Annotated in this window: 112 protein-coding genes and 2 pseudogenes (1 of these 114 running past the window's edge); 45 read left to right on the top strand and 69 right to left on the bottom strand. The window is 48.6% G+C overall.

The annotated features are described in order from the left end of the window. Positions 1 to 21, bottom strand: the 5' end (the start) of a protein-coding gene (locus tag R6242_RS02390; RefSeq protein WP_293932220.1) for an ABC transporter substrate-binding protein. Its footprint begins 1,254 nt before the window's first position; 21 of the gene's 1,275 nt are visible here — the first part of the coding sequence; the start codon lies at positions 19 to 21; its stop codon lies beyond the left edge, outside the window. 377 nt (positions 22 to 398) lie between these two features. On the opposite strand from R6242_RS02390, the gene R6242_RS02385 reads away from it, so the two are divergent. From R6242_RS02385 to R6242_RS02315, 15 genes are all read left to right on the top strand, one after another. Next, a complete protein-coding gene (locus R6242_RS02385) occupies positions 399 to 731 on the top strand; it encodes a TfoX/Sxy family protein (RefSeq protein ID WP_318423322.1) in 333 nt (110 codons plus the stop codon). A 166-nt stretch (positions 732 to 897) separates the two neighbouring features. Then, positions 898 to 1,491 (top strand): imidazoleglycerol-phosphate dehydratase HisB, encoded by a 594-nt coding sequence (gene hisB / locus R6242_RS02380; protein WP_318423321.1) that lies wholly within the window; start codon positions 898 to 900, stop codon positions 1,489 to 1,491. Further along, a complete protein-coding gene (locus tag R6242_RS02375; RefSeq protein WP_293932226.1) occupies positions 1,491 to 1,943 on the top strand; it encodes a surface-adhesin E family protein in 453 nt (150 codons plus the stop codon). The genes hisB and R6242_RS02375 overlap by 1 nt, the downstream gene beginning before the upstream one ends. A 9-nt stretch (positions 1,944 to 1,952) precedes the next feature. Then, positions 1,953 to 2,594 (top strand): imidazole glycerol phosphate synthase subunit HisH, encoded by a 642-nt coding sequence (gene hisH / locus R6242_RS02370; protein ID WP_318423319.1) that lies wholly within the window; start codon positions 1,953 to 1,955, stop codon positions 2,592 to 2,594. A 12-nt stretch (positions 2,595 to 2,606) separates the two neighbouring features. After that, complete coding sequence (locus R6242_RS02365; protein WP_293932230.1) at positions 2,607 to 2,810, top strand: hypothetical protein; 204 nt, start codon at positions 2,607 to 2,609, stop codon at positions 2,808 to 2,810. Positions 2,811 to 2,817: 7 nt separating this feature from the next. Further along, positions 2,818 to 3,558 (top strand): 1-(5-phosphoribosyl)-5-[(5-phosphoribosylamino)methylideneamino]imidazole-4-carboxamide isomerase, encoded by a 741-nt coding sequence (gene hisA, locus R6242_RS02360; protein ID WP_318423316.1) that lies wholly within the window; start codon positions 2,818 to 2,820, stop codon positions 3,556 to 3,558. Between the two features lie 195 nt (positions 3,559 to 3,753). After that, positions 3,754 to 4,092, top strand: a complete 339-nt coding sequence (locus R6242_RS02355) for a hypothetical protein (protein WP_318423314.1) — start codon at positions 3,754 to 3,756, stop codon at positions 4,090 to 4,092. 34 nt (positions 4,093 to 4,126) lie between these two features. Further along, positions 4,127 to 4,900, top strand: coding sequence for an imidazole glycerol phosphate synthase subunit HisF (hisF, locus tag R6242_RS02350; RefSeq protein WP_318423312.1), 774 nt, complete (start codon positions 4,127 to 4,129; stop codon positions 4,898 to 4,900). Continuing rightward, entirely contained in the window at positions 4,897 to 5,286 is a 390-nt protein-coding gene (gene hisI / locus R6242_RS02345) for a phosphoribosyl-AMP cyclohydrolase (RefSeq protein ID WP_318423311.1), read from the top strand. Before hisF ends, hisI begins: the two co-directional genes overlap by 4 nt. Before the next feature lie 121 nt (positions 5,287 to 5,407). Continuing rightward, on the top strand, positions 5,408 to 5,734 hold the full coding sequence (locus R6242_RS02340) for a phosphoribosyl-ATP diphosphatase (RefSeq protein ID WP_318423310.1): 327 nt from the start codon (positions 5,408 to 5,410) through the stop codon (positions 5,732 to 5,734). A 1-nt stretch (position 5,735) separates the two neighbouring features. After that, positions 5,736 to 6,092 carry a histidine triad nucleotide-binding protein gene (locus R6242_RS02335; RefSeq protein WP_318423308.1) on the top strand — a complete coding sequence of 119 codons (357 nt, stop codon included), beginning with the start codon at positions 5,736 to 5,738 and terminating at the stop codon, positions 6,090 to 6,092. Positions 6,093 to 6,113: 21 nt separating this feature from the next. Continuing rightward, positions 6,114 to 6,305, top strand: a complete 192-nt coding sequence (gene tatA, locus R6242_RS02330) for a Sec-independent protein translocase subunit TatA (protein WP_130106285.1) — start codon at positions 6,114 to 6,116, stop codon at positions 6,303 to 6,305. Between the two features lie 9 nt (positions 6,306 to 6,314). Then, positions 6,315 to 6,689 (top strand): Sec-independent protein translocase protein TatB, encoded by a 375-nt coding sequence (gene tatB / locus R6242_RS02325; protein ID WP_318423305.1) that lies wholly within the window; start codon positions 6,315 to 6,317, stop codon positions 6,687 to 6,689. After that, positions 6,661 to 7,545: a twin-arginine translocase subunit TatC gene (gene tatC, locus R6242_RS02320; RefSeq protein ID WP_318423304.1), complete on the top strand. Its 885-nt coding sequence runs from the start codon at positions 6,661 to 6,663 to the stop codon at positions 7,543 to 7,545. Before tatB ends, tatC begins: the two co-directional genes overlap by 29 nt. Continuing rightward, on the top strand, positions 7,542 to 9,272 hold the full coding sequence (locus tag R6242_RS02315) for a PglL family O-oligosaccharyltransferase (RefSeq protein ID WP_318423303.1): 1,731 nt from the start codon (positions 7,542 to 7,544) through the stop codon (positions 9,270 to 9,272). The genes tatC and R6242_RS02315 overlap by 4 nt, the downstream gene beginning before the upstream one ends. A gap of 99 nt (positions 9,273 to 9,371) precedes the next feature. Here the strand turns inward: R6242_RS02315 and R6242_RS02310 are convergent, their stop codons facing one another. The 3 genes from R6242_RS02310 to R6242_RS02300 all read right to left on the bottom strand — a co-directional run bounded on the left by R6242_RS02310 (position 9,372) and on the right by R6242_RS02300 (position 11,286). Further along, positions 9,372 to 10,115, bottom strand: coding sequence for a TlyA family RNA methyltransferase (locus R6242_RS02310; RefSeq protein ID WP_318423301.1), 744 nt, complete (start codon positions 10,113 to 10,115; stop codon positions 9,372 to 9,374). Positions 10,116 to 10,258: 143 nt separating this feature from the next. Continuing rightward, positions 10,259 to 10,555 carry an MliC family protein gene (locus tag R6242_RS02305; protein ID WP_318423300.1) on the bottom strand — a complete coding sequence of 99 codons (297 nt, stop codon included), beginning with the start codon at positions 10,553 to 10,555 and terminating at the stop codon, positions 10,259 to 10,261. After that, positions 10,555 to 11,286 carry a pseudouridine synthase gene (locus R6242_RS02300; protein WP_130106279.1) on the bottom strand — a complete coding sequence of 244 codons (732 nt, stop codon included), beginning with the start codon at positions 11,284 to 11,286 and terminating at the stop codon, positions 10,555 to 10,557. The genes R6242_RS02305 and R6242_RS02300 overlap by 1 nt, the downstream gene beginning before the upstream one ends. 93 nt (positions 11,287 to 11,379) lie before the next feature. Here R6242_RS02300 and R6242_RS02295 point away from each other — a divergent pair, with 93 nt between their 5' ends. After that, complete coding sequence (locus R6242_RS02295) at positions 11,380 to 11,757, top strand: SirB2 family protein (protein ID WP_318423299.1); 378 nt, start codon at positions 11,380 to 11,382, stop codon at positions 11,755 to 11,757. 254 nt (positions 11,758 to 12,011) lie between these two features. Here the strand turns inward: R6242_RS02295 and moaC are convergent, their stop codons facing one another. The 12 genes and pseudogenes from moaC to R6242_RS02235 form a co-directional block, all read right to left on the bottom strand. Then, complete coding sequence (gene moaC, locus R6242_RS02290) at positions 12,012 to 12,533, bottom strand: cyclic pyranopterin monophosphate synthase MoaC (protein WP_293932286.1); 522 nt, start codon at positions 12,531 to 12,533, stop codon at positions 12,012 to 12,014. A 51-nt stretch (positions 12,534 to 12,584) separates the two neighbouring features. After that, a pseudogene (gene mobA / locus R6242_RS02285) lies at positions 12,585 to 13,136 on the bottom strand (molybdenum cofactor guanylyltransferase MobA); the annotation flags it as partial. A 1-nt stretch (position 13,137) separates the two neighbouring features. Next, entirely contained in the window at positions 13,138 to 13,602 is a 465-nt protein-coding gene (moaE, locus tag R6242_RS02280; protein ID WP_318423298.1) for a molybdopterin synthase catalytic subunit MoaE, read from the bottom strand. After that, positions 13,602 to 13,853, bottom strand: a complete 252-nt coding sequence (locus tag R6242_RS02275; RefSeq protein WP_318423296.1) for a MoaD/ThiS family protein — start codon at positions 13,851 to 13,853, stop codon at positions 13,602 to 13,604. The genes moaE and R6242_RS02275 overlap by 1 nt, the downstream gene beginning before the upstream one ends. Before the next feature lie 183 nt (positions 13,854 to 14,036). Next, positions 14,037 to 15,215 (bottom strand): gephyrin-like molybdotransferase Glp, encoded by a 1,179-nt coding sequence (gene glp / locus R6242_RS02270; protein ID WP_318423294.1) that lies wholly within the window; start codon positions 15,213 to 15,215, stop codon positions 14,037 to 14,039. Continuing rightward, the gene (mobB, locus tag R6242_RS02265; protein WP_318423292.1) at positions 15,209 to 15,697 is read right to left on the bottom strand and encodes a molybdopterin-guanine dinucleotide biosynthesis protein B; all 489 of its coding nucleotides are present in this window, start codon (positions 15,695 to 15,697) and stop codon (positions 15,209 to 15,211) included. Before mobB ends, glp begins: the two co-directional genes overlap by 7 nt. Then, the gene (locus R6242_RS02260) at positions 15,698 to 16,366 is read right to left on the bottom strand and encodes a carbonic anhydrase (RefSeq protein ID WP_318423290.1); all 669 of its coding nucleotides are present in this window, start codon (positions 16,364 to 16,366) and stop codon (positions 15,698 to 15,700) included. An 86-nt stretch (positions 16,367 to 16,452) separates the two neighbouring features. Next, on the bottom strand, positions 16,453 to 17,427 hold the full coding sequence (gene moaA, locus R6242_RS02255; RefSeq protein ID WP_293932269.1) for a GTP 3',8-cyclase MoaA: 975 nt from the start codon (positions 17,425 to 17,427) through the stop codon (positions 16,453 to 16,455). 145 nt (positions 17,428 to 17,572) lie between these two features. After that, positions 17,573 to 18,310, bottom strand: a complete 738-nt coding sequence (locus R6242_RS02250) for a peptidylprolyl isomerase (RefSeq protein WP_318423288.1) — start codon at positions 18,308 to 18,310, stop codon at positions 17,573 to 17,575. Between the two features lie 89 nt (positions 18,311 to 18,399). Further along, positions 18,400 to 19,134 (bottom strand): MBL fold metallo-hydrolase, encoded by a 735-nt coding sequence (locus R6242_RS02245; RefSeq protein ID WP_318423286.1) that lies wholly within the window; start codon positions 19,132 to 19,134, stop codon positions 18,400 to 18,402. Then, positions 19,131 to 19,724 carry a hypothetical protein gene (locus R6242_RS02240; RefSeq protein ID WP_318423284.1) on the bottom strand — a complete coding sequence of 198 codons (594 nt, stop codon included), beginning with the start codon at positions 19,722 to 19,724 and terminating at the stop codon, positions 19,131 to 19,133. Before R6242_RS02240 ends, R6242_RS02245 begins: the two co-directional genes overlap by 4 nt. A gap of 254 nt (positions 19,725 to 19,978) precedes the next feature. Next, a complete protein-coding gene (locus R6242_RS02235; RefSeq protein WP_293932277.1) occupies positions 19,979 to 21,802 on the bottom strand; it encodes a TolC family outer membrane protein in 1,824 nt (607 codons plus the stop codon). A 191-nt stretch (positions 21,803 to 21,993) separates the two neighbouring features. Here R6242_RS02235 and R6242_RS02230 point away from each other — a divergent pair, with 191 nt between their 5' ends. Further along, positions 21,994 to 22,677 carry a transglutaminase-like cysteine peptidase gene (locus tag R6242_RS02230; protein WP_318423282.1) on the top strand — a complete coding sequence of 228 codons (684 nt, stop codon included), beginning with the start codon at positions 21,994 to 21,996 and terminating at the stop codon, positions 22,675 to 22,677. Positions 22,678 to 22,769: 92 nt separating this feature from the next. Then, a complete protein-coding gene (locus R6242_RS02225; RefSeq protein WP_293932281.1) occupies positions 22,770 to 24,692 on the top strand; it encodes an EAL domain-containing protein in 1,923 nt (640 codons plus the stop codon). A 277-nt stretch (positions 24,693 to 24,969) separates the two neighbouring features. Here R6242_RS02225 and R6242_RS02220 read toward each other — a convergent pair whose 3' ends face one another. From R6242_RS02220 to R6242_RS02190, 7 genes are all read right to left on the bottom strand, one after another. Next, positions 24,970 to 32,442, bottom strand: a complete 7,473-nt coding sequence (locus R6242_RS02220; RefSeq protein ID WP_318423280.1) for a retention module-containing protein — start codon at positions 32,440 to 32,442, stop codon at positions 24,970 to 24,972. 152 nt (positions 32,443 to 32,594) lie between these two features. After that, positions 32,595 to 33,197, bottom strand: a complete 603-nt coding sequence (locus R6242_RS02215; RefSeq protein WP_318423278.1) for a response regulator transcription factor — start codon at positions 33,195 to 33,197, stop codon at positions 32,595 to 32,597. Further along, the gene (locus R6242_RS02210) at positions 33,194 to 34,615 is read right to left on the bottom strand and encodes an HlyD family type I secretion periplasmic adaptor subunit (RefSeq protein ID WP_412099467.1); all 1,422 of its coding nucleotides are present in this window, start codon (positions 34,613 to 34,615) and stop codon (positions 33,194 to 33,196) included. Before R6242_RS02210 ends, R6242_RS02215 begins: the two co-directional genes overlap by 4 nt. Positions 34,616 to 34,617: 2 nt before the next feature. Then, positions 34,618 to 36,801 carry a type I secretion system permease/ATPase gene (locus R6242_RS02205; protein ID WP_318423275.1) on the bottom strand — a complete coding sequence of 728 codons (2,184 nt, stop codon included), beginning with the start codon at positions 36,799 to 36,801 and terminating at the stop codon, positions 34,618 to 34,620. A 110-nt stretch (positions 36,802 to 36,911) separates the two neighbouring features. Beyond that, positions 36,912 to 38,303 carry an FAD-binding oxidoreductase gene (locus R6242_RS02200; protein ID WP_318423274.1) on the bottom strand — a complete coding sequence of 464 codons (1,392 nt, stop codon included), beginning with the start codon at positions 38,301 to 38,303 and terminating at the stop codon, positions 36,912 to 36,914. Continuing rightward, on the bottom strand, positions 38,300 to 39,238 hold the full coding sequence (locus tag R6242_RS02195; protein WP_318423272.1) for a homoserine kinase: 939 nt from the start codon (positions 39,236 to 39,238) through the stop codon (positions 38,300 to 38,302). The genes R6242_RS02200 and R6242_RS02195 overlap by 4 nt, the downstream gene beginning before the upstream one ends. Before the next feature lie 223 nt (positions 39,239 to 39,461). Continuing rightward, the gene (locus R6242_RS02190; protein ID WP_293936755.1) at positions 39,462 to 39,779 is read right to left on the bottom strand and encodes a DUF2782 domain-containing protein; all 318 of its coding nucleotides are present in this window, start codon (positions 39,777 to 39,779) and stop codon (positions 39,462 to 39,464) included. Positions 39,780 to 40,016: 237 nt separating this feature from the next. Here R6242_RS02190 and polA point away from each other — a divergent pair, with 237 nt between their 5' ends. From polA to R6242_RS02160, 6 genes are all read left to right on the top strand, one after another. Continuing rightward, a complete protein-coding gene (gene polA, locus R6242_RS02185) occupies positions 40,017 to 42,770 on the top strand; it encodes a DNA polymerase I (RefSeq protein WP_318423270.1) in 2,754 nt (917 codons plus the stop codon). Positions 42,771 to 43,106: 336 nt separating this feature from the next. Beyond that, the gene (locus tag R6242_RS02180) at positions 43,107 to 44,984 is read left to right on the top strand and encodes a hypothetical protein (protein ID WP_318423268.1); all 1,878 of its coding nucleotides are present in this window, start codon (positions 43,107 to 43,109) and stop codon (positions 44,982 to 44,984) included. Positions 44,985 to 45,065: 81 nt separating this feature from the next. Continuing rightward, the gene (hemC, locus tag R6242_RS02175) at positions 45,066 to 45,998 is read left to right on the top strand and encodes a hydroxymethylbilane synthase (RefSeq protein WP_318423435.1); all 933 of its coding nucleotides are present in this window, start codon (positions 45,066 to 45,068) and stop codon (positions 45,996 to 45,998) included. A gap of 119 nt (positions 45,999 to 46,117) precedes the next feature. After that, a complete protein-coding gene (locus R6242_RS02170) occupies positions 46,118 to 46,879 on the top strand; it encodes a uroporphyrinogen-III synthase (protein ID WP_318423267.1) in 762 nt (253 codons plus the stop codon). A 14-nt stretch (positions 46,880 to 46,893) separates the two neighbouring features. Next, complete coding sequence (locus tag R6242_RS02165; RefSeq protein WP_318423265.1) at positions 46,894 to 47,934, top strand: uroporphyrinogen-III C-methyltransferase; 1,041 nt, start codon at positions 46,894 to 46,896, stop codon at positions 47,932 to 47,934. Positions 47,935 to 47,989: 55 nt separating this feature from the next. Next, a complete protein-coding gene (locus R6242_RS02160) occupies positions 47,990 to 49,195 on the top strand; it encodes a heme biosynthesis HemY N-terminal domain-containing protein (RefSeq protein ID WP_318423263.1) in 1,206 nt (401 codons plus the stop codon). Positions 49,196 to 49,243: 48 nt separating this feature from the next. On the opposite strand, the gene R6242_RS02155 is transcribed toward R6242_RS02160, so the two are convergent. The 6 genes and pseudogenes from R6242_RS02155 to R6242_RS02130 form a co-directional block, all read right to left on the bottom strand. Further along, on the bottom strand, positions 49,244 to 49,408 hold the full coding sequence (locus tag R6242_RS02155) for a hypothetical protein (protein WP_293936771.1): 165 nt from the start codon (positions 49,406 to 49,408) through the stop codon (positions 49,244 to 49,246). Between the two features lie 244 nt (positions 49,409 to 49,652). Then, positions 49,653 to 50,111, bottom strand: coding sequence for a SixA phosphatase family protein (locus R6242_RS02150; RefSeq protein ID WP_293936773.1), 459 nt, complete (start codon positions 50,109 to 50,111; stop codon positions 49,653 to 49,655). A gap of 242 nt (positions 50,112 to 50,353) precedes the next feature. Then, entirely contained in the window at positions 50,354 to 52,432 is a 2,079-nt protein-coding gene (gene ppk1 / locus R6242_RS02145) for a polyphosphate kinase 1 (protein ID WP_374759881.1), read from the bottom strand. A 657-nt stretch (positions 52,433 to 53,089) separates the two neighbouring features. Beyond that, positions 53,090 to 53,356: an oxidative damage protection protein gene (locus R6242_RS02140; protein ID WP_046353818.1), complete on the bottom strand. Its 267-nt coding sequence runs from the start codon at positions 53,354 to 53,356 to the stop codon at positions 53,090 to 53,092. A 69-nt stretch (positions 53,357 to 53,425) separates the two neighbouring features. Next, complete coding sequence (gene ychF, locus R6242_RS02135; protein ID WP_293936796.1) at positions 53,426 to 54,517, bottom strand: redox-regulated ATPase YchF; 1,092 nt, start codon at positions 54,515 to 54,517, stop codon at positions 53,426 to 53,428. 244 nt (positions 54,518 to 54,761) lie between these two features. Continuing rightward, a pseudogene (locus tag R6242_RS02130) lies at positions 54,762 to 55,735 on the bottom strand (IS1595 family transposase). 289 nt (positions 55,736 to 56,024) lie between these two features. Here R6242_RS02130 and R6242_RS02125 point away from each other — a divergent pair. Together R6242_RS02125 and R6242_RS02120 are read left to right on the top strand one after the other, a co-directional pair. Further along, positions 56,025 to 56,933: an RluA family pseudouridine synthase gene (locus R6242_RS02125; protein WP_318423257.1), complete on the top strand. Its 909-nt coding sequence runs from the start codon at positions 56,025 to 56,027 to the stop codon at positions 56,931 to 56,933. A 278-nt stretch (positions 56,934 to 57,211) separates the two neighbouring features. Continuing rightward, on the top strand, positions 57,212 to 57,553 hold the full coding sequence (locus tag R6242_RS02120) for a hypothetical protein (RefSeq protein WP_318423255.1): 342 nt from the start codon (positions 57,212 to 57,214) through the stop codon (positions 57,551 to 57,553). A 100-nt stretch (positions 57,554 to 57,653) separates the two neighbouring features. Here the strand turns inward: R6242_RS02120 and glmU are convergent, their stop codons facing one another. Continuing rightward, complete coding sequence (gene glmU / locus R6242_RS02115) at positions 57,654 to 59,021, bottom strand: bifunctional UDP-N-acetylglucosamine diphosphorylase/glucosamine-1-phosphate N-acetyltransferase GlmU (RefSeq protein WP_318423253.1); 1,368 nt, start codon at positions 59,019 to 59,021, stop codon at positions 57,654 to 57,656. A 105-nt stretch (positions 59,022 to 59,126) separates the two neighbouring features. Then, positions 59,127 to 60,611 (bottom strand): carboxypeptidase M32, encoded by a 1,485-nt coding sequence (locus R6242_RS02110; protein WP_318423251.1) that lies wholly within the window; start codon positions 60,609 to 60,611, stop codon positions 59,127 to 59,129. Between the two features lie 166 nt (positions 60,612 to 60,777). Here R6242_RS02110 and R6242_RS02105 point away from each other — a divergent pair, with 166 nt between their 5' ends. Together R6242_RS02105 and R6242_RS02100 are read left to right on the top strand one after the other, a co-directional pair. Next, a complete protein-coding gene (locus R6242_RS02105; protein WP_318423250.1) occupies positions 60,778 to 62,286 on the top strand; it encodes a methyl-accepting chemotaxis protein in 1,509 nt (502 codons plus the stop codon). 155 nt (positions 62,287 to 62,441) lie between these two features. Next, complete coding sequence (locus tag R6242_RS02100) at positions 62,442 to 62,669, top strand: hypothetical protein (protein WP_318423248.1); 228 nt, start codon at positions 62,442 to 62,444, stop codon at positions 62,667 to 62,669. A gap of 84 nt (positions 62,670 to 62,753) precedes the next feature. Here the strand turns inward: R6242_RS02100 and R6242_RS02095 are convergent, their stop codons facing one another. From R6242_RS02095 to pyrE, 16 genes are all read right to left on the bottom strand, one after another. Beyond that, complete coding sequence (locus R6242_RS02095) at positions 62,754 to 63,179, bottom strand: F0F1 ATP synthase subunit epsilon (RefSeq protein ID WP_318423246.1); 426 nt, start codon at positions 63,177 to 63,179, stop codon at positions 62,754 to 62,756. A gap of 11 nt (positions 63,180 to 63,190) precedes the next feature. Next, positions 63,191 to 64,570, bottom strand: a complete 1,380-nt coding sequence (gene atpD / locus R6242_RS02090) for a F0F1 ATP synthase subunit beta (RefSeq protein WP_318423244.1) — start codon at positions 64,568 to 64,570, stop codon at positions 63,191 to 63,193. Positions 64,571 to 64,759: 189 nt separating this feature from the next. Next, positions 64,760 to 65,644 (bottom strand): F0F1 ATP synthase subunit gamma, encoded by an 885-nt coding sequence (gene atpG, locus R6242_RS02085; protein ID WP_318423242.1) that lies wholly within the window; start codon positions 65,642 to 65,644, stop codon positions 64,760 to 64,762. A gap of 28 nt (positions 65,645 to 65,672) precedes the next feature. Beyond that, on the bottom strand, positions 65,673 to 67,214 hold the full coding sequence (gene atpA, locus R6242_RS02080; protein WP_318423240.1) for a F0F1 ATP synthase subunit alpha: 1,542 nt from the start codon (positions 67,212 to 67,214) through the stop codon (positions 65,673 to 65,675). Positions 67,215 to 67,222: 8 nt separating this feature from the next. Beyond that, entirely contained in the window at positions 67,223 to 67,759 is a 537-nt protein-coding gene (locus R6242_RS02075) for a F0F1 ATP synthase subunit delta (RefSeq protein WP_318423238.1), read from the bottom strand. A gap of 7 nt (positions 67,760 to 67,766) precedes the next feature. Next, a complete protein-coding gene (locus tag R6242_RS02070; RefSeq protein WP_293934601.1) occupies positions 67,767 to 68,237 on the bottom strand; it encodes a F0F1 ATP synthase subunit B in 471 nt (156 codons plus the stop codon). Positions 68,238 to 68,266: 29 nt separating this feature from the next. Further along, a complete protein-coding gene (atpE, locus tag R6242_RS02065; protein WP_265736897.1) occupies positions 68,267 to 68,536 on the bottom strand; it encodes a F0F1 ATP synthase subunit C in 270 nt (89 codons plus the stop codon). A 99-nt stretch (positions 68,537 to 68,635) separates the two neighbouring features. After that, positions 68,636 to 69,424 carry a F0F1 ATP synthase subunit A gene (gene atpB, locus R6242_RS02060; RefSeq protein WP_318423235.1) on the bottom strand — a complete coding sequence of 263 codons (789 nt, stop codon included), beginning with the start codon at positions 69,422 to 69,424 and terminating at the stop codon, positions 68,636 to 68,638. A 1-nt stretch (position 69,425) separates the two neighbouring features. Next, complete coding sequence (locus R6242_RS02055; RefSeq protein WP_293934606.1) at positions 69,426 to 69,797, bottom strand: ATP synthase subunit I; 372 nt, start codon at positions 69,795 to 69,797, stop codon at positions 69,426 to 69,428. A gap of 164 nt (positions 69,798 to 69,961) precedes the next feature. Next, entirely contained in the window at positions 69,962 to 70,777 is an 816-nt protein-coding gene (locus R6242_RS02050; protein ID WP_412099422.1) for a ParB/RepB/Spo0J family partition protein, read from the bottom strand. A gap of 2 nt (positions 70,778 to 70,779) precedes the next feature. Continuing rightward, positions 70,780 to 71,565: a ParA family protein gene (locus tag R6242_RS02045; RefSeq protein ID WP_293934610.1), complete on the bottom strand. Its 786-nt coding sequence runs from the start codon at positions 71,563 to 71,565 to the stop codon at positions 70,780 to 70,782. Positions 71,566 to 71,599: 34 nt separating this feature from the next. Next, positions 71,600 to 72,241, bottom strand: a complete 642-nt coding sequence (gene rsmG, locus R6242_RS02040) for a 16S rRNA (guanine(527)-N(7))-methyltransferase RsmG (RefSeq protein WP_293934612.1) — start codon at positions 72,239 to 72,241, stop codon at positions 71,600 to 71,602. Next, the gene (gene mnmG, locus R6242_RS02035; protein ID WP_318423231.1) at positions 72,238 to 74,145 is read right to left on the bottom strand and encodes a tRNA uridine-5-carboxymethylaminomethyl(34) synthesis enzyme MnmG; all 1,908 of its coding nucleotides are present in this window, start codon (positions 74,143 to 74,145) and stop codon (positions 72,238 to 72,240) included. Before mnmG ends, rsmG begins: the two co-directional genes overlap by 4 nt. 322 nt (positions 74,146 to 74,467) lie before the next feature. Further along, entirely contained in the window at positions 74,468 to 75,244 is a 777-nt protein-coding gene (gene ppgK / locus R6242_RS02030) for a polyphosphate--glucose phosphotransferase (protein WP_293934616.1), read from the bottom strand. 56 nt (positions 75,245 to 75,300) lie between these two features. Then, the gene (locus R6242_RS02025; RefSeq protein WP_318423229.1) at positions 75,301 to 75,894 is read right to left on the bottom strand and encodes a DUF4124 domain-containing protein; all 594 of its coding nucleotides are present in this window, start codon (positions 75,892 to 75,894) and stop codon (positions 75,301 to 75,303) included. 12 nt (positions 75,895 to 75,906) lie between these two features. Next, a complete protein-coding gene (pyrE, locus tag R6242_RS02020) occupies positions 75,907 to 76,545 on the bottom strand; it encodes an orotate phosphoribosyltransferase (RefSeq protein WP_293934622.1) in 639 nt (212 codons plus the stop codon). A 70-nt stretch (positions 76,546 to 76,615) separates the two neighbouring features. Between pyrE and R6242_RS02015 the strand changes: the two genes are divergently transcribed. Continuing rightward, the gene (locus R6242_RS02015) at positions 76,616 to 77,392 is read left to right on the top strand and encodes an exodeoxyribonuclease III (RefSeq protein WP_318423227.1); all 777 of its coding nucleotides are present in this window, start codon (positions 76,616 to 76,618) and stop codon (positions 77,390 to 77,392) included. Positions 77,393 to 77,520: 128 nt separating this feature from the next. Here the strand turns inward: R6242_RS02015 and R6242_RS02010 are convergent, their stop codons facing one another. After that, positions 77,521 to 78,768 (bottom strand): AmpG family muropeptide MFS transporter, encoded by a 1,248-nt coding sequence (locus tag R6242_RS02010; protein ID WP_318423226.1) that lies wholly within the window; start codon positions 78,766 to 78,768, stop codon positions 77,521 to 77,523. A 210-nt stretch (positions 78,769 to 78,978) separates the two neighbouring features. Here R6242_RS02010 and R6242_RS02005 point away from each other — a divergent pair, with 210 nt between their 5' ends. Next, on the top strand, positions 78,979 to 80,997 hold the full coding sequence (locus R6242_RS02005; protein WP_318423224.1) for an NADPH-dependent 2,4-dienoyl-CoA reductase: 2,019 nt from the start codon (positions 78,979 to 78,981) through the stop codon (positions 80,995 to 80,997). A gap of 33 nt (positions 80,998 to 81,030) precedes the next feature. Here the strand turns inward: R6242_RS02005 and R6242_RS02000 are convergent, their stop codons facing one another. The 10 genes from R6242_RS02000 to ylqF all read right to left on the bottom strand — a co-directional run bounded on the left by R6242_RS02000 (position 81,031) and on the right by ylqF (position 90,416). After that, positions 81,031 to 81,909 (bottom strand): DMT family transporter, encoded by an 879-nt coding sequence (locus tag R6242_RS02000; RefSeq protein ID WP_318423222.1) that lies wholly within the window; start codon positions 81,907 to 81,909, stop codon positions 81,031 to 81,033. Between the two features lie 74 nt (positions 81,910 to 81,983). Further along, on the bottom strand, positions 81,984 to 82,172 hold the full coding sequence (locus R6242_RS01995; protein WP_318423221.1) for a PspC domain-containing protein: 189 nt from the start codon (positions 82,170 to 82,172) through the stop codon (positions 81,984 to 81,986). 91 nt (positions 82,173 to 82,263) lie between these two features. After that, on the bottom strand, positions 82,264 to 82,722 hold the full coding sequence (locus R6242_RS01990) for a phytanoyl-CoA dioxygenase family protein (protein ID WP_318423219.1): 459 nt from the start codon (positions 82,720 to 82,722) through the stop codon (positions 82,264 to 82,266). 312 nt (positions 82,723 to 83,034) lie between these two features. After that, a complete protein-coding gene (gene ptsG / locus R6242_RS01985; protein ID WP_318423217.1) occupies positions 83,035 to 84,804 on the bottom strand; it encodes a PTS glucose transporter subunit IIBC in 1,770 nt (589 codons plus the stop codon). 45 nt (positions 84,805 to 84,849) lie between these two features. Next, entirely contained in the window at positions 84,850 to 85,101 is a 252-nt protein-coding gene (locus R6242_RS01980) for a PTS transporter subunit EIIB (protein WP_318423216.1), read from the bottom strand. 122 nt (positions 85,102 to 85,223) lie between these two features. Then, positions 85,224 to 87,785: a phosphoenolpyruvate--protein phosphotransferase gene (gene ptsP / locus R6242_RS01975; RefSeq protein WP_318423214.1), complete on the bottom strand. Its 2,562-nt coding sequence runs from the start codon at positions 87,783 to 87,785 to the stop codon at positions 85,224 to 85,226. Positions 87,786 to 88,074: 289 nt separating this feature from the next. Next, positions 88,075 to 88,809 carry a 5-formyltetrahydrofolate cyclo-ligase gene (locus R6242_RS01970; RefSeq protein WP_318423212.1) on the bottom strand — a complete coding sequence of 245 codons (735 nt, stop codon included), beginning with the start codon at positions 88,807 to 88,809 and terminating at the stop codon, positions 88,075 to 88,077. An 85-nt stretch (positions 88,810 to 88,894) separates the two neighbouring features. Continuing rightward, entirely contained in the window at positions 88,895 to 89,212 is a 318-nt protein-coding gene (locus R6242_RS01965) for a cell division protein ZapA (protein ID WP_293934467.1), read from the bottom strand. Beyond that, positions 89,205 to 89,408, bottom strand: coding sequence for a hypothetical protein (locus R6242_RS01960; protein ID WP_293934465.1), 204 nt, complete (start codon positions 89,406 to 89,408; stop codon positions 89,205 to 89,207). The genes R6242_RS01965 and R6242_RS01960 overlap by 8 nt, the downstream gene beginning before the upstream one ends. A gap of 108 nt (positions 89,409 to 89,516) precedes the next feature. Beyond that, the gene (gene ylqF, locus R6242_RS01955) at positions 89,517 to 90,416 is read right to left on the bottom strand and encodes a ribosome biogenesis GTPase YlqF (RefSeq protein ID WP_293934464.1); all 900 of its coding nucleotides are present in this window, start codon (positions 90,414 to 90,416) and stop codon (positions 89,517 to 89,519) included. 369 nt (positions 90,417 to 90,785) lie between these two features. On the opposite strand from ylqF, the gene R6242_RS01950 reads away from it, so the two are divergent. Beyond that, the gene (locus R6242_RS01950; RefSeq protein WP_318423209.1) at positions 90,786 to 91,286 is read left to right on the top strand and encodes a TlpA disulfide reductase family protein; all 501 of its coding nucleotides are present in this window, start codon (positions 90,786 to 90,788) and stop codon (positions 91,284 to 91,286) included. Positions 91,287 to 91,413: 127 nt separating this feature from the next. Here the strand turns inward: R6242_RS01950 and hemL are convergent, their stop codons facing one another. The 5 genes from hemL to R6242_RS01925 all read right to left on the bottom strand — a co-directional run bounded on the left by hemL (position 91,414) and on the right by R6242_RS01925 (position 94,853). After that, the gene (hemL, locus tag R6242_RS01945; RefSeq protein ID WP_318423208.1) at positions 91,414 to 92,691 is read right to left on the bottom strand and encodes a glutamate-1-semialdehyde 2,1-aminomutase; all 1,278 of its coding nucleotides are present in this window, start codon (positions 92,689 to 92,691) and stop codon (positions 91,414 to 91,416) included. Between the two features lie 252 nt (positions 92,692 to 92,943). Beyond that, complete coding sequence (locus tag R6242_RS01940) at positions 92,944 to 93,405, bottom strand: CYTH domain-containing protein (protein WP_293934456.1); 462 nt, start codon at positions 93,403 to 93,405, stop codon at positions 92,944 to 92,946. 15 nt (positions 93,406 to 93,420) lie between these two features. Beyond that, positions 93,421 to 93,843 carry a CopD family protein gene (locus R6242_RS01935; RefSeq protein WP_318423206.1) on the bottom strand — a complete coding sequence of 141 codons (423 nt, stop codon included), beginning with the start codon at positions 93,841 to 93,843 and terminating at the stop codon, positions 93,421 to 93,423. Further along, on the bottom strand, positions 93,843 to 94,679 hold the full coding sequence (locus tag R6242_RS01930) for a M48 family metallopeptidase (protein WP_318423203.1): 837 nt from the start codon (positions 94,677 to 94,679) through the stop codon (positions 93,843 to 93,845). The genes R6242_RS01935 and R6242_RS01930 overlap by 1 nt, the downstream gene beginning before the upstream one ends. 9 nt (positions 94,680 to 94,688) lie before the next feature. Next, positions 94,689 to 94,853 (bottom strand): rubredoxin, encoded by a 165-nt coding sequence (locus R6242_RS01925; protein WP_130106202.1) that lies wholly within the window; start codon positions 94,851 to 94,853, stop codon positions 94,689 to 94,691. Between the two features lie 58 nt (positions 94,854 to 94,911). Between R6242_RS01925 and thiD the strand changes: the two genes are divergently transcribed. Beyond that, positions 94,912 to 95,766: a bifunctional hydroxymethylpyrimidine kinase/phosphomethylpyrimidine kinase gene (gene thiD, locus R6242_RS01920; RefSeq protein ID WP_293934449.1), complete on the top strand. Its 855-nt coding sequence runs from the start codon at positions 94,912 to 94,914 to the stop codon at positions 95,764 to 95,766. 37 nt (positions 95,767 to 95,803) lie between these two features. Further along, complete coding sequence (locus R6242_RS01915; protein WP_318423199.1) at positions 95,804 to 96,766, top strand: AraC family transcriptional regulator; 963 nt, start codon at positions 95,804 to 95,806, stop codon at positions 96,764 to 96,766. Positions 96,767 to 96,858: 92 nt separating this feature from the next. Here R6242_RS01915 and R6242_RS01910 read toward each other — a convergent pair whose 3' ends face one another. Together R6242_RS01910 and parC are read right to left on the bottom strand one after the other, a co-directional pair. Then, entirely contained in the window at positions 96,859 to 97,395 is a 537-nt protein-coding gene (locus R6242_RS01910; protein WP_318423198.1) for a M15 family metallopeptidase, read from the bottom strand. A 1-nt stretch (position 97,396) separates the two neighbouring features. Next, entirely contained in the window at positions 97,397 to 99,772 is a 2,376-nt protein-coding gene (parC, locus tag R6242_RS01905; RefSeq protein WP_293934440.1) for a DNA topoisomerase IV subunit A, read from the bottom strand. A 150-nt stretch (positions 99,773 to 99,922) separates the two neighbouring features. On the opposite strand from parC, the gene R6242_RS01900 reads away from it, so the two are divergent. Beyond that, a complete protein-coding gene (locus tag R6242_RS01900) occupies positions 99,923 to 100,774 on the top strand; it encodes a DMT family transporter (RefSeq protein WP_318423196.1) in 852 nt (283 codons plus the stop codon). A gap of 97 nt (positions 100,775 to 100,871) precedes the next feature. On the opposite strand, the gene waaA is transcribed toward R6242_RS01900, so the two are convergent. Together waaA and waaC are read right to left on the bottom strand one after the other, a co-directional pair. Continuing rightward, a complete protein-coding gene (gene waaA / locus R6242_RS01895; protein ID WP_318423194.1) occupies positions 100,872 to 102,116 on the bottom strand; it encodes a lipid IV(A) 3-deoxy-D-manno-octulosonic acid transferase in 1,245 nt (414 codons plus the stop codon). Continuing rightward, positions 102,113 to 103,063 (bottom strand): lipopolysaccharide heptosyltransferase I, encoded by a 951-nt coding sequence (gene waaC, locus R6242_RS01890; RefSeq protein ID WP_318423192.1) that lies wholly within the window; start codon positions 103,061 to 103,063, stop codon positions 102,113 to 102,115. Before waaC ends, waaA begins: the two co-directional genes overlap by 4 nt. Positions 103,064 to 103,134: 71 nt before the next feature. Here waaC and R6242_RS01885 point away from each other — a divergent pair, with 71 nt between their 5' ends. The 10 genes from R6242_RS01885 (at position 103,135) to R6242_RS01840 (ending at position 111,251) form a co-directional block, all read left to right on the top strand. Beyond that, positions 103,135 to 103,740: a GGDEF domain-containing protein gene (locus R6242_RS01885; RefSeq protein WP_318423190.1), complete on the top strand. Its 606-nt coding sequence runs from the start codon at positions 103,135 to 103,137 to the stop codon at positions 103,738 to 103,740. A gap of 85 nt (positions 103,741 to 103,825) precedes the next feature. Beyond that, positions 103,826 to 104,866 carry a nicotinate-nucleotide--dimethylbenzimidazole phosphoribosyltransferase gene (gene cobT, locus R6242_RS01880; RefSeq protein WP_318423188.1) on the top strand — a complete coding sequence of 347 codons (1,041 nt, stop codon included), beginning with the start codon at positions 103,826 to 103,828 and terminating at the stop codon, positions 104,864 to 104,866. Then, entirely contained in the window at positions 104,863 to 105,456 is a 594-nt protein-coding gene (locus tag R6242_RS01875) for a histidine phosphatase family protein (RefSeq protein ID WP_318423186.1), read from the top strand. Before cobT ends, R6242_RS01875 begins: the two co-directional genes overlap by 4 nt. 97 nt (positions 105,457 to 105,553) lie before the next feature. Beyond that, positions 105,554 to 106,294, top strand: coding sequence for an adenosylcobinamide-GDP ribazoletransferase (gene cobS, locus R6242_RS01870; RefSeq protein ID WP_318423184.1), 741 nt, complete (start codon positions 105,554 to 105,556; stop codon positions 106,292 to 106,294). Positions 106,295 to 106,389: 95 nt separating this feature from the next. Then, entirely contained in the window at positions 106,390 to 106,653 is a 264-nt protein-coding gene (locus tag R6242_RS01865) for a hypothetical protein (RefSeq protein ID WP_318423183.1), read from the top strand. Positions 106,654 to 106,661: 8 nt separating this feature from the next. Next, the gene (gene modA / locus R6242_RS01860) at positions 106,662 to 107,408 is read left to right on the top strand and encodes a molybdate ABC transporter substrate-binding protein (protein ID WP_318423181.1); all 747 of its coding nucleotides are present in this window, start codon (positions 106,662 to 106,664) and stop codon (positions 107,406 to 107,408) included. Further along, complete coding sequence (modB, locus tag R6242_RS01855) at positions 107,405 to 108,085, top strand: molybdate ABC transporter permease subunit (RefSeq protein WP_318423179.1); 681 nt, start codon at positions 107,405 to 107,407, stop codon at positions 108,083 to 108,085. The genes modA and modB overlap by 4 nt, the downstream gene beginning before the upstream one ends. 113 nt (positions 108,086 to 108,198) lie before the next feature. After that, on the top strand, positions 108,199 to 110,193 hold the full coding sequence (locus R6242_RS01850) for a ribonucleoside triphosphate reductase (RefSeq protein ID WP_318423177.1): 1,995 nt from the start codon (positions 108,199 to 108,201) through the stop codon (positions 110,191 to 110,193). Between the two features lie 165 nt (positions 110,194 to 110,358). Further along, positions 110,359 to 110,538, top strand: coding sequence for an anaerobic ribonucleoside-triphosphate reductase (gene nrdD, locus R6242_RS01845; RefSeq protein ID WP_318423175.1), 180 nt, complete (start codon positions 110,359 to 110,361; stop codon positions 110,536 to 110,538). Continuing rightward, positions 110,538 to 111,251, top strand: a complete 714-nt coding sequence (locus tag R6242_RS01840; protein ID WP_318423173.1) for an anaerobic ribonucleoside-triphosphate reductase activating protein — start codon at positions 110,538 to 110,540, stop codon at positions 111,249 to 111,251. Before nrdD ends, R6242_RS01840 begins: the two co-directional genes overlap by 1 nt. Here the strand turns inward: R6242_RS01840 and R6242_RS01835 are convergent. After that, positions 111,154 to 112,917 (bottom strand): SulP family inorganic anion transporter, encoded by a 1,764-nt coding sequence (locus tag R6242_RS01835; protein WP_318423171.1) that lies wholly within the window; start codon positions 112,915 to 112,917, stop codon positions 111,154 to 111,156. The genes R6242_RS01840 and R6242_RS01835 overlap by 98 nt on opposite strands. Before the next feature lie 516 nt (positions 112,918 to 113,433). Next, entirely contained in the window at positions 113,434 to 114,315 is an 882-nt protein-coding gene (locus tag R6242_RS01830; protein WP_318423168.1) for a LysR substrate-binding domain-containing protein, read from the bottom strand. A 95-nt stretch (positions 114,316 to 114,410) separates the two neighbouring features. Here R6242_RS01830 and R6242_RS01825 point away from each other — a divergent pair, with 95 nt between their 5' ends. Beyond that, on the top strand, positions 114,411 to 115,226 hold the full coding sequence (locus R6242_RS01825; protein ID WP_318423166.1) for a TDT family transporter: 816 nt from the start codon (positions 114,411 to 114,413) through the stop codon (positions 115,224 to 115,226). Positions 115,227 to 115,343 lie beyond the last annotated feature (117 nt).

Genomic DNA, 115,343 nt, shown 5'->3' with positions numbered 1-115,343 from the left:
TAACTTAAAGCGCTTTGACATAATTCTCTCTCTCCGAGTTTATGAAGTGGTCTTTTAAAAGAAGCCCCACCCTATGGGATACGACATTAAATCTATTGACTCGACTTATTGATTCGATGTTTAAACACCACACCTGTTTCAAATTTTTCTATTTAGTCGCTAACCACCACCCAAATAAGCTCAGCACAGAGCGGATAAGGGCTAAAATAATCGCCGCACTTTGCAATGTGCAATAATTACATTGCCTTAGGTGATTAAAAGCAAAATGTAGGCATTTTGTAGGTGAACGTCAAGGATTACGCGTTTTCGTTGTATTTTTGTCATAACTACAATCCATGGCTTATTTCTTGCTTAAAAATTTCTTTTTCTGAACAAATTCTTTCTAAAAAGCAGGGAATATGGCTAAGCGCAATCAATACGTCGAGTACTTGCTAGAACAGCTCGCAGACTTAGGCACCTTACGTGCTAAAGCCATGTTTGGTGGTTATGGCTTTTATTGCGACGAGATTTTCTTCGCCATCGTGGTGAACGATATTTTGTATATCAAAGCGGATGCCCAATCTAAAGAAGAGTTCACCCGCCTAGGACTAGCCCCCTTTAGTTACCACAAGAAAGACGGCACGCCGCAAAGCATGGCTTACTACCCGCCACCAGATACCGCCCTTGAAGAACCAGAAGAGATGATAATTTGGGCAAAAAAAGGCATTGCTGCGGCTTTACGTCAACGCTAAGGCTTCACGGCAGCACCGTTCTCGTAGACAATTGAGATGAAAATCGCCATTTGATCAAAAATCAAACCGGTGCCAGATCACTGTCACGCTGAACCCAGATAAGACACTGGTATAAAAATTTGATGCCGATATTATTTTTAAATAAACCACCTTCGGGGATTTATTAATGCGTCAGATCACTGTTAGCCGTAATACGCTAGAAACTCAGATTACCGTCACCTTAAATTTGGATGGAACTGGGGTATCAAAATTTGATACCGGCGTGCCCTTTTTTGAACATATGCTGGACCAAGTTGCCCGTCATGGCCTATTTGATATCGAAATCAAAGCCGTGGGCGATTTGCATATCGACGCTCACCACACCGTAGAAGACGTAGGCATCACCCTGGGCCAAGCGTTTGCTCAAGCCGTGGGCGACAAAAAAGGTATACGCCGTTACGGCCATAGCTATGTGCCACTGGATGAAGCGCTCAGCCGCGTGGTGGTTGATTTATCTGGCCGTCCCTGTTTGGAATACAACGTTAACTACACGCGCGCCATGATTGGCGGTTTTGACGTTGATCTATTTGGCGAATTCTTCCGTGGCTTTATCAATCATGCCGCCATCAGCTTGCATATCGATAATCTAAAAGGCCAAAACGCCCATCATCAAGCCGAAACCGTATTTAAAGCGTTAGGCCGAGCCTTACGCATGGCGGTGGAGTTAGACGAGCGCATGGCAGGGATCACCCCCTCCACCAAGGGCACGCTCGTCGGCTAATGCGCATCATCTGCGCCTTGCTGCTGCTCTATGCCAGCCCAAGCCACAGCAGCAATTGGCTGCAATGGGCAAGCGATAGTGACTCCAGCAGCTGGATTGATACTGATTCTGTGATCGAGCGCCGTAACCAGGTTTACTACCGCTATCAATGGCGCTATTTAAACGCCCAAAGCAGTAAAGATGGCGAATACGACAGCCGCCAAACCAGCGTTGCAGTGGATTGCCAAACAGGGCGCAGCGCTAGCCTAAAGCATCTTTTGATACGGCAAAACACAGTCATCGCTGAGCTAGTTGGCCATGATTTCCTTACTCAAAGTTTGGCAGGCACGGTGCATGCTGTCGCTTGCCTGATTAATGAGCAGAAAAAACGTGGCACAGCCTTGCAACTGTGTCAGTATCAAGCTGATATCAATCACCCGATCTGCGGCGATGCGGCCCTGATCAAACGCTGAAAATACGCCATGAAAATTGCAGTTGTTGATTATGGAATGGGCAATTTACGCTCAGTCACCAAGGCTTTAGAACATGTAGCAGGCGACTTGGCCAATATTGTGCTGACTGCCGATCCCGCTATTGTTGCAGCAGCAGACAAAGTGGTCTTCCCAGGCCAAGGGGCGATGCCCGATTGCATGAAAGAATTGACCGAGCGCGGCTTAAAACAAGCCGTGCTTGATGCGGCTCAAAACAAACCCTTTCTAGGCATTTGCGTGGGTGCACAGCTTTTATTTGAATCCAGCGAAGAAGGCCATACCGCAGGGCTTGGGGTATTTAAGGGCAAGGTAGTACGCTTTCCCAAGGAAAAAATGCTGGATGCCCAAGGGCAAAAATTAAAAGTGCCGCATATGGGTTGGAATGAAATGTTTAAGGTGCAAGATCACCCGCTGTGGGCAGGTATTGCCGATGGTGAGCGCTTTTATTTTGTACACAGCTATCATTTTCAGCCGAATGAAGACATTGCCGTGTTAGAAAGTGCCTATCCTTATCGCTTTGCAGCAGCAGTTGCAAGGGATAATATCTTTGCTATTCAATGCCATCCTGAAAAAAGTCATCATGCTGGTCTAAGCTTATTAAAGAATTTTGTAAACTGGAATGGTAAAATCTAAAAGGTAGTTGGAATGAAGCGCTTCTGGATTCAATTCTGCTCTGCACTAAAAACCAGCTTATTGATGACGGGTACTTTTAGTGTAGTGATGGAATGCTTCAATAGCCCTGCTGATGCAGAGCGGCCATCTAGCTTATTTTTCTTTGTTTTTATGCTGGTTTGTAATGTCTTGATTCAATCTGGACAAAACTTTTTCTCCACACTTAAAAAAACCTGACGCCATTATGCTGATCATTCCTGCAATCGACCTAAAAGACGGCCAATGTGTACGCCTACGCCAAGGCGAAATAGACGACGCCACAGTATTTTCTGACGACCCAGCCAGCTTTGTAAGCCATTGGCTAGGCCAAGGCGCTCGCCGCATGCACCTTGTTGATCTAAACGGCGCATTTGCTGGCAAGCCAAAGAATTTAGCTGCGGTTAAAAGCATTCTCAAAGCGATCAACGGCGAAGTACCCGTACAACTGGGCGGCGGAATTCGCAGCTTAGAAACCATAGAAATGTATCTAGATGCAGGCATTGATTACGTCATCATCGGCACTGCTGCTATTAAGCAACCTGGCTTTTTACATGAAGCCTGCGATGCTTTTCCTGGCCAAATTATTGTTGGTCTAGATGCCAAAGATGGCTTTGTGGCTACCGATGGCTGGGCAAAAATTACGGATTTAAATGTGATTGATCTGGCCAAACGCTTTGAAGGCTACGGCGTAGAAAGTGTGATTTACACCGATATTGGCCGTGATGGCATGCTGAGCGGCGTGAATATCGAAGCCACCGTAAAACTAGCGCAAGCACTGAGCATTCCTGTGATTGCTTCTGGTGGCTTAACTAATCTAGACGATGTAAGAAAACTAGCCGAAGTAGAGGCAGAAGGCATTGAAGGTGTCATTACCGGCCGAGCCATTTACGAAGGCACGATAGACTTTAAAGCGGCACAAGAACTCGCCGACGAATTGTCTAACTAGCAGCCAGTCTAACTTAAGCGTCAATAAGGAATAAACGATAGATTTGGGGCATAGTTTGGTAGATTTTGCGGCGAATAGCAGGCTATTTAACAAAAAATCCAGCGAAACAGTACCCAATCCGGCGTTTTTGCAGTACGACGATTAAAGTCCGACCAGCTGATTGGGGCACGGCAAGCCCTACTCCGTGAGGCATTCATGTCACAGCCTGAATGGTTTGATTGGGCCAGTAGCGAACGAAAAATTGGCGACTATCTGCAAGAGCAGGATCCACTGTTCTTTGAGCAAGTCTGCCAATTGCTATTTGATTGTGACCCAATGATGATCCCGCTGGTCATGGAGCCTCAGGGCTACGCCCCCGAAGTTGGCAGTATTTTACGTGTATTGCCGCAATGCCAATCTGAAGACGATGTTCGAGAAGTCGTGCATAACGTCTTTGTTCAGTGGTTTAGCTCTGAGTTTGCCGGCTGCCCAGGCCAATATAGTGAAACGGCCAACAAACTCTGGGAGCTATGGACCGCTCAGCAATCCGAATAAGCCCCGTCTTTTCCTAAAAAGCCCGAAAAACGCCATGTCCCTTGCTAAACGTATTATCCCCTGTCTTGATGTCACCGCTGGCCGCGTGGTCAAGGGTATCAACTTTGTAGGCCTGCGTGATGCAGGTGATCCAGTCGAAATCGCCAAGAAATATGATGACCAAGGTGCAGACGAGCTCACCTTCTTAGACATTACCGCCTCATCCGATCAGCGCGATATTATTTTGCATGTGATTGAAGAAGTGGCAGCCCAAGTGTTTATTCCACTGACGGTGGGTGGTGGGATTCGGGTGGTTGATGATATCCGCCGCCTGCTCAATGCGGGAGCCGATAAAGTCAGCATCAACACCACCGCCGTGACCAACCCACAGATGGTAAAAGACGCCAGTGATCGCTTTGGCAGCCAAGCGATTGTGGTGGCCATTGATGCCAAGCAAGTCAGCCTGCCAGGCGAGCCATTACGCTGGGAAGTGTTTACCCTCGGTGGCCGCACCGCCACGGGGCTAGATGCCATTGAATGGGCCACACGGATGCAGCAATTTGGTGCTGGCGAGATTTTACTCACCAGCATGGATAGAGATGGCACCAAGATTGGCTTTAATCTGCCACTCACCCGTGCAGTAAGCGATGCGGTGGATATCCCCGTGATTGCCTCTGGCGGCGTAGGCAATCTGCAGCATTTAGTCGATGGTGTGATCCAAGGCCACGCCGATGCGGTGCTTGCCGCCAGCATCTTTCATTTTGGCGAATATACCGTGCGCCAAGCCAAAGAAGTCATGCGCACCGCAGGCATTGAGGTGCGCTTATGAGCTGGCTAGATGAAATAAAGTGGGATGAAAAAGGCCTCGTACCCGTGATTGCCCAAGATCAAGAAAGTGGCCGCATACTAATGTTTGCCTACGCCAACCGTGAAGCGGTGGCGCTCACCGCCGAAAAAAACACCGCGCACTACTGGACTCGTTCAAGACAAAAGCTCTGGCATAAGGGCGAGGAATCTGGCCACTTTCAAAAGGTATCGGCCATCCAGTTTGATTGCGATGGTGATGTGCTGATCTACCAAATCGAGCAAGTGGGTGGCATTGCCTGCCATACTGGCCGCCCCAGCTGTTTTTTCCGCACCTTGATCGATGGCGAGTGGGTCATCACTGATGCGGTGCTCAAAGACCCCACACAAATTTACGCCTCCAAGCCTTAAGGTCATCCCTCAAGGGGGGTATGCCAGCGTCTTTAGTGGCAAGATTTCCATATAATCGCCACATACTTGTAACCTATTAGCAATATAATCGAGCTTGAAGTACATCAGATAAGGTAAAGCTATGGTCTCTGCAGATATTCTGGAACGCTTATCCACCACGCTGGCCGAGCGCCGTAATAGTGATCCTTCCACCTCTTATGTGGCCAAATTGCTGCATCAAGGCACCGACGCCATCTTGAAAAAGGTGGGGGAAGAAGCGGTAGAAACCATTATGGCGGCCAAAGATGGCGATAAACTGCATATTGTCCGAGAAGTTGCCGATCTGTGGTTCCATACCTTAGTGCTACTGGCCCATGAAGGCTTAAGCGCCGACGATGTGCTAGCAGAATTAGCCCGCCGTGAAGGCATTTCTGGCATTGATGAAAAAAATTCACGTCAGGAGCAATAGCATGAGCGATTGCCTATTTTGTAAAATTGCCGCTGGTGAGATTCCTGCAAAGAAAGTATTTGAAGACGATGATGTGATCGCTTTTCACGATATTCACCCCGTTGCACCCGTGCATTTTTTAGTGGTGCCTAAAGTGCATGTCGATTCTTTGGCACACGCCACAACAGAACATCAAGCGGTGCTAGGCAAAATGCTGCTTTTAACGGCCAAGCTTGCCAAAGAGCAAGGCTTGGATGATGGCTACCGCACTATTATCAACACCGGTCATGGTGGTGGGCAGACGTTCTTCCACTTACATATGCATGTGATTGGCGGCAAGCCCCTTACAACGAATATTTCAGACATCACCACGCAATAAGCGTGAAGCAAGGAGATTATCATGGGTTCATTTAGCATCTGGCATTGGCTGATCGTTCTGGTCATTGTGGTTTTAGTTTTTGGCACCAAAAAGCTCGGCAATATTGGTAAAGACTTAGGCTCTGCGGTAAAAGGCTTCAAAGACGGCATCAAAGATGGTGAAACCCCAGCCGCCAAGAGTGAAGATAAACCCGTCGAAACCGACAAACGCTAAGGTTCGCCCGTGTTTGATGTTAGTTTTGGTGAGCTTATTATTATCAGCGCCGTCGCCTTAGTTGTGATTGGTCCAGAGAAACTCCCTAAGGTGGCGCGTACTGCCGGTGCCTTGCTGGGCCGTGCGCAGCGCTTTATCTCGACGGTAAAGTCTGATCTAGATAAAGAATTTCAACTGGCTGAGCTTGCTAAAGTCGAAGCAGAAATTCGTGCCGAGGCAAACCAACTCAGCCAAACCATTCATCAGCCCCTAGAGGAAGCAAAGGCCGCGTTGTCTGAGCCTATAGAACAGCCAGCGGTTGATGAAATTCCTGTGGGCCCTCAAGGTGATTTATTCGCCCCGCCTGCGGCAGCACATGCAGAATCTAGGCCAGATCGGCGTTGAAACCAAAGATGATGCAGGCTTAAAGTGGGCAGCTTGCCCACATCGCCTCACGGATAACAATGCACATCATCGTTGGGCAAAAAACCTGCCCACTCCACATATCTCGGCGTTAAATATGACGGATAACCTCCAGCCTCTCTTAGTCCATTTACTCGAATTGCGTACGCGGATTATACGTATCGCAGCGGTTTTCTTGGTCGGGTTTCTTGCCTGCTTTTATTTTTCAGAACAGCTTTATGATCTGATGGTGGCCCCGCTGACTCACGTTTTACCTAATCAGCGTCTGATCACCATTGGCATTGCCTCCCCCTTTATGCTGCAGATAAAAATCACCTCAATGGTGGCATTTATGATTACCCTGCCGCATACGCTTTACCAGCTATGGGCCTTTATTGCCCCTGGCCTTTATGCGCAGGAAAAAAAGCTCATCTTGCCACTGGTGGTCGCCTCTACCCTGCTCTTTATGTTGGGCGTTAGTTTTGCTTATTTCCTTGTGTTTGGTGTGGTATTTAAATTTATTGTTTCAGTGATTCCAGCCTCGATGCAATGGCTGCCCGATTCTGGCGAGTATTTGGATTTTGCCATTGGCATGTTTATCTCTTTTGGCGTGACCTTTGAAGTGCCGATTCTGGTGATTGTGCTGGTGAAGATGGGCTTTATTAGTATCGCCAAACTGAAAGAAATCCGCCCCTATGTTATCGTCGGCGCCTTTGTCATCGCGGCGGTGGTTACTCCGCCGGATGTGGTATCCCAATGCCTGTTGGCCATTCCGCTTTGGTTTTTATTTGAAGCGGGCGTTTTGGTCGCCAGCTGGATGTATAAAACTCCCCAAGAAAGCATCGAAAACACACCATGATCCCGCAACTAAGAATATTCCAAACCCTGCTGTTTTTGCTTGCCGCAGTTCCCTGCGGCATTCCTTTTCGCTATGCGCCTAATCCGGTATTCCCCTCAGAGCTAGCCGCCTTGGTGCTTGCCGTACTGATGGTACTTACCGCTGCGGCTCTGCCTAGCTACAAAAAATCCAGCCCGCCTTATGCCAGCTTGATCTGGTTTGGTTTAGCTGCGGTAATTGCCCTGCAGATGCTCGTCATGCCGGTACTCTATTGGTCTGATCGCACCGAGCCTATTCTTTACGCGCTTACCGCAGCGTTTTCCGTATGGGCACTGGCAAGGGCAAGAGATCATTTTGGCAACATGCAGCTTGCCCCTTTCTTTGCTTGGGGTTTATTAGCTGGAGCCATTTTTAATTCTGGCGTATCAGTGCAACAAGTTATCGAACTGATCCAAAACGGCCCACGCTTAATTTTTGGCCACTTAGGCCAGAAAAATCTCTATGGTCATTATCTAACTTGGGGCTTAGCTGCCGCAGCGTGGTTGGCCGCAGAAAAAGAATTACCTAGAACGTGGTTTTGGCCAGTGGCGATGTGGCTAGCCCTAGCCATTGCATGGAGCAGCTCACGCTCACCGTTTATGTATGCTGGCGCTTGGCTGGTATTTGGTGGCCTATCTGCTTGGCTGGGCAAAGACAGCGTGCGCCGCTTTGGCGGATATTTAGTCGCTTGTGCTGCGCTAATCATCGTGATGCAGTTTGTAGCACCCTGGGTGAATGAAGCACTGCAATCCTTGCTACACGCCAAAAATGAAGTACCAACCGGCTTAGATAGGCTGGACTCCAACGGTGCACGCCGCTTGGTGGAATGGCATAAAGCATGGCTAACCTTTTTAGCCCACCCTTGGCTGGGTATTGGCTGGGGCGCTTATCCATCGCAAAGTATCGCACTACAAATCAACCCCGCTTTTGCCATCGTGACAGAAAGCGTGCTGTTTACTCATGCACATAATTCACTGCTCAATATCATGGCAGAGACAGGTTTAGCTGGTGCTGCCGTGATGGCGGGTGGGATTTTATGGATGTTTATTGCTCTGCTAAAACGCGAGCACGACCCAGTTAAAATATTTGGCGCATCTATGGTGATTGTGTCGGTACTGCATAGCTTGGTTGAATACCCGCTCTGGTATTACCACCTAATGGGCCCTTTTGCACTGGCGCTGTTCTTTATGCGCTCTGATGCACCACGCAAGCTAGAGATGCCCAACTGGGCAGTACGTGCAACCTTAGGCAGCTACGGCGTTGCAGCCCTCGCTACCGCCGTGTTTGGTGGCCTGCTGTATATCCAGATTTACCCAATCATGGACCCATCGCCTAAGCCCGAAGAAAACGCGAGCCGGATTAATACCCTACAAAAGCTGAAGAAAAACCCACTTATCGATTTCTACGCTGATTTTGCGTTATCCAACTACATCGTCGCCAGCAAGGCGGACATGCCATGGAAACTGCAAATTTTGGATAGGCTAAACCAAGTTCGTCCCTACCCTACCCAGTTGAGCGATCAAGCCATTATGGAAGCCCTGCGTGGCAACAGCAGCAAAGCTCACAGCTTAATGCGCCAAGCTGCGTTTGCTTATCCAGAAAGCTTGGAATATTACAAAGAAGCCATCGGCGAATTTAAAGAGCCCGAAGTACGGGCGCTATTAAAAGAAGTGGATGACGCAGAAGTGTTGTTTGGGAAAAAGAAATAAAACGTAGAGTGGGTTAGACAGATTTCTGTCATAACCCACTGTGCTTCTGTACGTCATGGCGGGTTACACCAAGCAAAAGCCGCTTAGCTATCCCGCCCCCTACAGGGCTAGCGCATAAATAAAAAATTCACGATTCCCATCACCACCGGTAATCGAGCTAGCAAAGTAATCCTTCACCATAAATCCAGCCGCTATTGCGGCTGTTTTTATTTTGACTTCTACCTCGGCATAAAGACTTTCGTCTTTAACGATACCGCCACGGGCGATGCCCGCCTTGCCAACTTCAAACTGTGGTTTTACCAAGAACAGCAGTGCCGCTTGGGGCTGCAGCATGGAACGTAGCGCTGGCAAAATCAGCGTGAGCGAGATAAAGGATACATCGCCCACAATCAGCTGCAGCGGCCCGTCTTGGGCGCTAGCAATTAACGCGGGGCTAAGGTGACGAGCATTTACACCTTCAAACTGCACGATGCGCTGATCCGCCAGCAGCCTTGGGTGTAGTTGGCCGTGGCCGACTTCTACTCCAATCACTTTGCGTGCGCCTGCTTGCAGCAGGCAATCACTAAAGCCACCGGTAGAAATCCCCACATCCAGTACTTGCATACCCGCCACATCCACACCCGCTTGAGCTAAAGCACCTGCCAGCTTGAATCCGCCACGGGAAACAAAGCGATCGCTCTCATCCACTGCCAAATCTAGTACGCAATCCTGCGCCAGCTTCAGGCTGGCCTTGCTAATCACCCTGCCACCACTACTTACTCGCCCAGCGGCAATCATGCCTTGAGCGGCAGTGCGCGATGGCGCAAGGCCCTGCTCAACTAATAACACATCAACACGCAACATTGCTCAACCCCGAAAAACCGATATTTCTAAATAAGACAAGACGCGCTTTTAAAAAATAGACGCCACATATCATTAATATGTAAGGGGGGTTTTTAAAGCGCAGCGCCGTATTATGACGAAAGATAGATTTTTCATTATCCCAATTATTTCACTGGCTTCTTCAGACAATCTTTAGCAACCATGACCGACTGGCGTTCTAAAAAGCTATCTGCGCCCTTAGTCCACCAAATCCACTCTCCATCGCTCCAAGCCGCGCCGCTGGCCGTGCGCATGGCGGGCAGATCATAAATCCGGCCATCAACACGCAGCCTGACTTGTTCCATATCCGCACTGGAGGTGATATAAAACTGCGCCGAGCCACATTGATAGCGCCCCGTGATTTCATCCGGCGTAGCTAAAGCCGTGCCACTCAATAGCATCAGAGCCAGTATGCGCAGCATTAGAAACGCTCTGTTGCAGAAAGGTAGCGCCATTTACCCGGCGGCAAATCGCCCAGCAAGACTTTACCAATCCGAATCCGCTTTAAACCCACTACTTCTAAGCCAACTAGCTCGCACATGCGGCGAATTTGGCGTTTTTTACCTTCGCGCAAAATAAAGCGCAGCTGGTTTTCATTTTGCCAGCTCACGCGTGCCGGTTTCAGTGCCTTGCCATCTAGGCTTAAGCCGTGGTTCAGCTTTTTCATGCCATCGCTGGAAAGCTGTCCTGTTACCCGTACTAGATATTCTTTCTCAACATTAGAGCCTTCACCCACCAGCGTTTTAGCCACTACGCCATCTTGAGTCAGCACCAATAAACCAACCGAATCGATATCCAAGCGCCCAGCCGGAGCCAAATCACGCATATGCGGAGGCACAAAGCGTATGCCGCTGGTGTCGCCTTCCCAGTGGTTATCTGGCACCACCAAGGCCACCGCAGGGGTGTAGCCTTTTTCTGCTTGCCCAGACACGTAACCCACCGGCTTATTCACAAGGATCGTCACTCGGCCAGCCTGAGTGGCTTTGGCGGCTGGCTCTAAGCTCACGGTTTGGCTAGGTAGCACCTTGCTGCCCAATACATCCACCACCACGCCATCGACCTTAACCCAGCCTTTAGCAATATATTCATCGGCCTCACGGCGCGAACAAAGGCCTAATTCAGCGAGGCGCTTTGATAATCGTAATTCTTCCATAAACCCTTATCCTTTCATTTCACTGGCCACATCCACAAGCATAAGCCAAGTAAGATGCGTAACTAACCATTTTCGCACGAGAGCGCCCTTGCCATGGAATATCTTGCTGTAAAACATCTACATATGCTGTGTGTGGCCCTGTCTGCGGGGCTATTTTTGCTGCGTGGCGGCCTAATGCTGCAAGGCTCTGCCTACTTGCAGACCAAATTTCTACGTATTACGCCACATATTATCGACACCCTACTATTGCTAAGCGCCATTCGTCTAGCCATGCTCTACCCCGGCCCTAAGATGTGGCTGGCAGCTAAAATTTGTGGACTGCTGGTGTATATCGTATTAGGAACAATCGCGCTAAAGCGTGGCAAAACTAAGGCGATCCGTGTAACAGCTTTAATCGCTGCGATCGCCTGTTTTACCTATATTGTGGCGGTGGCATTGAGCAAGAATGCTCTATTAGGCTTAGCGGGGTGACATTAACTGATGTAATGCGCAAGGGCTTTTAATCCACCCAAAAAACAAAGAAATGCCTGATTATGTCTCTTGCGCAAACTCAGCATAAACGTCTTAGGGCGGGTGCACAGCGTGGACAAAAAACCCGCCTACCCTACAAATTCTATCCCCTTAAGTGAATAGAATTGGGGCGCAAGCCGCCAAATTTAAAGTACAAAAAACGGCGAGGTGCACCAACCTTACAAATGCATCAATTAACCAGCTGAAACCAGTACTTAAATAGTATGGCTGGCCTGCCAATGCCCTGACTTACCGCCTTGTTTTTCTAACAAGCGAATCTGCGACATAATCATGCCGCGATCCACCGCTTTGCACATATCGTAGATGGTTAAGAGGGCGATATTCAGCGCGGTAAGGGCTTCCATCTCTACTCCAGTGCGCCCAACGGTTTCTGCGGTGACTTCACAGCGCACAAGGCTACCCGCCCGATCAATCGTGAAATCCACACTTACACTGGTGAGCGGGATAGGGTGGCAAAGTGGGATTAAATCTGCGGTACGTTTAGAGGCCATAATCCCAGCAATCCGTGCTACGCCCAGCACATCGCCTTTTTTATGGCTGCCGGTTTCAATCAGATGCAAGGTGGTGGGCAACATGCGAATCTCGCCCACGGCACGGGCAATGCGGTGGCTATCTACCTTGCCCGCCACATCCACCATATGCGCTTCGCCATTGGCATTGAAATGCGTGAGCCCTGATGTGCTATCTGCACTCTGATCCGTTGCTCGGTAGGGCATAGGAATGGTATCAACGCCAGATAGCCGTGCAGCGCAGGCAGCTAAATCATCTTGAGTATTTAGATTAGGGAAGGCTAAATCGGGGAAATCTACATATTGCAGCTTCAAGCTCTCTTGCCATGCAGACAACTTCAGCTCTTGTCTAGATAACCTATCCATTAAAGAAGGCAAGACATCGTGACGCAGCATGCAAATGGTTGGATGTACTTGCCCATCAGGGGTGCGTGCCATCGCCACTTGTGTTTCATCTTGCTCTATCTTTGCCAATAGTTTTTCCACCAAATCGGCAGGCAAAAACGGCACATCACATGGCAAAACTAAAAGGTATGTAGCGGGAGATGCTAATAAGGCCGAATGAATTCCAGCCAGAGGCCCCGGATGCCCTGGGTAAACATCGCGCAAAACAGGCGCACCAAAACGCGCATAATCAGGCAAATTACGGTTAGCCGAGATTAAAACATGATCAACAGCACGAGTCTGCCGCGATAAGGCTTCTAAGCTCCACTCCACCAAGGGACGGCCAGATAGCTCAACCAAGCCTTTATCACGCCCTCCCATGCGACGCCCTTCGCCACCAGCCAGAATGACTGCATCCAAAATCATGTTAAATCACCCTCAAATACTGCCAACGATCCAGCGCGCTTTGATCACTTGATCGTGCATCAACCCATTGCAGGCAAGCAGCGGTTCCTTCTTTTTTCCAGAACGGCGCCTGTGTTTTTAGGAAATCCATAATAAATGCATTTGCTTCATAGGCCGCTTGCCGATGCTTTGCTGCCGTTAATACCAGCACAATTTGCTCTGCGGCTTGCAAAGCGCCAATACGGTGAATTACCGTCACGGCTTGCAGGGGCCAATATTGGCAAGCCTCAGCCACTATTTTAGCGAGGGCTTTTTCGGTCATACCTGGATAATGCTCTAAATGCATGGCCGTAATGCTTTGATCTAAATCGCGCACACGGCCCACAAAAGCCACAATTGCACCCATGCTGGCATCGTGATCAAAGCGCGCGTATTCCGCAGCTAAATCAAAATCTGCGCTCTGCACTAGGATTCGGATATCCGCCATTAGCCCCCCGTCACAGGAGGAAAAATAGCTACTTCTGCATGGCTTGGAATCGTATCGCTGAGCTGAGCCATTTCTTGATTAACGGCAACTCTAAATATTTTATTGCCGGATAATTCCGCAGCCCAAATATCACCGCGCGCTATCAATATTGCAATCAATCCAGCCACGGTTGCGGGGCTTGGCATGGGCAGCTCTTCGCTTTCACAGGAAAATACATCACGCAGCCGAGCAAAATACAAAACACGAATCATGGTCATCCCTAAAACCGCTATTGCTTAAAACTCAGCTTGGTCCATTTTTTGGGCACTGCTAGCAGCGCTCCCAAACATAAGTAAGCCAGCAGGCCTCGTTTATTTCATGTAAATAGCTTGTTATTGATACTGTACTACATCAAGCTTACTTATATGTCTTAAGCATAGCATTAATCACCCCATTCATCGCATGCTATGGAGTGGAATAAACTGCACGCTATCCCCAAGCTTAATCGTTTCACCCACGGCAATATCAACTAAGCCATCGCCCCAGACTAAAGACGTTAATACTCCAGAGCCTTGCTGTGGATAAATCTCTACCTGCCCATCGTTATTAAGCCTGCCACGTAAAAACTCGCGGCGATTGCCAGCTTTTTTCCAATCAAAGGCCGCCATTAATTTAAACCTTGCGGGTTCCAGCTTTAAACACGCCAAACGAGCCAATAAAAAAGGCCGCACTAATAGTAAAAAGGTCACTAGGCTAGAAACCGGATTACCCGGTAAGCCAATAAAATCGCAATCACCAATTCGCCCATAGGCAAAAGGCTTGCCTGGCTTAATGGCGATTTTCCATAACTCTAAACGGCCTAGCTGCTCTACCGCACCCTTAACATGATCCTCTTCCCCCACCGATACCCCACCCGAGGTAATCAATACATCGTGCTGCTTTGCGGCGGTTTGCAGAATATCTCGAGTCAGCTCCGCATCATCCGGCACAATGCCTAAGTCAGTAATCAGGCAATCCTCCAGTAGTGCAGTCAGGGCATAGCGGTTGGAATTATAAATTTGACCTGCAGCAAGTAGCTGGCCGGGCTCCACTAGCTCGTCACCGGTCGATAGCAAGGCCACTCTTAAGCGCTGCTTCACGGTGAGCTCTGCAACGCCAATCGATGCGGCTAAGCCAATCGCCGCAGGGCTAAGCCGTGTTCCCGCGGGCAAAATCACGCTACCCACTTCGATATCTTCGCCACGCAAACGAATATTGCTTCCCAGCTCAACAGGCTGGGCGATATAAATTTGGCCATCTTCAGCGCGGCAATTCTCCTGCATCACCACCCCATTCGCCCCAGCTGGAATAGGCGCACCGGTAAAGATGCGCGCCGCTTCGCCCACATTTAAAGCGTGCCCAACTTCACCAGCGGCAATCCGCTGCACAAGCTTAAAGCTATCCGGCCATGCATCTCCAATATGCAGGGCGTAACCATCCATAGCGCTATTATCAAAGCCTGGCACGGCCATTTGCGAAACCACGTTCTGACTGAGAACACGGCCATTAGCTTGGCTCAGCGGCAATACTTCCACCAAACTGGAAACACGGGCTGCTTGGATTAAACGGGAGAGTGCAGTATCAAAATCTAGCATGGCAGATCGCAAATAAACGCCGCAATGGCTGCAGCTTGGTTAAGATCGAGTACAGGCAGAGAGCTTTGGAGTGGGGAATCGCTGGCTATCGCAATAATATAGGGATCCACCAAAGCGGGATGGCTGGTGCGGCGGACTTCTAGCTTAGGAATAGCCGCCGTTTTAAAGCCTTCAACCAGCACTAAATCAACGGGGGCCATGCGCGCTAACAACGCGCTTAAAGGCAGCGGCTCTGGCATTTCATGCTGTAGGACAAAGCGCTTTGGCGTAGCGAGTAATACTTCCTCCGCACCGGCAGCCCTAAATCGTGTGCTGTCTTTGCCCTCGGGCTCAAACTCCACATCATGATGCGTATGTTTAATTACGCTGACTTTAAGCCCCAAGCGCGCTAATTCTGGCAGCAGTTTTTCGATCAGGGTGGTCTTGCCGCAACCTGACCACCCCACAATAGCTAAAACACGCTGAGAATTTGCAAAGGACAATTAAATCTCGATCCAGAAATCTTTGGTAGGCAGAGCGCTGACTAAGGGCTGGAATTGCTTGCTCTCTTCATCAAAACCCAGCAAAGCACCGTGCTCAAAATCAAAGAACCAACCATGTAAACTCAGCTCACCACTGTCAAGGCGCTGTTTAATCCAAGAAAAAGTTTCTAGATTAACCAGCGAATCACGAATCGCTTCCAGCTCACACGCCCGATACTGGGTGGCTTTATCGGCATTGGGCAGCTGCTCCAAGACCCGTTGTTTTGCCTTACTAGCAATATGGATCCAGCGACCCAAGAAATCGTCTTTATCCACGATATCATTGCTATCCATTAAGCCTTTGATACCGCCGCAATGGCTATGCCCTAGTACCACAATCCGGCTGACATTAAGTACCGTCACGGCGTATTGCAGGGCCGCCGAGACCCCTTGATTGGTTGTACCCTGCTCAAATGGCGGCACCAAATTAGCCACGTTACGAATGATGAACATTTCACCCGGTGCACATTGGGTAAGTATGGCGGGATCAACCCGCGAATCACAGCAGCCTATCAACACAGTTGTTGGTGTCTGGCCAGCGCGTAAACGGTCAAACAAAGCGGTTTCACCAGCAAAATATTGTTGCTGGAATTCACGAAAACCTTCAATAAACTGATGCAAATCGGCCATAGGGGTTTACCCGTAAGAATAGACGGGCTGATTATCCACCACAGACTGATTGCATGAAAGAAAAACATACGCCATAGAAAATGACTTTAACCACCGGTCTGCGACATAAAGCGCACAATCTGCAGCGGCGCTTCTTTAAACTCATGTTTTTCAGGCTTTAATTCGATAGCCTCGCCGATCGCGGCCAAAATCTCAGTATCGCTGGCTCCGCCTCTAAGCAGCGGCCTGAAAGAAAACTTCTCCTCCTGCCCCAAGCACATATAAAGCGTGCCATCTACGGCCAGCCGAATCCGATTACAGGTGGCACAGAAATGCTGTGAAATGGGTGTAATAAAACCAATCCGGCCACGCCCATCGCTGGTTTTCCAGTAACGAGCGGGGCCACCGCCCAATTCCAAGGCTTCCGGCTCTAAAGCTAGACGCGCCACCAGCGAATCTCTGACCTCATCCAGTGGCATATACTGCGCATTACGCCCGGTTTCCCCCATCGGCATGGCTTCAATCAAGCGCAAAATAAAGCCATTTTGGAGACAAAAAGCCGCCATATTCTCAATTTCATGGTCGTTCACACCACGCATGGCAACCATATTAATTTTGATGGGATCAAAGCCAACGGCTTTCCCAGCCATAATCCCAGCCATAATTTTTTCAAACGCCGCTTTACCCACAATGCCTTCCAAACAGGCTTTTTCTAACGAATCTAAGCTAACATTAATCCGGCTAATGCCCGCCGCTTTGAGCGCAGCAGCGTGTTTTTCTAACTGAGTGGCATTGGTCGACAGGGATAAATCACGGATACCTGGTAAGGCGGCAATTCTTGCAGCCAGCAGCGGCAAATCTTTACGCAGCAGTGGCTCACCGCCCGTTAAACGCACCCGCCCCACTCCCGCTTGAGCAAACAAGCCAATTAAACGCGTCATTTCATCAAACGTGAGCCAGTGAGCGGGTTCTTCAAAATCAGAGAAACCTTTAGGCATGCAGTAGCTACAACGCAAATCACAACGGTCTGTGACTGAAACGCGCAAATAGCTGATAGAACGTCCGAACCGATCTTGAAGCATGGCTTTTCTCCTGCGGCTTATTCTACTGTTTTTTTTGCCTCAAAAGCTTAGTCGGACGAGGGAGGGAAACTACTACTAAATAGATAGAAATAGTTTTCAAGGGAAGCGGATGAGCCAAGCATAACAAGGCCCATCCTCGGCCTTATTACTGAGCGGCTTCAGTGCTTGGCAAAGTGTAGCCTTCAATCTTTGCTGCGCTTACGAGCGTTTGTAGATATTGATTCATGGCACGGCGAGTAGCCACATCGCTCAGAAACTCGGCGAGTTTGGCTTTTACTTCATCAAAGCTCACCATTGCGCCTTCTGCCTTGCTGCCTGCACGAATGATATGTAAACCAAAACGCGTTTCAACCAAATCACCGGCCACTTCGCCTTCATTTAGACTAAAAGCCACTTGTTCAAATTCTGGCACCATTTGGCCACGGCCAAATTGGCCTAGATTGCCACCCTGCTGGCCCGATGGGCAGCTGGAATGTTGGCGTGCCAATTCTTCAAACTTTTCTGGATTGGCTTTGACTTCAGCCAAAACCGCATTCGCCAACACAGTATCTACTGGCTCGGATTCGCTGGCTTTAAATAAAATATGGCTGCCTTCTACCGTTTCGCCACGCACAAAGGATTGTGGGTTATTGTCGTAATACTGCTGGCAAGCGGCCTCATCGGGGTCGGTGATTTTCACTTCAGTTTGCAGCAATAAACCAATCGTTTCTTCTGGGCTAGCCGCTTCAATCGCAAGTGTTGCAGCACGTTGTAGCAGTAACTCACGCAAAATTAGCTCTTGCACCGTTGCATCTATTGCAGATGGAGCATCCTGATGATGCTGGCTTTCTGCCGCAATCATTGCATCGGTAATCTCAACACCATTCACAGTAATGCTCATCATATTTCCTGAATTCTTTATTGATTAAGCCAATGAAATGGGGGCTGAATGCATGCATTTCTAGCCCCCAAAACATCCACTCACGCAATAAATCAGAAAAGACCTACTTGTAACTCATCAAACCAATTGATAAACCGTTCCACGTCATCCCCCGAATAAACCGACCCATGCTGCGGGCAAAGCATGTCTATTTTTAAACTGGCCACCCTTTCACACCACACCCGCTTCGCACTATTTGAGCCCATCCAGCGCTTATGAAAGCCCTCAGCAAAGCGAATATGCCGATCAAAATCAGTCACAAATAAATCGCTATTTCCTTCTGGCAGCAAAGCAGCTCCCACATCGCCAGAAAAAAGCACTCGAGCCAAGGGATCATAAAGATGAAAATTACCTGAGGAATGTAGATAGTGCGCAGGAATAGTACTGAGGTGAGCGCTACCCACCACCATTTCATTGCCTTGATCAGGAATGCTAACCATGGTGTCACTCGAGCCACCAAAGTGTGGAACAAACGTAGCCCATAAACCAGAAATATGACACTTCAGCGTGGGATTAAATTCTAGCCAAAGCGCCAAAGATGAAATCACATCGGGATCTTGGTGCGAGGAAAAAATAGTACGAATGAGCCGAGGATCAAGCACCGAGCTAACCGCGGAAAATACGGCAGGGAAAACTTCCAAGCCACCCGGATCGGTAATTAATGCCTCTCCCCCATTTGCAATGACATATTCATTAGTATCGATTAAATGATTGGGGCGCTCGGGATCTCGCGAGATGGCAAACCAGCGATGATCTCCCTGCTCAAACAATACTTGGGCTTTTTTCATTTCATATTCCCAGAAATGCGCCTTAGCTCTTCTAACCTTGGCACGATGGAGTCAACCTTGCTGGCAAAATCATTGGACAACTCAGCCAGTACATTAGAATGCTCACCGGAATAAGCCGATTCAATTCTAGCAGCGCGCGCAATCACCACCCCAAATACACAGGCCTGATAAGCCTCATCAATGTATTCTGATAAACGCTGATGCACGAGGCGCAAGCGCGCCGCATGCTCATCACTGGCAACACGTGCGCGCGTAAGCGTATCTGCTAGGTAAGCAGTATTGTCTGCAGATTGCTCAGAAGTATGCACCAACATCTGATTACGCCGCTCTTGCGTCATGCTATGAGAGGATTCAGCCAACATATCTTGGCTGGCGCTACTCAGCCGATTCATACTGCCTTGCAGTTGCAAAGATAGTTCTCGTAATTCACCAGAAATTACACCAAACCCACGTGCCATTCGGCCCGCTCGTTTGGCTAATAAAATGGCATTTAAGCCCATTAGATTAATTTCAAAGCAATTCCAAATCACCATTTTGATATTTTCATTAATCAAAACTGTATTTTGTAGTTCAGTCGCAATAGCTGCCATGAGCTAGCCCCCCGCATAACCCGTCCCAAATAACGGGCTTTTTCTTTATAGATCACTAAGTGACTAGAAAGAAGAGCAAGTGAGCGTTCCAAGAGAAACTGACAAAACTAAATTTTTCCAGCTTGATTTTATGATGTTGGCTTGAAAAATAGCCGGTAATAGACCTTAAGCTCTTCAGTACACCATGCATATTTAAAAACCATAAAAATAGGCCTTCCGAAGAAGGCCCATTTTAAAAACGTGCTAGCGTAAAGTTAATACGCCTTACCACTCGTTACTTTCTCTGCTTTGATTTTCCACTGCCCGCCTTGTTTCACCATCTCTAAAGTCTTTTGCACCACATCGGTGTAGTCTTTTGACTTATAGCTTTGGCTAAAGCTGGCTTCAGCTTGTGTTTCATTCAACTGCTTCAGCTTCATATTACTCAGCGTAATGGTTAAATCACCTTGCTTGCCCACGCGAGTACGACGGAATGCCTTCCATTTATCCACGCTCATGCCATTGCTTGGCACAAAACTATCCGCATAAAAAGCGAGGTAATCATCCGTGCGTTTTTCTGCCCACGCTTTGGACCATTTGTCGGCTAGATCCATACCAAATTGTGCAAGTTCTTTGCTCACTGGCGCGTCTTTAGCTGCTTCTGGAGCCGTGGCGACAGCTGCTGGGGCAAGTGAAGGACGATTTGCCATTGCGGCATCGCGATCCATCACGTATTCCTTCGGCATTTCAGCGCTACAACGAACACGCTCATCATCGAGCTGATTGTCGTCCAGCGCTTCAGGTGCGGCAGCTTCTAGAGGCGCCAGCTTGAGTGCAGCCAACAATTGATGCGTTTGAGTTAAAATACCCGCTTCTGAGGTTTTTAAATCATAAACCGCATTTACAACTGAGCGCTTAGCAGTAAATAGCTCGTTTTCTGTATCCAACAAATCTAATAGCGTGCGCTGGCCGATATCAAACTGCTTGCGATAAGCATCGCGTGATTTCTCTGTAGAAAGTTGGTGCTGATCGAGAAATTTCATTTGCTCATTCAAGCGACGAACATCATTCCACGCAATCTGCGTAGTTTGGCGAATATCACGGCATGTTTTATCACGTAATTCGTAGGCCGTATTCAGCTTTTCAACTGCACCGCGAGTACGTGCACTGTCGCGCCCGCCGCTAAATAAGTTGTAATTTAAATTAAGCTGGATAGTACGATCTTGAAAAGTACCGCTAATGCCATCGCGATCACGATCTAAAGCTTGTTTTGCAACCAGCTCTAGCTTGGGGTAATTATTTGCTTTACGTGTTTCGGCATCGCTACGCGCTGAGCGAATATTGGATACTGCCGCCAAAAAGCCAGGGTTTTGCTTTAAAGCGGTAGCTAATGCAATATCCCCTGCTTTTGGTAATGCCGCCCGCAAATCTTGTGATGGTGCTAAAGCTGCGGCTGGTGCCTCGCCAACAATACGTTGAAAGCGTGCAGAAACATCGTGCAAATTAGATAGGTCGGTGAGCCAATTAGATTCAGCTAAAGCTAAGCGGCCAGAGGCTTGTTCTAAATCAACTCGGCGGCCTACTCCGGCTTTAACCCGCTCCTCAATTTGCCCTAAAATTTCTTTATGCAAAGCAAAATTGTCTTGAGCCAAAGCCACCAGTTCACGGTAACGCAGCACATCTTGATAAGCACGTACAGTTTCAAATGCAATTTGATCAGAAGAAGCAAGTAACTCGTAATAACGAGTTAGCCTTGCATAACCTAAACGCTGGACTTCATTGCTCGTTGCAAAACCATCAAACAACATTTGGCGTAAAGTCAGTGAAGCGCCTGGATGATTAAACCCACCGGTGTCGCCGCTTGGCCGTTTTTCCCACTCACGCCCCGCAAAAGCCTGAAAATCAAGCTGGGGCATATAGCCACCACGTGCAGCCGATACATCTTCAACGGATGCTTTAAATTCAAACCAGCGTGCGCGTAATTCAGGATTATTGCTAATGGCCCGCTCTGCCGCTTCTTGCAAAGAAGCAGGGGCAGCAGCTTGTGCGCCAATACTGCACAATGCCAAGGCAACAGCCAAGCATAACTTTTTTTTCATCTTTTTAATCCCGTGTGGTTCGCAAGTACAATTATTTTGATGTGCTCGCCATGATGGCCAAGCCATTGTTTTGTGTTGCCAAAATTATAGAGTAGTCACTTTCTTTCGGCTAGCTGCGTTTATAATTGTAAGTTGGACAATTAGGTTTAATTAAACCAATATAAAGACAGTTACTTAAAAATTATAGACCCATGCTCCAACGCCCCCTATCTTACTTACAAAAAATAACAATTTGGCTTTTAATCGCCACATCACTGGCCTTGCACGCGGCAGCAGGCTTAGATTTTGATCGTTTACAAAAATCATTAGTACAGCGCTGGGGGCAAACACCTGTTCGCTTATTTAGCGACTGGCAAACATTAATTAATGAGGCCCGTAACGTAACTGAAACCGACAAACTAAAACGAATTAATGATTTTTTTAATCGTAGAATTCAATTTGGCGATGACCAAACTATCTGGAATGCACCTGATTATTGGGCAACCCCACTTGAAACCATAGGCAAAGGTGCTGGAGATTGCGAGGACTTTGCCATTATTAAATATTTCAGTTTAAAAGAACTAGGTGTAGCAAAAGAGAAACTGCGTTTAACCTACGTTAAAGCTAAAATTGGCGGTGCCTCCAGTAATATTAGCCAAGCTCATATGGTTTTAACTTATTACTCCAGTGCTGACGCAGAACCATTAGTATTAGATAATTTACTTAATGATATTCGCCCTGCTTCACGCCGCCCTGATTTAACTCCTGTATTCAGTTTTAATAGTGATGGAATTTTTACTGGCGCAAGCGCACAACCATCAGGACCCGTCGATAAATTATCTCGCTGGAAAGATCTTATTTCAAAAATGAAAGCAGAAGGTTACGAGGCTGATTAATTCTCTATACAGTGTGTTTAACATCACAATCATTTATATCAATAGGGCATTGAAATGCGGAAACGAATGCCCAGCTCTGCCAAGGAAATACCATGTCACTCTTTCGCCAGCTTTGGATGATGATTATTTTGGCCACCTTAGTGGCCTTTGCCGGCAGCTTTATCGTCAGCGTGTATACGGCACGTGGATATTTAGAGCAGCAGCTGTTTACGCAAAGTAATGACAATGCCTCGTCTTTAGCGCTATCTATGTCGCAACAAAGTAAAGACCCCGCCACAATAGAGCTAAATGTCGCAGCCCTGTTTGATACCGGCCACTTTGAGTTAATTCGTTTTAGCGATAATCACGGCAAATCAATTGTTGAGCGCACAAATAACGATAAAGCCGATGGGGTACCTAACTGGTTTGTTAAAACCTTTCCCTTGCAAATTGCCTTTGGTAAAGCACAGGTTAGTGATGGCTGGAAGCAGGCGGGCACCGTCACCGTTGTTGCTCATTCACGCTTTGCTTATCAGGCACTTTGGGAAGGCGCAATAAGACTATTTATTTGGATTATTGGGGCTGGCTTAGTCTGTGGCGCAGGTTTACAAGTGCTGCTGAACTGGGTCAAAAAACCAATCACGCAAATGGTTGAGCAAGCTGAGGCGATTAGCGAGCGACGTTTTATTACGATTCCAGAGCCACGTTATAAAGAATTAAAAAGCGTCGTCAATGCCATGAACACGATGGTTAGCCGTGTCAAAACCATGTTTTCTGAACAAGCGGCACGCATCGACGCCCTGCGCAGCGAAGCCAATCGAGATACGCTCACTCAACTACCTAACCGTAGCTTTTTTATGGGGCGTTTATCACAAACCTTAGAAGACGATGAAGCAGCGCCCAGCGGCATTTTACTTATTATGCGTTTACATGATTTGGCCGGAGTCAATCGCCGCCTTGGACGAGAACGCGCTGATCAATTTCTGCAAATGGCTGCAGGCCGGCTTGCCTCACTCACAGGACAAGAACCCGATTGGCTAGTCGCCCGTTTAAATGGTGCAGACTTTGCCTTACTCGCGCCCGGCCTAGATCGCCAACAAGGCTTAGATTTAGCCAAGAATCTGCATCAGGGCTTAGCTGAGCTACGCCAACATGAGCTAACTGATGCTGATGATTTAGCCGCCATCGGCATCGCCACATATCAGCATAATGACAGCATTAGCCAGCTACTAGCAGGGACAGATCAAGCACTTGCTCAAGCAGAAAGCAATGGGGCAAATGGGACTGGCCACGTTAGCAGTGCCAGTGCTACCCAAGCCTTACCAGCCCAAGACTGGCAGCCTCTATTACAAAAAGCATTTAAAAACCACTGCTTTGAATTGGCGTCCTTCCCTGCACTATTAGTAGATGGCCAGCCTTTGCATCGCGAACTACTGCTACGCTTACGCCATCCAGAAACGAAAGAGCTGCTTACTGCGGGTACTTTCATGCCCTTTATTAGCCGTTTAGGCCTGAGCAATACCCTAGACTTAGAATCCGTTCAGCTAGCCTGCGCTGAGCTTAAATTGCACGATGCGCAACTTGCAATCAACCTAGAAGCAAAATCGATTGCGGATGAGCAATTTATTGAAGATTTACTGCTGATCTTGCAACAACATAAAAATGCCACCCATCGTCTGTGGTTTGAAGTCAATGAATTTGGCTTTAGAGATGAGATCACGGCATTAGCCAACTTTGCTCAAAAAGTACGCCCTTTAGGCTGCAAAGTTGGGATAAAACACTTTGGCCGACACTTTGGTAGCATCCCTCAGCTTTACGAGCTGCAACTAGATTACTTAAAAATTGATGGTAGCTTTATTCAAGCCATTGACCAGCATCCAGGCAATCAAAACCTAGTAAAAGCCATCATCGGGATTGCCTCTGGCCATGATATTTTAACCATCGCTGAGCGGGTACAAACACAAAGTGAGTGGGATATGCTCAAAACACTAGGCATTAATGGTTTAAGCGGCCCTGTCGCTAGCAAGGCTAAGTAACAAGGCCACATAAAGGTTCCTGATTATGTCTCTTGCTCAATGGACTCTGTGTAGATGGATTTCTTGAGTACTTGGTTTGGTTTTTGAATTGGTAGGTCGGGTGAAACCCACGAGCCATTCTGAAGAAATACGCGGGTTTCACCCGCCCTACAATATTTATAATGAGATTGAGCAAGAGGCATAATAAGGTAAAGATTTGAATGCCCCCTAGCTGAGGCAATGATGTAACAAAAAAACGGCCAGTTCGCACTGGCCGTTTTACTTAAGTATTAACTCATTAATCAGTAACCAACTTACCCTTATTTAGCAGGTCTTGGATAATTGCTGAATCCGCTAGGCTGCCATTACTGGTTAAGTCAACGCCTGATAATACGATGCGTTGATCATCACTATTTGCATTAAATACCCCTGTAAAGCTACCGGCACTGCTGACATGGAGAATGGTATCGGTGCCAGATTTTTCGAAGTGCAAATACTGAGTGAGGTTGCCCGAACCTACCGTGTGGTTTTCTGATTGCAATAAATCCCGCAAATCTAGGCGATCCCCACCCGCGTTATAGCTTGCACTATTAAAATCAGTGATCTTATCGATATCAGGCGTACCAACCACTCCTTTATCCGCCAAAGCCCAGCGGAAAGTATCGGCCCCCAAGCCACCCGTTAAGGTATCACTCCCCGCACCCCCTTCAATACGATCTGCCCCTGCCCCCGCATTGATCACATCTTGGCCTGCGCCACCATGAATAATATCGCGCCCCGCCGAGCCGGTAATCGTATCGGATAGATTGGTGCCGGTTACTTCCTGCCCACTACGTACAAGGTAATGCCCATTACTACTTGGATTTTCAATAATATCTTGCAGCTCAGTGAGCACTGGGGCTTGCGTGCCATGGAACAAGGCCATGTCATTAATCCCTAGGGTGACATAAGCACTATCGGCAGAACCTGTTGGCTTAAATTCTATTTGCAAGGCTGCATTACCTCCCTGCTCCCAATACAGCACTTCTAGGTTATGCATTCCTTCGCTAATCACCACGCCGGTTTGCACTCTGAAGGTTGGCGGTTGATTGGCATTGTATTCAAACACCGATTGCCCATCGATTGCGATGCGGTAACCATCATCTGCTAACACTCGAATATCGTAAGTGCCTGCAGCAAAGTAGGCCCCACCCACCATCCGCATAATGGAGTCCGTGGTATTACCAAAAGTACTGGTTGCGGCTAATCCAGCGGTATCTGCCCCTGCGTTATTAGCACCTAGGAAGTTATACAGATTACCCGTAGTAATTGCAGAGCCTGCAATGACCGCATTATTAGTCCCTAAGTTTCCAGTAACCGTTGGAGTAATACCGTATTTAATTGCGTCTGCAATAAATGTGGCATCACTGGCCGCCGCACTGGCTTCAAGCTGCGTACCCACAATATTGCTGCCTTGGCGGCCATTAATCACCGATGTGATATCGCTGATATTGTCGAGGTTTCCAACGGTATTATCTTGGCTTTGCACGTTATAAACCACGCCACCGGCCTTATCCGGATCGTTGTTATAGCCAAAGAACTCACCATGCAAACCACGGGCGCTATCAGCAATCGCTGTTGTTGAAGCGCTTAATTGCAAGGTACTGCCTTGTGCGGGCGGAACAACATTGATAGTGAGATGGCTATTTGATTGATCTAAATCGCCGTCATTGTCGATCAAGGTAAATCCAATATTTTCACTACTACCAGAAGTTTTAATGATTGGAGGGGTGTAGGTATATTTGCCATCATCCATATCGATCGCAAATTGCCCACCCAAAACGGTATTCACTTTTAATTGATGAGTCGCCGCATCAAATAAATAAGCACCCGCCGCAGCCGTGGTGGTAATTGAATTACCCGCCACATTGAAAGTGTATTTCACACCATCTACGGTAATGTCATTCATATGGCCGCCATCGGCACCAAAGCCCGATGTCACACCAGCAATCGTCCCAGTTAAATCACCCGCATTTGGAACCACTATCGTATCCCTTAGGATAGGCGGCAATTGCGTCAAATCAGTCACAATGATGGCATTAGCTTCTGAGCCTGATCCTGATCCTGTGCCATTGTATGCAAGCGGATTCAGATTAACGTCGGTTACCCCTGAGCCTAAGCCCAAAGCGAGTGAATTAATATGATTAGCCTGCAAGAAAGTCGTCCAAGCATGCTCTTCAGTTGCATCTAAACCTAGCCCAGGATTAGGTGCGCCATCAGAGAAGAAATAGCCAATATTTTGCCCGCCAACAATCTTGCCTGCATCCGTAAAGTGAGTCGTTACTTGGCCAACGGCAGCGTCATAGTTTGTCCCCCCATCAGCAATAAGCCCAGCTAAAACAGCTTTAGCCTCACTGACTGACATCCATGTTTGCCCACCACTTTGCTGTGTGACAGAGGAGGAGCTGAACGTCACCAACATTACTTTAACGTCACCCAAAATATCATAATCGTCGATTAATTTAGCAATCGCTTCCTTAGCAACCTGTAGCCTTGTTTTACCTGCAATGCCACTTTGATCTCCCATACTGCCGGAAATATCCAGCGTCAGGACCAAATTGCTATCCACATTTGGAATCTGCACATTAGCCGTTTGGCTATGGCCAACTGGGGCATCGTCTTCAACATTAACGGTTAGCGTGCCGGTTGAGCTTAAAGCACCATCAGAGACTTTAACCCCCACATTGAATGATTTCACATCCTCAACACTATTCACCGGATGATCGATCGGCGCTTTTAAGGTAACGGTGTAATGTCCTGCATTATCAATGCTAATGGTTGCAACAACAGGGCCACCCACACCTGCCGTGGCGGCTAAATCATGCGTACCACTTCCGCTCCATACCAAAGCATGCCCGCCAGACGACAAGGCTGTTGTTGGTGCAATCAAAGAGGTTGTTAAAACAGGGCTATCAGGATCACTAATTGCAATCGTGCCCGTACTAACGGTGCTGTCAGTAGTATCTGTTGGTGACCCTGTAGAGTCTTTAATCCCTCCAAGCAAACCCTCTTCTGAAACCGTAGCACTGGCATTACCAATGACAGGGGCCTGATTAACATCGTTATCCAGAATCCCACCGGTTGCGGTCACACCACCGATCGTAAGTGGCACAGTTTCTGGGGAAGCTTCAATAAGAACATCATCAACAGTTGGCAAGGTGACTGCAAAGCTGGTCACACCCGCTGGCACGGTGATTTTGCCGGTGGCGGCATCGTAGGTCACGCCATTGCTAAAGGTGGCTGTACCGTAATCTGCAGCTGATGCACTGCCGCCACCGAGGCTGAAGGCATAGCTTTCAACTTTGGTCGTAGCGGTGCTGAGGGTAACGTTGAAGACGAGGTTATTGCCTTCCACCACATTGTCATCCGCAATACCGGGATTGCCGACTTCGATCTTGCTGATGGCTGGGCTGTCGTTGTCCAGAATGCCGCCGGTGGCGGTGACACCACCGATGGTTAAAGGCACGGTTTCTGGGGAGATTTCAACCAGAGTGTCATCAACGGTTGGCAAGGTGACTGCAAAGCTGGTCACGCCCGCTGGCACTGTGATTTTGCCGGTAGCAGCATCGTAAGTAACACCATTGCTGAATGTCGCTGTGCCGTAGTCTGCCACTGATGCACTGCCACCACCGAGGCTGAAGGCATAACTCTCAACTTTGGTCGTAGCAGTACTGAGGGTAACGTTGAAGACGAGGTTATTACCTTCCACCACATTGTCATCCGCAATGCCTGGGTTACCGACTTCGATCTTGCTGATGGCTGGGCTGTCGTTGTCCAGAATCCCGCCAGTCGCGGTAACACCACCAATAGTTAAAGGCACGGTTTCTGGGGAGATTTCAACTAGAGTGTCGTCGACGGTTGGCAAGGTGACCGCAAAGCTGGTCACGCCCGCTGGCACTGTGATTTTGCCGGTAGCAGCGTCGTAAGTAACACCATTGCTGAATGTCGCTGTGCCGTAATCTGCAGCGCTGGCCGTACCACCACCGAGGCTGAAGGCATAACTTTCAACTTTGGTCGTCGCAGTGCTGAGGGTAACGTTGAAGACGAGGTTATTGCCTTCCACCACATTGTCATCCGCAATACCAGGATTGCCGACTTCGATCTTGCTGACGGCTGGGCTGTCGTTGTCCAGAATTCCACCTGTGGCGGTTACGCCACCGATGGTTAAAGGCACGGTTTCTGGGGAGATTTCAACCAGAGTATCGTCGACGGTTGGCAAGGTGACTGCAAAGCTGGTCACACCCGCTGGCACGGTGATTTTGCCGGTGGCAGCATCGTAAGTCACGCCATTGCTAAAGGTGGCTGTGCCGTAATCTGCAGCGCTGGCTGTACCACCACCCAAACTAAAGGCATAGCTCTCAACCTTAGTCGTAGCGGTACTGAGGGTAACGTTGAAGACGAGGTTATTGCCTTCCACCACATTGTCATCCGCAATGCCGGGATTGCCGACTTCGATCTTGCTGATGGCTGGGCTGTCGTTATCTAGAATGCCGCCGGTCGCGGTAACACCACCAATAGTTAAAGGCACGGTTTCTGGGGAGATTTCAACCAGAGTATCGTCGACGGTTGGCAAAGTGACTGCGAAGCTGGTCACGCCAGCTGGCACTGTGATTTTGCCAGTGGCGGCATCGTAGGTCACGCCATTGCTAAAGGTAGCTGTGCCATAATCTGCAGCGCTGGCTGTGCCACCACCCAAACTAAAGGCATAGCTTTCAACCTTAGTCGTAGCGGTACTGAGGGTAACGTTGAAGACGAGGTTATTGCCTTCCACCACATTGTCATCCGCAATGCCGGGATTGCCGACTTCGATCTTGCTGATGGCTGGGCTGTCGTTATCTAGAATGCCGCCGGTCGCGGTAACACCACCAATAGTTAAAGGCACGGTTTCTGGGGAGATTTCAACCAGAGTATCGTCGACGGTTGGCAAGGTGACTGCAAAGGTGGTCACGCCCGCTGGCACTGTGATTTTGCCTGTAGCAGCGTCGTAGGTCACGCCATTGCTAAAGGTAGCTGTGCCGTAATCGGCAGCGCTGGCTGTACCACCACCGAGGCTGAAGGCATAGCTCTCAACCTTAGTCGTAGCGGTGCTGAGGGTAACGTTGAAGACGAGGTTATTGCCTTCCACCACATTGTCATCCGCAATGCCTGGGTTACCCACTTCGATCTTGCTGATGGCGGGGCTGTCGTTATCTAGAATGCCGCCGGTGGCGGTGACACCACCAATCGTGAGCGGTACGGTTTCTGGAGAGATTTCAACCAGAGTGTCATCAACGGTTGGCAAGGTGACTGCAAAGCTGGTCACACCCGCTGGCACGGTGATTTTGCCGGTGGCGGCATCGTAGGTCACACCATTGCTAAAGGTGGCTGTGCCGTAATCGGCAGCGCTGGCTGTACCACCACCCAAACTAAAGGCATAGCTTTCCACCTTAGTCGTCGCGGTGCTGAGGGTAACGTTAAAGACGAGGTTATTGCCTTCCACCACGTTGTCGTCCGCAATGCCTGGGTTACCGACTTCGATTTTGCTGATAGCTGGGCTGTCATTATCCAGAATGCCGCCGGTGGCGGTAACACCACCGATAGTTAAAGGCACGGTTTCTGGGGAGATTTCAACCAGAGTGTCATCAACGGTTGGCAAGGTGACTGCAAAGCTGGTCACACCCGCTGGCACGGTGATTTTGCCGGTAGCGGCATCGTAGGTCACACCATTGCTAAAGGTAGCTGTGCCGTAATCCGCTGCTGATGCACTACCGCCACCAAGGCTGAAGGCATAGCTTTCAACCTTAGTCGTAGCGGTGCTGAGGATAACGTTGAAGACTAAGTTATTACCTTCAACCACATTGTCATCGGCAATACCTGGATTACCGACTTCGATCTTGCTGATAGCTGGGCTGTCATTATCCAGAATGCCGCCAGTGGCTGTGACACCACCAATCGTGAGCGGTACGGTTTCTGGAGAGATTTCAACCAGAGTGTCATCAACGGTTGGCAAGGTGACTGCAAAGCTGGTCACGCCCGCTGGCACGGTGATTTTGCCGGTAGCGGCATCATAGGTCACACCATTGCTAAAGGTGGCTGTGCCGTAGTCCGCAGCCGATGCACTGCCGCCACCCAAACTAAAGGCATAGCTTTCAACTTTGGTCGTAGCGGTGCTGAGGGTAACGTTGAAGACGAGGTTGTTACCTTCAACCACATTGTCATCCGCAATCCCAGGATTGCCGACTTCGATCTTGCTAATCACAGGATCATCAACGGGTGTAATAGTCAGTGTCAACGTGCTACTGCCCGTGCCGCCTAGTGGGTCAGTTACGTTGTAGGTGATAACGGGAACCGGCCCGTCATAGTTGCTTTCTGGGGTAAAGGTGTAATCCCCGTTGGGTGCAATCACCAAAGTGCCTACGCCGGGGATGATGGCTGGCTGGCCTGTGGTAAACGTGCCAGTTAGGCCTGCAATGGTAAAGCCCGTAACCTTTAAAGCGCCATCTGGATCGCTATCGTTGGTTAATACATTACCTGTTGCTTGGGTGTCTTCCAATAGGGTTGCGGTATCTGCTTGTAACTTTGCCGGATCATCAACAGGTGTAATGGTGATAGTTAAAGTGCTGCTGCCTGTCCCACCCTGTGGATCGACCACATTGTATGTAATTACTGGTACGGAGCCGTTGTAATTACCAAGGGGAGTAAAGGTGTAATCACCATTAGCCGCAATCAACAAGGTACCCACATTCGGAATGCTGGCAGGCTGCCCAGTTGTAAACGTGCCAGTCAGGCCAGCGACAGTAAAGCCTGTTACCGTTAATGCGCCATCCGGATCGCTATCATTCCTTAATACATTACCCGTTGCCGGAGTATCTTCAGCTGCCGTGGCCACATCGGCTTGTAAATTTGCGGGGTCATCAACGGGGGTAACGGTGAGCGTTAAGGTGCTGCTGCCGGTTCCTCCAACAGGATCAATCACGCTATAAGTCACGACCGGCACTGGCCCGTTGTAATTAGCGACAGGTGTAAAGGTGAAATCACCATTGGGCGCAATAACCAAGGTGCCCACATTTGGAATCGTTGCCTGCTGGTTGGGGGCAAACGTATCGGGCAAGCCCGCAACTGTAAAACCAGTAACACTGAGAGGGCCATCAGCATCACTATCATTACTGAGTACATTGCCAGACGCGGGGGTATCTTCTGCGACGCTCACTGCATCTGCGCCCAAAATGGATGGATTTGGGCTGGGCTGAATAGGTAATGCGCCTACAAGAGGCAGATCTGTTGTGCCTAAATCAGAACCCGCAAAATTAAACGCCAGCGGATTTACACCTTCAGCAATTCGCCCCAACTCAACAAAGGAGTGGCCCTCTCCAGCGCCCCCAGCGCCCCCCAAACCCGCAGCGGTTGCTTCTAATTCAGTGGTCAAATCTTTGCCGCTGGCAATTGCCGCAGCAATTTTATCTGTTGAAGCATTTAGATCGGCAATGGCCGCTGATGCGGTATCAACGGGGGTTGTGCCCAGCATCTGAGCATCTACCTGTACCGTGCGATCCCCACCAATTTCTAGCAGCTCGCCATTGGGCATCAGCAGTTGCACTCGCCCATCTGCTGAGGTAACAAAAATTTCATTCTCATTCAACTGCTGGCCTTCTTTTAAAGGCACAGACTTCCCAGTTGCATCTCGCAAAAAAACGCTACCATCAATATGAACAACGGTAACGTTGGGTTTGCTTGTACTAATTTGCTCGGCCATGATAGGTCAACCAGTGAATAAGTTAGGCTTCAGGCTAAGCTTATTCATGCGGCATTCCTACTGTACCTGAGTACAGCAGCAAGGGCCGCTGGTCAGAAAAAAACCCCGTATAAACGGGGCTACTCTGACACACAGCTGCAATGTAAATATTGCTAGCGTATTCCCTTAGCCAGCAGCGTAAGTTGTAAGCGATCACTGACATGCAGCTTTTCAAATATCAAGCTGAGGTGAAATTTAACTGTACGCTCAGTAATACCCAACTCACGGGCAATTTCTTTATTTGCACTGCCACTAGCGGCTAAAGTGGCCACTTCACGCTCCCGCTCTGTCAGTGGCCCCATCCAAGCCTGAGTATCTTTGGGTGCAAATAATTTATGCATCGAGCGAATCAGCGCCTGCAAAATAGCCGGCCCTGCCCAAACCCCACCTGCAGCCACCACATTAAGAATAGCCTGCAAAGACTCACTGGCAGCATAGGCATGGCAATAGCCCCGCGCGCCCGCCGTTAATGCGGCTAGGTGCTCTGCATCGCTGGGTGTTGAGCTTAAAAAAAGCACCTGATTAGACGCTGTATATGTAAGCCAACTGGCATCGCTCAATGCTGGCAAGGTAGGCAAGGCTAAATCAATCAGCACCACACTACCGCTAAGCTGGCTTAATGCAGGCAAAGAATCCAGCCTTAGGAACTCTTGCTGAGTACCCTGCTGGATGTGTGCAAACAAAGAGATATCGGCAGTTAAAATGGAGAAGTTCATCGCTCAGTCAACGCATTAGATTTTGCACGGAGTACCGGTTTTAACAGATAGGAAAGCACTGTTTTTTTACCAGTTAAGATATCAACCTCAGCGACCATGCCAGGGATAATAGGTAGTTTTTTCTCTCCTGCTTTCAAGAAGCTGGCATTAGTCCTTACTTTAACAATATAAAAAGCGTTACCTTTTTCATCCACAACGGTATCTGCGCTGATGTGCTCTAGCTTGGCATCCAAGCCACCGTAGATAGAAAAATCATAGGCTGTAAATTTCACAATTGCTGTGGCGCCAGGGCGTAAAAAGGCAATATCTTTCGGCAAGATCCTAGCTTCTAATAGCAGCGCGTCATCCCCAGGTACCACTTCAATAATATCTTTGCCGGGCTGCACCACGCCACCCACGGTATTAACTTGCAATTGCTTTACAGTACCATTCACCGGCGAGCGTATTTCTGATTGCTTGACTCGATCCGCGAGGGCAACGCTGCCTTCCGTTAAGCTATTGAGCTTGCCCACTGTTTCGCCCAGCTCCGAACGCGCGACGTTTCTGAAACTAAGCTCAACCTCACGAATCTTACTGCCAGCCTCAGACATGGCCGATTGGATACGTGGAATTTGCGAGCCTGCAGAATCACGCTCGCCCAAATAACGCGAAACATCGCGCTCTAGACGTAAGATTTCTACATCAGAAACGGCACCACTCTTCAGCAAAGGCTTAGTGGCTTCCAGCTCACGCAAAGTCAGCGCATAGCCTTGGCCTGCTTGTTCGCGGCGAGTACGTGCTTCGTTTAGCTCCTGCCCACGTTGCACCAGTTGCTGCTGTGCGCCACTAATCAAAGCATTCATTTCAGCACGGCGCGATTCATACAAGCCACGCTCTTGAATCACGATTTCTGGCGCTTCGGCCTGTACTTCGGTAGGCACTACAAAATCTTTACCCGAAGCCAGAGCTTCCAGCCGCGCCGCTTTGGCTTTCAACGACAAATACTGCGCCCGATTTTCTTTTAATGACGACACAAAGCGAGTTGGGTCAATCGTAATCAGTAATTGTCCTACCTTAACCTGCTGACCTTCTCTAACTAAGATAGCCTTTACAATCCCGCCATCTAAGCTTTGTATCACCTGAATCTGCCGTGAAGGAATCACCTTGCCTTCACCGCGTGTGACTTCATCAATTTTTGCCAAACTAGCCCAAAGCAGCACCACCAGCACGGTTAAAGCGGATACCCAGACCAAGATCCTTGCACCACGCGAGCTTTGCTCAACAATCACCCAATCGGCATCGGCAATAAAATCGTTATGATCAACGACATCCGCAGCTTCGCCTCTGAATAAATAGCGATCAAACCAGTGCGAACTTTTGCTCACTATGGTCTGCCATTTTTTGCGCCAAAATGTAGGCTTAACGGTTTGCATCTCCATCATCAGCTCGTCCTACCTATTCTGCCCTGCTGCAAGGCCTCAATCACCTGCGCTTTCGCGCCATCTGCAACCACTTGCCCTTGATCAAGCACAATCAAGCGATCAACCAAATCCAGCAAAGAGGTGCGGTGTGTAACCAGCAATAAGGTTTTTTGCGTGACGTAAGCCTTCAGGCGTGCTTTTAGTTTTTCTTCAGAAAGATGATCCATGGCACTGGTTGGCTCATCCAGCAACAGCATTGGTGGGTCATTCAATAAAGCGCGAGCAATCGAAACCGCTTGCCGCTGGCCGCCGGATAAGGACTCACCCCGCTCCGCAATTAGCATATCAAAACCGCGTGGATGCAAATCAGAGAACTCCTTCACCCCTGCCAAATCCGCTGCCGCCAAGATGCTGCTATCGTCTGCAAATGGCGCACCCATCGCTATATTTTGGCGCAAGGTACCATAAAATAAGATGGGTTCTTGTGGCACATGGCCAATGGCACGGCGTAATTCGGCGGGATCAATTTGCCGCGTATCCACACCATCAATTAATACCGCCCCTTCGGTTGGGTAGTAGAGGCCAAGGATCAGTTTTTCGATCGTGGTTTTGCCTGAGCCAATCCGGCCAATAATGGCCATTTTTTCACCGGATTTAAGCTTAAATGAAACATTATTAAGCACTTTTTCATCACTACCGGCATAGGCAAAACTGACGTTTTTAAATTCAATATCACCCCTGAACGATTCGCGATGTAAGAAATTACTATCTTGCGGGCGCTCAACCGGCAACTTCATATGAGATTCAATTCCCGCCAGCGAGGTGCGTGCATTTTGGTATTGCATCAACAAGCCAGCCACCTGCCCAAGCGGGGCTAAAGCACGGCCAGATAACATAGAGGCGGCAATAATCCCCCCCATGGTGACCATGTTTTCGGTAAGTAAATACACCCCCACAATAATCACAACCACACTCACCAATTGGCTAATAAACGACGCAAAATTCACCGTTGTTGATGAAAGTAATTTAAGTTTTGAGCCCACTTGGGCCAAGAAGTGCGTTGACCGCTCCCAGCGACGTTGAAACTCGCTCTCTGCGCCCATCACCTTGATGGTTTCTATCCCGACCAAGCCCTCAACCAAAGTGGCATTGCGCTGTGCGGATGCCCGCTGAGTTAACTCAACCATTTCGCGCATTTTATCTTGGGCCAGCAAGGTAAACCCCACCACCAGCACAATGCCAACCATGGCAGGCACCGCCAACCACGGCGAGATCCATACCATCACCAGCAAGAAAATTAGCACGAAAGGCAAATCAACCAAGGTAGTAATAGAGGCTGAGGCGATGAAATCTCGTACCGATTCAAAAGCGCGCAAATTAGCCACAAAAGAGCCAACTGAAGCGGGCCGCGCCTCCATACGGATTCCGAGTACTCGCTCCATAATCAAAGCAGACAAGGTCACATCAATACGCTTAGACGCCACATCAATAATATGGCCACGGATCGTTCGCAATAAGAAATCAAACGTTAATACGGCCAAAGCGCCAATCGCCAACACCCACAGTGTTTCTAAAGCATGGTTGGGCACGACCCTATCGTAAACATTCATCGAAAACAGCGGCATGGCCAACGCCAGCGTATTAATCAGTAGCGCAGCCAATAGAGCGTCGCGGTATAAACGCCAATTATCTTTAACTACGCTCCAAAACCAATGGCGGCCACGCACCGCGCCATGCTCTGGTGCGCGGGCTTCAAATCTAAATTTGGGGCGAACAAAAATAACGATGCCGGTATGCACCGCTTGTAATGCCTCGGCACTCAGCAGCTCAGATGATTCACCTGTTTCAGGAAAGCACACACGTGCCATGCCGTCATCCAACCATTCCAGCAGTAAGCAAGCGCCGCGATCTTTAAGTAGTAAAATGACAGGAAATAAACTGGTGGGTAATTCATTCAAGGCACGGCGCACCACTCGAGCAGATAGACCTGCTCGAGCCGCAGCACGCGGCACAAGAGAAGGCGATAAGAGATTATCGCTCAGAGGCAAGCCAGCAGATAAAGCTTCACACGTCCAAGGGGAGCCATGAATGCGTGTTAGCTCGGCCAAACAATCCAAGAGTGGATCAAAGCGGCTTTGATGCTCACCCACACGCCAATCAGGGCGGTCAGAAGCTTTCGAATGGCTGGGATTAGACTCGCTCATACCTGAATTTCATTTTAGTAGTTATGAAAAGATATTCTACGCAGAATGTAAGCTAAAACATATACATTACTTAATTAACACTAATATATAAGTAAATGATTACATTTGCTTTAATCGAGTAATACTTTTCCAGGATTCATAATTCCTGCCGAATCAAACGATTGTTTAATGCTTTTCATTAATGCTAATTCTAGCGGATTTCTATATTTAGCCAAATGCTGGCGTTTTAATTGCCCAATCCCATGTTCTGCACTGATACTGCCGTTATGCTTTGCAACACAGGCATAAACAATATCATTCACCATAGGCTCATCTGAGTAAATCGCTGCAGTTTTATCCGTTCTAAATACGTTGTAATGTAAATTGCCATCGCCCAAATGACCAAAAGCAATAATGGCTGCATCACTTAAAACCGCCGCCAACGCTTGGCCACATTCTGTTAAGAAGTCAGGAATGCTACCTACTGGCACACTAATATCATGTTTAATACTTACGCCTTCTCTACGTTGAGCCTCAGGGATATGCTCTCTTAACTGCCAAAAATCTTTGGCTTGCTTACTGTTTTGCGCTAATAAGGAATTTTCACAGCCCAAAGTAAGCAGCACTTGCGCTAATTGATCGCTCAATACCTCGCTGCTACCCCCATCGGATAGCTCTAACAACACCGCCCATTCAGGCAAAGGCTTAAAAGGGTGAGGTAAGCTAGGATATTGCTTAGCCAGCAGCTCAAAACAAGGCTTGGAAATCAGCTCAAACGAGGTCACTCGATCGCCCACCGCCGCCTGTATACCACGGAGCAACTCCACCGCTGCGGCAGGATGATCCAAGCCCACCAAGGCCGTTGCATGCGCCGTGGGCAAAGGATAAAGCCGCAGTACCGCACGAGTAATCACACCTAAAGTGCCTTCAGAGCCAATAAACAGCTGCTTTAAATCATAACCAGTATTGTCTTTTCTGAGCCCGCGCAAACCATCCAACACTTCACCATTGGGCAGCACCACTTCCAAGCCCAAGGTCAGCTCACGCATATTGCCGTAACGCAGCACATTCACCCCACCCGCATTGGTCGCCAAAGCGCCGCCCATGCGGCAAGAACCAGCTGCGGCCCAATCAGCAGGAAACAAGCGATTTGCGGCACGCGCAGCCGCCTGCACATCGGCCAAGATGGCTCCTGCTTCCACAATAATGGTGTTGTTATCACTATCTACCTTGAGCACTCGGTTCATGCGCTCTGTGGACAAAACCAGCGCCTTCCCTGATGCATCAGGCGTAGCAGCGCCACAAAGGCTGGTGTTTCCCCCTTGCGGAACAATTGCCACGCCGTGCTGAGCGCAAAGCTTAATCACGGCCGCCACTTCTGCTGTGTTGCGTGGCCTCGCCACTGCCAACGCTGCGCCTTGATAACGACGGCGCTGATCTAGGCAATAAGCCGCCGTATCCTTACCACTTAACACGCCTGCCGTATCAAGCAATAGGCGTAATTCATCTAAAAAAATATTCACAAACAAAAATCCTGCCGTTTTGCATGCGCACTGATCACCCGCTGAAAATGCCCAGGGTCTTTGGCATAGGTCATTTCACCGGCCGCAGGCTTATAAAAATCATATAAACGCGATACCCAAAAACGCAGCGCTGCAGCGCGCAATACCAAGGGCCACGCGGCAATTTCATCCAAGCTTAAGGGGCGAATCGCCTGATAACCTTGCAGCAATGACCTTGCCCGCGCCTGATCGATATCGCCTGACTCCGTTACGCACCAATCATTCAGCGTAATGGCTAAGTCATAGACCAAGGCATCATTACAGGCATAGTAGAAATCAATAAAACCGCCCACACGATCGCCATTAAGTAAGACGTTATCGCGGAATAAATCTGCGTGAATCACGCCTTGGGGCAAGTGATCGAAACGATGCTCGGCCTGTAAAGCCAACTCGGCGCGCAATTGCTCAGCCTCATCCGCCTGCATCAAGTCAAATAACTGTGGTGCGGTGGCATTCCACCACATTGGCCCACGTGGATTGGGCATCTGCTGCTTATAACTACGCGCAGCCAAATGCATTTGCGCCAACATTTCACCCACTTCAGCGCATTGGTTTGCGCTAGGCTCATCCACCACCGTGCCAGGTACGCACTGCACCAGCAGCGTTGGCTTGCCATTTAGCTCATCAACGTATTGATCTTCCAGATTCGCAATCGGTGCAGCAACCGCAATGCCATGATGGGCCAGATGCGCCATCAAATTGACATAAAACGGCAATTCATCCGCCGCCAAGGTTTCAAACAAAGTCAGTACATAGCGGCCATGCGTGGTGGTCACAAAGTAATTGGTGTTTGTGATCCCAGCGGCAATGCCTTTAAGCTCAAGCAAGCTGCCAATGGAGTAACGCTTTAGGAAGGGACCGAGGTCTTCCATTGTCACGGTGGTAAAAACTGACATAGATTTGGCTCAAATGGGCATTCTTAAACTAGTTTTTCATCCACGAAAAATCAAACAATAGGCAGACCACTCAATGCACAAAAAATGGCTTGATTTAATAAGCCGCACCGCAAATCAAACTGGGGTGCAGCCCGTGGATCAGCTCATTTAGCTCAAGAATTTGCATTGATTTTTTCGTGGATTTTATATTGTTCGTGGACTCAAAATGAAATGACTTACACCATCAAAATTCAAAAATAACCCAGCGGGGTACAGATAAATTGCTGCCACCCAAATCGTCACTGCGATCAAAACGCCCTTGCCCTTCTTTATCGATCAAGAAATAAGGCTTACCCACTTTAGGCGTTACTTTCATCATGTAAAGTTTACCTTTTAAGCGATACTCAGCAATGGTTGCGTCAGATTTTTCGATCACCTTGATTTCTGGCTCATCGAGCACTTTTGCCTCGCTTCCCTTGGCGGGCAAAGGCGGTGGCGCATCACTTGGTGACGCAGCAAAAGCATAACTACTCAGTAATAGACTAAGCAAAATAAGGCGCATGGTGGTTTCCTTGTTAAAGTCGATACTGGAGTCTGAATTATTCTTTACACAGGCAAGCGCTAATTAGACGTCTTTTATCATGGGATACATCCGTACAAAGCTGACATATAAACACAGCGGCTTAAGCCTTATAATACGCTGGATTCAAAGCATTCTAATATCAACCCGAACACTGGAAAGGGGTAAGCCCCCCAGTGTTTTCGTTTTTCTTACACTTAGTATAGAGAGTTTCATCGCATGGCGACCCTGCTTTTAATTGACGGCTCTTCCTACCTCTACCGAGCCTTCCATGCGATCCGCGATTTGGCGGCTCCCGATGGCACACCCACTAATGCCCTCTATGGCTTTGTGAATATGCTAAAAAAGCTACGTCAGCAAACTCCTGCCGATTATATAGCCTGCGTGTTTGATGCCAAGGGTAAAACCTTTCGCGACGATTTATACGCCGAATACAAGGCGCAACGCCCATCTATGCCTGATGAATTGCGGGTGCAAATCGAGCCGATTCATGCCGCAGTGAAAGCCTTTGGCATTAAGATTCTGATGGTTAACGGCGTAGAAGCTGACGATGTGATTGGCACGCTAGCAAGCTGGGGTACAGAGCACGGTATTACTACCATCATGTCTACCGGCGATAAAGATATGGCGCAGCTGGTTAATCAATACGTGCGAATTGAAAACTCGATGACCGAAGAAGTGTTAGATATCGAAGGCGTGATTAATAAATTTGGCGTGCGCCCTGAGCAAATTGTCGACTATCTGGCACTGATTGGCGACACCGTAGATAACGTACCCGGTGTGCCCAAATGTGGCCCCAAAACTGCACAAAAATGGCTAAGTGAATACCAAACGCTGGATGCCATCGTTGCCAATGCCGACGCCATCAAAGGCGTAGTCGGCGACAACCTGCGTAATACGCTGGAATGGCTGCCGATGGCTAAACAGCTGGTCACCATCAAATGTGATCTGGATTTAAGCCGCGAGCTACCGCAGCAATTTACCGATCTAACACCACAGGCAGAAGACTGGGACACGCTGCTGGGCATTTTTCGCAAAGCCAACTTCAAAACTTGGATCCGCGAGGCAGAAAGCAAGATCAGCGCCGCAGCGGCCCCTTCCAGCGCTGATTTATTCAGCGCTCCAGCCAAGCCTGCCGCAGCAGCGGAAAACATGAGCGAGCCAGCCCCTGTTGAGCGCCACTACCAAACCATCCTCAGCCAAGAGCAGTTAGATGAATGGCTGGTACAACTGATGGCCGCCGAAGTGGTTTCGCTAGATACTGAAACCACCGGCCTTGACGCGCTAAATTCACAAATTGTTGGTATGTCTTTTTGCATTAAAGCGGGCCTTGCTGCGTATTTGCCCCTTGCTCACCGTGGGCCAGATGCAGTTGAGCAACTGCCGCTAGATGCCACGCTAGCTAAGCTAAAACCTTGGTTAGAATCCGCAGATCACAAAAAGCTTGGCCAGAATTTAAAATTTGATCAGCATATTTTTGCCAACCACGGCATTGCACTGGCTGGCGTTTCTGACGACACCATGCTGATGTCTTATGTACTGGCCAGCTTTGAGAAACACAATATGGATGCGCTAGCCGAGCGCGAGCTGGGCGTTGCCACCATTAAATATGAAGAACTCTGCGGCAAAGGGGCTAAGCAAATTGGCTTTGACGAAGTAGCCGTAGAGATTGCCAGCACTTACGCCGCCGAGGACGCCGACATCACCTTGCAACTGGCCCACGCCATGCTGCCACGGCTGACTGGTGGGCTGGCCACGGTTTACCGCGATATCGAAATGCCATCGCGTGCGGTGCTGTTTGAAATGGAGCGCACCGGCGTGCTGCTCGATAGCCAGAAGCTCAATCAGCAAAGCCACGAAATTGGCCTGCGCTTACTGGCACTTGAGCAAAGCGCTTACGATTTGGCAGGGCAACCCTTTAATCTATCCAGCCCTAAGCAGATTGGCGAGATTTTCTTTGAACAGCTCAAGCTGCCCGTCATTAAAAAAACCCCTAAGGGCGCGCCCTCTACTGACGAAGAAGTCTTGCAGGAGCTGGCTAAGGATTTTCCACTGCCCAAGGTATTGCTTGAACATCGCTCGCTTTCCAAGCTTAAATCCACTTACACCGACAAACTGCCGCTGATGGTGAACCCGCGCACTGGCCGCGTTCACACTAGCTACAACCAAACCGTCGCCGTAACTGGGCGCTTAAGCTCTACCGAACCTAATCTGCAGAACATTCCGGTTAAAAGCCTAGAAGGCCGCAAGATTCGTGAAGCCTTTATTGCGCCTAAAGGCTGGCAAATAATGTCTGCCGATTACTCGCAAATTGAGCTACGCATCATGGCGCATTTATCCAGCGATGAGGCGATGATTGCTGCGTTTACCTCTGGGGAAGATATTCACCGCACCACCGCCGCCGAAGTGTTTGGCGTAGCGCTCGATCAAGTCAGTAGCGAGCAACGCCGCTACGCCAAAAGCATTAACTTTGGTCTGATTTATGGCATGGGCGTATTTGGCCTAGCCGCGCAACTCGAAATCCCGCGCGACGCCGCAAAAAACTTTATCGATCGCTACTTTGCCCGTTTCCAAGGCGTGGCCATGTATATGGAAAACATCCGCGCCAGCGCCAAAGAGCACGGCTATGTAGAAACCGTGTTTGGCCGCCGCCTATGGCTACCAGAAATCAAATCATCCAATGCGGCCCGCCGCGCCGGAGCAGAACGCGCCGCAATTAACGCCCCAATGCAGGGCACGGCGGCCGATTTAATCAAGCTGGCGATGATTAATGTAGCGGACTGGATTAAGGCCGAAGGCCTGCAAAGCAGATTAATTATGCAGGTACACGATGAGCTGGTACTGGAAGTGCCAGACGCTGAAGTGGCAATGATGCGTGAGCAATTGCCGATTAGAATGGCGCAAGCGGCAGAACTGACCGTACCCTTGCTGGCCGAAGTAGGCGTAGGCATGAATTGGGAAGAAGCTCACTAAATCTATTTGCCCTCTTTTCCTCAATCGGACGAGTATGCCTCTTGCTCAATGGACTCTGTGTAGATGGATTTCTTGAGTATTAGGTTTGGTTTTTGAATGGGTAGGGCGGGTGAAACCAGCGAGCCATGCTGAATAAATGCGCGGGTTTCACCCGCCCTACGCTATTTATAATGAGATTGAGCAAGAGGCCATAATTAGGTAATCGGAAGAGAGGGGGATGACAAAAGCAGCTAAATTGCTATCAATAACAATGCTCACTTTGTCAGCCCATAGTAAATAGTCTAAAGTCCAGCTAAAGCATCAAATTACACGGTACTAAACGGCACATATAAATCAATGACAATAATCCATTCCCATTTCAAGCAAAATATAAGCTGGCAATTGCTATGCGCGGCGCTATTGCTAATTATTGAGCAACCTGCGGCGGCCCTTACGCTTGGGGAGTTGACGATTCAATCATCGGTTGGCCAGCGTTTTAAAGGCTTTGTCACCTACCAACTTTCCCCTGAAGATGGCTTGGCAGAAGACTGCAGCAAGCTAAGTGTTATTGCTGCAAATAATGATTTACCAGGGCTAGGCCCAGCCTCGCTACGCCTGCAAAGTAGTGGGCGCAGCGGACGAATTTTAATTCAAGCGGCCGAATCTCTATTTGAGCCAGTAGCCAGCTTTAGCCTCAAGATGGAATGCAAAGGACAGCAACTACAGCGTAGTTACACCGTCTTTTTAGACCCTGCGCCAGTCAATCTCCCGAGCATTGCAGAAGAAACGCATCCAAACAAAGCGATAGCCACAGTCGCAGCAAAGCACCCACGCACAGCTAGAGCCAAACCCGCTCCAAAGCTCAATACCGAGCCAAGCACAACGGCCACCAAAGCGCCTAAATCGCTAGATGCTACCCACGCATTACCCCCTCTACCCTCTACGGGTGGCCAGTTACGGATTGAGAGCGAATTAAGTAGCAAAAACGTAGCGCCTGCCGTACTTAGCCCTGAAGATTTACAAACTAAAATTGCGATGATGCAGAGCCTGCAAGAGCAGCTGCAATCAGAAATGATACGCCTGCAAAAATCGATGCTCACCCTACAAACATTGGCTGGGGGCCAAAGAGCGGCCAGCAGTATTATTAGCGCGCCTGAAGCCAGCTTAAATATTGATCATGCAGAAGAAGTTGCCACACCTAAACCCAGCACCATCAGTACCCCGCTTCCTGCCCCAACCGTCATTCAAAGGCACCCCGTCGAAGCAGCTAGCAGCAACTGGTGGATTACCTTAGCACTCGCCCTCTTAGCGGCCGTTGCAGGCGGCTGGATCTGGCTACGCCGTAAGCAAAAACAAAATGCTTGGGAGGCCGATTCCGATAGCAGCATTTCTAGCCTACACCGCAGCAATATCAAACCCAGCCCAGCTGATCCAAAAGAGGAACACTCTATTTTCAGGCATAGCCAACTGTTTTATGGCGGGATTGAAGTTCAAGAGGAAGATGGCAGCGCCACGCTAGAGCGCGCGCAGTTATTGGTTGCCCAAGGTGAAACAGACCAAGCTATTGAGCTGCTGTATATCACCATTGATGAAAACGAAGCTGAAACAGAACCTTGGCTACTGCTATTCCGTGTTTTGCGCCAACAAGGTATGAAAACCGAATACGCACAACTTGCCAGACGCTTCCATGATCTCAGTAATGATGCGGAAGACTGGGCCTTGGTTCGTAATATTGGCTACCGACTCGATCCTGAAAACCCGCTATATAGCGTGCCTGAAGAGGTCGTGCCACATGCTGAAGAAGAGCCATCGACTGCTCCTCTGCCGCTGATTCCAACGCCTATAGAAATTGAGCAGCCCTTAGATATCACTCTGCCTGCCAAACTGGCTGAGCCAGAAGAAATCCCTGTAGAAATTGAGTCGCAGCGGCCACAAGACGCCATGTTGATGGAGTTTTTAACCGCCCCAGCAGAAAACAACGAGCACAACACATCCAGCTCAGAAAATTCACCCTTGCAAATTATCTCGCTAGATTTGCCACCACTTGAGTTTGCACCGCCAGCAATAGAGGAAAACAGCCCGCTTGATCTTTCTTTAATTGTTGCCGAAGAAGAAATCATCGAAGCTTCTACAGCAGCTAACGATGCTGAGGAGGTTTTTGAAGAGATTGATTTAGTGGAGCTCGATATCGAGCTGCAACCGCCACTGTCTTTTTTTGAGCCGCATAAAAAATAAGCGTCAAACTCCAGCAGACAGCCCACAGGCGGCTAATGATAGAATGCGCCCTTGTATGAAAAACTCAAGGAATCGCAAGTGATACTGCCTACTCGCCTCGTTATTGCAACTCGTGAAAGCCCGCTCGCACTCTGGCAGGCTAACCATATCAAGGCGAAGCTTGAGACGCTCTATCCAGAGCTGACGGTTGAATTACTAGGAATGACCACCCAAGGCGACCGGATTTTAGACGTCACTTTGAATAAAATTGGCGGCAAGGGCTTATTTGTTAAAGAGCTAGAAACCGCGATTGAAGAAGGCCGTGCCGATCTGGCCGTGCATTCCATGAAAGACGTACCCATGCTCTTGCCAGCTGGCTTTGCATTGGCCGCCATTGGCGAGCGTGAAGACCCCCGCGATGCCTTTGTTTCAAATAAATACCCATCCCTAGATCAGCTCCCTGCTGGGGCCATCGTTGGCACTTCTAGTCTGCGCCGTGAATCACAGCTGCGTGCTCGTTTCCCACACCTGATGATCAAGCCCTTACGTGGCAATGTAGGTACGCGCTTAGGCAAATTAGATGCGGGTGAATACGACGCTATTATCCTAGCTGCATCCGGCTTAATTCGGCTTGGATTGGGCGAGCGAATCAAAAGCGCCATTTCCCCGAGCGATAGCCTGCCATCACCAGGCCAAGGCGCGCTCGGTATTGAGATTCGTGATGATAGAGAAGACTTAAAAGCGCTCTTAGCACCACTCAACCATACCATCACTGCAGCCTGTGTCACGGCAGAGCGCGCCCTATCACGCCGCTTAGGTGGATCTTGCCAGATTCCACTGGGTGCTTTTGCAGAAGAAGATGATGGATTTTTGCGCCTGCGCGCCTTTATTGCCAACCCAGATGGCAGCGATATTGTGTACGCCGAAGCCAACGGCTCACTTGCCGCCGCCAATGGCCTAGGTTTACAAGTGGCTGAATTGCTCTGCACCGAAGGCGCAACCGAGATTTTGAAAAACTTAGCCGCTGCAGCTTAGTAATGCTTTGCTGAGTTGGGTGCTTACCCGCCTCAAGCGATTTATCTTGCATGGCATCGACTAAATTGATGCATATAGGGCTGGCTATTTGTCCACGCTACATTTCTTAGGGCATCACGATGAGCCAAACTCTTCAAGGTCTGCGCCTGTGGGTAACGCGCCCCAGTCAGCAAGCTGCCGGCTTAATCAACCTACTCATTGAGGCTGGTGCAGAGGCGGTAGCAATGCCACTACTGGAAATTGCCCCCGCCGCCGATCCAGCACCGCTAGCGGCGGCATTAGCCAACTTAGCGCAATTTGATCTAGCAATCTTTGTTAGCCCGTCGGCGCTGGATGCGGTAGTTTCGCAATTACCGCAGTGGCCAAAAGATTTACCCGTTGCCGTAGTTGGTCCAGGTAGCGAACGCCGGGCTAAAGAACTAGGCATGGAACAAATTATCTGCCCAAGCAGTCAATTTGATAGTGAGGGCTTATTACTTGAGCCCGCCATGCAAAGCTTACAAAATAAAAAAGTAGTTATATTTCGCGGCAATGGTGGGCGTGAACTATTACCCAATGCCTTACAAGAGCGGGGAGCACGGCTCACTGTGATCAGCGCCTACCAAAGACAACCGCCTCGCTTTGATCTAGCACGCTTAAATGCCGAATTAGCCACAGGCTGCGATGGCATCGTCATTTCTAGCTCAGAAGCGGCGCAACACTTATTTCAGCTCGCTGGAGATGGTGCGCTGCAAGCGTTACAATCACGCATATATTTCGTGCCTCATCCGCGCATTGCAGAGTCACTGATCGCTTTAGGTGCCAAACAAATAGAACTAACAGATGCGGGGGATAGCGGTATTTTGCGTGGCCTACATCAGCACTTCACCCTTCCCCGCTAGGAAACAAGACTAAGATGACTCAGGATACTTCTCAAGAATCACTCTCTGCGGCGCTGCAAACTCCCAGTCGTCGTTTTATTCCTCAAACGGCCATTGTGCTCAGTGCTGCCGCCTTAATTGCCGCTGGCAGCGTATGGCTGTACCAACAGCAGGCAATGGAGCAGCTCAAGCTTGATGTAAGCCGCCAGCTGGCCGGCAATAAAACCAGTACCAGCCAACTGACGCAGCAACTCACCGAAAATACTAAGTTACAGCAGCAGTTTGTTGGCAAACTGGCTCTACTTGAAGCCAAGCAAGCTGAATCGCTGAATCAGCAGCAAGCCCTCAATAATATGTATGAGGCGCTGACGCATAACGAAACACACCGTGCTCTCTCTGAAATAGAACAAATCTTAGGCTTTGCCAGCCAACAACTGCAATTGGGCGGCAATATCAATGGTGCCCTGCTGGCTCTGGCCAATATCGATCAAAAACTCACTCAGCTCAATCGCCCAGAACTGATCAGCCTACGCCAAAGTATTACCCGCGACATTGATACGCTGAAAGCACTCCCTTATGTGGATACGATTGGTATTAGCGCCAAGCTCGATAGCCTGATCTCAGGCCTAGATGACTTACCTTTAGCCATTGATAGCTATCGCCAGGCCCCACCCCAAGCCAAGGAATCTGCTAGCAGCAGCGCATTTGGGCGTTTTTCTGATGATCTTTGGCACCAGCTTAAACAGCTGATTCAAATTCGCCGGATGGATAAACCAGAAGCCATGTTGCTATCCCCAGAGCAAGGTTTTTTCCTGCGCGAAAACATTAAGCTCAGATTATTAGACGCCCGCACCACGCTGATGCTAAAAGACGAAACCAGCTACCGCAGCGATCTTGCCGCCGCGTTACGTTATTTAGAGCAATATTTCGATCAAAAATCACCACAAACCGCCACCTCTATTGCCACGCTTAAACAACTGGGATCGCAAGATTTAGTGATTACCTTACCTGAGCTTGGCACTAGCTTGGCCGCCGTACGCAGCGCACGCACGATTGCAGAAAGGGCGAAGCAATGATCCTTTGCCGCATTCGCTTAACGCTCACTTTTACGGCTACACCAAAGGCTACCCGATGAGAATCCTATTTTGGATCATCGCCCTATTTGCGCTGGCAGTTGGCCTGACCCTATTTGCCCAGCTCAATACCGGCTATGTACTGCTGTTTTTACCGCCTTGGCGTATTGAAATATCGCTAAATGTATTCGCCATGCTGACCTTAGCAACCATTACCCTGCTGTATTTATTACTAAAGCTAGTGGCTGAATTTGGCGGCTTGCCACAACGAGTTAAGCAATACCGTGAACGTCAGCAAAGAGACGCCTCCATTCAACTAGAGCGTGAAGCGCGCTTAGCCTTTTTTGAAGGCCGCTACCAACGCGCTGAACGGCTGGCTGGAGAGGCGCTCAATAATAGCGAGAACAACGATGCCTTCGCCGTGAATGCACTGTTGGCCACGCGGGCTGCGCATCAAATGCGTGATTTTGCCCGCCGCGATCAATACCTAGAAAAACTTCAACAGCGTTTTGGCAATCAACACTTATCTGCAGCCATGATGGCAGCGGAGCTTTATCTGGATGAGCGCCGCTATAGCGACGCAGGTAATGCCCTAGCTGCGGCAAGGCAAATCTCACCCAAGCTCACCGCCGCTTTGCAATTAGAGCTGCGTTTACGCTTGCGTGAAGAAAATCCTGACGCTATTTTACGCTTGGTAGAGCAGCTGGCTAAAAGCGAAGCCGTAGATGCAGAGCAAGCAAGACGCATCCGTAATCAAGCTTATTTGCTAAAACTTAAGCAGCAGCCTTTATCCAGCCAGCAATTGCAAGACTGGTGGCATAAGCTGCCAAGTGGCGATAAAACCCTGCCACAGCTGTTAGAAGCCGTAGTCGATAGCCATAAGCAGCAAGGCGAGCCTGCCTTTGCCCGTAGCTTGATCGAAGAAACGCTACGTAATGAGTGGTCGAGTACTTTAGCGGGGCGCTATGGCTCACTTGGCTTAACGGGGGAGGCTTTGATCTCTCAGCTACAACAAGCTGAATTATGGCTGAAGCAGCACCCTAAAGATCATTTGCTACTATTGACTCTGGGTAGGCTGTGCCGTGCAAGCGCACTATGGGGCAAGGCGCAAACCTATCTAGAAGCCAGCATTGCTGTACATCCTACGGCGGTTGCCCATGCAGAATTGGCGGAATTATTAGATTCGCTGGATAAAAATGATGCGGCTAGCAAACATTACCGTGCCAGCTTGGCCTTGGCCCTACCGCAGGCTAGCTTACTGTAGCTAAGACTCGCCCCAACAAAAAACGGCTGCATCTTGCAGCCGTTTTGCTTATTTCACCGTTTGTTTTTTCGGTGGAGCAGACCGTTTAGCTTCATCAGATAAAGTAATCCACGCAAAGGGCGAGGCACTCTTATTGCGCTCAAAGAAATTAGGTAGAGCTGAAGCATCACGAACAGGAACAACGGGTTTACGGACTTGCGTATGAATTAGCATTTTAATGCCCCCGAGTAAGTTGCAATAGCATATTACTGGATGTTAACACAATACATTGGAATAACTACCCATTAATTGACTTAAAGCAAGCTATTAGCTGTCCATGACAGTAACACAAAACACATATAGATAAACAATTTCTTACTTATTCCAATTTACATAGTAAGAAAGAACCTAAACTGCCATAAAATCAAGCAAAAGCCCTTAGTCTGCCCTTAGCCAAATCAAAATCACTAGAAAATACTTACAACAAATCAGGGGACATCACCGCCCGCAATAAGTAGCTTATTTGCCCAACTCTCACCCGCCTTTGTAGCCACCAACAGCCGCCACGACGCACATTCCAATCTAATTCTTTGCCAGCCATAAGCACCGCCGCCACATGTCCAAGCTCATTTTGGTGGCCAACCAAAACCAAAACCTTACCCGTTTCACGCGGCCAATTACTCACTTCTAAATAAGCAGCGGCGCGTGCGCCAGGATTAAGCCTTGCATCAATATTAAATTGCTTACTTAATGCCCTAGCGGTTTCCTGACTCCGCAACGCTTCACTAGCGATCACCGTGAGCGCAGCACCATCTAAGCGTTTATTCAACCAAGCCGCCATTTTTTCGGCTTGCTTGCGCCCTTTAGCCGTTAGCGGACGAAGTAAATCGTTTTCGCCCTCCTCCGCTTCGGCATGCCGCCACAAAATTAAATCCACAAACTACGCCTTTATACGATGGAATAAACAGGACTGGCCAGCCCCACAAACATCACTGGCCTAGACTCACACCCCTGAAACAAAATGTAGCGGCGCTGCTTGCTGCGCCCTGTAGGACGGGTACAACCCACGTTTTTTTCAGCATCGATCAAAGGTTGCACCCGCCCTACTCGCTTGGCTTAAGTTAATAGGACTGGGGTTCCCCTCTAAAAAAACACAGCACTTTGCCATATCCCAACCACTTAATTACGTGGCTTAGCCGCTAATTCTGCCAATAGGGTTGCTTGTGAAGAGCGCAACTTACCCCCACGCGCCGTCTTGCGGCGATAGCGGCCATCCGACAGCATTTCCCAAGCTTGGGTGTTATCCACTAAGCAAGGGCGCAGGCTTTCACGAATCACACGGCGTTTTACTTTTGGATTTAAGATTGGGAAGGCAATCTCAATACGGCGGAATAAATTGCGCCCCATCCAATCGGCAGAGGATAAGTACACATCCTCAGCGCCATCGTTATAAAAATAAAACACGCGGTGATGCTCTAATAAACGCCCAATAATCGATCGAACCCGAATATTGTCCGACACCCCAGGAATACCTGGGCGCAGCGCACACACCCCGCGCACGATCAGGTGAATTGTTACCCCCGCTTGCGATGCCTGATACAGCTTATCGATCACTGTTGGTTCTAATAGCGCATTCATTTTGGCGATAATCACCGCCTTACGCCCTTCCTTGGCGTGGGCAATTTCTTTATCGATATACTTTAAAATATTCGGCTGCAAAGTAAACGGCGCTTGCCACAGCTGATGATGATCGCCAGCCAAGCCAAGGCCGGTAAGCTGCATAAACACGTCATTCACATCGCTAACGATTTCTTCATTCGTCGTCATCAAGCCAAAATCGGTGTAAAGCTTAGTGGTACGCGGGTGGTAATTACCCGTGCCAACGTGGGCATAGCGGTTTAAGCGCCCTTCCTCACGGCGCACAATTAACAACATCTTGGCGTGGGTTTTATAGCCATATACGCCATACACCACGTGCACACCCGCCAGCTCTAGCTTGGCAGCCCAGTTGATATTGGCTTCTTCATCAAAGCGCGCCATCAGCTCAACCACTGCCGTCACCTCTTTACCGCGCCCTGCCGCCTCGCTTAAGGCCTCCATCAAGGATGATTCAGTGCCGGTACGGTAAACCGTCATCTTGATCGCCACCACCTGTGGATCTCTTGCCGCCTGCTGCAGCAAATCAATCACGGGGGTAAAACTTTGGTAGGGGTGATGCAATAAAATATCGCCTTGGCGAATCGCGGCAAACATATCTGGCTGTTTGCGTAGCTCAATAGGAATGCCTGGCATAAATGGTTCAAACTTCAGATCCGGTCGATCAACCTGATCCGGCACTTGCATCAAGCGCACTAAATTTACAGGCCCGTTTACGCGGTATAAATCAGCATCTTTTAAACCAAACTGATCACGCAAGAAAGCTTGTAAATGCTTAGGGCAATTATCCGCCAGCTCTAAACGCACGGCATCGCCATAAGAGCGTTGCGACAACTCGCCTTTTAGCGCCGCACGTAAGTCTTTTAGATCATCATCATCCACCGATACATCAGAATCACGCGTCACGCGGAATTGATAACAACCTAGCACCTGCATACCAGAAAACAGCTCATCCACGTGCGCATGCAAAATGGACGATAAGAAAACAAAGCCATTTTCTACACCAGAAATCTCGTCCGGCATTTTTACAAAGCGCGGCAAAATACGTGGTGCTTGCACAATGGCAATCCCCGAGCTGCGACCAAACGCATCGTTGCCTTCTAGCTCAACAATAAAATTAAGGGATTTATTGAGTACTCGTGGGAAAGGATGCGAAGGATCAAGCCCAATCGGCGTCAGAATTGGCATCAGCTCACGGAAAAAGAAATCACGCACCCACTCCCGCTGCTCGTCTGTCCACACACTGCGACGGAAAAAATGAATCCCTTCTTTAGCCATAGCAGGGAACAATACCTCTAGCAGCAAGCTATATTGGCGATCCACTAAATCATGTGCTTCCCGCGTCACCAGCTCAAACGCCTGCAGCGGTGTCATCCCTTCGGGTAGTAAACGCGTTGGGTTATGGCAGATGTTTTCTTTAAGCCACGCTACCCGCACTTCAAAAAACTCATCCAAATTAGATGAAACAATGCACAAAAACTTCAGACGTTCCAACAAAGGATTGCTAGCGTCCTCCGCCTGAGCCAATACTCGGCGATTGAACTCCAACAACCCCATTTCACGATTGAGCATTAACTGATTGTCTGTAGGTTTGTAACTCATCTTTCTTCGCTTTGGTATAGCGTTACACGCTGTCAGGAATAAATAAAACCCTAGAATGGATAAGGTTTCGAACCAATTTTAAGCTAAAAATTCAATTGCAAATTTCACGCCAATTCTGCCAATTTAAGCATTTAATAAGGTAAGCACGTTTTTTGCCCACGCCATGCAATCGCGCAGGCCAACCAAACCGCCTTTCCCATCCATATATTAACGAGATTGCGTTTCACCCGCCCTACACACGCTACCTAACTGATATTACATAGCAAAATCAAAAAACACACAGCCCATAAAAACCTAAACGCACGAATTAACTCGTAGGGGCGCTGCTTGCTGCGCCCTGTTCAGCGAGGGCGCAGCAAGCAGCGCCCCTACAGCATATTGCCCTAATATGTAGTACATGGCTTTGTTTGAGAAAGAGACATAATCAGGTGCATTTATTTTAATAAATTTTATTTAAAATCAAATAGTTATACACATAAAAATCTACACGTCGTGATAATAAAACAAAGGGAGATCATCCCCGTTTGATCGGTTTATTTCGTGTATTTAGTGCTTTTCGTGGACTAATAATCGTTATGCGTAAGCATCAGTAGCTAAATACTCTGCTACCTACCGCAGAAACAACACAGGCCACTATAAGTGGCCTGTGCTTAAGAATTATTGCGGCACAAAGCCTGCGGGCATTTCTGCGCCATCGCCAAAGAAATAATTCTCTAGCTGCTGCTGCAAATACTGCCGCGCACGCGGATCAGCCAAGCTCAAACGGTTTTCGTTAATCAACATGGTTTGATGCTTAATCCAAGCCTGCCACGCTTCTTTAGACACATTCTCAAAAACCTTCTTACCTAAAGCACCCGGCAGCGGCGGAAAATCCATCCCTTCAGCTTCACGGCCCAGCTTTACACAGTTCACAGTGCGGCTCATTGGTATCACCTCAATAATATTACATTTATGTTTCTAGAAAATGACAAAAACTAAAGCGGTCTATTCAAGTTACACATTAAACAAAAAATTCAACACATCGCCGTCTTTCACCACGTATTCCTTGCCCTCTGCACGCATCTTGCCCGCTTCTTTTGCGCCTTGTTCACCCTTGTATTGGATGAAATCATCAAAAGCGATGGTTTGGGCGCGGATGAAGCCGCGTTCGAAGTCAGTGTGGATTACGCCGGCGGCTTGTGGGCCGGTGTCGCCTTTGTGGATGGTCCATGCACGCACTTCTTTTACCCCAGCGGTAAAGTAAGTTTGCAGGCCAAGTAAATCGTAGCCCACGCGAATCAGGCGGTTTAGGCCAGGCTCTTCTAGGCCCAATTCGGCGAGGAATTCTTGCTTGTCAGCGTCATCCAGCTCGGCGATTTCGGCTTCGATTGCAGCGCAAACGGCAACTACTGGTGCGCCTTCTAAAGCGGCATGGGCCACTAAGCGATCGAGCAGCGGGTTATTCTTGAAGCCATCTTCGGCCACATTGGCCACATACATCGCGGGCTTGATGGTCATCAGGCAGAGCGATTTAATCGCCAGCACTTCGTCATCACTTAGGCCAGCCGAGCGAGCAGGCTTACCGTCGTTCAGTAATGGGATGAGCTTTTCTAGCACGGCCACCATTTGGATGGCTTCTTTATCACCAGCGCGGGCTTTTTTGCTATCACGGGTGAATACTTTTTCTGCCGTGGCCAAATCGGCCAGAGCCAGCTCGATGCCGATGGTTTCGATATCGGCGATTGGGTCTACACGGCCATTAACGTGGATGACGTTATCGTCTTCAAAGCAGCGCACCACGTTCACAATCGCGTCGGTTTCGCGGATATTGGCGAGGAACTTGTTGCCTAGGCCTTCGCCTTTAGATGCACCCGCTACAAGGCCAGCAATATCTACGAACTCTACAATCGCGGATTGGATTTTCTGCGGTTTAACGATGTCGGATAACTGAGCAAGGCGCACATCCGGCACTTCAACGATGCCGACGTTAGGCTCAATGGTGCAAAAAGGATAGTTTTCAGCCGCAATACCGGCCTTGGTCAGTGCATTAAATAGGGTCGATTTACCGACATTAGGCAGGCCAACGATGCCGCATTTGAGACTCATATCATCCTTTCGCCGCAAATCGCGGCCAACATATACTTAAAAGCGGGATTTTACCCGATTGTGAACGCCGCCGCTCCCACCCTGCACAAATCCCATAGTCAAATGGCGGGTGTTTTGCCCGAAAACCCAGATCTTAAAACACGGAGTACACAGAGGACGCGGAGTTTCACAGAGAAAAATGAGGTTTATTTATAAAATTGTACCCAGCCAATTCAAAGGCAAATCCCCCTCAATCCCCCTTTTACTAAGGCTCTGTCTGCATTAATAGTTGAAAAGGATATTTTTTCCTATCGCCTGCTCAATCCCTGATTTTGCTGTGATATTTTTGCCTGCACGGTCTAACCATCGCCGCCAGCCTAAATAGCTTTCTAAGTATTTGGTGGCTACGCCATGAAAACGAGTCATCCAATTTTTGAGTCGACTATCATATGCATTCACATTTTGCACATGATAAGCCCCTCGAACACGGATGCCTTGGCTGAGATTCACGGCACAGTGGCTGAGGCCTAAGTGTGCTGTTGCCAAACGATAGGCCGCCGCGCCATCACTGCACAGCATGACATCAGGAGCCAGAACAGCAGACAGTACCGACTCGATACTCTTCGTATTCGCAACGAGTAATTTAAAATCGGTGGTAGCGCCTTGCAGATTGCGTAACACCAAAACGGGGACTTGATCTTTGCCCGTACCTTTTTTTCGGAGCGCATGCCCGCGCCGATGTACGGGACGTGGCAGATGGCGTGAACCCTTGAAAGACAAAGGAAAATAGGTCTCATCAGCCTCAACGATACCTTGTAATAATCGGGGTTTAAGGCGCGAAGGGAGAGTCAAAAAACGGTGCCGCCAACGGAAGCTCGTGTTTTTGTGTACCCCACATTCAGTGGCTGCGGCACGAACAGTTAGCCCCTGAATCAAGGCTTTGCTGTATTGCAGCCATTGGTCTTTGTGTCGCAGTCGTGCCAGCGGCGTGCCGGATAAAACGGTGTAGGTATGTCGGCAATCACGGCAACGATAACGCTGCAATCCCGCTTGCTTCCCCCAGCGGTAATAGTGTGAGCCGCCGCAGCGATTGCACTGCGGTATGTTGTTCTCTTCAAGACTGGAAGCGATCTCATCTTGGTTGATCGATAAATTGACCGCTTCGAGTAGATGAATCCGCTGCACGCGACTCAATTGCGGCAAAGATTTCATCCATTCGTGAAATACAGAAGATTTCATGATGCTTTCTCCTTGCGACCTATATTTCAGTATAGCGAGAAGAACGTATTTCAACTGTTAACGCAGACAGAGCCTTTACTAAGGGGGAGGCTAAAGCTGAAACGATGCTTAAAGTTGTACAGATCCTTATGCTTAGCCTTCTCTGTGTAACTCTGTGTCCTCCGTGCTCTCTGTGGTTCAAGATTTGGGTTTCTGCACGAGCGTAACTCCTCCTCTAGGCAATGCTAAGGTTCCTTTCCCCGCCCCCGCCCCGTAAACTGCAGCTCCTTTGCCTTTGATTGCCCCGCTCATGAGTAAACGCCGTACCTCCCCCCTACCGCATCGCGATGGCATTGCTCCGAGTTTTTTGCAGCTACCCGCTGGGCAATGGCCTGATCTGCTGACGTTTTTAATCACCCGTTTTCCGCATATGTCTGCCGAGATTTTGCGCGGGCGTTTAGAGCGTGGCGAGATTGTCGATCATCAGGGCGAAGTGTTAAATGTAGCCAGCGCTTACCAGCCTAATGGGCGGATCTGGTATTACCGCGAAGTGCCGGAAGAAACACCAGTGCCATTTGCTGAACATATTTTGTATCAGGATGAGCGCTTGCTGGTGGCGGATAAGCCGCACTTTTTAGCCTGTATTCCGGCGGGACGATATTTACAAGAAACGCTACTCACCCGATTACGTAAGTCACTAGGCGCGCCCGACATTGCGCCAATTCATCGCTTAGATAGAGAAACCGCAGGGATTATGCTGTTTAGCCTAGACCCAGCCTGCCGTGCTGGCTACCACGCACTGTTTTCTGAGCGGAATGTGGCAAAAGAATACGAAGCCATCGCGCCCTACCGCGCCGATTTAGAACTACCCCGTGTGCACCGCAGCTTTATGCAAGAGCAAGCGGGCATGTTCACCATGGAAGAAGCCGAAGGCGAGCCAAATAGCGAAACCTATATCGAGCTCATCGAGGTAAGGGGCAGCTGGGCGCGTTATCGCCTCAAGCCGCACACCGGCAAAAAGCACCAGCTACGCACCCATTTAAGTGCCTTGGGCGTGCCGATTTTAAATGATCCTTGGTATCCAGAATTACTGCCCGAAAAAGGCGATGACTTCAGCCGCCCCTTGCAATTACTGGCCCGATCCATTGAGTTTGTTGACCCATTTACTGGTGAAAATCGACGTTTTGAAAGCCCAAGGGAACTGAGTTGGCCAGAATAAAGTCTGATGAGTCATTACAGCTCAATGTGTGGACAAGGGGCTTAATCAACTAAGGTCACAGGGAAGCTCAGTTGTGTATGAGATGGTGATAAACCTTGAATCACGAAGAAAAAAGAAAGCACAAAGAAATGCTCAAAAGACAGCTTTGCTTTCTCTGTGAAACGCTGTGCCTCTGCGTTCTAAGTGATTTAAGATTTAACCCACTGATTCATCACAGAATATTTGATTAGCGCACATAGGATTCCCACCTAACAATACTCACCCAACAGGCTAGATCCATGTACGAATCCAAACATCATCCCCTGCTCCCTTGGGCACAATTTCGAACTCGGTTGCTATTGCATTTTTTGGGGGCACTGGGCTTGATCTTATTTTCACTGCTCTTAGGTGCAGCGGGGCATATGTATTTTGAACAGCATAACTGGCACGATGGCTTTGTAAACGGCGCGATGATGCTAGGAGGTATGGGGCCACTCACCCCGCCACTTAGCAATACAGGCAAGTTGTTTGTAGGCCTCTATGCAATGTATTCAGGGCTGGTGTTTGTAGCAACAATCGGCAGCCTGCTCGCCCCTATTGCCCACCGTGTCATGCACAAATTTCACAAACAAGATATGTAGGGTGGGTTAGGCGGTTTTTCGCCGTAACCCACCATGCGAATGGCCGAGTGGGCAGCTTGCCCACCCTAGCAAGCTGTGAGGGCACGGCAGGCCGTGGCCCTTACAGCTTTGTGGGCCTTTTCCAGCCATAAAGCGTCACTTGCCTAGCACGAGCCACGGTTAACTCGCCGGCAGGAGCATTTTTGCCTATCACCGAACCTGCACCGGTGGTTGCGCCCTCGCCAATGGTAACTGGGGCAACCAATACATTGTTTGAGCCGATGCGCACTTCGTCTTCAATCACAGTGCGAAATTTATTTACGCCGTCGTAATTCGCCGTAATCGTGCCTGCACCTACATTCACCTTGCTACCCATGGTGGTGTCGCCGATATAGCTGAGATGATTTACTTTAGAGCCTTTACCTATAGTGGCTTTTTTGATTTCTACAAAATTGCCGATATGCACATCATCGGCCAGCTCCGCGCCTGGGCGTAGGCGGGCAAATGGGCCGATCAGGTTGCCCTTGCCCACGATGGCGTCTTCTAGATGGCTGAATGGATGGATAATGGTGTCATCGTTAATCGTTACATTCTTTAATACACAATTCGCGCCAATTCTAACGTTTTCGCCCAGAATCACTTCGCCTTCAAACACACAGTTCACATCAATAATCACATCCATGCCATGACGTAGCGTGCCGCGTACATCAATTCGATGCGGATCAGCTAGGCTCACCCCTGCCAGCATTAAACTTTGTGCTATTTCCCGCTGATAAATGCACTCCAGCTGCGCCAGCTGCACCTTATTATTAATGCCTTCGGCTTCCCAATGATCCTGTGGGTGTACGGTAGCAATTTCAATACCGTCACGCACGGCCAGAGCAATCAAGTCGGTAGCGTAATATTCGCCCTGGGCATTGTCATTTTTTAGCTCAGCCAGCCAGCCAGCCAGCTTGGCCGTTGGCAGCGCCAAAATACCGGTATTCATTTCTTTAATAGCGGCCTGCTCTGGCGTGGTGTCTTTTTGCTCCACAATGCAAGTGACCTTAGCGGCAGCATCTCGCACAATCCGGCCATAGCCGCTCGCATCATCCAGAATATCCGTCAGAATCCCTAACTTACCGCCAATGCTGGCTTCAAGCAGCGCTTGCAGCGTGGCTAGCCGTGTTAAAGGCACATCACCGTACAACATCAGCGTGGTTTCACTTTGCAAATGCGGCATGGCCTGCGCTAAGGCATGGCCCGTTCCTAGCTGCTCGGCCTGATGCGCCCAAGCTAGATCGCTGCTACTGAGTAGCTCTTCTTGCACCTGCTGACCGCCGTGGCCATAAACCACCACCAGCTTAGTCGGCTGCAATTGCCTTGCCGTATCCAGCACATGGCCAAGTAAAGGCTTGCCAGCAAGACGATGTAAAACCTTAGGCATTTTGGAATACATACGCTTGCCCTGACCGGCAGCAAGCACAACAACATCAAGTAAGTCAGCCATGGGACAAGTTCCAGCATGCTAAAAGACAGTATTTTACCTGTTTTTGCGTTACAAGCTGATAGGTAAAAGGGGCAAGGCATGCGCCGTGCCCGCTCATTCATGAACTCAACCCAAATAACGCGCTTCTAAATGCGCACGGAAATGCGCAGGGTTCAGCACTTCACCCGTTGCGCGGCGCACTAATTCATCGGTTTCCCACTGGCTAGCTTGGCTCCAGATATTGGCGTTTAGCCAGCTAAAAATCGGCTCAAGATTACCTGCAGCAATTTGCTGGTCCAAATCTGGGTGCAGCTTACGAATGCTGGCAAAGTATTGCGCGGCATACATCGCGCCCAGCGTATAGCTTGGAAAATAACCAAATGCACCGTCAGTCCAGTGGATATCTTGCATGCAGCCATTTTTAAAATTGCCCTTGGTGTCTACACCCAGATAGGCCTGCATTTTCTCATCCCATAATGCAGGCACATCGTCGGCTTCGATCTCGCCATCAATCAGTGCACGCTCAATTTCGTAACGTAAAATAATGTGCGCTGGGTAAGTCAGCTCATCGGCATCTACGCGAATAAAATCTGGCCTAACTCGGGTATACATCGCTGCTAGATTAGCTGGCTCAAACGCAGCTTGATCACCTAAATACTTTTTGACTAGCGGGCTAATCAGCTCTAAAAATGCTGGGTTCCTACCCAATTGCATTTCAAAAGATAGACTCTGGCTTTCGTGTATCCCCATAGAACGCGCTCGGCCTACGGGTAAAACCACGTTTTCTCGTGGCAGATTCTGCTCATAACGGGCATGGCCAGTCTCATGCACGATGCCCATCATGCTCTGCATAAAATCGACTTCGGTATAGCGGGTGGTGATGCGTACATCCTCAGGCACACCGCCGCAAAAGGGGTGATGCGATACATCTAGGCGGCCCGCCTCAAAATCAAAGCCCAGCAAGGCCATTACTTCCAAACCCAGTGCCCGCTGTTTTTCAATGGCAAACGGGCCTGTTGCGGCAAGAAGCACTTTATTTCCTTGCCGCTCCATCGCTTGGCGAATCAGTCCTGGCAACCAGCTTTTTACATCGCCAAAAATACGATCAAGCTCCGCACAGCTCATGCCTGGTTCATACTTATTCAATAAAGACTCATACGGCGATAAACCCGAAGTCTGAGCTAATAGCTGCGCCTCTTCACGTGATAAACGCACTACTTCACGGAAATTAGCTAAAAATCCTGCCCAGTCGTTTCCTTGCCGCTGAGTGCGCCATTCGTGCGAGCAATGAGACCCCAGCAAGGTTTTGGCTTCAACTAAGGCAGCTGGCAATAGATTTGCCGTTTTCCACTGGCGTTTAATTTCGCGCAAGCTGGCTTGCTCGGCCTCATCTAAATTTTCTTGCTCGGCCCCTGCAATATTCGCGGCCAACTCAGATGACGTAAGTGTGTGGTGAATCAATACATCCAACTCTGCCATCGCCGCACCGCGTGCATCATTACCTTTAGATGGCATCATAGCGGCCTGATCCCAAGCAGCCAAAGAGCCTAAATGTTCATAGCGATAAATACGGGTAAAAGTGGCCAGCACAGCTTGATAGGCAGTTTTCATTCCACGACTCTCTTATAAGTAAGAATACTTATCATGCCAGCGTGAGCAAGATATGCAATTGCGTTGAACCCTAGCCTAGGCTACGGAAAAAGTACCTGCAGGTAAAACAGCAGCTCAGCCAGACGCCAGCTAATATATATGTAGGTGAAAGCAAGGGAGCTCCGATATGCAAGATCTGAAAATCATCTGGAAAATCATGCTGCCGGCAGGCTTGCTAACACTGGTCACTTTTGCGATTGTGCTACTTGCTCTACACGCCATTGCATCCATCAGCAGCCTTGCCTCTACGGCTTTAGACGAAAATGCCCGCAGAGTCTTTCTTGCCAACCAAGCTGCATTTTTCATCACGAGCACGACTACCGATGATCGCAACCAAATCCACGCTTGGTCGACGCAAATGGAAGCGACCGCCGAAAAGCAATTTCAAACGAACTTAGATAAAGGGCGCAACGCTTTAGAAAAATTATATGCAATAGAAAGCGTAAGCAGCCGAAAAGCATTGATCGATAATGCACGCAAGCAATTACTACAATTTGAAAAAATAGATAAAGAAGCTTTTAAGCTGACTCGGCAAGGAATGCCCACCGAAGCCTATGCACTCATCAACGGCGATGCCTACACTGCATATAAAGCCGCCATGAGCCATCTCAATCAACTAGTAAAATTAGAAGAAAACGATATCGCCATTGCGCGCCAGCAGATTGATGCGCGGGGTAAAAATACTTTTTGGACCGTCGTTATTGCCGCTGTCTGTGGGTTTTTAATCAGCCTTGCCGCCGTATGGATATGTACACAACAAATCCTCAAACAGCTAGGTGGCGAGCCTGCATACGCGGCTAAAGTAGCCCAGCAAGTCGCCGCAGGCGATCTTAGCTTACAAGTAATAGTGCGGGCTAACGATCAAAATAGCCTGCTATTTGCCATGCGCCAAATGGTAGAAAAACTGAATGCTATCGTTATCCAGCTCAGAAATGCCACAGAAGCCACCTCAACATCGTCTGCAGAAGTTTCAAGTGCGGCACAGCTACTCTGCCAAAACACCAGTATCAATGCCAATATCCTCAGAGAAAGCAGCATATCCATTGATAATCTCAATATAAGCACCAGCCAAAATACCCACACGGCTCATATCACCGACACCATGACCCGCCAATCTACTTTAGATGCACGTAGTAGCCGTGAATCAGTACAAGAAACCAACTTAGCGATGCTAAGCATTGCCAAAGAAATTAAAATTATTGACGATATTGCCTACCAAACCAACTTACTAGCCTTAAATGCCGCCATTGAAGCCGCACGGGCAGGCCAGAATGGTAAAAGCTTCGCGGTGGTTGCTGCGGAAGTCAGAAAGTTGGCTGAGCGTTGCCAAACCGCTGCCCAAGTGATTGGTGAGTTATCCCATAGCAGCGTGCAGCTTGCGGAAACCGCTAGCGAGCAACTGAATAAAATTGAGCCTAACATTAGAAAAACAGCCGACTTAGTCCAAGAAATAGCCGCAAATAGCCACGAACAAAGCCAAGAGCTTGAACTCATTAGCCAAAATATTGCTCAAGTATCACAAAGCATAGAAATGAATGCAGCTGCATCAGAACAGCTATCTGCCACCGCCGAGCAACTCGCAGAACAAGCTCTGCAAGTACAAACTCAGTTGGCATTTTTTAAGGTGGCAAAATAATGGATGACCTATTTTTTCCACAGCATTCATTTACTTGCCTGCCAAACACTATCGGCCGCCCCAGCAAATGGTGAGCGCAATAAGGGAGGCGGGTTTTGACCCGTCATAAATGATGCTCTATGATTCAATTCTGAGTCTTTGTATGATTAGCCACCATGCCGTCTTTTAAAGTGCAAAAAATTGTCCAGATCCGTGCGGATCAGCTGGCTTACATGCTTCCCAGCATGGCGCGTCAGCTTGACCGCCGTAAAGGCGAGGTTATCGATACCTTTGTTCCGCTTGGCAAGCGCGGGCAAATTGTTAAAGTTCGCTGGATTGCACGCCGCGCTACCGAGCGTGATGTGACCATGGAGCATCCAGAAGAAGATTTACAACTCGCATAAAGCACTTTATGTGGGTTTTACAGACAAATAAAAAGGCAGCCGAGGCTGCCTTTTTATTTACTGCAAATACTTCACCACTAAAGCTTAGTGACCACGCTTTTTGAGCTTATCCACCACAGCAAGTTTCGCCACGGCTTCTATCAGCTCGGCCTGAGCCATCGCAAAGTCCATCGATGAACCGTGATTCTTTAATGCTTCTTCGGCGCGGCGTTTGGCATCTAGCGCCTTAGCTTCGTCGATGTCTTTACCGCGAATAGCCGTATCGGCCAACACAGTAACCACATGAGGCTGCACTTCTAACATGCCGCCCGAAACATACAGAATCACTTCTTCATCGCTATTGGCAACTTTGATGCGCACCGCTCCGGGCCTCACACGAGTGAGTAGTGGGGCGTGGCGCGGCAGAATACCAATCTCACCTTTTTCAGCAGGAGCCGAGATAAACTCAGCGACGCCAGAGTAGATCAGTTGCTCTGCACTTACCACGTCCACATGCATTGTCATTGCCATGGCACTAATCCTTATTGCATGGTCTTGGCTTTTTCGACCGCTTCTTCGATGCTGCCTACCATGTAGAAGGCTTGCTCTGGAAGATGGTCGTAATCGCCATTAAGAATGCCCTTGAAGCCCTTGAGGGTTTCTTTCAGTGGCACGTATTTGCCTGGAGAACCAGTAAACACTTCGGCCACATGGAAAGGCTGTGACAAGAAACGTTGGATCTTACGTGCGCGAGATACCGACAATTTGTCTTCAGGAGACAATTCATCCATACCCAGAATCGCAATAATATCCTGCAGTTCTTTGTACTTTTGCAATGTTTGCTGCACACCACGCGCAACCGCGTAATGCTCTTCACCCACCACTTGTGGATCAAGCTGACGCGAGGTTGAATCGAGTGGATCAACCGCTGGGTAGATACCCAGTGAGGCGATATCACGCGAAAGAACAACGGTTGCATCCAAGTGAGCAAAGGTGGTTGCTGGTGACGGATCAGTCAAGTCATCCGCAGGCACGTAAACAGCCTGAATAGACGTGATCGAACCTGTCTTGGTCGAAGTAATACGCTCTTGCAGAGCACCCATTTCTTCAGCCAGCGTAGGTTGATAACCCACAGCAGAAGGCATACGGCCCAGCAGCGCAGAAACTTCAGTACCGGCCAGTGTGTAGCGGTAGATGTTATCTACGAAGAACAGAATGTCACGACCTTCATCACGGAAATGCTCGGCCATAGTCAAACCAGTCAGCGCTACGCGCAAACGGTTGCCTGGTGGCTCGTTCATCTGGCCGTAAACCATCGCCACTTTATCAAGAACATTAGAGTCCTTCATTTCGTGGTAGAAGTCGTTCCCTTCACGGGTACGCTCACCCACACCGGCAAACACGGATAGACCCGCGTGTGCCTTAGCGATGTTGTTGATCAGTTCCATCATGTTAACGGTCTTGCCCACACCCGCGCCGCCGAACAGACCAACCTTACCGCCCTTCGCAAACGGGCACATCAAGTCAATAACCTTGATCCCTGTTTCGAGCAGGTCGATAGATTGGCTAAGTTCGTCAAACTTTGGTGCAAGCTGGTGAATCGAGCGCTTATGCTCGCTCTTCACTTCACCGGCTTCATCAATCGGGTTACCGAGCACATCCATGATGCGGCCCAGTGTAGCGTTACCCACTGGCACCGTAATCGGTGCGCCAGTACCGCTTACCAACATGCCGCGCTTCAGGCCGTCAGTAGTACCCATTGCAATCGCGCGCACTACGCCGTCGCCGAGCTGTTGCTGTACTTCCAGCGTCAGGTTGACTGCGTCGAGCGTGATCGCGTCATACACCTTTGGCAGGCTGTCGCGTGGGAATTCCACGTCGACGACCGGGCCAATGATTTGTACGATTTTACCTTGGCTCATCGTTGTTCCTAAATCCCAGTTATTCGTTGTGCGTCCACAGGCTGTCGCAAAACTACTGCGAAGGCCAATAACCGCGTTAAAAAATCTCTCAAAATCCTCATTTACTCAAATGTAAATTCCGGTTTTTCGATATTTTTTGCCTTGTCCTTGGTCTTCTCGCTACGTTTTTCAACAGCCCTGTCGGGCCTATTACACTGCTGCCGCGCCAGAAACGATTTCGGAGAGTTCCTTCGTAATCGCTGCTTGACGGGTTTTGTTGTAAAGGAGCTGTAGATCGCCGATCACATTGTCTGCGTTATCAGTCGCCGCTTTCATCGCCACCATACGGGCCGCTTGCTCAGAAGAAATGTTTTCCGCTACGGCCTGATAAACTAGCGCCTCAATGTAACGGCTCATTAATTCATCGATCACAGTCTTAGCATCTGGCTCAAACAGGTATTCCCAGTTGTAGCCTTTCTTTGGCTCGTCAGAATCTGGCGCACCAAATGCTTTATCTGTTAGCGGTAACAGCTGCTCCATCACTGGCTCTTGCTTCATGGTATTCACGAAGCGAGTGTAAACAAGATGAACTTCGTCTACTTCACCAGCAACATAGGCATCGATCATGACTTTGATCGGGCCAATCAGCTGCTCAAGGTGAGGGGTATCGCCGAGTCCATGCGCAGAGGATAAAACCTTTGCGCCGTAACGGTTCATAAACCCAATCCCTTTGTTACCGATCGCGGTGACAGAGGTTTCTACGCCGTTTTGATGCCAATCCTTCATACGGGTCACGGCCAGACGCAGGGAGTTGGTGTTTAAACCACCACACAGCCCCTTGTCTGAAGTAATCGTAATCAGGCCCGCACGCTTAACAACGTCGCGCTTTTGCAAATAAGGATGCGTGTAATCAACAAAGGCAGCGCTCAGGTGGGCAGCCACATTACGGATTTTTTCACCGTAAGGGCGTGCCGCTTTCATGCGTTCCTGAGCCTTGCGCATTTTCGACGTCGCAACCATTTCCATAGCACGGGTGATCTTTTGCGTATTTTTTACGCTCTTGATCTTGGTCCGAATTTCTTTACCGCTTGCCATGATTTGATCCTTGTCTCAACGTATCAAATCAATACGCGGCGCTGGCCTTGAAGCCTTCCACTGCTTTAACGATCGCTTTTTCGTCATCAGAAGCTAGGTCACCCTTGTCTTCGATACGAGCCAGCACGTCTGCGTGGTTAGCCTTAAGTTCAGCCAAGAATGCAGCTTCAAACGCGAGTGCTTTTTCAACTTTGATGTCATCAAACACACCCTTGTTGATCAGCAGCAGCGTAATTGCCAGTTCAGACACTTTCAGCGGGCTGTATTGACCCTGCTTCATCAGTTCTGTAACCATCTTGCCGCGCTCTAGTTGCTTACGTGTTGCTTCGTCCAGATCAGAAGCAAACTGCGCAAACGCAGCCAGTTCACGATACTGAGCCAGAGCCAAACGTACGCCACCACCAAGCTTCTTAATAACCTTGGTCTGCGCTGCACCACCTACGCGAGAAACCGAGATACCGGCGTTCATCGCTGGGCGAATACCCGCGTTGAACAAGTCAGTTTCCAAGAAAATCTGACCGTCAGTAATCGAAATCACGTTAGTTGGAACAAATGCAGATACGTCACCCGCTTGTGTTTCAATGATAGGCAGAGCGGTTAAAGAACCAGTCTTACCTTTCACAGCGCCACCAGTCAGCTTTTCTACTTCTGCTTCGTTAATGCGGGAAGCACGTTCCAGCAGACGCGAGTGCAGGTAGAACACATCGCCCGGATACGCTTCACGGCCCGGAGGACGGCGCAGTAACAGGGAAATTTGACGGTAAGCTACAGCTTGCTTAGACAAATCGTCATAAACGATCAAAGCATCTTCGCCGCGGTCGCGGAAGTATTCGCCCATCGTGCAACCGGAGTATGCAGCGATGTATTGCAGTGCAGCCGCTTCAGAAGCAGCAGCAGCCACCACAATGGTGTGACCCATCGCGCCGTGCTCTTCTAATTTGCGCACTACGTTAGCGATCGAAGAAGCCTTTTGGCCAATCGCAACATAAATACATGTCACGCCATTGCCTTTCTGGTTGATGATCGCGTCTAGAGCAACGGCAGTTTTGCCGGTCTGACGGTCACCAATGATCAGCTCACGCTGACCACGACCTACTGGCACCATAGTATCAATAGACTTGATACCGGTTTGCAGTGGTTGCGACACAGATTGGCGGGCAATAACGCCCGGCGCAATTTTTTCGATTGGTGCAGATTCTGTAGTACCCAGTGGGCCTTTACCGTCGATAGGCTGGCCAAGTGAGTTAACTACACGACCAATCAATTCACGGCCAACTGGAACTTCCAGAATACGGCCGGTACATTTGACTTCGTCGCCTTCTTGAATGTGCTTGTAATCACCAAGCACAACGGCACCAACAGAATCACGCTCTAAGTTGAGCGCAAGACCGAAGGTATTACCCGGGAATTCCAGCATTTCGCCCTGCATAGCCTCTGACAGGCCGTGCACACGAACGATACCGTCTGTTACGGAAACAACAGTACCAATGGTACGTGTTTCGGAAGCAGTCGATAAATTCTGGATCCGGGCTTTAATCAGTTCACTGATTTCAGACGGATTAAGTTGCATGATTTCTCCTAACTCTTCAGGCTCGAGGCGAGAGCGGTTAGCTTGCCGCGGACAGATGCGTCTACGACCAGATCACCTACCGTCACCTTCACGCCCCCGATGAGTTCCGGGTTAACGCTGACTTGGGCCGTGACCTTGCGGTGCAGCTGTTGGGAAAGTGTTGCTGATAATTCAGCAACTTGGGCATCAGTCATAGCAAAAGCGGATTCGATGCTGGCTTCAACTTCGCCAGCGTCCGCTGCTTTGTACTCTTCAAACAGCTCAGCCATTGCCGGTAAGGCAGTGAAGCGGCCATTTTCAAGTAAAGCATCGATGAAGTTTTGTACTTCAGCGCTTTGCTGACCACCCAATAATCCAAGCAACAGCTCCTTAACCTGAGCCACGGAAAACTTTGGATTAGCTACGACTTCCAGCGCTAACTCGTTACCTGCTACCAGGGCGAGTTGAGCCAGCACATCCGACCAAAGTGGGATGGTGCTGGTTTCTTTAGCTAGACGAAAAATAGCTACGGCGTAGGGTCTTGCGACGGTAATGAGTTCTGCCATGACGCTCTTACAGTTCCGCTTTGATGGATGCTAACAATTCGGCATGGGCACTCGCGTCAACTTCACGGCGCAGAATTTGTTCAGCGCCTTGTAGCACCAAACCTGCGACTTGTTGACGTAATGCTTCTTTAGTTTGCTGAATTTGCTGGTCAATTTCCGCTTGAGCGCCGGCAACAAGGCGTTCGCCCTCTGCCTTTGCATGGCCCTTGGCTTCTTCAACCAATTGCGCGCCACGCTTTTCAGCTTGCGCAATGATTTCAGTTGCGTGCTGTTTTGCTTCGCGAAGCTTGTCAGCTGCTGCTTTTTCGGCCAAAGCAAGATCTTGCTTGGCACGATCAGCAGAAGCTAAGCCATCAGCGATACGCTTAACACGCTCGTCCATCATATGGGTCAGCGGAGGCCACACGAATTTCATCGTGAAGATGACCAAGATCGCAAAAGTGATCATTTGGCCAAAAAGCGATAGATTAATATCCACGCTGTTGTCCTCCTAAAAGACGGGCTAGATTACTGAGCAACCGCATTAAGCAGAGGAGTCAGGAATGGGTTGTTGAATGTGTAAAGCATTGCAACACCAACGCCGATCATTGAAATAGCATCTAACAAACCAGCAATAATAAACAGCTTAGTTTGCAGAACTGGGATCATTTCTGGCTGACGAGCAGCAGATTCTAAAAACTTACCGCCAAGCAGAGCAAAACCAAGTGCAGTGCCGATAGCAGCTAAACCGATGATGATCGCGGCAGCGATAACAGTCATGCCTTGAACGCTAGCAATTACTTCTGGTGCAACCATTTCTAATATCTCCAAGAGGAAGGTTGGGTAAAACAAGGGGAAAGCGAACACTGAGACAAGCCTAAGCTGGCCCAAGTAAAATTAGTGATCTTCAACCGCAAGGCTGAGATAAACAATCGTCAACATCATAAATACGAAGGCTTGCAGGGTAACCACCAAAATGTGGAAGATGGCCCATGGTGTGCCCAGAATCCATTGTGCCCAGAATGGCAGCAATGCGATCAGGATAAAGATCAGCTCTCCGGCATACATATTACCGAATAGACGTAAAGCCAAAGAAATCGGTTTAGCAACTAGCTCAACCATCTGGAAAGCAAAGTTAACCGGCGCTAATAACACCGTCATGACCAAGCCTTCTGCATGAAACGGAGCGGTAAACAACTCTTTTAACCAGCCCACAAGGCCCTTAGCTTTAATAGAGAAGCCAATAATCAGCAGCATCACCGACAAGGACATCGCAAATGTTTGGTTAACGTCCGCCGTTGGCACAACGCGTAACTTTTCAATACCAAATACGTGCAGACCAATCCAAGGCAACAGATCAACTGGCAAGAAATCCATGGAGTTCATTAAGAACACCCAGCAGAAAATTGTCAGGCTTAATGGGCCAATCACTTTCGATTTACCGTGAAAAGCATCTTTAATTTGCGAATCAACCATTTCCACGATTAATTCAACAAAGTTTTGTAGAGGGCCTGGTACACCCGATGTCGCTTTTCTTGCGGCATATGCAAATACGCCAACAAAAAGAAAGCCCAGAGCAAGGGCAACCCAGAAGGTATCCAAGTGGAAACCATTTGCGGCCTGATTAAAGGACAAATGATGCTGGATATATTCGGTGGCGTTAGCTGGTGCGTGATGTTCAGACATTTTATTTTTTGCCGTCAAATTTAATTAAAAGCCCAAACCAAAAGGCACTGGTGGTGGCAAGATAACCCACAAACGTCCATGGCCAATCTGCCTTTCGGTACAAAATGAACAACGCCGCAAACGCGACGAGTGTACAAACCAACTTGCACATTTCAGCAGCAAAATGCTGCTTGAGAAGCACTGCTGGCGGAGCGAATTCAACACGATATGCGATGGCTGCATACAAGACACTGCCTATCACCGCGATAAATCCGCCCAGTAAACTTGAAATTGCCGGATTTTGCCCCAAGATCAAGAAGAGTAAGAAAGCCGTACTAATGGCGATTCCAATCTTTAGTCGGATTATGCCCCGAACCTGCGCTTTCCCAATCATTGCTTCACCACTAGGGAAAAACCCCGCGATTATACTGACCTGATTTGTGTTGCGTCAATTTTACCTATTGAACTTTTAAGTAAAATTTACTTGTCATTCAAGTAAGTCACGAGTAAAAGCCAGCTTACTTACAATAGGCCGACACATAGTTAGCCATAACTTTATTACATCTTTCTAAGCAAGCTATCCAATTGTTCTGAACTGCTGTACTCGATGGTGATTCGGCCACTGCCCTGTTTACCAGGCTTAATGGATACTTTGGCCCCCACTCGCGTAGATAGTTCTTCTTCTAAGCGAAATATTTCTGGATCAGGCTGCTTAGCAGGTTTGTCTATGGCTGTTTCTTGTTGTTTTTTAACCAAAGCTTCGGTTTCTCTGACCGATAAACCTTTTGCAATAACCCGTCTAGCTAGATCCAACTGCAATAAGGCATCTAAAGTAAGCAAGGCGCGAGCATGCCCCATACTGAGCTGATCGGCCATTAGCATATTCCGCAGTGGCTCCGATAAGCTTAATAGTCTTAATAAATTTGAAACGCTGGCTCGGGACTTTCCTACCGCAAGTGCCGCAGCTTCATGAGTCATACCAAATTCTTCAATCAAGCGTGAAATACCTAACGCTTCTTCTAGCGGATTCAAATTTTCGCGCTGAATATTTTCGATTAGCGCCATTGCCAAAGCAGCTTCATCGGCAATTTCACGTACTAAAGCAGGAATCTCAGTTAGTCCTGCTTTGATAGATGCTCGCCATCGGCGCTCACCCGCAATAATTTCATACTTATCCAGCCCAATAGGCCGTACCAACACTGGCTGCATTAAGCCCTGTGCGGTGATTGATGCCGCCAGCTCTTCTAAGGCCGTTTCATCCATTTGCAAACGAGGCTGGTACTTGCCCGGCTGCAAAGCCGTAATTGGCAAATTTTGCAAAGAATCCTGACTATCTCCCATCAAGGCATCTAAACCGCGACCAAGTCCTTTCATTTTCATGCTGTGGGAATCTCTTCTAGCAGGTTATGACGGGCCAGCAGTTCTTCAGCAAGTTGAAGATACGCTTGTGCGCCTTTGGAGTTTTTGTCGTAGGACAAGATTGGGCGACCATAAGATGGTGCTTCGGCCAAACGAATATTACGCGGTATGACAGTGTGGTACAGTTTGCTGGTGTAATGCTTAATCAGCTGATCCGAAACTTGCTGCGCCAAGGTTGAACGCGGATCAAACATGGTGCGCAGCAGGCCTTCAATCTCTATTTTACGATTCATCGATTGTTTAACGCGTTTAAGCGTATTCACTAAATCAGATAAACCCTCCAATGCGTAGTACTCACACTGCATCGGGATCAATACCGCATCCGCCGCCACTAAGCCATTCAGGGTGAGCAGCGTTAACGCCGGTGGGCAATCTAAAATAATGTAATCGTAGTGCTCGCTGACTTGGGCTAAGGCGTTTTTAAGCCGCGATTCTCTGTGCTCTTGATTCACCAGCTCCACCTCGGCCCCTGCCAAATTACGATTGGCGGGTAGCACGTCGATGCCCGCTGATTCAGAGCGCTGAATAATCTCTTGAATTGGCGTTGCACCAAGCAGTAGGTTATATACAGAGCTGGTTAATTTAGCTTTATCAATCCCCACACCCATCGTGGCATTGCCCTGCGGGTCTAAATCCACCAGCAGAACTTTTCTGCCCAGATGAGCCAGACTTGCAGACAAATTAACGGCCGTAGTGGTCTTACCTACTCCGCCTTTTTGATTGGCAATTGCCAGAATTTTCATCTTTGAGTCCCTAAAGGCCGTTAAAAAAGCACAACTATGCCTTAACTACATGCACCAGATGACGTTCAGCATCGATACCTGGCACTTTTAAATGATCCACGTGGGTAACTTTAACAGTTGCGGGTAAGTGAGCGATTTCTTCAAACGGGTAAACGCCTTTCAAAGCAGCCCATTCGCCATCTTCAGCCAATAAATGGCTGGTCAGTTTGATAAATTCGCCCAACTCAGCAAAAGCACGCGAAGTAATGATCTGGAATGGCGCTTCTGGCTTATATAGCTCCACGCGCTCGGTCAGCACCGTGACATTGGTAAGCTTTAATTCGGCAATCACTTGGCGTAAAAACGTGGTTTTTTTATGATTTGAATCGAGCAAAAATAACTGCCAATCAGGCCGCGCAATCGCCAAAGGAATTCCAGGCGTACCAAAGCCCGATCCTACATCCAAGATGCGGATATTCTCGCCCTTAAACTGTGGCAAGGGTGCGAGCGAATCTAAAATATGGTGCGAAACCATACGCTCTGGCTCACGAATCGCCGTTAGGCTATAGGTTTTATTCCACTTAGCAATCAAGGCCACATACGCCAATAAATTTGCGGCTTGGGACATCGACAAATCAATTTTAAGCTCAGCTAGGCCAGCGGCCAGCTCAGAAAACAGGGAATCAGAAGCTGTCATTCAGTAACCTTACTCGCATCAAGCGCTTGTTTTTTCTTAAGATGAACCAGCATTAAAGCGATGGCTGCTGGGGTAATACCCGAAATTCTGGACGCTTGGCCCATGGTTTCCGGCTTATGCTTGCTTAATTTTTGCTGCACTTCCTTAGATAAACCCGATACCTGCGTGAAATCTAAATCATGGGGCAAGTTGAATTCTTCTAGATTATCGCGGTTGGCCACTTCAGATTGTTGCCGCTCGATATAACCCTGGTATTTCAACTGAATTTCTACCTGCTCGGCCACCAGCGGATCTGCTACGCCAGGTTGGGCCATTTCCATCGTCATCAAGCTTTCATAAGAGACCTGCGGGCGGCGCAGCAAATCGGCCAGCGTATATTCACGCTCAATCGCTTTACCCAACACACGCTCAGCGTCGCTTGCCGCAAGAATACGTGGATTTACCCATGTAGTGCGCAAGCGCGCTAATTCTATCTCAATCGCATCACGTTTTTTGCAGAAGGCTTCCCACTGCACATCACCCACCAAGCCCAGCTCACGGCCCATTTCGGTAAGGCGTAAATCGGCATTATCTTCGCGTAATTGCAAACGGTACTCGGCGCGGCTGGTAAACATGCGGTAAGGCTCGGTCACGCCATTGGTCACCAGATCATCCGCCAGCACGCCTAAATAAGCTTCATTGCGTTTTGGCGTCCAAGCGTCTTTTTCTCGCACATAGAGGCCAGCGTTTAAGCCTGCCAACAAGCCTTGCGCTGCGGCTTCTTCGTAGCCTGTTGTGCCATTAATTTGCCCAGCAAAGAATAAACCGGCAATGTTTTTGGTTTCAAAGCTGGCTTTTAAATTGCGTGGGTCGTAGTAATCGTACTCAATGGCATAGCCTGGGCGCAGGATATGCGCGTTTTCCATACCGGCAATCGAGCGCACGGCAGCTAGCTGAATATCAAACGGCAAGCTGGTAGAAATACCGTTTGGATAATACTCATGGGTATCTAGGCCTTCTGGCTCTAAGAAAATCTGGTGACTGTCTTTGTCGGCAAAGCGATTAATTTTATCTTCGATACTTGGGCAATAACGCGGGCCAACGCCTTCAATTTTGCCGGTAAACATCGGGCTACGATCAAAGCCGCTGCGGATAATCTCATGCGTTTTAAGATTGGTATGCGCCATCCAGCAAGGCAATTGCTTTGGATGCATACCCACATTGCCACGCACCGAAAACACCGGTTCAGGCGTATCACCGTATTGCGCTTCTAACACTGAAAAATCAATGGATCGGCCGTCAATGCGTGGTGGCGTGCCAGTTTTTAGGCGGCCAACGGGTAGATTTAAATCGCGTAAACGCGCAGCCAGCGTAACCGACGCAGGATCTCCCGCACGGCCTCCGACGTGGTTTTCTAAACCGACGTGAATTTTACCAGAAAGGAAAGTGCCGGCAGTCAGCACCACCGCACCCGCCTCAAAACGAATGCCGATTTGCGTTATCACGCCAGTTACACGATCGCCATCGAGGGTCAGATCGTCCACTGCCTGCTGGAATAAATCTAAATTGGGTTGGTTTTCCAGCATATGCCGAACGGCCGCTTTATAGCGAACACGATCAGCCTGCGCGCGAGTGGCACGAACAGCTGGGCCTTTACTGGAATTCAGCGTTTTAAACTGGATGCCGCCAAAATCGGTAGCCAGCGCCATAGCGCCGCCTAAAGCATCCACTTCTTTAACCAAATGGCCCTTACCAATCCCACCAATCGAGGGATTACAAGACATCTGGCCAAGGGTTTCAATATTATGCGTGAGGAGTAAAGTTTTATTCCCCATGCGCGCGGCCGCCAACGCAGCCTCAGTCCCAGCGTGACCGCCGCCAACGACAATCACGTCGTATCGAGTAGGATAAAGCATAGTGGGCATTCCAGCAGGCAAAGGGCAATGATTTTACGCCCTATCGGCCCCGACGACTATCACGGCGCGACAAAACGCCCCGATTATTTCGGGGCGTTTCACGTGGAACAAAATTCTAAGTCCACATAGGGCATGCAAGATGGGATTTAAACGAAGGTGCTCAAACGCCTTCTAGATAGCAGAATGTTCCAGCTTACTTGCTTGCCTTGAGGTAACGATAACCTTAGCCGCGAAACCTGAATAAAAAAAACCTAAGATATTCGCGGCTAAAGTGCTACGACCAAGTATGGCTGAATAAAGCGACCAATCAGAAAACTTTATCTCACCCCAGCTACAGCACACCAAACTCACGCGCAGCTTCAATCGCCGCGCCTACAATACCGGCATCATTTTTCAGCTCGGCGGGCACCACAGGGAAACGCAAGCCTGTTAATTCTGGAATAAATTTTTCATGCTTTTTACTAATTCCACCACCAATAATAAGTAAATCTGGTGAAAGCAATAATTGAAGATGCAAGATATATTCATTAAGCCGCTGTGTGTATTCTTTCCATTTTAAATCTAAATCATCTTTTACCTTACCAGAGCAATATTTTTCTGCAATTTCATTGTCTTTGAAAATAAGATGACCAAATTCGGTATTGCTAATTAATTTACCATCCACAATTAAAGCGCTACCAATACCCGTACCAAGCGTAATCATCAGTACTTTGCCTGCAACACCTTTAGCTGCACCAAATACGCCTTCGGCCAAGCCAGCGGCATCTGCATCATTAATTAATTTAAGGGGCAAGCCCGTTACTTGAGCCAAAATATCCTGAGCGGGTGCATTCAACCAAGAAGGATCTACATTGGCGGCAGAAAGTGTCACCCCGTTATGTACAATGGCAGGGAAAGTACAGCCAATTGGGCCTTGCCAATTAAACTGCTCAACCAATTGCTTAACCACCAAGCCCACAGCCTCTGGCGTGGCGGGCTGCGGCGTATCAATACGAATACGCTCAGCTAATAGCTCGCCGGTCTCAACATTAACCGGCGCACCTTTAATCCCTGTGCCACCGATATCAATTCCCAAAACAATTTTTGGGGAAGTTAGTTGCTCTGTCATGGTTTTTTACTCTTCAATTATATATTAATTATTTTTATAAAAAATAGTGCATGGTTTTATTTTGGAGCAGGTGATTTAAGCTCTAATAAGCGTTTTTTATCTTCTTCTGCCTTAGCTTTAACTATTTCAATATCATTTAATTTATTTTTATTATCCGCATTAATATCCAACAATTCTTTTTTAGCCAAAGCATACTCAGCGTCCAAATCAGCAGGGATAGGCCTATTATTTTTATTTAAGCGACTCATTTGTTTTTCTATACGCTCTTTACGCTGTGTTGCCGTTTGCAAGCGCATAGTATTTGCAATCGTTGCAGATTGAATCATGCCAATACGCCGATCTCGAATAATATCAATTTCTTCAGGTCGAGAAAACGATTGTAATAAGGCACGATCTTTCCGCTGCTGCTCTTTTTGCTGCGCTTGTTCCTGCAATTTTTGGTCTTGCGCTTCCTTGCTTATCACAGGCACGGGCGTGGTTTTTACCATTCCTGATTTATTGAGCTCAGATATACCGCTGCTAGGTGTGATCGACGGCGGTTTGTCGCTGTATTGCACCCGCCCTGTTTCATCAACCCAGCGATACAGCTTAGCCGAGGCCGTTGCCGTAAATAGCGCCAACAGTAAAAAGGTAAAGAAACCACGCAACATGAAATAGACCTTTTAGATGCCGTACTGATTACGGTAAGCGCTCACTTTAGCTAATTTCTCATCCGTGCCAGCCTGAGCGCCCAAATACCCTAGCAAATCATCCAAAGAAGCAATAGGGATCACAGGAATGCCAAACTGCTGTTCCACTTCTTGCACTGCCGACAACGCACCTTGACCACGCTCCATTCGATCAAGTGCAATTAAAACCCCAGCTGGCTCGGCACCCGCAGCACGAATCATATTCACCGACTCACGCACCGAAGTACCGGCAGAAATCACGTCATCAATAATCATCACTCGGCCTTTAAGCGGTGCGCCCACTAAAACGCCGCCTTCACCATGATCTTTCGCTTCTTTACGATTAAACACAAAGGGCACATTCCGGCCCTGCGCTGCCAAAGCCACAGCGGTCGCCGATGCCAAGACAATTCCTTTATAGGCTGGCCCGAATAACACATCAAACTCTACGCCAGACGCTAATACCGCCTGTGCATAAAACTGCGCCAACGCACCTACCGATGTGCCGTCGCTAAATAAACCTGCGTTAAAAAAGTACGGCGATTGACGGCCAGCCTTAGTGATAAAATCACCAAAACACAGCACATTTTGCTCTACAGCAAAAGAAATAAAGTCGCGGCGAAAATCACTCATGCTGCATTTTCCTGTTTTATTATTGATCTCAATATTGCGAAGCATAACATTTCTTACAAAAGGACACCGAATGCGCATTATCAGTGCTAATTTAAACGGCATTCGCTCGGCTGCAAATAAGGGCTTTTTTGAATGGCTGGCAAAACAAGACGCCGATGTGGTGGCCTTGCAAGAACTTAAAGCACAAGAAGCCGATCTTTCCCAGCAAATGAAGACACCAGAAGGGCTAAAAGGTTTTTTTCATTATGCGAACAAAAAAGGCTATAGCGGCGTAGGGCTCTATTGCCGCCGCGAACCAGACCGTGTCATTACCGGCCTTGGTATTGCCGATATCGATTTTGAAGGCCGCTATTTACAAGCCGACTTTGGCAATCTATCTGTCATCTCCCTTTATTTGCCATCAGGCTCATCGTCAGACGAGCGACAGCAGGTTAAATTCTCATTTCTGGAGCGTTTCCGCCCACATTTAGAGCAGCTTGCCGCCAGCGGGCGCGAAGTGGTTCTGCTGGGTGACTGGAATATCGCTCACAATGAAATCGATCTTAAAAACTGGAAAGGCAATCTGAAAAACTCAGGCTTCTTACCAGAAGAGCGTAGTTGGCTGGGTAAACTATTCAGCGAGCTAAATTTTGTAGATGTCTGGCGCAAGCTTTACCCAGAAATCCCCGGCTACACATGGTGGAGCAACCGTGGCCAAGCTTATGCCAAAGATGTGGGTTGGCGTATCGACTACCACATCACCACCCCCGGCATTGCAGCCACGGCGCAAAGTGCGTTCGTTTATAAAGACGAAAAATTCTCCGACCACGCCCCGCTGATTGTGAACTACGACTACCAAGTTAATTAAATCTAAACCCAAATCTTGAACCACAGAGAGCACAGAGGCGGATAGTTTTCTCCGTGAAACTCCGTGCTCTCCGTGTCCTCCGTGGTTCAAGATTTAGGTTTTTTCCATTCTTGCATCGTTGCTGTACTTTAAGATTTGGGTGTTGATTTTTCTGAATTCCACGGTGCGACTTTAAACAGCAGCAACATGCCCGGAATCGCCAAAGCGGTGCATAGGAAAAAGAAATTGATCCAGCCCATTTGTTCTACCAACCAGCCCGTGCTGGCATTAATAAAGGTGCGGGGCACTGCTGCTAGGCTGGTAAACAAGGCAAACTGGGTTGCGGTATAGCGCGGATCAGTCGTTCTGGCGATAAAGGCAGTAAAAGCTGCAGTTCCCAGCCCAACACCTAAGGCCTCAAAAGCAATCACACTGGCTAAGGCCATTTTATCCGTGCCCATAGTCGCCAACCAAGCAAACCCTAAGATAGACAAGACCTGCACCACGCCAAACAGCCACAATGCGCGATTGATCCCCAGCTTTAACATCCACACGCCACCCACAATACCGCCAAATACCGCAGGCCATAGCCCTGCATTTTTAGCGATCACGCCAATTTCTGTTTTACTAAAACCCATTTCTAAATAAAACGGCGTCGCCAACGCGGTGGCCATGCTGTCGCCTAATTTATATAAAAAGATAAATGCCAAAATCCATATGGCATTACGCCAGCCGTGGCGGGTCATAAATTCGTAGAAAGGCTCAACCACCGCCTCACGCAGTGTTTTAGGCGGGCGGACTAATTGCGGCTCGCTCACCAACAGTGTCATCACAATTCCCGGCAGCATAAACAAACCGGTAATCATAAACACCTGCGCCCATGGCAAATGATCGGCCAAAATCAAAGAAAACGCACCGGGAATCAGGCTGGCAATGCGATAGGCATTTACATGCACTGAAGTACCTAGGCCTAATTCTTCATCGCTCAGAATTTCACGCCGATAAGCATCCAGCACAATATCCTGACTAGCACTAAAAAATGCCAAAGCCATGGCCAGGTAGGCAATCGACCATAAATCGAGCTTTGGGTTAAATAATCCAAATGAGGCGATTAAACCCAGCAAGGCAATTTGAGTGAGCAGCATCCAGCCGCGCCGCCTGCCTAAACCCGGCACAGCATAGCGATCCAATAAGGGAGCCCAGATAAATTTCCAAGTAAAAGGAAACTGGATCAGCGCGAAAAATCCAATCGCTTTTAAATTTACCCCTTCGCTTTTTAACCACGCAGGGACTAAGTTAATCAGGATATACAGCGGTAAACCCGAGGCAAATCCGGTAAACACACAAATCAGCATGCGCCGAGAGAACAAGAGCGATTTCCAGTGAGTAGTAGTCATAGTGTCTGGCGGTAAAATGGAGGCATTACCTTACCTTAAATTCAACATTTCAAGGCCATCACTCAGGCTATTATTCAAAAATACACAGGCTATTTTTACCAAAACGGTAAGCAAATACGCCATCTCCTGCGCTCTGCTGGTAAACCCCAATAGGACAAGCCAGAGGAATCAGGCTAATGTTAATTCAAACAATCGTTTGGAAATGCCGCAATGTCGACCTACACACAGCTATTAAGCCCGCTCGATCTGGGCTTTACCACCCTTAAAAACCGCGTTTTGATGGGATCTATGCACACGGGGCTTGAAGAAGCACCTGATGGGCCTGAGCGCATGGCCGCTTTTTATGCTGAGCGTGCCAAAGGGGGCGTGGGCTTGATTGTAACCGGCGGCATCGCACCCAATGCAGCAGGCCGTATTTATGAAGATGCGGCCATGCTGGCCGATGAAGCTGATATCCCCCGCCATCTGCCCATCACCCAAGCCGTGCACGATGCAGGTGGCAAAATCTGTTTACAAATTTTGCACGCAGGCCGCTATGCCTACCACACCGCCAGCGTGGCCCCTTCCGCCATTGCCTCACCGATTACGCCGTTTACACCGCACGCATTAAGTGATGCAGAAATTAAAGCCACCATCGCCGATTTTGCCACTACCGCAAAGCTCGCCCAAGCTGCGGGTTACGATGGTGTAGAAATCATGGGCTCGGAAGGCTATCTGATTAACCAATTCCTTTGCAGCCATGTTAATCAACGGAACGACGAATGGGGCGGTGACGCCACCCGCCGCCAACGTATCGCGGTTGAAATTAGCAAAGCCGTGCGCGCTGCGGTTGGCCCCAACTTTATCGTCATCTTCCGCCTGTCTTTGCTCGATTTAGTCCAAGACGGCGGCACCCTGCCAGAGGCAATTATCCTTGCCCAGCTACTTGAAGCCGCTGGCGTGAGCATCATCAATACAGGTATTGGCTGGCACGAAGCCCGTATTCCAACCATCGCCGCCGCCGTGCCGCGCGGTGGTTTCAGCTGGGTTACCCGCAAACTAAAAGATCATGTGTCTATCCCGCTGATCGCGGTAAACCGCATCAACACGCCAGAAATTGCCGAGCATATTTTAGCCAGCGGTGATGCCGATATGGTGTCGCTGGCCCGCCCATTATTAGCAGACCCTGATTTTGTAAACAAAACCGCCGCCAAACAAGCAAACCTGATCAACACCTGTATCGCCTGTAATCAAGCTTGTTTAGACCATGTGTTTGAAGGCAAAGCGGCGTCCTGCTTAGTTAACCCGCGCGCCTGCCGCGAAACTGAATTCCCGATTGCGGCCAAAACCCAGCAAGCCAAACGCATCGCCGTGATTGGCGCGGGCCCTGCTGGGCTGTCTTGTGCCACCGCCGCAGCCAGCCGTGGCCATCAGGTCACCCTGTATGAAGCCAGCAGTGCCATTGGTGGCCAATTTGGTATTGCCCAACGCATCCCAGGTAAAGAAGAATTCACCGAAACGCTGCGCTACTACCGCAATCAGCTCGATTACCTTGGCGTAACCGTAAAACTGAATCACTTTGCCAAAGCAGCCGAGCTAGCTGGCGAATTTGATGAAATTGTCGTCGCCAGCGGCGTAAAGCCACGCGTGCCCGCCTTAATAGGAATCGATCACCCTAGCGTGGTTTCCTACCCAGCCCTGCTGCGTGGGGAAGTTAAACCGGGCAAAAAAATTGCTATTATTGGCGCAGGTGGCATTGGCGTTGATACGGCGGTATTTTTATCCGAAACCCACACCGATCTCAGCCCAACAGACAACTTTATCCGCGACTGGGGGATTGATTCCAGCATGAGCAGCGCAGGCAGCTTAGCCAAACCCGCCATGCAGCCTAGCGGCCGTGAAATCTGGCTATTAAAACGCAGCAAGGGCAAACCTGGCAGCGGCCCAGGCAAGACCACTGGCTGGGTACACCGTGCCACTTTGCAATTACGCGGCGTGAACCTGCTCGGCTCGGTTGAATACCTGAAAATCGACGATGCTGGCCTGCATATCAAGCAAAATAATGAAGAAATCTGCCTTGAAGTCGATCAGATTGTGCTCTGCGCAGGGCAGGAATCGGTAACAACGCTTTGGGATGAACTCAGTGCAAGCGGAGCACCCGTGCATCGCATTGGCGGCGCATTGCTGGCCGGGGAAGTAGACGCTAAACGCGCTATTGCCGAAGGTTTTAATCTGGCAATGGGGTTTTAAGCTAGAGCGGGCTTGTGATTCACAAGCCCGTTTTTACATCCCTAAGGCAACCACACCTGTAGCAATCAATACCGCCCCCAGCAAACGCAATACCCGATCCCCTTCTCCAAGTAATCGGCCACCAATTAAGGCAGCAAATAACATAGAGACTTCACGAGCAGGGGCAACATGGCTAAGTGGGGCCGTCTGCATAGCAAACAAAACAAGAACATAGGAAATAGGGCTAACCACCGCCACAATCAGCGCGTATTTCCATTGTGTTTTCCACATGGAAAGCGAAGTTGCTTTGTCTTTTAGTAAGGACGGAGCTAAAAAAATGATCCGAATAAAATTGCCAAAGTAATCCAGCAAAATCGGTGAAAGTAATAAAACTTTAACTGCATAACCATCTAAAACCGTATAACTGGCAATAAATATACCTGTTAGCAAGCCATAAAATAGTCCCTGCCGTACACGTGGGCCTTGGCTTGCATCTTGCATCGTTTTAAATATTTTTGGCCCACCGGCAATTAAAAACACACCAGCCACAACCGCCAACATTCCCAGCATGCCCTGTAAAGACAACACTTCGCCAAGCAAAAATATCGCACACACTGAAGAAATTAGCGGCCCAGAACCACGCGCTATCGGGTACACCACCGTTAAATCGGCCTTACGATAGCCTCGCAGTAGCGCCACAAAATACAGCACATGCAAGACGCCTGAGAGCGAAACAAAAGCCCATTCACGCCAACCCCAGCTTGGCACCACATCCCAACCATAATAAATACCGACCGGCGCCCAGACCACCATAATAATCAGGCTGGAAAAACCAGCGAAGCGCGCGTCTCCACCGGCTTTTTTCGCCGCAACATTCCACAAGGAATGAATAAAGCCAGCCAGAATAACCAGTGCAAACGCAGAAATGGGCATTAATAACTCAGCTTATGTTTTTTATAAATAGAGCCTAGCCAGAAATGAGATCAATACAAAACGGCAAACTTAATCTATTGCTTGGGTATTAAAAACCACAGAATCAAGTAAACAAAAATACCTGGAAATGCAGCTGAAAGACAAGACACAATTACAAAAATCAGCCGCAGTTTGCCCGAGCCTATTCCCAGATAATCAGCCAGCCCGCCCATTACCCCTGCAATCCATTGGTCATCACGGCTTCTGCGTAAAACTTTATTCATGGTTTATTTCCTAGTTAGCACTGCGATTGGCAATCCGTTCCACAAAAAATAACACGTTTTTGCTTTACAAATAATCAAAAAAATACCCCAATCAAACTATATCGCTCCAGCGAAGCCCCAAAGGCAGTTCTAAGGGGGCAAACAGAAAGTGCAAGACTCTGCGCTGACTTTTTCCAGAAGATTTTGAACATGAGTGCAAAAGTAAGGGCCGCATCAACAAAGCACTACCAGATTCAGCCACACAGACGATTTCTTGCTGGCGAGCTAAGGCAGCATCCTCCGCCGTCACCAAGCCCTGCAAATGCGATCCTGGCACCAAGCGTAGCGGGCCATCCTCTGCCCCGCAGGCATCCAGATGTATCCTCACCGCAATCAACTGCTGCAACACCTCTACAGGCGCACGTACATACAGCTGGCCTTCTTTAACTGACCAGCCCTGCAATGCAGGGTGCTCAATACGCTCTGCCACAGGAATGCTTAAATCTTGATGCACAGCGACCAGCCAATTACGGGAAGCAGATTTTTCAAAAAAAAGTGCACTGCACCGCAACCAAGCCTGCTGGGATCAATGGTGATAAAGCTGGGTGCTGGCGTACTTTTACAGCCAGAGATCGACCCATCTTGTAATAATAGGCGCCGTGTTCCTATCGTAGTACAACGCATTTTTTCAATCTACCCAGCAATAGTTCTGCATTCCGCAGGGTTTAATACGGCGGAAACCAAAGTAAATCCATCACGCTCAAATGCATTCATATTTATCTATGCGAGTAAGATATTTTGACATCCAGCTTACCATTACTCTTTATTTCAACGAAAAAAAACCCGTCACTGCTGACGGGCTTTCTCATAAACTACCAAGCTTTTATTTTGCTAAGGCACTCGCAACATCACCAGCCTGTTGGCCCACAATTAGGTGAAATACTTGTTCACCCTGTGGCATTACACCTTCAACGCCTGCCTCTTTTAAAGCGGCTTCATTCAAGCGCGATGCATCTGCCAGCTCTACACGTAAACGCGTGCCCGCAATGGCTTCTAGCTTACGGATATTGGATAAACCACCCAAAGCCGCCTGAATTTGCATCGCTTTACCATGGATATCGCTACCCGTAGTGCTTGCCGGAGTAGCATTTGCAGTAGCCGCTGGTACAGCCTGCACCGGAGCAGTCACCGCATCGGCTTCTGGGCCGGCCACTTTCAGGTAACTTACCATATCGGATTTTAGATTATCTGACTGGGTACCAAAAATAGCCTGAATACCATTGCCCACTACCATCACACCTGCAGCACCCATCGCTTTGAGCTTAGGCTGATTTACTTTCGAGATATCTTTAACCGAAATACGCAAACGGGTAATACATGCATCTAAACCACTGATATTGCTGCGACCACCAAATGCCAGCACTAATTCACGTGCACGGCCATGCTCGCTGCTATCTACCACATGCTCTTCAGCCGTTTCGTCTTCACGACCCGGTGTTTTCAGATTGAGTTTTACAATCACAAAACGGAATACCGAGTAGTAAATCGCTGCATAAACCGCGCCCAGCGGCAGAATCAGCCACCAGTTTTGCGCATATTTACCCAGAGCATTAAACATCAAGAAGTCAATACCACCTTGCGAGAAGCTAAAGCCCATATGGATATGCAGCGAGTTAGCTACAAACTGGGTAGAGGCAGCCAATAAGGCATGAATCAGGTAAAGCTGTGGAGCCACAAATAAGAAAGCAAATTCGATAGGCTCGGTAATACCGGTCATAAATGATGTCAACGCCGCTGAAACCATAATCCCGCCGATCTTGACGCGGTTTTCTGGCTTAGCTGTGTGCCAAATAGCAATGGCAGCCGCAGGTAGACCAAACATCTTGAATAAGAACGCACCAGACAAGATACCGGCCGTTGGATCACCGGCAAAGAAGCGAGCAATATCGCCGTGCACAGCAGGCTTGCCATCCACCACGTAATTACCAATTTCAAAGAAGAACGGTACATTCCAGATATGGTGCAGACCAAACGGCACCAGCATACGCTCTACAAAACCGTACAACGTTGCAGCAATACGCGGATCCGCATAGGCGGCCCATTGCGAGAAGCTTTTAATCACGCCCTGAATCGGTGGCCAGATCAGCGACAAGATCACGCCGACAAAAATAGCCGCAATACCAGTTGCAATCGGCACAAAGCGCTTACCGGCAAAGAAGCCAAGGTAAGGAGGCAGCTCGATGCGATAGTATTTATTGAACAGACCCGCCGCCAGCGCACCGGCGATAATCCCGCCAAATACACCGGTTTCCATCGCCTTCATGCCCATAACCATGGCGGGCTCAGTACCCAGCACCGGAGCCATCACGCCCATGGTTGCCAGCAGCACAACATAACCGACCACGGCAGCAATTGCGGCTACACCATCGTTTTCGGTTAAGCCTAAGGCCACACCAATTGCAAAAATCAGTGCGAGATTACCAAAAATCGCACCGCCGCCCGCGGCCATCAAATGTGAAACGACTTCCGGTAAAAAAGAAAAATTGGAAGCACCAAAACCAAGCAATAAGCCCGCTACTGGCAATACTGACACCGGTAACATGAGCGATTTGCCGATTTTTTGCAAAAATGCAAAAGCGTTTTTAAACATCATCTTCTCCGTACTGCTTACTACTTGGCAAAACCAAGCAGCTATTTTCTAAGACAGGATTTCCATATAGCGTGGGGCATCAGCACCAATGATAAGGTGGAAAACTGGACTCTTAACAGACATCACCGCCAGAACACCGGCTTGTTGTAATCGCTCTAAATTACAGCGGCTCGCATCTATCAATACCACGCGTAAACGCGTTAAAGCCACCAGTTCTAAGGAGCTTATATTGCCCCAACCACCCAAAGCTGCTACCAACAAAAAAGGGAAACTGTCGCGCATTGTGTTTTGATCTTTCAAGGTTGATTCTCACGCATAAGGCGCAGTGCCACAATCCATTGAACACCGCATGATATAAGGCTTTAGAGCTTGATCTGTCCGCTTGACAAAACAGGCCAATATCGGCCTGTTTTGATCATTATTTAATCAGCGAGTTGCTGAGATAGACGCGTACGAACTTCTGCCACCGTACCCATTTGCAGCACTTCAGCGGCCAACTTCTGGCAGTCTGCTTTTGATAGTGTGCGCACCAAGGCTTTAACGGCCGGAATAGCAGGCACACTCACGGATAATTCATCCACACCCATACCAATTAACAAGGGAACGGCAGAAGGATCAGAGGCAATACCGCCACAAACCCCTACCCACTTACCATGGGTATGTGCACCCTTCACGGTGTTGGCAATCAAACGCAATACACCTGGATGCATTGCATCAGCCTCTTTAGCTAACTTAGGATGGCCACGATCCATCGCCAGTGTGTACTGGGTGAGATCGTTAGTGCCAATCGAGAAGAAATCGACTTCACGGGCAAAGATTTCTGCCATCACGGCCGTGGCAGGCACTTCTACCATAATCCCAATCTGCACTGCGGCGGTAATACCTAAAGCCGCTTTTTCTTCTGCCACAATGCGTTTCACTGTCCGGACTTCTTCTAAAGAAGTAATCATCGGGAACATGATGGCTAATTTGGCGTGTTCAGCAGAACGCAAAATGGCGCGAATTTGTGTGTGCAGCAATTCTGGCTCAGCCAAACATAAACGCACGCCACGCACGCCCAAGAATGGGTTTTCTTCTGCTGGCATCGGCAGGTAAGGCAAAGGCTTATCACCGCCTACATCCAAAGTACGAACTACAAAAGTTCTATCTTTGCCAAGTGATTTGGCAATATCGCTATAGATTTTGTCTTGTTCAGCTTCTGAAGGCGCTTCGGTGCGCTCTAAGTACAAAAATTCGCTACGTAGCAGACCAACACCTTCACCGCCCAGTTTTACCGATTGCAGCGCTTCTTCCAGCCCGCCAATATTGGCGACCACTTCAACGCAAATACCATCTGTGGTGGTGGCAGGCTCAAATGCGGCGGCCAGCTCTTCGGCCTGACGTTTAGCTAATTTAAGTTGGCGCTCACGAATACTACTCACTTCTTCTGGCGACGGATTTAAACGCAAACAGCCCTTGCTGCCTTCCAAAATAACCGGAGTTCCGTTGGCTAATTGCAGAGCAGCGTCTTCAATGCCACAAATCGCCGGAATATTCAAAGATCGAGCCAAGATTGCTACATGGCTGGTTGCCCCGCCACCAATCGTACAAAAACCCAGCACTTTATTGCGATCTAAACTTGCGGTATCCGATGGGGTCAAGTCTTCGGCAATCAAAATAGCATCATTTGGCACTTCAAAGGCTGCTTCTTTAATCCCCGCAATCAAGCGCAATACACGTCGACCAATATCGCGAATATCGTTAGCTCGGCCCGCTAAAATTTCATTTTTTAGCTTGGCCAATTTATCCGCATAGCTGGTAAATGCAGCACGCCATGCAAACCCTGCGCTCTTCCCTTGGCTTATCGCTGCCGTAGCAAGATCCAGTAAATCAGGATCAGATAATAATTCTTGGTGAGCGGTAAAGATTTCTGCCTTTGCTGGATCAGCAATTTCACCTTTCAATGCTTCTAACTGCTGATAAGCTTCTTTTAGCGCAACATCTAAACGACGTTTTTCTAGATCAGGCGTGTCACCCGTCTCATGCACGTCGATCACTTCTTGTTTGACTTGGAAGATGTGCCCAACCGCTAAACCAGGTGAGGCAGATACACCCATCAGCACATTTGGATCATTCGATTTTAATGCAGGTCGAGTTTGTGGCTTAGGAATATGCTTTGCCGCAGCCGCTGGCAACACGCCGCCACAATCTTCACCTGAACCGCTGGCAATCAGCTCTGCTAGCGCTTTAGCCGCTTGACCTGCATCTGGGCCGATCGCTTTGACAAAAATCGAATCACCGTGCTGAACTTCCAAGCCCATAATCGAAACCACAGATTTGGCATTAGCTTCATCGCCTGCACGTACTAACTTCAGCTCAGATTTAAACGTCTTAGCCATATTGGCCAGCACAGCAGCAGGGCGAGCATGCAAACCAGTTGGGTTTGGCACAATCACGGCTGCAGATTGAATAGCTGCATCAGCCTGTGGGGCGGCACTACTTGCATTACCCACTAAAGTGGCGCCTGCCAAATCTAAAGAAAGCAAAATATCTTGCCCAGCAACAACCATTTTTTTTGTCGTTGGGATGTACTTAACTACTTTATCGCCCGTTGTAATCACTATCTGCGTTAATAAGCTCAAAGCTTTGCGTGCAACCAAATCGGCATCAAACTCAATCAGCGGCTGGCCTACTTTTACGTCTGCGCCCTCGGCCACTTTGGCGGTAAAACCTTCGCCGCGCATCATGACCGTATCCAAACCAATGTGAATCAGCACTTCAACACCTGCAGGCGTGGTGATAGTAATCGCATGCCGTGAAGAATGAAGTTGAGTCACTTTACCGGCAACCGGTGCCAGTAAGAGGTTGGAAATAGGATCAACGGAAATCCCATCACCCACCATTTTTTGAGCAAAAACCGGATCAGGAACCGATTCGATAGCAACAACAACACCAGACAGCGGTGCAAAAAGATCCAGCCGAGAGGCTTGAGTCGAGTTATTCATGGCAACCTCGTTATTGGGGGCAGTGCTTGTAAAGACTCTTTGTCGGCTTTAAAGCCAATCGGGATGTAGCAATCCATTGCGCTTAGGTTAGGAGATTTCTACTGGGTGCTAGTTTAGTGCTAAGGCAAAGAAAATAATTGTGAATTTATTGCCTTTGTCATTGCATAAATTTGCGTTACCTCACAAAACAGCGATTTTGGGCAGCTAGATGCATGTCACCTCGCTAAATAATGACTCTGTTTAGTGCAAGCCAGAAAAATACATGTGCAATGACTACAACAAAATGTAATCAGCGATTAGGATTTCGCCAGATTTTTTGACCACTCAGAATGTAATCTAATCGTAAGTCCCAACTATCCACAGCTAATTGCTCCACGTGCTGCACATCAAAAGCTAAACCCACTAAACGGGGCTTTTTCCACACCCGACGCCAGCGCCGAAACTCAAAAGTACAATCATAGTAGCCTCCTCCTTGTCCTAAACGAGCTAGATTTGAATCAAAGCCCAGCAAAGGCAAAAAAACGATATCCAAATCACGGGGAGAGCATGGCATACCAGACTGTGGCTCAAGAATATTTTGTGGGCCTAGCTTCCAACGATTTTTAGCATCTAAGCGTACAAAATTAAGCTTTCTGCCTCGCTTTGGTACTTGCGGCAGATACACCTCTACACCGCCTAAAAGAGCGCGTAGCATTAATATCCAAGGGGAAAACTCACTGCCGGCAGGAATATAAGCGGCAATTTTTAGGCCACGCCGCAATAAACCAAGCTGCTTTGCCTGCATGGCAACAGCACTCTCTGCGGCATATCTTTCAAGGGGGGGGATAGAAGCACGAGCACGACGTATCAAACGCCGTGCTTCGGATTTGCTAGGTTTACCGATGATATTCACGTGATGTGAAACAATGAAGAGCTTCCCGCGAGTGTCGTCCGACGAGCAATCTTGAACCGAAGGTTCAAGCGGCCACCGACCGGATGCCATCAGGTGCATCCAACGGGGGATGCGCACAACAGGCATGCTCATGGCAGGCAACCAAAGTAATTATTGGTTCAGAGAGACAAGTCGTAACAAACACCGCAGGAAAGCATTGGTGTACACAATTGCCGCATCAGGAAAACATATCGATCTGCTCACCCATTACTGCGTCAATCGTTGAATTCATATTGGCAATTCTACGCTGAATTGTAGCAATGTCAAAACCTCCATCAACCCGCGTATGCAAATATTCATGCGTAATATTTAGCGCGGCCATAATGGCAATTTTTTCCAAACCAATCACCTTGCCAGACGCACGAATCTCATGCATACGCTGATCGAGTAGCTCCACGGCCTGTACCAAAGTCGCTTCTTCGTTTTCAGGGCAAGCCACACGAAACTCACGGCCCATGATAGAAACGTCGAGTTGCTTAATCACCGCATCACTCATTCTGATCCTCCGGCAGCTTCGCCAAGATAGCCGCAACTCTTTCTTTGCTGCCCTCTACCTTAGCGAGCAAACCTTGATTTTGCTGCTGTGTTAGCAATAATTTCTGGCGTAAGCCCCGATTTTCATCGCGTAACTCACGACAAAGCTGAGCTAATTGCTCGACTTTGTCTTCAAGATTTACAAGTTCAGCTTCCATCAGTCACTTCCAAAGCTACAGAGCAGTCGAATTCTAAGACATTTTTCTAGAACACGCCGCGTCAATAATGAATCTATCTTCGCAATGAACCATGCTCAAAACGTCATTTCACAAATCTGGATCAGGCAACTCTGCTTCATCATTTGGATCATAAACCGGCATTTCCAAGAAATCATCCGGAGTTTCCAAAGTAATACGGCCTAAAGTTCCAGCGCGAAACTCAGTCAAAATCATATCTGCGGTCTTTTGGGTATCAATACGACCACCCGACAACATCGCACCGCGTTTTTTGCCAATCAACTCAAACAAAGGCTCTGCATCACCCAGCAGATCTTTCAATTTATACCGATCAAGCAATAACTGCGGATAGCGCTCGATCAAGGTTTCAATGGCATACAAAGCCACATCCACTTCATCATAAGCATTACGACCAATCGATCCTGCCATCGCTAAACGGTAACCAGAATCTTCATTTTGCACTTTGGGCCACATCAAGCCTGGCGTGTCATACAAAATCATCCCAGCCAACGTCTCTACACGCTGCTGCATCTTAGTCACACCAGGTGTATCAGCCACTTTAGCAATTTTACGCTTGGCTAAGTGATTGATTAACGTAGATTTACCCACGTTAGGAATACCCACAATCATTGCTCTAAGCGGTTTATGTTCCCCATCACGATGTGGAGCCAAGGCTTGGCAAAGCTGAGGGATCAGTTTTGCACCTTGGATCTTATTGTCTTCGCCTAACAGCACCGCTTCAGTACCCGGCTGAGATTTAAACCAATCGAGCCACATACGATTGAGTTTTGGATCCGCCAAATCTGCTTTATTCAAAACCTTCAAGGCGGGACGCTGCCTTAGCCTTCTCATCGGTTCAATCATGGGATTGCTACTAGACAGTGGCAAGCGAGCATCAACCACCTCAATCACCAAGTCTACCTTGGCCATGGTCTCTGCAACCTGCTTGCGGGCAGTGTTCATATGCCCTGGAAACCACTGGATCGCCATCGAACCCCTCCGTCAAAACGAGCCATTATACGGTGAAAAATCAAACGATCCATCAAATCAACTACTTGGGCTGTGGGCAATATCAACTGGCTCTGTGGATAACTACAAAGCTTGGGAATCCCAAAAAACTATCTCCAAATTATCCACAGGCCAAACAGATTTAACACCCAGCCTTGTGGATAAGTTAAAGTGTTGAAAAATATAAAGAAAATGACTTATCCACAGGAAAGCGCAACCCTTATTAGTTGTTCTTATATCTTTCTTCTTAAATGAAGTATTAAAAAAAAAAAAGATGTAAATAAATTTTTCAACGCAAAACACCCAAAAAATGTTCTAAAATCGCTACCTTGCAAGATAAGGACAGAAAAAATGAAAAAATACTTACAGCTGACACTCATAATCAGTATTGTTTTAAGCATCACTGGCTACTTACTTTTTCAAGCTCCAAATAAATCTGCACCTGATATAAAATTAACTAGCATTCAAGGTCAAAATCTAAATCTGTCTACATTAAAAAACCAAATCGTTTTAGTTAATTTCTGGGCAACAAGTTGCACTGGTTGTATTCAAGAAATGCCAGAACTTATAAAATTACAAAAAAAATATAAAACGGCTAATTACAAAACAATCGCAGTTGCAATGGATTACGATATTCCAGAATATATTGAAAATTATGTAAAAGAAAAAAATCTTCCTTTTTTTGTTCAACATGATAAATATGGAAAAATTGCTAAAGCTTTTGGGGATGTTGGATTAACACCAAGTACATTTTTAATTAATAAAAATGGTGAGATAATTAAAAAATATGTGGGTGTTGCAGACATAAAAGAAATAGAAAATTTAATTGAAAAAGAAATAAAAAAAATATAAATAATTCTTTAAAATCAATGTGTTATATATTTTTAACTAATTTAAAACCGTCTACATAAAAAATAATAGCACTCAAATTAATGGCAAAAAAAAACGACCCGTAGGTCGTTTTTTTTAAAATTATTATTTATAACTCATTAAAAACAATTTTAGCAGCAGCAAGTGTATTTAATATATCTTCATCACTATGTGCTGCAGAAACAAAACCCGCTTCAAATGCAGATGGCGCTAAATATATTCCTTTATTTAACATGCCATGAAAAAAAGCATTGAAACGAGTACGATCAGAATTCATTACATCTGCAAACGATTCTGGAATAGACTCACTAAAATAAAAACCAAACATCCCACCCACACTTTGGGCGCTAAAAACAGTATTGGTTTCTTTAGCAACCTGAATTAAACCTGTAATTAATTTATTAGTTTGTTGTGTTAAATAATTAAAAAATCCAGCTTCTCGGATCTTCTTTAGAGTAACTAATCCTGCAGCAACTGCAACAGGATTTCCAGAAAGAGTACCTGCTTGATAGACGGGCCCTAAAGGAGCCAGCTGCGCCATAATGTCGCTACGACCACCAAAAGCCGCAAGCGGCATGCCACCGCCAACCACTTTACCTAAACAAGTTAAATCCGGTTTGATGCCATGTAAACCTTGGGTACATTGCAAATCAACACGAAAACCAGTCATAACTTCATCGTAAATCAGTACTGCGCCGTATTTAGTGCTTAAATTTCTCATCGCTTGAACAAAAGCAGGGCTGGCTTGTACCATATTCATATTGCCAGCGATGGGTTCTACAATAATGGCAGCGATTTGATTACCGATTTCCGCAAATAATTGTTCTATAGCTGCCACATCGTTATAAGGTAGCACTAAAGTATCTGCGGCAACTGACGCTGGAACACCTGCTGATGAAGGATTGCCGAAAGTTAACAACCCAGAACCGGCTTTTACTAATAAGCTATCTGCATGGCCATGGTAACAACCTTCAAATTTCACCAATTTATCGCGCCCTGTAAAGCCACGTGCAAGGCGAATTGCACTCATTGTGGCTTCTGTACCGCTAGAAACTAAGCGCACTTGTTCGATAGACGGTAGCATTTCACAGATTAAATCCGCTAATTCCACTTCTAAAGCCGTTGGCGCGCCAAAACTCATGCCATTTTTAGCGGTAGAAATCACCGCTGCAACAACATCAGGATGAGCATGGCCTAAGATTAAGGGCCCCCAAGAGCCAACATAATCAATATAACGTTGATCATCGGCATCCCAAATATAAGCGCCCTCACCTTTTTTAATAAAGGGTGGTGTGCCACCAACAGAACCAAAAGCCCGCACTGGGGAATTAACACCACCAGGAATATGCTTTTGTGCGGCAGCAAACAATTGTTGGTTTTGATTCATGTCGAGATCCAAAATAGAAAAACAATATGATAGCGCTATCAATCTGCTAGAGCATTGTTTAGCGATTACATGTTGTTTGGTTTTTCTAGCAACGTAGTTTTATATTTGTTACTACATGGGCAACTTGGCTCTATTTAAATATTGGGTACAAAAAAATAAGCACCTCTGTAAAGGTGCTTATTTTTTGTTGGGCTTCGTTTCACTCAGTATCAAGCTACAACTATATGGCTATTGAATTGCAGCTGTTTAATATCACCAAGTTGTATAAGCATGCTCAGAAAGATAGCTATTAAAATAGCGTGGATCATCCGAAACTTCTTCCCCTAACCATTCAGGTTTATCAAAATACTCATCGCTACTTGTTAGCTCTAATTCAGCAATAATCAGTGGTGCATTTATGCCATGAAATTCGTCTATCTCCCAAGTATACCCTGCAAATTCTACTAAATATCTGGTTTTATCGAGTAAAATTGGGCAAAGCTTCAGTAGCTCTATTGCGTCTTGTTTAGGAATTTCATACTCAAATTCTAAGCGCTCAATACCCTCTGTTTTGCCTTTTATGGTGATAAATCCCTGCTCACCTTTTAAGCGAACCCGCACGATTCGATTTGGATCACTAGATAAATAACCCTGAGCAATTCGACTAGATTGTTGCGCTGCACTGCGCCAAGCATCGTTGCTTAATAGAAATTTACGTTCAATCTCAATGCCCATATTAGTTCCTAAGGATTAAAACGGCTTAACCACCACCAAAATCACACAAGCGGCTAAAACAAGTACGGGGATTTCGTTAAAAAAACGATACCAGCGATGGCTGCGTGTATTGCAGTCGCGTGCAAAATCTTGGCAAATCTTCCAACACAACGCGTGATAAGCGATTAAAACGGCGACTAAAGTGAGCTTTACATGCATCCAGCGCCAGCCTGGACCCATATAAAAATCAAAGTAAGACCAGAGCCAAATACCAAATACCAGCGCCAAAATACCTAAGGGTGTCATAAAGCGGATTAATTTATGCTCCATGAGTTTTAAACGCTCTATCGTTGCTGGGTCTGTGCTCATGGCATGATTTACAAATAACCTTGGCAAATAAAATAAACCTGCAAACCAACTGGTAATAAAAATAATGTGCAATGCTTTTATCCAGAGCATTAATTTGCCTTTTTAGCGGGGTATTTACGCAAAGCAACTTCATACAAACCTTGTACCGTCGGAATTTTAGCTTGTAAGTCTTGAATTCGAGTTTGGTTTGATGGGTGAGTTGATAAAAATTCAGCCGGTTGGCCTTGGCTGGCGGCGGCCATTTTTTGCCATAAGCTTACTGCTGCCTCTGGTTTATAACCTGCTCTGGCGGCCAGCTCTAGACCCATGGTATCGGCCTCTGATTCATGCTCGCGGCTATTAGGTAAGAAATAGCCTACTTGCACCAGTTGATCGGCCATGCCCATATAGCCATCGTATTTACCACCGGTAAGAATGGATAAACCTTGCATGGCTAATTGCTTGTTATAGGCGCTACTCATACGCTCACGGCTATGCTCTCTTAAAGCGTGGCTGATTTCATGGCCCATAATTTGGGCAATTTCATCATCAGTTAACTTTAGTTTTTCGATAATGCCGGAGTAAAACATAATTTTGCCACCTGCCATGCAATAGGCATTGAGCTCTGGGCTGGTTTCAACATTAACTTCCCAATCCCATTTACTTGCATCACCACGAAAAACGCTGGCTTGAGGAATAATGCGATTGGCAATGCCGCGTACCCTAGCCGTCATTTGCTTATTGCTATTTAGCACGCCTTTGGATTGCGCCTTACTCAAGGTTTCTTGGTAGGACTGCAGTGCCATTTTGTCTACTTCTTGCTCAGACAAAAGCATGCTCATACTTTGTTTACGGTTGATATTGGTAACACCGCTATCCGTCGTACTTACTTGCTGACAGCCTAGCAATAGTGCTGAAAGAACAGTAACGCTAATCAGCTTTTTCATAGCCATCCTTTAGACTTCTATCATCTCAAAATCATCTTTTCTAGCTCCGCAATCTGGGCAGGTCCAGTTTGGAGGAACATCTTCCCAAGAGGTTCCAGCAGCAATCCCATCATTAGGCAGGCCTTCAGCTTGATCGTAAATAAAGCCACAAATGAGACACATGTATTTTTTCATTCGATTTACCTATTAAGTAAGTTAAAATTTAATTTTACCTGATTCAGTGAATACCCTCATGACTGCCAGCCCTCCTATTGTGCTTGTATTTGCCGGCAATGACCCTAGCGGCGGCGCGGGACTTGCTGCAGATATGCTTGCTTTGTCGTCACTCGGTTGCCATGTGACGCCTGTTATCACCGGCATCGTTATACAAGATAGCGCAGGTGAACAAGATGTTTTACCTATTGATAGTGAATGGGTTGAAGATCAAGCACGCTGCATTCTTGAAGACATGAAGGTAGATGCCATTAAAGTGGGCTTAATTGCTAGCATTGAAACCCTAACTGTTATTGCTGAAATTGCCTCAGATTACCCTGAAATCCCACTGGTATTAGACCCAGTTTTTTTCTCTAAGCCTGATGATCACTTAGCTAGCGAAGAGTTACTTGCCATGCTGCGAGAGCTGCTATTGCCGCACACTACGCTACTGATACTCAATAGTATTGAAGCGCGGCACTTAGCTTCTGACGATCCTGATGAGCAAGTTGATTTAACGCTAGATATCGCTGCTAGTCGAATTTTAGACTGGGGTTGTGAATATGTGTTGATTACCGGCACGCATGAAAACACCCCTAAAGTAATTAACACCCTATATAGCGATATGGGCCGCTCTAGTGTTGATACATGGGATCGCTTAGTAGGGAGCTATCATGGCTCTGGCAACACGCTGGCTTCTGCGATTGCAGGAGCCTTAGCCAATGGTGCCGAGTTTATTGAAGCCGTTAAAGAAGGCCAAGATTACACTTGGCAAACGCTGCAAGCGGCTTACCGACCAGGCATGGGGCCGCAGATTCCAGATCGATTCTTTTGGGCGCGCCCTGTAGAAGAACAAGGCACGGTTGACGAGGCTAAAGATCATTCTGCTGGATAAAGGCTTAATTGTTCCACGTGAAACAGCTTACTAAGAGATGATGAAAGAAACAAAACAACCGCCATGCCTGCGTTTAGAAAAAGCCATTGATCGTATGGTGCGCGGCTTAGCTGCGCCTTTGCAATTAGCAGATTTAGCGGATGTAACGCATTACTCGCCCTGGCATTTAGCACATCGTTTTCAAAGCGAATATGGTGATAGCCCGCAGGCCTTTTTATGGCAATTACGCTTGGAGGTGGCGGCATCTCTGTTGCAATGGTCACCTCATTTGCCAATTGGGCAAGTGGCCGATTTAGTTGGTTTTTCTTCCCCAGCTACATTTAGCCGCGCTTTTAGCCGTAGCTTTGGCTTTACGCCCAGCGATTTACGCGCTGGCCGCGCCGTGGCAATTGGTTGGATGGCGAATAATTTAGGCGAAATGTCTTATCGCCCTGGCCCTTCTATTGTGGGTAGCAAAATCGATAGGGTGTGGAGTTGGGATGAAGTGGAGTCCTGCATCACCCTTGCCGATTGGCCTGCAGAACGAATGGCTTATCAGCGAGAGGTGGGCGATTATGGTGTGCATTTAGAAGCGTTGTTGGCTAATTTTCAAGATCAATGCCGCCTTGCTGGCCTGATTGCAGAGCGTTGGTATGGCTTGGTTTGGAGTGATCCAGCCACCACACCTGCAGGCCGCCGCCGCTACGATGCTGCAGTCACGATTCCTAAAGCTTTTAAACTACCCAGGCATCTTGGTGAGTATCAGCGTCCTGCTGGCCGTTGGGCGGTATTTAGCCACCTTGGTGAGCGTGCTGATATTGGGCCGCGCTGGCGCGATTTAATGTTGGTTTGGTTGCCATTTTCAGGCTGGATGCTGGACCCGCAGCGGCCACGAGTAGAGTGTTACTACGATGGTCGTTACGATTTATGTTTACCGCTGCTGCCTGGGCGCAGCATTCAAGATCGTTTACCTGAGATATTGCCTGAGCTGCTGAAGCTGGTAACGACGGTGGTGAAATAAATAGGTATTAAATTTAAAAAGTTCTGTAGACACAGAGCACATAGAGAAAAAAACAAAGGTTGTGTGCTCTGTGTTCTCATTGATCTTTGTGCCTACAGAACTTTTTCGTGCCAGCACCAATGCCAAGGTTCGTAAAGATAGCCATATTGATTGCCACGCGGGAAAGAGAGCGTAAAGCCAAAACGACTCGCATTCAGGCTTAACCAGCTAAATGCGCTGGTATTTTCAAAAGCTTCTTCTACAACGGGGCCACCAGGTTGATAGATATCGATGGCACGGCCGGTGTGGTGCTCGCTGCAGCCAGGTGGGGCAAGCACTTGTAAAATCTGCTCGATATCTTGCCCCGCTGATAGCTTTCTTTGAATTAACTCACATTGCCGCAATGATGCCCGATAGGCAGAGGTGATTTGGATATCAACCCCTGCTGTTTTAGCTGCAGCTTGCATAGCCAGCCAGCCAGCGGCAGCCTCAGGGATAAGCTGCCAAACTCGCCCATCCGCTGCGATTGCAACATTAACCAGCTCGCTAGCCTCTTCAAAAAATTGTAGAGGGCGACGGTTAAGCAAATCCAGAGGAATTCCTAAATCTGCCCACGCCGCTACAATGGCTTCTGACATCACTATCGACATATTAAAAGCCTGGAAACTTCAAAGCAGAGCTAATAGGCTTGCCTTTGCGTGCACGTTTGCCTTGATAAGGGGCCATTTCATTCACGTTAAGTATCCATTCAGTGGCCTTGCCTGCGCGGCCCGTGCCATTGATGGTGAGTTTCTCTCCATCGCAAACGGTAATGGCCGAAAGGCTGTCTTTATCATCCAGTGCCATGGTAATGACACCACGCCCTCCCCCTGCCAGCTGCTTAAATTCGGCCAAGGTAAAGATATGCAATTTACCGCCTTTAGATAGGCAAGCTACTTGCGATGTTTCACGTGGAACAAAGGTGGATACCTTCAGCAGTGTCTCGCCTTCTTCAATACTTAAGAAGCTTTTACCGGCTTTTTGGCGGCTCATTAAGTTTTCAAACAGGCAGTAGAAGCCATAGCCGCTAGAGTTTGCAATGACTAAATGATCCTGTGGTTTGGCGGTGAGTAGCTGGACGATTTGAGTTTTGGCGGCCAAATCGACGAGCGTTGTCACGGGCACACCATCGCCTCTGCCGCCAGGAATCACCGATGCCTGAATGGTATAGACGCGGCCGTCTGAGCCAAACATGGCAATTGAATCGACTGAACGACATTCAATAAAGGCCAGCAGGGTATCGCCATCTTTAAAGCTTAAGTTTTGCAGATCAAGTACATGGCCTTGGCGGGCGCGCATCCAGCCTTTTTCCGACAAGATAATGGTCATTGGTTCGTCCACAACGGTGACTTCCAATGAGGCGCGTTCGGCTTCCACAATCAAGGTGCGGCGTGGATCGGCAAATTTCTTTTTGTCGGCTTCAATCTCTTTAATAATGAGTTTTTGCATGACGTCAGGCGAGGCTAAAAGATGCTCTAGCTCAGCTTTTTCTTTTGCCAAATCAGCCAGTTCTTGCTCAAGCTTAATGCCTTCTAAGCGGGCAAGCTGACGTAAGCGAATCTCTAAAATATCTTCGGCTTGTCGATCGCTTAAATTAAAGGCTTCGATCAAGGCCGCTTTAGGCTCGTCGCTATGACGAATAATGCGGATGACTTCGTCGATATTTAGAAAGACAATTAAACGCCCTTCCAAAATATGCATGCGATCATTCACTTGGCCAAGGCGGTGCTCGGTGCGGCGGGTAACGGTGGTAAAGCGAAAAGCAACCCACTCGGAAATCACCTGCTGCAACGATTTTTGCCCTGGGCGGCCATCAAGGCCTATCGTCACCATATTGATGGATAAGCCACTTTCTAGCGCGGTGTGCGCCAGTAGCAGCTTCATCATATCGTCTGGGTTTTGCCGTGATGATTTTGGCTCAATCACTAAGCGAACGGCGTTTTCCTTGCCAGATTCATCTCTTACTCGGTCTATTAGCGAGAGGATCAGTTGCTTGGTTTGGATCTGCTCTTGGGTAAGGGCTTTCTTACCTTTTTTGATTTTTGGATTACTTAAATCTTCGATCTCTTCCAGCACTTTTTGCGTGGAAGTGCCGTGCGGCAATTCATTAATGACGATTTGCCACTGGCCGCGCGCTAGATCTTCTTTAGTCCAGCGGGCGCGCACTTTTAAGCTGCCTCGGCCATTTTCATAAGCCGTTACGATGTCTTTGCGTGGCGAAATAATTTGCCCGCCACCAGGTAGATCTGGGCCTTGGATATAGGTCAGTAAATCACTGGTTGAAAGCGTTGGCTTTTTAATCAGTGCAATAGCCGCGTCGGCAACTTCGCCTAAGTTGTGTGCTGGAATTTCAGTCGCCATCCCCACGGCAATCCCCGATGCGCCATTAAGCAGCAGCATAGGTAAGCGTGCAGGCAATAGCGCTGGCTCTTGGAAAGCGCCATCGTAATTGGGGATGAAATCGGTGGTGCCTTTATCTAGCTCACTCAATAGTAATTCAGCAATCGGGGTTAAACGCGCTTCGGTATAACGCATAGCCGCTGCGCCATCCCCATCGCGGCTACCAAAGTTACCTTGGCCATCAATCAGTGGATAGCGCAGTGAAAAATCTTGAGCAATACGCACCAGTGCGTCATAAGCCGATTGATCGCCATGTGGATGGTATTTACCCATCACATCACCCACGATACGCGCCGATTTAATCGGCTTAGCATTGGCGACTAAACCAAGGCCGTGCATGGTGAAGAGAATGCGGCGTTGTACTGGTTTTTGCCCGTCTTCTACCTGTGGCAAGGCGCGGCTTTTAATCACGCTCATTGCATATTCAAGGTAGCTTTTCTCGGCGTAAAGCCCTAGCTGTACGGATTCGCCATCGTCTGGAGTTGCAGAGATCTGCGCTTCAATAAAGCGGCGCGGTTCATTATCTGCAATGAGCTCATCTGCATCATTAGGTTCTATATCGTTAGCTTCTATATCGTGGCTTGTCATAGTTTCACGTGGAACATTCGAGGATGGGATTGTTTCAATACATGCTGTCACAATAGGTCGGGTGAAGCCCGCCAAGGCAAGATAGTATGCCTAGTTAGCCGCTGGAATCTACCCACTTTTTATGTATTGTGTCTCCATTAAGTTAACTCTATGCAAAAAATTGCTTATTTAGTTTTGGTTTTACTTTGGTCCACCACTCCTTTGGCGATTAATTGGAGCGTGCAAGGTGTGCCCTTTTCTTTGGCTTTAGCTGGGCGTTTTGGCCTAGCCGCCGTACTTTGCGTATTGGTTTTATTGCTAAGCCGTAAAAAAATACCAGTCAGCAGTTGGCCAGCGGCGGCCTGTGCTGGCGCAAGCACTGCCTTATCGATGCTCTGTGTTTATTGGGCGTCGCTTACCGTATCGTCGGGCTTGGTGGCGGTGTTGTTTGGATTAATCCCGCTCGCTACTGCGGGTTTTTCATGGCTTTGGCTGGGTTTAAGGCTAAACCGTGGCGAACTATTGGCAATGGCGATGGGGATGGCTGGCTTACTTATTATTTTTGCAGAAAAGTTAAGTTTAAGTGGCATCGCGGGTGTGTTTGCGGTGTTATTGGCCGTTTTGATTCAAGCCGCTGCAGCGGTAAAGTTAAAAAAACTGGCAGCAGGCCAATCACCACTGGCGGTGAATGCCGGTGCGCTGACCATTGCCGCCCTGCTGCTGAGTATCATTTGCGCCATGCAGACGAGCAGTGTTTCATTCGCTTTACCCAAGCAGAGCATGCTGGCTATTGCCTATTTAGCGGTATTTGGTTCGGTACTGGGTTTTAGCCTGTATTACTGGCTGATCCGTGAGTGCAAGCCAATTACCGTGTCACTTATTTCTTTGATCACCCCTGCATCAGCCCTATGGATGGGGCATAGCTTGAATGGTGAACAAGTATCGAACGCTTTGATTTGGGGAACGGTGTGTATTTTGTTGGGGCTGGGGGTGCATTTGTTGGCGCAAAGATGGAGGGAGTAATGCCTGTGACTACGTTGATCTTTGTTGATTAATGCGTTGTGGTTGGCTACGGGCAAAAAACTTGTGGGGTGGGCATCTGTGCCCACCCTACGTTTGATTATGGCAAATAAGAAAGCAGCCTTTGCGTAGCGCCTCGGTGTGCGGCGGCAAAGGCTAGGCCTGCTTCTCCCATCGCCCTACTCTCTGTTTGGTGGGCAAATAAATACATGGCTTGCTGGATGATGGCGTGGACATGATCACCCTGCCATGCGGCATGGCTGGCGATGGCTTCTGTGGCGGCTTGGCTAAAGTTATAGGTGGATGGCCCTAGTAATACGGGTATGCCTATGGCGCAGGCTTCGATTAAGTTTTGGCTGCCAAATGGCAGAATAGAGCCGCCGATAATGGCGAGATCGCTGCTGGCGTAATAGCGGGTCATCTCGCCCATAGAGTCCCCAAGTAAGACTTGCACGCCGTTAGGGATGAATTTTTCATCCCACTCGCTGCGTTTAAGCACCGCTAAGCCTCGATCAGCTATCAGTTGCTCAACGCTGGCAAAACGCTGAGGATGGCGCGGTACGATGATCAGCAGCAAGTCTGCAGGCCAGTCTTTTAGCGTATCAAGGATTAATTCTTCTTCGCCATCGCGGCTAGATGCCAGTAGTAAGACCTTGCTCCGCTCTATTGCTGTTCGCCAGTTTTTACCCTGCAAAATGGCATTTTCATCGGGCAGATTATCAAATTTGATATTGCCAACGATAGCAGTATGCTCGCTACCAAGCTGCTGCAAACGTGCTGCATCCTGCTGGCTTTGGGCCAATACGCCAGCCAGCCGTGCCACGGCGGGTTGAACAAGATATTTTATCTTTTGATAGCCCTTGAGCGATTTCTCAGACAAACGCGCATTGGCTAAAAACAGGGGAATATCATGTTCGGCACAACGATGGATGAGATTGGGCCAGATCTCGGTTTCCATCAGCAGACCAAATTGCGGCTGGTAATGTTTTAAAAAGCGCCCTACCGCACTTGGATAATCGTAAGGCAGATAGGCAATCTCGGCTTGCTCAGCAAATAATTCTTCAGCGGTGGCGCGGCCAGTGGGTGTCATGCAGGTAATTAAAAATCGATGCTGAGGATATTTAGTTTTTAGCTCAGCAATGAGCGGTGCCGCTGCACGGGTTTCGCCTACAGAAACCGCGTGTAGCCAAATTAATGGTGCTTGATTTGGGCTGCTGCGATAAAACCCCAGCCGCTCTAGCCAATACTGGCGATAGGCGGGCTGGCGTTTAGAGCGCTTAAGTAGATATAAAAAAATAAAGGGAAAAGCGCAGCAGAGCAGCACGTGATATAGCCAGCGGCTCATGCCAAGCCATCCTTGGTTGCTTGCCAAACGCTGTTTAAATCTGGTGGAGCGCCGTTGCTGCCTAGGTTTACAGCGTAAGTGCTGGCTAAAACGCCAGTTAGTAGCGGGTCAGAAGCGCAAAAAATCGCCACTACGGGCACTGCTACAGCCGCAGCTAAGTGGGCGAGGCCGGTATCAACGCCCACTACAATCTGGCTTCCCGCTAGCAAATATGCGGCTTCAGCTAGATTTAAACGTGGTGGGCAAAGCGCATGAGGAACCGCTGCTGCCAAGCGCTGGCTGCGTTCTTGTTCAAACGCGCTACCCCAAGGGAAAATTGCGATGATATCTAGCTCTTGTAGGCGTTTAGCCAAATCAATCCAGTGGGCTTCTGGCCATTCTTTATCACTGCGGCTGGTGGCAGAAAGCAGTACGGCGTAGCGGGATTTAGGCAGCCAAGGCAGCTCTAGCTGTGGCACTTTCAGGCCGTAATCGATTTTGTCATCGATAGTGTAGTTAAATACGCTGGCGCTTAATTGGCGATTTCTTTGGATGGCGTGTTGATTACGCGCGATCGAATATTGTTTTTGATAAACCAAGCTAGCTAAGCTTTCACGGGCAGATTGCCTATCGTAGCCACTAATTGGGCCTATTGCTTGTTTGGCAATAAAGGCACTTTTAATTAAGCCTTGTGAATCTAAAATTAAATCATATTGGCATGATCGTATATGAGCACGAAAGTTTAAAAATTCTGCTTTAGATTTAAGCGGAGCCTTACGCCAACGTCTTAATGCGGTTGGTATAATTGATCGCACCGAAGGGTGCAGCCTGGGCAAGCTAGCAAAGCTCTCTTCTACTACCCAATCGATGGCAATATCGGGCCTATGCTTGGCTAAATCGCTAAGAGCAGGAAAATTATGAATAATGTCCCCCATCGAGGAGAGACGAATAATTAGGGTTTGAAACATGCGCGCATTCTACCCGTACTGGCTTGATAACGACTACACTGCAAGGGAAGCATAATTTACAGGATTAGTAAATGATGATGGATGAATTATTGGCTATTTTGCCTTGGGTACTTACACTGACTATGCTTGTTTTATGGGCTTGGAGCGAGCGTTTACGCCGTATTCAAAATATAAAATTAACAAATTTAATGGGCAAAGATTCACTTACAGGGTTGTCAAACCGTCGGAATTTTTTAGAATTGGCCGCCAGAGAAATTAATCGAAGCCAGCGATTTTCTAATCCTCTTACTGCTTTAATCATTGATGTTGATGATTTACGCCACATGAATAATGTTTATGGAACGATTGGCGGTGATTTGGCATTAAAGCATTTGGCCAATGCTTGTCGACAAAGCGTGCGTGATTTTGATTTGATTGCTCGATTCTCAGGTGAAGAAGTTGCCTTAGTTTTGCCTGATACTCCGCTAGATGGGGCAATTGTGGTGGCTGAGCGCATCCGTAAAAAATCTGCAGAGCAAAGAATCTCCATGCCAGACGGTTTAGAGTTCACCATGACGGTGTGCATTGGCGTGGCGCAAACTAAAAATGAAATGGATAGCTTAGAAGACTTATTATTAGCTGCAGATCTTGCCTTGCAGCGTGCTATGGAAAATGGCCCAAATAAGGTTATGTACTAGCTCTGTATTGAAATACGCCTCCCCACTATCTACTTGCGCGATGATAGCTCATCGTCTACGGTGCATCTTTTTGCTTGGTCATTGTATGTCTACTCCTAATCAAGCACTCGCTATTGCCGCGTTGAATCATCAATCTAATTTAACTAAACCTCAGGGTAGCTTGGGTAAGCTTGAAGAGTTGGCCGTGTGGTTTGCCGCGCGCTCTAATTCGGCGATTCCTGGGCGTTTACAGCCAGCCATTGTGGTATTTGCTGCTGATCATGGCGTGGTTGCTGAAGGGGTATCGGCATTTCCAAAGGAAGTGACAGGGCAGATGGTGGCCAATTTTGTTGGCGGCGGTGCGGCAATTAATGTGTTGGCGCGTGAAGTGGGTGCCAGTTTATCGGTGGTTGATGTGGGCGTAGCCAGTAGCTACACCGCGGTGACCGGCTGCGGTGCACAGTTGTTTAGAGTACCGGTGCGTGCGGGTACGGGTAATCTACGGATTGAGCCTGCAATGAGCGAACAAGAATGCCATAAGGCTTGGTCGATTGGTCTAGGCAGTGCGCAAGAAGGGCTTATTCGTGGCAAAACGCTGCTGATTGGCGGTGAAATGGGTATTGCTAATACCACGTCCGCCGCAGCCTTGATTTGTGCACTCACAGATATCGAGCCAGAAGAAATTGTTGGCCTTGGCACAGGAATTTCGGCGGCTAGCCGCGAGCATAAAGTACAAGTGGTTAAAGACTCATTGGTGCGTGCTCGGGCAGCCGGAGCGGTGAGTGCCAAAGATTGGTTAATGCAAGTGGGCGGTTTAGAAATCGCCGCGCTGGCAGGCTTTTATACCGGTGCTGCCGAAGCGGGTATTCCTGTTTTGCTGGATGGCTTTATCACCACCGCTGCTGCACTTGTGGCGGTAAAAAATCAGCCACAGGTTGCGGATTGGCTGCTTGCCAGCCATGTATCGGATGAAAAAGGCCATCGCCATGCCCTAGCGGCTTTACAGTTAGAGCCGTTATTAGCTTTGGGTTTGCGCTTAGGTGAGGCAAGTGGTGCTGCTTTAACGCTTCCGCTGATTCAAAGCGCATTGGCTTTGCACCGAGAAATGGCGACATTTAGCTCTGCCGGTATTGCAAACAAAGAATGAGCAGTTTTCGCTTAACCCTGCTACGCCACGGCGCAACAACAGCGCCTGCTGGCATGCTAATTGGCCATGGCGATTTGCCACTCTCTGCCTTGGGCGTGCAGCAGCTTGCCAGCCGAGACGCGTACTTTGCGCGTTTTCCACCCAGCAGCGTGGCCAGCTCTGATCTATGCCGCTGTGCAGACTTTGCTCAGCAGCTAGCAGCCAGCGCTGACGTGGATTGCCATATCGATAGCCGTTTGCGTGAGATTCACTTTGGTGAGCTGGATGGCTTGGCTGAAAAGAGCCTCGCGCAGCAGCTGGCGCTGACGCAGTGGCAGCAAGATTTATCTTCTAATTCGCTTGGTATAGAGAACTGGGTAGATTTCTCGGCAAGGGTAAGCACGGCCACTCAAGCATGGCTAAAAGCTGGCCAAGGCGAGCATCGGGTATTGATAACCCATGGTGGCGTAGCTAAAGCACTGCTATTAAATTGGCTAGGCCTGCCTCTTGCTCGGCATAATCAGCTGTGGCTGGCGCATGCGGGCTTAATTACCCTCTATTGGGACGATGCCTACCCGCCAATCTTGCAGGGAATAGATAATGATATTTGATTGGTGTAAATCCATCCTGGCTCTGTAGTTTTTAACGCGCTTAATAGATTCTTAGCTGTGGAGATATTTCTCCTGCTGTGTTGTAAGGAATTAGATAATGATGTTCGATTGGCGTAAGCCTGTTCTGGCAGTTCAGTTTCTCACCCGCTTACCCACACCGCAGATTGTTGATTTTCAACCTGGCCTACTGGCCGCTGCTGCACCGTGGTTTCCTGTGGTGGGTTTATTAATAGGCGCATTTTTAGCGCTGCTGGGCTCTTGGGCTAATCTGATTGACCCTTGGCTCTTTGCTTTAGTGGTGTTTTTAGCGTGGACATGGATTACCGGCGGCCTGCATCTGGATGGTCTTGCCGATATGGCCGATGGTTTGGGCGCTGCGCATCGAGACCCCGAGCGATTTTTAGCCGTGCTCAAAGACCCTCATTTAGGCAGTTTTGGGGTATTAGCCTTGATTACCCAATCTGCTGCCAAGCTGGTGTTGCTGATGCTGCTGGCTAAGCAGCAAGCATGGCTGGCCCTGCTATTGATTCCGGCGTGGGCACGTTTAGGCGTGCTGTATTGGAGCCGCTTACCCGCACTAGCTTCCGGCATGGCCGAGCAATTTGCTTGGCAAAAAAGCAGTTGGTCTTTATATATTATTTTGGCGCTACTCTTAGCGGCATCCTATTTTCTAGCCCCGCCTGTACTTGCCGCACCGCTGCTGATTTGGGCTTATGCCAAGTGGCTGATGCATAAATTAGGCGGCATGACGGGGGATTGCTTGGGGGCGGGGATAGAAATAACAGAAACAGGGCTGTTATGCTGTGCTGTGCTGCTGAAGTTCATCTTGCATTATTGATGTTATGCAACAGGCACAATAAGAGTTGAAATGCTTGCAGTGGGCGGCTTCAAGTAAAAAATGCACAGTTACTTTGTGCTTAATCAGGTGAAGGTATGAAAATTATTCGTAGTATTGAAGTATGGGAAAAGGGCATGGATGGGGGCTTTATTGGCCATTTGCCACTGGCAGAAACCATCAGTGTGCCATTTCTCTTTAGCCTGTTTCAGCATGAGCAAGATCAGCCCGATGAAGAAATGAAGCTCTCCTATATGTTGGATGAAGCACTCATTGCCCAGCTGCAGCCCTATGTGGCCGAGCAGATGAATTTAGCCCTGCACGATTATATTCTGACCGCACATGGTCAGCCCGATTACTAAAGGAAGCTATGCTGCGCCTGCTGTGTTTTTTATTGTTTGCCCTACCCGTACACGCCCAAACGCTGCGGATTGCTGCGGCGTCTGATTTGGCTTATTGCATTGAAGACTTAAATGCGGTGTTTAAGCAGAGCCAGCCCAGTGCAGAGTTCAAAGTAAGCCTAGGTTCTTCTGGTAATTTCTATACCCAAATCGCCGCAGGTGGGCCGTTTGATGTGTTTTTATCTGCCGATCAAGCTTATCCCAAACAGCTGGCTGCCAGTGGTGCTGCAGAGTTATCTACTCTAAAGCCGTACGCGATTGGCCGCTTAGCGCTATGGACGATGCAGCCTAATGTGGTGCTTGATTTAGCCCGCTTGGGTGATGCAGGCATTAAGCGTATTGCCATTGCTAATCCAGATCACGCCCCCTATGGCCAAGCCGCCCGTGCCGCTATGCAGCAGGCGGGAGTATGGGATACGGTTAGCCCTAAATTAGTATTGGGCAATAATATTGCGCAAGCCGCGCAATTTGTACAAACCGGCAATGCCGATGTGGGTTTGGTGGCGTATTCACTGCTTAAATCCCCTGCTTTAAGCGGGGTGGGTCGATCACTGCTACTGCCAGCGCAAAGCCACCCTCCGCTGATTCAGGCGGCGATTGTGACGCGCTATGGTAAGGGCAATCCGCTAGCAGTCAGCTACGTGGGTTTTCTACAAAGCAATACGGCCCGCAGCACGCTGCAACGTTGTGGCTTTGATTTGCCGGAGCGCCATTGAGCCCAGAGCTTTTTGCCACCTTATGGTTAACGCTAAAGTTGGCGGGCGTTACCACGCTGTGCCTTTTGCCGATTAGTATTATTTTGGCGCGCTGCCTGTGTGAATGCCGCAGCAACTGGGTGCTGTTGCTAGAAATCATCGTCACTCTTCCCATCGTATTGCCGCCCACCGTGATTGGCTTTTATCTGCTGCAGATCTTTGCACCGCAAGCCTTGGCAGGGTCTTGGTGGGTTGCTATCTTTGGCCAGCCGCTGGCGTTTAGCTTTAGTGGCCTAGTGGTGGGCTCCATTCTCTACAGCCTGCCTTTTGCTGTGCAACCTATCCAAACAGCGATACGTGGTGTTTCCCCTGAGCTAATCGAATCAGGCCGTGCCTTAGGTGGATCGGCAAGCAAGGTGTTTTGGGGCGTGGTGTTGCCCGCTGCAAGGCATGGTATTTATAGCGGCGCAGCGCTTTCTTTTGCCCATACCGTGGGCGAATTTGGCGTGGTGCTGATGTTGGGTGGCAATATCGCAGGCGAAACGCGGGTTGCATCCATTGCGCTATTTGATGCTACTCAAAGGCTGGATTACGCCAGCGCACATCAATATGCCATTGCATTATTGATTATTGCCGCCTTGATGGTCTTGGTGATTGCAGGGCTAAGGCGTTATGCAGATTCGCATGGCAAGGCTTAGCCTGTAATTTTTTGATTACCGTCAAATACCCTATATCTAGTTAAACATTGATGCTTTAAACACCATATATTGTGGTCTGTGAAAATATTCTACCTTGATCTAGGTGGGGAAAAATGACCATATACCCGCAATATGTGCTGAAACGCGATGGCCGCATCGTGCCATTTGATGCTGATAAAATCCGCCTTGCTTTATTAAATGCCAGCCGGATCACCGGTGAGTTTGATGAAGCAGAGGCGCTGCGTTTAAGCACGCTGGTCAGTAGCCGTTTACGCGGTGATTTAACTCCCACCATTGAGCAGATTCAGGATCAGGCTGAAGAAGCGCTGCTGCAATATCATTATTTAAAAACTGCCCGTGCCTATATTGTTTATCGCAGCCAACATGCGCGTTTGCGCTCGGACGTGCGCACCGTGGTGGATGTTGAATCGTCGATTAATGAATATCTGGATCAATCAGATTGGCGGGTAAATGCCAATGCCAATCAGGGCTGGAGCTTGGGTGGGCTAATTTTAAATACCAGCGGCAAGATGATAGCCAATTACTGGCTAAGCCATGTTTATCCACCAGAAATTGGCGAGGCGCATCGCTCTGGTGCCATGCATATTCATGACTTAGATATGCTTTCGGGCTATTGCGCAGGCTGGTCTTTACGCCGCCTATTGCAAGAGGGTTTTAATGGCGTGCCGGGCAAGGTAGAAGCCAAACCGCCTAAGCATTTCTCTGCCGCCATTGGCCAGATTGTTAACTTTTTAGGTACTTTGCAAAATGAATGGGCGGGTGCGCAGGCATTTAGCTCGTTTGATACCTATATGGCGGCATTTATTCGTGCCGATAATCTGCAATACACACAGGTAAAGCAGTATATCCAAGAGCTGATTTACAACCTGAATGTACCCAGCCGCTGGGGCACGCAAACGCCATTTACCAATCTGACTTTCGATTGGATCTGCCCAGAAGATTTGCGCGAACAAATTCCCTATGTGGGCGGTAAGGAAATGCCGTTTAGCTATGGCGATCTGCAAACTGAAATGGACATGATTAACCGCGCTTATATCGAAGTGATGATGGAAGGCGATGCGCTGGGGCGGGTGTTTACTTTCCCGATTCCCACCTACAACATCACTAAAGATTTTGCCTGGGATCACCCCAATACCGATCTTTTGTTTGAAATGACCGCTAAGTATGGCCTGCCCTATTTCCAGAATTTCTTAAATTCAGATCTAGAGCCGCATATGGTGCGCTCGATGTGCTGTCGCTTGCAGCTTGATCTGCGCGAGCTGTTAAAGCGCGGTAATGGCTTATTTGGCTCTGCCGAGCAAACTGGATCGCTAGGTGTGGTGACCATCAACTGCGCGCGGATTGGTTACGAGTTTAAAGGCAATGAAGCGGGCCTCTTAGCGCGGATTGATACGCTGATGGAGCTGGCTAAGCAGTCTTTAGAAATTAAACGCAAACTAATCGGTCGTTTAATTGATAGTGGACTTTACCCCTATACCAAGCGTTACTTAGGCACGCTGCGTAATCACTTCAGCACGCTTGGGGTGAATGGTATTAACGAAATGATTCGCAATTTTAGCGATGATCAGGACGATATCAGCTCTGAAGCAGGCTACGCCTTAGCCATCCGCCTGCTGGATCATATCCGCGCCAAAATGAGCGAGTTTCAAGAAGAAACCGGCCATCTTTATAACTTAGAAGCCACACCCGCCGAAGGCACGACTTATCGTTTTGCCAAAGAAGATAAAAAGTTTTATCCCGATATTTTGCAAGCAGGTACGGCAGAGCAGCCCTTCTATACCAACTCCAGCCAACTGCCAGTGGGCTTTACCGATGACCCATTTGAAGCGCTAGGCCGTCAGCAGGAATTACAGCGTAAATATACTGGTGGTACGGTGCTGCATCTGTATATGAACGAGGCGATTTCTAGCCCCGCAGCGTGCAAAGCGCTGGTGAAAAAAGCGCTAACTAACTACCGCCTGCCCTATATCACCATCACGCCTACCTTCTCTATCTGCCCGAAACACGGCTACCTAAGCGGCCACCACGAGTTTTGCCCAAAGTGCGATAGCGAGTTGCTGGCAAAGAAGTGTTGTGTGCCGAGTTAAAAGTATTTTTCAAAACCCACATCTTGAACCACGGAGAACACAGAGGACACGGAGTTTCACGGAGAAAACCTTGTTTTGATTTCCTCCGTGTAACTCTGTGTTCTCCTTAACTCCGTGGTTAAAGATTTGGGTTCAAATCTTAATCAAACTTAATAGGAAAAAATCATGAGTGATTTATCGGTTCAAACCAAGCTGGCCCCAGAGCTTAAGGATGAAGAACGCACTCGCTGCGAGGTCTGGACACGGGTGATGGGTTATCACCGGCCGGTGAGTAGTTTTAATATTGGTAAGAAGGGCGAGTTTAAAGAACGGCAGTTTTTTAACGAATGTCATACCGTTCAATAATGAAGCCCGCGCCCAAGATTGGCGGCTTGGTGCCGTTCTCTAGCTGCGATTACCCTGGCGAGCTGGCTTGTGTGATCTTTTTGGCGGGCTGTCCTTGGCGCTGTGGCTATTGCCATAATCCGCATTTACAAGCGCGTGAGCAGCACGATGCAGCACCACAGTGGGATGAAATCCTCATCTGGCTAAAAACCCGCCGTGGTCTTTTGGACGCGGTGGTTTTTTCGGGTGGTGAGCCTCTTACCGAGCCGCTTTTGCCTGAAATGATGTGCGCTGTAAAAGCGCTAGGCTTTAAAATTGGCTTGCATAGCGGTGGCGCTTATCCCAAGCGTTTGCAGGAATGCCTGCCCTATTTGGATTGGGTGGGCTTTGATATTAAAAGCGATTTTATGCGCTACGAAGAGATCACCACGGTAGTAGGAAGTGGTGCTGTAGCCAGTGCCGCATTAAAGCTGCTATTGGCGAGCAAGGTGGCGCTGGAATGCCGCAGCACCATCCATCCTAGCCTGCATAGCGAGGATGAGCTGATTGCCCTTGCTCAGAAACTAAGCGCCGCCGGGGTGCGGCGCTACGTATTGCAAGCCTTCAGGCCCACTGGTTGTATTGAGCCTGCTTTGATTAACTCTGCGCAGCTTCATTTTCCTCAGCCTGCCACCTTAGCGGCAATTGAGCAGCAGTTTGCGTCGTTTCAGTACGTATCAGCACTTGCTGCCTAAAGGCGCGGTAAGCCTGTTTTAAGCTGGAGAAAATCAGAAAATTGGCGTGTAATTCATCCAGCTTATGGTGGCGGGCGGCAATAAACTCGGTTTGTGTTTTGCGCCCTGATAGCGCCAGTGCGATGCCACGCTCTTTTAAATCTCTTTGCAAAATAATAATCGCTTCGATGCCCGCGATATCAATTTGATTAATCGGCACGGTATCCAGCACCACCCACGAAACACGGGGCGAGGCACCATCGGCCAAAGATAAAACCCGCTGGCGGAAGTAATTGGCGTTAAAGAAATTAAGCGAGGCATCAAAGCGATACACCAGCATGCCATCAATTGGCGCAGCGCCGGGGTGGTGAGATAAATCGTGAAAGCTGTTTTTGCCTGGGTAAACGCCCAGCAGGCTTTCGTGTGGCCGCGCGAGTTTAATAATCAACCGAAGCGTGGCCATTAACACGGCAAACAGCATGCCTTGCATCACGCCTACGCAGGCCACGCCAATCACGGTAAGGATGGCAATGCCGTATTCGCCACGGCTGGCTTGGCGAAAATAAATAAAATTGGCAAAACTCATCAGCCCAAATGAGGCGGTAATTAGCACGGCGGCCAGCGCGGCAATGGGCACATATTGCAGCGGGGTAGTAAATAGCGCGATGGCAATGGCGATGGCCGCCGCCGCGACTAGGCTTACCATTTGCGTTTTACCGCCCGCATTATCATTCACCGCCGTTCTAGAATCCGCACCGCTTATCACAAAGCCCTGTGAAAAAGCTGCTGCAATATTGGCCATGCCTAGCGCGGTAAATTCCCTGTCTGCATCGATCTCATAGCGGTTTTTGGCGGCAAAGCTGCGGGCCGTCAGAATAGCGCTGCTAAAGCTGATCAGCGCCAGCCCCGCCCCTGCGCCAAGTAATTCGCCCAGATGGGCTCTGGGAATAGTGGGCCAGTGCAAGGTGGGTAATCCAGCAGGCAATAGGCCAATCACGGCGATGCCTGCAGCTTGCAAATTAAGGCTAAAAATCACCAGCGCAGCAAGGCCCATGGCAATAAGGGCGGTGGGCAGCTTAGGCAGTAGGCGTTTAATAATTTGAATCGCTAACAGCGTACCAAGGCCGATCAGGGCGGTGCTTGGATGAAGCTCGGGCAGGCGATCTGGCAGCTCGAGAATCCGGCCAATAAAATCGTGTTTTTGAAAAGTAAAACCAAGCAGTTTGCCTAGCTGCCCTAGCGCAATGCTGATTGCTACACCATTTAAAAAGCCAGCCAAGATCGGCGGGGATAAAAAGTCGGCCAGAAACCCCAGCTTAAAGCGGCTAGCCAACAGGCAAAACAGCCCGGTAATCAGCGCTAAGGCTACAGAAAGCGAGATATACAGCTCAGAATTGCCAGCGGCTAATGGCAGCAAAGTGGAGGCCACCATCGCGCAGGTGGCGGCATCCGGCCCAACGATTAATTGCCGTGAAGAGCCAAACAGCGCGTAAGCCACCATGGGCAAGATACTGGCGTAAAGACCAGCAATTGGGCTCATCCCCGCCAGCTGGGCATAGGCCACGCCCACTGGCAGCGCGACGGACGCCACCGATAATCCCGCCAGCAAATCCTGTCGCCAACTGTCCCGTGGGTAGTTAAGAAATACGGCCAGCCCAGGGATGGTGTGTAGAAAGAATTTGTTCAATGCCGAATCCTGTTTGTTTATTGAGCTGTATGCAGGGCGTGTGCAAGCCGCCGTTTTCACAGTATTTCATACCAAAGTCTGGCGGGTTGCTCGCCATATTTGCGAACCAAAATACAAAAAAAATCTTTTTAGCGCCTTCGGCACATTGATTTTGGAGCGGTAGCCACCGCGAGGCCTTCCTTTCTTGCTTCGCCAAGAAACGAAGCCAAAGAAGGCGACCCCACGAAACACGAAGGCCCCTTCGCTGCGGACAATCGAGTCGGCGGCGGGCGGGATTGGCTCGCTGCCTCGCTCCCTTGCCGAAACCCCGCCCCGCTTGTTCCTCGCTACGGCGTGTTTCAAGGGGGGATTTAAGCTCCGTGCCACGAATGGCGATAAGCTATAAAATTTTTGAGTTTGAAAAAGCTAAAAAATTCATAGCCAAATAGCACTTATATAAATACTTTTCTCCGTGAAACTCTGTGCTCTCTTTGCCCTCCGTGGTTCAAGATCTGGGTTTCCGTTGTGTAACCTCAGTCAAATCATCCCCGCCTCATCCTTACAAAACTGAATAAATCGGCGTAAAGCTGTGGAGTGATATTTTTGTCTATGCCACGCAAGGTAAAGCTGGCGTGGGAAGCGTTGCTGCATGGCTAGGCATACTAATCGCCCGTTATTGATACGATCTTGGGCTGCCAGCTTGGATATAAAGCTGATGCCTAAGCCCTGCTCCACCGCCAACATCACCGCCTCTAGGGTATTGAGCTCTAGCCCGATTCGGCTAGTGCTGAGCTGTGGCTGGATTAGTTGCTCAAATTGTTCCCGATTACCTGACATAGGCTCACGCAGCACCCATGTTTCGCCGCTTAATGCTGATATGGCCAGCTCATCTTGATTCGCTAAAGGATGAGTTGCTGCTGCCACAATGCACATTTCATCTTGCAGCCAAGGATCAGCGATTAGATCGGGGTGGTGGTTTTCACCTTCGATTAAGGCGAGGTCTAGTTCAAAATGGGCCAGCGCATGGCTCAGGATATGGGTATTGGCAATCGATATGCGTGGCGTGGTGGTCTGCTCGCTACGAGCCAGCAAAATAGGGAGCAGATAGTTGCCGATGGTTTGGGTAGCTCCAAGGCGCAGCTGGCCAACGGGCTCGCTATCGCTAGCAAACATGGTTTCAATATCTAACACTCGGGCGAGTAATTCTTCCGCCACGGGTTGTAATAATTTACCTTCTGCATTTAATTGCAGGCGTGGATGCACCCGATCAAACAGCGGCGTTGCCAGCTGGCGCTCTAACTCTTGCAAAGATTGCGAAACCGCGCCCTTGCTAAGGCATAGCTCATTGGCGGCCATACCCAAATTGCCATAACGGGCAATAGCGGCGAAGGTTTTTAGCTGCTGCAGAGTGAGCTTCATATTGTTTTGCTAAACGCCTCATTCAAATCATTTAGATATGATAAACAATAGCTGGGCGTTATTCTATTTATATTGTCAGCAGCAAGAAGGCCGTTATGTTTACTCGAACTCGTCAATTACTCGCCGCAGCCCCTACACCAATGGCAGGGCTTGCCTTGGGGATTGCTAGCCTAGGATGGTGTTGGGAAAACGGCGGTGAATTTCATGGTTACGCCCAATTACTTGGAGCTGCCATTGCAGCGTTGTTATTACTGATCTTAGCTTTCAAATTTGCACTTCACCCCCGTTTATTACAGAAAGATTTAGCACATCCTGTGGTTGGCAGCGTGGTACCCACTTTTGCCATGGCGACGATGGTGGTTTCCAAGGCGTTGAGCAGCTTTGATGTTAACTTTGCAGAGGGGCTTTGGTTGTTTGCCGTCATCTTGCATATGGCGTTTCTGGTGATGTTTATCTGGCACCGTGCTAAAGACTTTGAAATCCATCATATGCTGCCAAGCTGGTTTGTACCGCCAGTGGGTATTATCGTGGCCGATGTGGCTTTCCCCGGCGGGCAGTTTGCGGCCCTTGCCAATGGCTTATTGTGGTTTGGGATATTTTGCTACGCTGTGATGTTGCCGCTGATGCTCTACCGTTTGATCTTTAGCTACGAAGTGCCTGATGCAGCCAAGCCCACCATCGCTATTTTGGCGGCTCCTGCCAGCCTTTCCCTTGCTGGCTATCTAACAATGACTGCCGAGCCATCGCTGCTGATTGTGGCCGTATTATTTGGGATTGCGCTCTTGATGACTGGGATTATTTATATCGCCTTTTTCAAGCTACTCGGTCTGCCTTTTTCACCAGGCTATGCCGCATTTACTTTTCCGCTGGTGATTGGTTCTACCGCGCTATTTAAGCTTAGCCATTCCTGATTATGTCTCTTGCTCAACCTCCTTGCTCAAACCACCTAAAAGGCCTAAGGTGAACGAACGTTCTTTTTTGGAGTGGTCGTCATGGCAATCAACCCAATCCAGATGCAAAAGGGGCTG

Source organism: Iodobacter sp. CM08 (assembly GCF_033446605.1).
Classification (GTDB): Bacteria; Pseudomonadota; Gammaproteobacteria; order Burkholderiales; family Chitinibacteraceae; genus Iodobacter.
This window is presented reverse-complemented; position numbering and strand designations above follow the sequence as displayed.

Coding starts and splice junctions, on each gene's coding strand:
- mnmG (WP_318423231.1), bottom strand. CDS start 74,145: ATGCCCACTATGCTTTATCCTACTCGATACGACGTGATTGTCGTTGGC.
- R6242_RS01950 (WP_318423209.1), top strand. CDS start 90,786: ATGAAAAAATACTTACAGCTGACACTCATAATCAGTATTGTTTTAAGC.
- R6242_RS02155 (WP_293936771.1), bottom strand. CDS start 49,408: ATGCTAATTCATACGCAAGTCCGTAAACCCGTTGTTCCTGTTCGTGAT.
- waaA (WP_318423194.1), bottom strand. CDS start 102,116: ATGAGCCGCTGGCTATATCACGTGCTGCTCTGCTGCGCTTTTCCCTTT.
- moaA (WP_293932269.1), bottom strand. CDS start 17,427: ATGCTTCAAGATCGGTTCGGACGTTCTATCAGCTATTTGCGCGTTTCA.
- R6242_RS02275 (WP_318423296.1), bottom strand. CDS start 13,853: ATGATTCGTGTTTTGTATTTTGCTCGGCTGCGTGATGTATTTTCCTGT.
- moaE (WP_318423298.1), bottom strand. CDS start 13,602: ATGGCGGATATCCGAATCCTAGTGCAGAGCGCAGATTTTGATTTAGCT.
- R6242_RS02340 (WP_318423310.1), top strand. CDS start 5,408: ATGGTCTCTGCAGATATTCTGGAACGCTTATCCACCACGCTGGCCGAG.
- pyrE (WP_293934622.1), bottom strand. CDS start 76,545: ATGAGTGATTTTCGCCGCGACTTTATTTCTTTTGCTGTAGAGCAAAAT.
- parC (WP_293934440.1), bottom strand. CDS start 99,772: ATGACAAGCCACGATATAGAAGCTAACGATATAGAACCTAATGATGCA.
- R6242_RS01830 (WP_318423168.1), bottom strand. CDS start 114,315: ATGAAGCTCACTCTGCAGCAGCTAAAAACCTTCGCCGCTATTGCCCGT.
- R6242_RS02385 (WP_318423322.1), top strand. CDS start 399: ATGGCTAAGCGCAATCAATACGTCGAGTACTTGCTAGAACAGCTCGCA.
- R6242_RS01925 (WP_130106202.1), bottom strand. CDS start 94,853: ATGAAAAAATACATGTGTCTCATTTGTGGCTTTATTTACGATCAAGCT.
- R6242_RS02195 (WP_318423272.1), bottom strand. CDS start 39,238: ATGTCAGTTTTTACCACCGTGACAATGGAAGACCTCGGTCCCTTCCTA.
- R6242_RS02220 (WP_318423280.1), bottom strand. CDS start 32,442: ATGGCCGAGCAAATTAGTACAAGCAAACCCAACGTTACCGTTGTTCAT.
- ppk1 (WP_374759881.1), bottom strand. CDS start 52,432: ATGAGTTACAAACCTACAGACAATCAGTTAATGCTCAATCGTGAAATG.
- R6242_RS01840 (WP_318423173.1), top strand. CDS start 110,538: ATGAAGCCCGCGCCCAAGATTGGCGGCTTGGTGCCGTTCTCTAGCTGC.
- R6242_RS02010 (WP_318423226.1), bottom strand. CDS start 78,768: ATGACTACTACTCACTGGAAATCGCTCTTGTTCTCTCGGCGCATGCTG.
- R6242_RS02315 (WP_318423303.1), top strand. CDS start 7,542: ATGATCCCGCAACTAAGAATATTCCAAACCCTGCTGTTTTTGCTTGCC.
- R6242_RS02190 (WP_293936755.1), bottom strand. CDS start 39,779: ATGCGCCTTATTTTGCTTAGTCTATTACTGAGTAGTTATGCTTTTGCT.
- ylqF (WP_293934464.1), bottom strand. CDS start 90,416: ATGGCGATCCAGTGGTTTCCAGGGCATATGAACACTGCCCGCAAGCAG.
- R6242_RS02100 (WP_318423248.1), top strand. CDS start 62,442: ATGCCGTCTTTTAAAGTGCAAAAAATTGTCCAGATCCGTGCGGATCAG.
- R6242_RS02245 (WP_318423286.1), bottom strand. CDS start 19,134: ATGAAAAAAGCCCAAGTATTGTTTGAGCAGGGAGATCATCGCTGGTTT.
- R6242_RS02205 (WP_318423275.1), bottom strand. CDS start 36,801: ATGAGCGAGTCTAATCCCAGCCATTCGAAAGCTTCTGACCGCCCTGAT.
- hemL (WP_318423208.1), bottom strand. CDS start 92,691: ATGAATCAAAACCAACAATTGTTTGCTGCCGCACAAAAGCATATTCCT.
- modA (WP_318423181.1), top strand. CDS start 106,662: ATGCTGCGCCTGCTGTGTTTTTTATTGTTTGCCCTACCCGTACACGCC.
- hisA (WP_318423316.1), top strand. CDS start 2,818: ATGCTGATCATTCCTGCAATCGACCTAAAAGACGGCCAATGTGTACGC.
- R6242_RS02335 (WP_318423308.1), top strand. CDS start 5,736: ATGAGCGATTGCCTATTTTGTAAAATTGCCGCTGGTGAGATTCCTGCA.
- R6242_RS01965 (WP_293934467.1), bottom strand. CDS start 89,212: ATGAGTGATGCGGTGATTAAGCAACTCGACGTTTCTATCATGGGCCGT.
- ptsG (WP_318423217.1), bottom strand. CDS start 84,804: ATGATGTTTAAAAACGCTTTTGCATTTTTGCAAAAAATCGGCAAATCG.
- polA (WP_318423270.1), top strand. CDS start 40,017: ATGGCGACCCTGCTTTTAATTGACGGCTCTTCCTACCTCTACCGAGCC.
- R6242_RS01970 (WP_318423212.1), bottom strand. CDS start 88,809: ATGAGCATGCCTGTTGTGCGCATCCCCCGTTGGATGCACCTGATGGCA.
- cobT (WP_318423188.1), top strand. CDS start 103,826: ATGTCTACTCCTAATCAAGCACTCGCTATTGCCGCGTTGAATCATCAA.
- R6242_RS01915 (WP_318423199.1), top strand. CDS start 95,804: ATGATGAAAGAAACAAAACAACCGCCATGCCTGCGTTTAGAAAAAGCC.
- moaC (WP_293932286.1), bottom strand. CDS start 12,533: ATGCCCTACCGAGCAACGGATCAGAGTGCAGATAGCACATCAGGGCTC.
- R6242_RS02260 (WP_318423290.1), bottom strand. CDS start 16,366: ATGGCCGATTTGCATCAGTTTATTGAAGGTTTTCGTGAATTCCAGCAA.
- R6242_RS02310 (WP_318423301.1), bottom strand. CDS start 10,115: ATGTTGCGTGTTGATGTGTTATTAGTTGAGCAGGGCCTTGCGCCATCG.
- R6242_RS02120 (WP_318423255.1), top strand. CDS start 57,212: ATGTACGAATCCAAACATCATCCCCTGCTCCCTTGGGCACAATTTCGA.
- tatC (WP_318423304.1), top strand. CDS start 6,661: ATGCAGAATCTAGGCCAGATCGGCGTTGAAACCAAAGATGATGCAGGC.
- R6242_RS01995 (WP_318423221.1), bottom strand. CDS start 82,172: ATGAATAAAGTTTTACGCAGAAGCCGTGATGACCAATGGATTGCAGGG.
- R6242_RS02365 (WP_293932230.1), top strand. CDS start 2,607: ATGAAGCGCTTCTGGATTCAATTCTGCTCTGCACTAAAAACCAGCTTA.
- R6242_RS02165 (WP_318423265.1), top strand. CDS start 46,894: ATGACTCAGGATACTTCTCAAGAATCACTCTCTGCGGCGCTGCAAACT.
- R6242_RS02140 (WP_046353818.1), bottom strand. CDS start 53,356: ATGAGCCGCACTGTGAACTGTGTAAAGCTGGGCCGTGAAGCTGAAGGG.
- R6242_RS02180 (WP_318423268.1), top strand. CDS start 43,107: ATGACAATAATCCATTCCCATTTCAAGCAAAATATAAGCTGGCAATTG.
- R6242_RS02105 (WP_318423250.1), top strand. CDS start 60,778: ATGCAAGATCTGAAAATCATCTGGAAAATCATGCTGCCGGCAGGCTTG.
- R6242_RS01885 (WP_318423190.1), top strand. CDS start 103,135: ATGATGATGGATGAATTATTGGCTATTTTGCCTTGGGTACTTACACTG.
- R6242_RS02250 (WP_318423288.1), bottom strand. CDS start 18,310: ATGATGAGCATTACTGTGAATGGTGTTGAGATTACCGATGCAATGATT.
- R6242_RS01930 (WP_318423203.1), bottom strand. CDS start 94,679: ATGAAAAAGCTGATTAGCGTTACTGTTCTTTCAGCACTATTGCTAGGC.
- R6242_RS02160 (WP_318423263.1), top strand. CDS start 47,990: ATGAGAATCCTATTTTGGATCATCGCCCTATTTGCGCTGGCAGTTGGC.
- R6242_RS02215 (WP_318423278.1), bottom strand. CDS start 33,197: ATGAACTTCTCCATTTTAACTGCCGATATCTCTTTGTTTGCACACATC.
- nrdD (WP_318423175.1), top strand. CDS start 110,359: ATGAGTGATTTATCGGTTCAAACCAAGCTGGCCCCAGAGCTTAAGGAT.
- tatA (WP_130106285.1), top strand. CDS start 6,114: ATGGGTTCATTTAGCATCTGGCATTGGCTGATCGTTCTGGTCATTGTG.
- R6242_RS01865 (WP_318423183.1), top strand. CDS start 106,390: ATGAAAATTATTCGTAGTATTGAAGTATGGGAAAAGGGCATGGATGGG.
- R6242_RS02305 (WP_318423300.1), bottom strand. CDS start 10,555: ATGCTGCGCATACTGGCTCTGATGCTATTGAGTGGCACGGCTTTAGCT.
- R6242_RS02210 (WP_412099467.1), bottom strand. CDS start 34,615: ATGGAGATGCAAACCGTTAAGCCTACATTTTGGCGCAAAAAATGGCAG.
- hisF (WP_318423312.1), top strand. CDS start 4,127: ATGTCCCTTGCTAAACGTATTATCCCCTGTCTTGATGTCACCGCTGGC.
- R6242_RS02355 (WP_318423314.1), top strand. CDS start 3,754: ATGTCACAGCCTGAATGGTTTGATTGGGCCAGTAGCGAACGAAAAATT.
- R6242_RS02000 (WP_318423222.1), bottom strand. CDS start 81,909: ATGCCCATTTCTGCGTTTGCACTGGTTATTCTGGCTGGCTTTATTCAT.
- R6242_RS02075 (WP_318423238.1), bottom strand. CDS start 67,759: ATGGCAGAACTCATTACCGTCGCAAGACCCTACGCCGTAGCTATTTTT.
- ptsP (WP_318423214.1), bottom strand. CDS start 87,785: ATGAATAACTCGACTCAAGCCTCTCGGCTGGATCTTTTTGCACCGCTG.
- R6242_RS02015 (WP_318423227.1), top strand. CDS start 76,616: ATGCGCATTATCAGTGCTAATTTAAACGGCATTCGCTCGGCTGCAAAT.
- R6242_RS02240 (WP_318423284.1), bottom strand. CDS start 19,724: ATGGCAGCTATTGCGACTGAACTACAAAATACAGTTTTGATTAATGAA.
- R6242_RS02025 (WP_318423229.1), bottom strand. CDS start 75,894: ATGTTGCGTGGTTTCTTTACCTTTTTACTGTTGGCGCTATTTACGGCA.
- R6242_RS02050 (WP_412099422.1), bottom strand. CDS start 70,777: ATGAAAGGACTTGGTCGCGGTTTAGATGCCTTGATGGGAGATAGTCAG.
- glmU (WP_318423253.1), bottom strand. CDS start 59,021: ATGGCTGACTTACTTGATGTTGTTGTGCTTGCTGCCGGTCAGGGCAAG.
- atpG (WP_318423242.1), bottom strand. CDS start 65,644: ATGGCAAGCGGTAAAGAAATTCGGACCAAGATCAAGAGCGTAAAAAAT.
- glp (WP_318423294.1), bottom strand. CDS start 15,215: ATGCTAGATTTTGATACTGCACTCTCCCGTTTAATCCAAGCAGCCCGT.
- R6242_RS02055 (WP_293934606.1), bottom strand. CDS start 69,797: ATGATTGGGAAAGCGCAGGTTCGGGGCATAATCCGACTAAAGATTGGA.
- R6242_RS01850 (WP_318423177.1), top strand. CDS start 108,199: ATGACCATATACCCGCAATATGTGCTGAAACGCGATGGCCGCATCGTG.
- R6242_RS01935 (WP_318423206.1), bottom strand. CDS start 93,843: ATGCTCTGGATAAAAGCATTGCACATTATTTTTATTACCAGTTGGTTT.
- R6242_RS02005 (WP_318423224.1), top strand. CDS start 78,979: ATGTCGACCTACACACAGCTATTAAGCCCGCTCGATCTGGGCTTTACC.
- R6242_RS01900 (WP_318423196.1), top strand. CDS start 99,923: ATGCAAAAAATTGCTTATTTAGTTTTGGTTTTACTTTGGTCCACCACT.
- hisB (WP_318423321.1), top strand. CDS start 898: ATGCGTCAGATCACTGTTAGCCGTAATACGCTAGAAACTCAGATTACC.
- R6242_RS02110 (WP_318423251.1), bottom strand. CDS start 60,611: ATGAAAACTGCCTATCAAGCTGTGCTGGCCACTTTTACCCGTATTTAT.
- R6242_RS01875 (WP_318423186.1), top strand. CDS start 104,863: ATGAGCAGTTTTCGCTTAACCCTGCTACGCCACGGCGCAACAACAGCG.
- R6242_RS02045 (WP_293934610.1), bottom strand. CDS start 71,565: ATGAAAATTCTGGCAATTGCCAATCAAAAAGGCGGAGTAGGTAAGACC.
- rsmG (WP_293934612.1), bottom strand. CDS start 72,241: ATGACAGCTTCTGATTCCCTGTTTTCTGAGCTGGCCGCTGGCCTAGCT.
- R6242_RS02295 (WP_318423299.1), top strand. CDS start 11,380: ATGGAATATCTTGCTGTAAAACATCTACATATGCTGTGTGTGGCCCTG.
- atpA (WP_318423240.1), bottom strand. CDS start 67,214: ATGCAACTTAATCCGTCTGAAATCAGTGAACTGATTAAAGCCCGGATC.
- R6242_RS02170 (WP_318423267.1), top strand. CDS start 46,118: ATGAGCCAAACTCTTCAAGGTCTGCGCCTGTGGGTAACGCGCCCCAGT.
- R6242_RS02230 (WP_318423282.1), top strand. CDS start 21,994: ATGCTCCAACGCCCCCTATCTTACTTACAAAAAATAACAATTTGGCTT.
- R6242_RS02095 (WP_318423246.1), bottom strand. CDS start 63,179: ATGGCAATGACAATGCATGTGGACGTGGTAAGTGCAGAGCAACTGATC.
- thiD (WP_293934449.1), top strand. CDS start 94,912: ATGACTGCCAGCCCTCCTATTGTGCTTGTATTTGCCGGCAATGACCCT.
- R6242_RS02375 (WP_293932226.1), top strand. CDS start 1,491: ATGCGCATCATCTGCGCCTTGCTGCTGCTCTATGCCAGCCCAAGCCAC.
- R6242_RS02125 (WP_318423257.1), top strand. CDS start 56,025: ATGAGTAAACGCCGTACCTCCCCCCTACCGCATCGCGATGGCATTGCT.
- atpB (WP_318423235.1), bottom strand. CDS start 69,424: ATGTCTGAACATCACGCACCAGCTAACGCCACCGAATATATCCAGCAT.
- R6242_RS01940 (WP_293934456.1), bottom strand. CDS start 93,405: ATGGGCATTGAGATTGAACGTAAATTTCTATTAAGCAACGATGCTTGG.
- R6242_RS02225 (WP_293932281.1), top strand. CDS start 22,770: ATGTCACTCTTTCGCCAGCTTTGGATGATGATTATTTTGGCCACCTTA.
- hisH (WP_318423319.1), top strand. CDS start 1,953: ATGAAAATTGCAGTTGTTGATTATGGAATGGGCAATTTACGCTCAGTC.
- waaC (WP_318423192.1), bottom strand. CDS start 103,063: ATGTTTCAAACCCTAATTATTCGTCTCTCCTCGATGGGGGACATTATT.
- R6242_RS02300 (WP_130106279.1), bottom strand. CDS start 11,286: ATGGAAGAATTACGATTATCAAAGCGCCTCGCTGAATTAGGCCTTTGT.
- ppgK (WP_293934616.1), bottom strand. CDS start 75,244: ATGACAGAGCAACTAACTTCCCCAAAAATTGTTTTGGGAATTGATATC.
- cobS (WP_318423184.1), top strand. CDS start 105,554: ATGATGTTCGATTGGCGTAAGCCTGTTCTGGCAGTTCAGTTTCTCACC.
- R6242_RS02235 (WP_293932277.1), bottom strand. CDS start 21,802: ATGAAAAAAAAGTTATGCTTGGCTGTTGCCTTGGCATTGTGCAGTATT.
- R6242_RS01960 (WP_293934465.1), bottom strand. CDS start 89,408: ATGGAAGCTGAACTTGTAAATCTTGAAGACAAAGTCGAGCAATTAGCT.
- hisI (WP_318423311.1), top strand. CDS start 4,897: ATGAGCTGGCTAGATGAAATAAAGTGGGATGAAAAAGGCCTCGTACCC.
- R6242_RS01910 (WP_318423198.1), bottom strand. CDS start 97,395: ATGTCGATAGTGATGTCAGAAGCCATTGTAGCGGCGTGGGCAGATTTA.
- ychF (WP_293936796.1), bottom strand. CDS start 54,517: ATGAGTCTCAAATGCGGCATCGTTGGCCTGCCTAATGTCGGTAAATCG.
- atpD (WP_318423244.1), bottom strand. CDS start 64,570: ATGAGCCAAGGTAAAATCGTACAAATCATTGGCCCGGTCGTCGACGTG.
- R6242_RS01825 (WP_318423166.1), top strand. CDS start 114,411: ATGTTTACTCGAACTCGTCAATTACTCGCCGCAGCCCCTACACCAATG.